Origin of the sequence: Aquibacillus saliphilus, from assembly GCF_020404745.1 — a bacterium.
Lineage (GTDB): Bacteria > Bacillota > Bacilli > Bacillales > Amphibacillaceae > Aquibacillus > Aquibacillus saliphilus.
In genome coordinates this window covers 115,344-230,686 of sequence record NZ_JAIZAP010000002.1, presented here as the reverse complement: position 1 = coordinate 230,686, position 115,343 = coordinate 115,344, and the positions used below count along the sequence as shown (strand labels likewise).

Here is a 115,343-nt window from a genome sequence, read left to right as displayed (position 1 = left end):
TACCTTTGAATATCCATAGGGAAAGGTATAACAAAATGGATATGAAGTACAATAACTTCTTAATGCTGGGGCAATACTAGAGTTGAATCGAAAGGCGGAAGATACGTTGCGAAGTGAGGGGCATTTTTCCTATAACCAACTTTTAGCATTCTTTATTCCTTTAGGGTTTTCAGCAAGTTTAACTGCCATTACACATGTAATCATAAATGGAACGATGAGTAGAGGGGAAAATGCAGCCTTTATTATCGCCTGTTATGCAATTGCTATGTCCATTTTTGGTATCATAGAGAAGCCGTTAATAATCTTTAGACAAACATGCTCTGCATTGGTAAAGGATAAAAAGTCCTTTAAGGTGCTTTTCCTATTTTTACTATATGTTGTGGCTGCTGTTTTGCTTATCTGTTTTATTTTGGGATTTACAGCAATTGGTGATTGGGTATTTGTTCATTGGTTTAATGCTGAACCTAATATGGTTGAGACTATCTCAAATACGTTTAAAATACTAACGGTTGTTATGGTACTCTCTGGAATTAGAGGGATATACGAAGGAATAATTATTAGGGAGCAAAAAACGAAGTGGCTAACGATTATGGTTGTCGTAAGACTTGCGACAATGTTAATTGCTTCTTATTTATTTGTTGTTTCTGGGTACATAACAAGCCTTACTGGAGCAATGATTTTTTTAATTGGCATGGCTGTAGAGTCGATTATTAGTGTTTGGAAAGGACAGTCATTGCTAAATGGAAAAAAAAGAAGCCGGTCAAAGCTGAAAATGAAGGGAGTTACTCGGTTTTACTTCCCGGTATTATTTTATTTTATTTCTCAAACTTTACTAATTCCTGTTATTTATGTTTTTTTATCCAAAACAAGTGATAAGAATTTGGCGATAGCCTCCTTTGCCCTTGCTATTAGCATAACTGGAATGGTGTTAAGTTTTTTTTCCTATACTCATCAATTAGTACTTCAATTTTATGAAGAACATGGTAAAAAAGTAGCTAGGTTTACTATAGTGATAAGTTTTATACCATCCATATTACTTAGCACTCTCTGTTTTACTCCTATAGGATCCTGGTTTATGGGTGTCGTGATGGGAGCAAACGCGTCCTTAGCAGAAGCGACGATAAATGTACTAAAAGTCTTTATTGTTAAAACAATTGTTTTTCCTTGGGTGGATTTTATGAATGGCTTTTTCATGTTACGAAGAAAAACAAATAAAATACTTATAGCGCAAATCCTTAATCTTACTACGGTAATCATTGCATTAATTTTTCTTGTGAATTTGTTTCCTGAGTGGAACGGATTAAATGGGTCTATTGCATCAACGCTCGGGGAAGTTATTGGTTTAATAGTTGTTATCATAGTATTTAAACGAATGGGAAGTGCGCCAAGTGAAAAAGAGAAAACATCACTTTTCACAAGAATCTAGTCTAGTTTTATGAAACAAGAATCCCTATATAAGGTTTCTAGGCAAAAGGATGTCTTTTTATTCCCATCAGGAAATACATTGTAGCTCATTATCTTCAAATAATTAACCTACTTCTTAGCAATAGCTTCAGTTGTACAACAAGATTTATATTGCTAAGTTAATATTCTTCTTTTGAAATAATACGCCATTCATTTGCTACAAGTTTGTCTATATAGTCATTGATACTAATTTCCTCTAATTCCATTGCAAGTGGATGAAGAGATACATAGCATTCGTTAGTTTCATAATTCAGGGTAACTTTTACAACCTCATATCCATTATGAAATCTTGAGTCAAATCCGGGGTCATCAATAATATCTCCTTTAACAGGGCGTATCGATGATTCAAATGTTTTCATTACTGTTTCAATTCTATTATTCTCTTTCTTCTCTTTTGTAGATGTTAGAAAGATGATCATTTTGATTTTCATTACATCGTCTCCTTTTAACCATGAATCTGTTAGTTATAAGTTGTAGTATATCACTTTTACATTCTTAATTTATTATTTAATATTCCTGTCTGCTAATTATGCTATTTCGTAAGTAACTCCGCCGAAACGAAATCATCTAATTTTAATCCCCCTCTGTTAAACTCTTTAAACCTTTCGTCTAAGTACATTTATCCACAAAATCAGTTCACTCTTTTTAAATCAGCTTCCTCTATTGAATCACCTGTAATTTCAAAGAAGTATTCCATATTTGGTGCTAACTCAATTGTGAAAGTCTCCAATGGCACTCTATTAGTTTGTTTTTTACCAACAAGTACAAATTCAAATGATGCTTCTCCTTCTAATTCAACATCCACTTCGTCAATATATTCGAATCTAAGGGAGTTTCCTTTTTCTAGTTTAGAACCATCAGCGTTAACCATACCGCTTGTACTCCCACTTGTAACAACTTCCATAGAGTAAAAATCAAAGTTAGCGTTGTTATTTATAGTTAAAATCATTTTATTCTCATTTGTTTCAATAGGAGTACCAGATTTATCCGTACAAGCCGCTAAGATAGTAATTAACAAAATTAAAATTGAGAACGACAATAATCTCTTCATTAACTCATCCCCTTAATTTATCAAATGTTTTAACTGTCAATTTCACTTTGATATTCTAAAATATCCCCTGGCTGACATTCTAAAGCCTTACAAATTGACTCTAAAGTTGAAAGCCTAATTGCTTTTGCTTTACCGTTTTTCAATATAGAAAGATTAGCCATTGTTATTCCAACCCTCTCAGAAAGTTCCGTTACGCTCATTTTCCTTTTAGCAAGCATCACATCAATATTAATTATAATTGCCATGTTATTCACCTCAGACTATTAAGTCATTTTCTGATTTTATATCAATGGCTTCCTGTAAAAGCCTTTGTAGGACAGCAGCGAAGACAGCGATAACCATTGGAGCGCCAATAAGTACCATACCGACTAATATCAGACCCGGTGCGTCATCCCATTCCGCGATGATAGCAATCAATGGTAGAGCTACTACATATAAGCCACTGATCGTAATCGCACATTTTTTTATATTCTTTAGAGCTCTTACAGATAATTTCGAGAAAGCTTTATTCTTGTCAATATAAGTTAAAAGTTTAAAAGCTTGATAAAAAGCCATGTAAAAAGGTATCGTCGAAACATACATAATCATTAAAATGCCATATACTACATACGCCAAATCAGAACCTCTTGTTGCTTGTTCATTCGCTTCATTTGCTATCTGTGGCAACAAAAATAGACATAAAGCAAGAACTGGAATTCCCATTAGAATAAGAGCTATTTTTAAAAAGATTGTTGAACCTTGTTTCATAAAAAGCACCTCACTTATTTATTATTAATTTGACTTTACCACTTGATTTATCGTTTTGCAATAAAATATTATTGATTTTAATTCAATTATTATTGTTTGGCGTTTTTTTGATTTCACAAAAAATTAGAACAAGCAGTTCAGTTTCAAAGTACGAATAGTAAATTTAAATTTGACAGTTGAGATGGTAGCGACTTTCGTATGACTGTAACAAAACCGAGATATATATTGTACTCGTGTTATATTAAATTGCCCTTACGATAACACTAACGAAATTCTAGTGATTTCATTGCGATATTCATTTAAATAAAAAACAAAAGAACTTGGAAAGATACCAAGTTCTAATTATAACAATTGCTTATTTTTATTATAAGAACGCTTTAATGAAAGATAACTAGTGAAAAACCAAAGTAAGCTAACACTTAATAATAATCCTATAATTGTGATCCATTCATCTTTATTGCTTGGTACACCATCAACCATTAAGTATAACAACATAAAAATAACTACGAAACTACACGTTCTACTAAATATATGCTTTATCTCTTTCTTGTAAGTATGTTCTGTTGCAATATCTGTATACTCAATGCCCGAAATTATATACCTTCCTGAAACATAAAAGAGAAATATTCCAATGGATACTAATAGCGCGGTTTCTATATCTAGATTAAAAAAACCGTTACAGATTATCATTATAATAAGAGAAAGGAAAAGTATTATTCCCCCTTCCGCGAAAAAATACAACATCCTTTTTTCCTTATATTCGTCATTTGGTAATAGAAAGGATATCCAAGATTTCATTACAACTCCACCTCCCAAAATAATTCGTCTAACGTTTTATTAAGCTCTTTTGCTATTGAAACACAAAGTTGAAGACTAGGGTTATATTCTCCTTTCTCAATCAGCCCAATTGTCTGTCTAGTCACTCCTACTCTTTGTGCTAGACGTTGTTGGGTTATTGACAATTTTATTCGTGTTATTTTCACATTATTTTTCATACATTCATCTACACCTCGCAATATATATATTACATATGCAAGTTATATATTACATTGTATTTTTAAAAAAATCAACTAAATTTATTCTTCTAACAAAATTCTCCAATAAATATTTATATATCCCTTTTCAAATACTACCTTTAACTATCGATGAATACATATAATACCTACGCTTTTAGCAATGAAGACACAACAAAACAGTAGTTCTTTTCGGATTGTTTTTCAAAAATCGCACCACCCAAAATTGAACTACTAAACATTAAAGATCAGCAACTTAACCCCGCATTTCTTCTTCTAGTTTTTCTGAAACCTCCCCTCTGATTATCCAGGTCTTATGCACTATTTATGACAAAAGCATGATTTAATATGGTCATCTACCAGTCCACTTGCTTGCATGAAAGCATAACAAATTGTTGGTCCAACAAACTTAAATCCTTTCTTTTTTAAGTCCTTGCTCATTTGATTACTTATCTCCGTTGTTGCAGGCACTTCACTTATACTTTCCCAATTGTTTTTAATTGGTTTCCCATCGACAAAGCTCCATATGTAATTCGAGAAACTACCCTTTTCTGCTTTTATTTTCAAATAGGCATGAGCATTTGTTATCGCAGCATTTACTTTTAACTTATTTCGGATAATTCCTGGATCGCTTAACAATTCTTCTTTTTTATTTTCATCGTATGTTGCAATTTTTTCTGGATTAAAACGATCAAACACAACGCGGTAATGTTCCCTTTTTTTTAGCACCGTGTACCAACTAAGGCCTGCTTGAGCACCTTCTAGTAGGATAAGTTCAAACAACTTTTGGTCATCAAATTCCGGAATTCCCCATTCGTTATCATGATAGTCGATATATAACGGATCATCATTTACCCAGTCACATCGTTCCATTCTAATCACCTCATTTGAATTATATCAAATGACAGAAGGGAAAGGACAGAATAGGTGCTAACATTATTTTTCTAAAATGGCAAAAGAATTAAAAGTTAAGCAGCTTCTGCATTATTTTTCATTTTTAAAGAAAACATAATAAAAGAATGTTACCATTAGACTATGTACGAGTATGAGGAGGATTATAAAATGGATGAAATTGAAGTTGGCGAAGTTTTTACAATTAGTGATGAGAAACAAGAAGAACATACCGTTGAAGTGTTAGCAAAGGTTACATTAGAAGGAACCGACTATGTAGCTGTCAGCTTTATTGAAGATGTACAAGAGGAAAGTGAAGAAGATATAGATATCTTTTTCCTCAAACTTGATGATGATGGTGATTTAACCGCTGTTGAGTCTGACCAAGAATTTAATAAAGTATCTAAGGCATTTGACGCACTTTTAGAAGTTGAGGAAGACTAATAAAAATAATGAAAAACATTTAAGGCGTGAGGACTGGTAACAAACCGGCTCGCGCCTTTTATTTTTGATTAAAAATAGATCCTACATAGTTTTCACGACATTGTTTACACTAACAATAAACTATTGATTATTAGAGGTGTAAAAATGAGCCCTAAAAAAGATGACAAATACACAGATTTTTCAAATGTAGAAACACAGCGAACCTTTCTTACTTCCGAGGAATATCCAGAAGGACCGTTTGGTTCTCCTAGAGGAAAAAATGTTCCAGTAGAAAATAAAGATACACCATGGAAAGATGGACAACACTATTATAGTAATTTCACATACGAAAATCGCAACCTTCACGAAGACTTACCGAGACAAGAAGATGGCGCACATCCCACACATGATGAAGAGGGGAAAGAACACGAAGAACCATATAATGATGCCAAAAACGGAAACGGTTAATAGCTAAAAAATGGTGCCATCGACTATAAATGGACTTTTGTCCAAGGATAGAATGGCACCATTTAAATATATTTTCACCAAAAACTAGTATAGCGTTTGAAGCGCTTCTTTATTGAAAGGAAGTAAATCATCTTCCCTGTTGTCGCGTACTTTCTTTACCCACTCCGGATCCATTAATAGAGAACGGCCGATTGCAACTAGGTCAAACTCATCATTTGCTAGTTTTTCAGTAAGACCATCAAGACTAGTTTTCTTCGCACTAGCAAAGCTTGTGAATTCCCCGTCTAGTCCAACAGAACCGACAGAAATCACAGGCTTACCTGTCAGTTTTTTTGTCCAGCCTGCCAAGTTTAAATCAGAACCTTCAAATTCCGGCTCCCAGAAACGACGAGTAGAACAGTGAAAAATATCCACTCCTGCTTCAACTAAAGGTTGTAGCAAACTTTCTAGTTCGTTCGGCGTTTTAGCTAGTTTTGCTTTATAGTCACTCATTTTCCACTGAGAATAACGGAAGATAATTGGAAAATCAGGACCAACTTCACGGCGACAGGCTTCTATTATCTCAACGGCAAATCGTGTCCTGCCAACGATATCTCCGCCATAACGATCGGTGCGCTGATTTGTATCTTTAAATAGAAACTGATCTATTAAGTAACCATGTGCACCGTGAATCTCAATTCCGTCAAAACCTATCCGTTTTGCATCAGCTGCTGCTTGACCAAAAGCTGCTACAATATCAGCAACCTCATCTTCGGTCATTGGCTCCGTTACTTTCTCACCGGATAATTCTAGTCCTGACGGTCCAACAGGTAATGCTTCTTGATTTGGGAGGTCTCCCTTTTTCCGGGTCATCCCCACGTGCCAAAGTTGAGGAACAATTTTCCCGCCAACCTTATGAACTTCCTTTACCACTTGAGCCCAGCCGTTTAATGATTCTTCGCCATAAAAAACAGGAATACTAGCACCTGAAACAGAAGACGGATGATTGATCCCTGTACCTTCTGTCACAATTAAGCCTACTCCATTTTCAGCTCTGCGTCTGTAATAGGCTGCCACATCTTCCCCTGGCACTCCAGCTGGTGAGAACCCACGCGTCATGGGCGCCATAACGGTACGATTAATTAATGATAATTTATCACTCTCAAATGCTTTAAATAACGGTAAAGTAGTTGTGTTTTTATTTGTCAATGTATGTCCTCCTCTTTCTTGATGCACTAAGAATTGTGTCAAAATTCATCAAAAAAGAAAAGACATCTGCTTAAAAAAACGAACAGAGCCAGGCACTGTTCGTCAACTTATTATTCTATTAATCATCAAACACAACGCGCGTGCTCCCAATCATATCATGAATCCCTTGTTTTTGTGCAGTAAAGGCAACAACAATATACAACACTCCTGTTATAAAAAACACACGCTGAATGAATCTCCCGACTACTTCTCTGAAAAGAAGATCACTCCATTGCAATGGTGCTGCATCCTCACGTATTACTTTTAAGCCAAAGATCATTTTTCCTAATGTCTGGTTAAAGCTTTTCGTCATTAACAAAAAGTATAGATAGAAAAAAGCAGAACCAAGAATCCCGGTGACAGTCCAAAATCCAATATCCATACTGACGCCATCATTAATAAATTTAAATGGGATAAACAGGATGCCGTTTATACTAAATACGATAATCAAGTCAGCCAAATACGCCCAGAATCGCATCCAAAATCCGGCATATCTTCTATCCGTAGTTGGCACTTGAGCATACTCTACTTGTTCTTCACTCATAACGACACCCCCTTATTTAGAATATAAATACATTGCACGTGGCGCATTGTTTTGTCTAAGTAAATCTTTAATACCAACTAAATCTGGTTCTGAGCCAAACATTGTTGTCATCGTTCCACCGAGTAGTTGATCCATATTGAAGCCTTGTTCGTATTCAATTACTTGTGCATTACCCAGTTCTTGCTCTTCCTTCATCATAGTAATTGCATCATCCAACGAACCAAGTTCATCGACAAGATCTTTCTCCTGTGCCTGTGACCCGGTATATACTCGACCATCGCCCAATTCGCGCACACGATCCTCAGACATTTCTCGACCGTCAACAATTACCTGGACAAAGTCAGCATACATGTCATCGATCATCGTCTGTAAAATTTCCCGTTCATCATCTGTCATCTCACGTGACATCGACATGATATCTTTATACTCACCACTCTTAATTGTGTTGAAGTCTATCCCATATTCATCGGCAAATTCAGCAAAATTAAAGCTTTCCATAATAACACCGATTGAACCAGTTAGTGTCCCGTTATGAGCAAAAATCTTATCGGCAGGAGCAGCGATATAATATCCTCCTGATGCTGCAGTATTGCCCATCGACACATAGATCGGCTTATTATATTCTTGTTTGATTTCTACGATTTTATCATGAATCTCCGCGCTTTCCACTACACCTCCACCAGGTGTGTTAACGCGTAATATAATCCCGTTGACGTTTTTATCTTCTCCAGCTTCATCCAGCATGTCCAAAAATCGGTCATGATTATAGGAATTCGTATTAATCAACGTACTTGGAGTTGTGTTTTGAATAACCCCATTCAAGTGAATGACTGCAATTTTGTTCGTACCTGAGCCTTTCTTGATTACCTTTTCATCGAATTTATTATCATTTTCTTGTAAATTAAACATCGATTCAAAGTCATAAGTGACCAAACTTGTTATGAACTGAAAGCCTAGTGAAGCAAATAATAGACCTGCAGCAACAATTAGTGCCACCCAACGTTTTTTGTTCATATGTATATCCTCCATTTTTTCTACTATTTCATCAATTTCATAATACCTATTTACCGCCATTAGGACACAACATATAGTTGGAATATGGCTTGATATTATAATTATGAATTGACTCATTTGTTTAAATAATACATTATATAAGTTTAGTTTTCGAACTTATCGCATTCAGGTTAAAAACAAGGATATATATAAGAAAGCTTTACACAAAAATATAAAATCTATTCAAATGCTTACCATAGCGCTTGAGTGCCACATTTATACACTGTTTTTTTATGTTACCAGCTTAAAAAATCTAATCTGATATCCGTACATTCTTTAATAATAGGCATATGATATCTTTATAACCTATGAAAGGAATGAGTTTAACGAATGTATTACAATTATAACACCTATCCATACCCTTATTACGCTAACGCATCAATTTATCAGTCAGACATTATGGCAAGAAATAGTCAGGAAAACAGCCAACAAATCATAAATGCTATTCTTGCTCGCTTAAATAAAGAAGCTTCAGCAATTGATTTTTATAGTCGTTTAGCAAATATAGCGCCACAAGAGCATAAGAGTACTATTCTTCAAACATTAGAAGACAAACAGGTTCATGTAAAACAATTTACCGATCTTTTTATCAACCTTACTGGCAGACAGCCTGTCTACCACATCGATAAAGTTGCATTCCAAACGTACCAAGAAGGGATACAAAAAGCTTATGACAGGGAAATAAATGCTTATGAGGAAGATCGATTTAGTCCAGTTTTACATGTACAACATCCTCTAGTTAGTGATGTTTTTTCACGTGTTTTAACTGCGGAAAAAGAGCATGCAAATCGGTTTGGCTTTTTAAAAAAGCAAGAAGTAATTGAACTAAGAGATTATGGAGCAGACCCATTTGTCGTTAATATTGAAAAGGCTGCTAAACAAAATAAGAATTACCGTACCGCTTTATGGACAGGAGATCATTTACAAGTGACCTTGATGAGTATTAAGGTTGGAGGAGACATCGGTTTAGAAACACATCCGAATCTTGATCAATTTATACGTATTGATCAAGGTCAGGGCCTTGTACAAATGGGCGACAGTAAAGATAATTTAACTTTCAAAGAAAAAGTATATGATAATTATGCGATTATCATACCGGCTGGAAAATGGCACAATTTAACCAATACGGGAAATGAACCGATCAAACTTTATTCTATTTATGCCCCACCACAGCATCCATTTGGTACTGTTCATGAAACAAAAGAAATAGCAATGGCCGCTGAAGAAGAGCACGACCATTAATATAGACTTTTAGTATCATTCATAAAAAAGGTCAGTTACCGCTGACAAGGACGGTACTGACCCTTTTATTTCTGTAAATGGCCAATTCGGCATCTACATGAAGTTTTCCCGATAATGTTGGTAAAGGATTGCTATTCCTTTTGATTTCGGAGCAGCTCTATTCTATGATGATCATAACACATGAGCTTAAGTAGGAAGGAATTCGACAAAACCCCGGGATTTATGCTAGTAAATTACTAAGCCCGAGGTACCACAATAAGGGAGTTCCGATACGGTAGAGAAAATGCAGTGAAATAACTTAATAAAACACTTTATGTTTAGAACCATAAATTACAGTAAAAAGCACAAAAAACTTAGTTTTAATATCCAACCGTTCTGTTTTTTTATCGTCTTATTCAACTAAATATAAGTTACCCTTTACTTTAATAAGCAATAGATTTTTTGTATTTTTCAAAGAGGTATTGAAATCCATATAAGAAAAAAGCCTTGTAAAAGAAATATAGAAAGAATTGAAATTCATTTAATTGAACTAATTTATAGAGTTTTAATTTTGTAAATAACCTTGTAATTGGATATGCAAAAATTGCTTGTCCAATAGCACTTAACATAATAAACTTTTTAAAATTTCCATATGCCCAGTTTAATGTCCATAAAGACATCGCAAACATTGGACCAATGAGAAAAGGAAATTCATTTTGTATAAAGGACTTTGGCTTATTATAAAAAGACCACCAATTTCGATGTTTTCCAATTTGAAGATCCAAACCACATAATAGTATAGCAAGGATAGAAGCTGGTAAAAATCTCTTTATAGAACGCCATCCTAACACAGGCATTGTAAGCGCCGAGAGTATTATTATTACACTATTAAGTATCCACTGATTTTTCATTGACATATTAATAACCCCTTATTCAAAAGAATTTATTCTAGCTTATTGTATCTCCTTCGTTACTTATTTATTCTGCTACTTTAGCACAACAAGCGAGAACTCTTCTTAAAGAATAGCATCTTAGGTCATCAAGCGTAGCTTTACTTTTTGACTGTGTAATGTATGTAGTTCTACAAACTGATTAATGGTTTCAGTGCCATTTTATGATAGTTTAAGCAACTTTATTTGTTATTTTCATAAATTGTTCTTGGTTCGCTTGGAATAGAGCAATTGAACTACCCGCCACTTACCACCCTTACGGGTTGCTTGAAGTGGGGGATTCCTAAGAACACCAACCTATCGGTTAGTTATGGATTAGGCTATCCCCGCAGTTCCTGCGGTTAATCATAACGCTTCATTACGAACATTGATACTTGCGTTAATATCCCTTTCGTGATGACTCTTACACATTGGGCATGACCATTCACGTAAGGCAAGATTTTTAACGTCTTTGTGTCTATGACCACAATTGGAACAAAGTTGACTACTTGGAAAGTTTTTAGCTACAGGCACGATTTGTTTTCCGTACCAGTTTGCTTTGTATTCCAACATTGTTCGAAATTGCGACCACGATACTTCACTAATGACTTTTGCTAAATTGTGATTCTTCAACATGTTTTTGACAGACAAATCTTCGATTCCGATGATGTCGTGATTTTTGACAATCTCGGTAGAGATTTTATCTAACATATCTTTTCTTGCATTAGCAATCTTTTCGTGAAGTCGGCGACTTTTGTTTTTTGTTTTTTCCAATTAGAAGAACCAAGTTGTCGCCTTGAAAGAATACGTTGGTCTTTTGTTAACTTTTCTTCTAACGTGCGGAAGAATTTTGGATTTCTATATACCATTCCATCTGAAAGAGTAGCAAATTCCTTCAACCCAATATCAATTCCAACGGATGAACCTGTCTTTTCAAAAGATTCAACTTCTGTTTCAGCTAAAATGGAAATGAAGTATTTACCCGAAGGGTTACGTCTGATTGTTGCATTCATGATTCGACCTTCGACTTCTCGACTTTTTGCAAAACGAACAAATCCTAGTTTTGGTAATTTAATATGTTTATCCAAGACAGCAATATTGCCATTTACACATTTCGTTGTGTAAGATTGAACAGGATTCTTTTTTGATTTAAAACGTGGTTCTTTGTTTTGTTTTTTGTAATATTACTTTCCCTCCAATTTTTCACTTACAAAATGCCCTATAAAAATATATCCCGAGGAAACTCCTAATGCGGTCGAGAACGCAGTTATAATATCCAAGTCAGGTTTGAAAATTGCATTAAAAATTAAATTAATAATAAATAAAGCTGAGAAACATATTAAAAAATTTATTGAAATCCGTCTCATATATTTCCTCCGACAACAAAATAATATCTTAATTTAATCAAGTAGTATGTTTTACTTTTTTTGATTTCTTCTAATAAATAACTCACCTTTTCATTTCATTCTATTATCATATCTTTTGCTTTCTAATTCTCGTAAAATCGAATAAAAAAACTATTAAAATTACTGTAGTAAAAATAAGCGTTCAGTTCGATATTAAAAGTTCAAAATACGTACAAGAAGTTCATTCAACTCTGTAGCACTATGACGAAAATCTTGTCTGTACCATTCAATCACTACACCAAGAATCGCATTTGCTTGATACGCACTTTGCAACGTTGTATCGATATTAGTTTTTCCATGAAGGTCTATGTCATTTTTCATTAATGTTTGGATGTGATCAAATAACAAATAATAATAAGATAAAGGAACAGATTCGGAAAATACAACTCTGTAAAACTCTTCATACTTTTCTATATGATGAAATAACCGGATAGTGGCAGGGTTCAATTTACTAGGCTGTAGAGTATGCACATGTTTATATGGTGCGAGATAAGAATCAGTTAAATCTTTCATAATGTCATTAGAATATTCTTCAAACAAATTCTCTACTTGTCCATAATGAGAATAAAAAGTTCCCCGATTAACTTTTGCGATTTTACAAATTTCAGTAATGGAAATCGAATTCAACGTTTTTTCCTTCAGTAGAAGCATCAAAGCTTCCTTTAAAACATCTTTCGTTTTTATCACCCTTAAATCAGTTTCTCTCACCTTTTTCACCTCTTACTAAACAAATTTCTATTATTTGTACTATAAGAAACAATTTCTATTTTTTTGCTGATTGAAAGAGATTGTTCATTAGTAATATACTTGTATTATACAGCTATTCATTAAAAATTAGGAGGTAATTACTTATGAGATTAGAAGGAAAAGTAGCCGTTGTTACAGGTGCTGCATCTGGAATGGGTAAAGCGATTGCAGAATTGTATGCTACAGAAGGTGCGAAAGTTGTAGTTGCTGACCTTAACATCGAAGGTGCTGAATCAGTAGTAAAAGGAATCACTGATAACAGCGGAGTAGCTAAAGCAGTGCAAGTAAATGTTGCAAAACAAGAAGAAATCGAGAATATGATTGATACAGCCGTAAATGAATATGGAACATTAGATATTCTAGTTAATAATGCCGGCATCATGGATGGATTTGAACCTGTTGGTGACATTGGTGATAAAAAATGGGATTTATTATTTGATATCAACACAAAAGGTGTTATGCGCGCTATGCGTAAAGCAATACCTATCTTCTTAGAAAAAGGAAAAGGTGTGATCGTTAATACGGCTTCAACCGGGGGACTAAACGGTGCACATGCCGGTGTTGCCTATGGAGCATCAAAACACGCAGTGGTTGGTATGACTAAAAATACTGGTTTCATGTATGCCAACGAAGGAATTCGTTGCAATGCGATTGCACCAGGTGGTGTTGAAACAAATATTGCCTCTTCAATGACAAAAGTGAATGAATTTGGTGCTAGTCGTCTTAAAGCAGTTCAGGGTGTCATGCCTCGCACGGGTAAATCCGAAGAAATTGCACAAGTTGCCTTATTCTTAGCATCCGATGAGTCAAGCTTTGTTAATGGTACAGTACTAACTGCAGATGCCGGTTGGACTGCAGCATTTTAATAAATATTACTAACCTAAACCCCAGTTCACAGTGAACTGGGGTTTTTACGTCTCTAAAAATATAAAACATTAAGTAACTTTATTGAATTAGAAGAAAACGTTAATGCGTATATGCATGATGTGTTTGCTTCTCTGTTAGGAAGTGTATTTACGCAACTGGATCAAGTGATAAAAGTTCAGAACCAAAAAGAGGGTTGGGCAGCAGTAAGAGATAACGATAAATCGGTTCAATTAACCTTTGAGGGTGTGACTTTCCGTCACACCTCGATGAGAGATAAAAGTGGGAACTGCAGGCATCCTTTTGATGAGTGGCTGGGATTACAAAAGCACCAACGCCACAGCTCTTGATTGAAGTGAAGGTGGCGGAAATGGCTAGTGAAACGGCTATCGTGAAACAGCACGGGTCTTAAAAAATGGACAGCAGTGGGGATCAGGCACAAGCTGTTGAAGATATGGTGGTTGAATTGGGGAAGTAGACTTCTTATATGCCGAGGTAGATGGTATATTTGTACGGGGAACACAAAAGAAAAAAAGCCTAGAGGTTCGTCACGCGATTATACATGAAGGTTGGGATAAGAACGGAAAACGTGTCTCCCTATGGGATCCAAAAGTTATTATGACAACACAGCTAACTTCTGAATTTTGGAAAGAGGTTCAAGCCTTTACAGCCCACCAATACTCGTTAGAAGGTACACAAGTCGTTAGTAATAGTGATGGTGGTTCTGGATATACGGCCGAGAGGTTTCAAGAAGCATTCTCGCAGTCGGAGTACCCAGTACTAAATCAATTGGCCCCTATTACGTTTCACAGGCGTTAAATCGTGCTTTCGGTGGAGGGAAAAGCGAATGTAAAGATGGTATAAAAAAAGCCCTGAAAGAACATAACCAAAGCAATTTCAAGCTTTGGATAGACACCGTTAAGAATTGCTTGATGATCAAAAAAGCATGGAAAAACTAGATGTTTTTCGCGCGTATATCGAAAATAACTGGGAACGTATCTTTGATTGGAGAAAAAGTTGAGAATCCACCTAAAGATGCCCGAAGTTTAGGCGCGATGGAGTCCAACCAACGCCATGTCTCCTTCCGTATGAAAAAAAGAGGGATGCATTGGAGTGAAGCAGGCGGAGAAGATGGTAAAGATTATCCAGGGCATTTTAAATGGGACGTTACGCAATGTGTATCTTAAGCATCAAAAAAGAAGCGAAAGGAAACATCGTATCGTAAAGCAGACAGTGAGGTTGGTGCAAATTCTACGTCAGCCTACACGTCCATCCATTGGGACAAAACAAGGATCGATTAGCTTATACGTTGCCCACTCAACTGCAAGAGGACAACTGTTGAAGAGTTTACGATAATACTGATAACTACTTACTAGCCAACAAGCGTAAGCGCGGTAGAAAGAAGGTGTACAAAAATAGAGTGCCATAAATATTGGCATTATAACTACATCGAGAAAAACTTGACGCATACAAAGTTGCTTGTATCCTTTATTAATTCATATAAATTTGATATAATCTTTTCCATGAGAAGGCCTCTTTCTTAAATGTACTTGCCGGTCAAAGCATACATTTTATGATAGAGTGCCTTTTCTTTTTTTGCTAGAAAATAGATTCATATAACCTCGAGAAATATTTTACACATAGTCAAATTTGAAAAGGTTCAATATTTCAGGGTGCATATTGCTTGATTCGTCGCGGAATTACGTAATGTTCTGTATGCACACTATAGAAGTTGAAATTATAATTTGTCATAAATAACAATATAATTATTTAAGACGATAAATATTTTTCAAAAAGTATATCAATTGCAAAATAGTTATAGTGTATAATTTCCCATTAAAGCATACATTGTTTTGGTTCTTCACCGTACATTTTTATATTCTGTATAACCTTCTTGTTGAATCCGTTAAAGTATGATTGGCCAACTCTTACACTCTTTCCAAAATGATATTCTCTTGCACCAACTACATGATGAATTTCTTGTATGTTATTTTCGGTCAGCCCAGAACCTGGCATAATAATAGGACCATTATTAATTTGTGAAAGCTCTACAAGTTGTCTCAAATAATTTTTGCCTTTTATACAATCAACCTCACCACCAGAGGTTAAAATTCGTTTTACAAATGATTTATATGGTACTAATGTTTTGTAAGCTTCTTCTATTGAACTAACGTAATCAAATGCTCGATGAAAAGTAAAACTAATTTCATTAGATATCGAAATTACCTCTTCTACTAATCGTTCATTAATCGTACCATTTTTATTTAAAGCACCAAAAACAAAATTTGATCCTCCCACTTCTATCATTTGCTTAATTTGTTCTAATATAAGGCGTTCTTCTGCACAAGAATAACAAAAACTATAATCACGAGGTCTAATCATAACTTGCACAGGAATCGATACGCTTTCTAAAACACTTTTCACTGTATCCACGCTAGGTGTTAATCCATCCTTGTCAATTTGAGAAACTAATTCTAACCGGTCTACTCCTAATGCCTCTGCTTCCATTGCCTCTTTTTTATTTTGCACGATTACTTCAATATACATATTGTTCAACTTCCTTCTGTATCAAATCCACTATTAACCTTACACCAAAGCCAGTGGCACCGGCAGTGTAGTATCCACTTAGCTTATAGGCTTTAACTGTATTAGCCATATCAATGTGAATCCATTTTTTATGATTATCAATAAAATTACTTAAAAACTGAGCAGCTATAATTGCACCTCCAAACTTACAACTTCCAACGTTACTAATATCCGCTGTTTCACTTTCCAAATACATTTGGTAATCTTTCTCTAATGGCATGGGCCAGACAGGATCGCCCGATTGCTCTCCTATTTTATGATAGACTCCAAAGTCTTCCATTTTGTTACAAAACAAACCTGCATACTTTAGGCCTAACGCTTGACCGATAGTTCCTGTCAGTGTAGCAATATCTATGATGGTATCCGCGCCTATTGACTGAGCATAAAGAAGGCCATCAGCCAAAATAAGTCGGCCTTCGGCATCTGTGTTTCCTACTTCAACTGTCAAACCATTAGCGTATTGTATTACATCAGATGGCAAATACGCCTTCCCACCTGATACGTTTGTAACTATTGGAATAATAGTAGTAACATTTACATTTACATCTAGATCATTTAACAGCTTCATCGCTCCGACTACTGCTGCAGATCCTCCCATATCCATTTTCATATCCACGATATTAGAAGCTTGTTTTGTGTTTGTACCACCAGAATCAAAAGTAACTCCTTTTCCAACTAAACTAATATGCCTCTGACTTCCATTTTGCAATGAAAGCAAAGCTACAATCGGTTTATTAATACTTCCTTTACCCACCTTTTGTGTGGCGTGAAATCCTCTGTCAGTTAGGTCCTTACCCTTAATGAATGACACATTCACCTTGCTACCTTCAAATAATTCTTCTAACTTATTCGCATACAAATCTGGTGTCAACTGGTTTGCCGGTTCGTTACAAAGGTCCCTAGCAACACAAACAGATTCTGCCCGCCGAAGAGCTGTCTCTGCATGGTGATTAAACTTTTGATCAAAAACCAGTTCTATATTTTGTTGTGGTTTTTTCGACTTGAATTTTGCGAATTGATAACCCGAGAGAAACCACCCCTCGAAAAATAGTAATAATATTCTATCCGTGGACAAATTAGATATAGAATTAAACAGCTGATGAAAGTCAATATATACTCTATTAAAAACATTTTTATTCAACTTCTTTCTAATATTACCAGCTAGATGTCGAATAATATCTTCAGTAAATTGTTCTTGCTTTATACCAACCAGTAAGTATGACTTTTCATTTAGTTGTACTTGTGATATTTCGCCAAAGAGAACTTGATCTTCTACCAAATACCAGCTAGTAGCTTCTTTTGCATCTTTTATAAAAACAATGCTAGATTCCATTATTACACCTTCGTTTCACACTATTTATAGTTATGGCACTAGTTTTCTCCTTCCATAACTACTAGCATATGACCATCTAGTTTATCTATTTGAAACGTCACATACTCTCCCTTTTGGTCAAAATCTATCTTTTTTGTAGTAGGGATAGACTTTAATTGTGTCACTGTCATATCACCTACATGAACTTTCAAATCTAAATGATACAGAGGTATTGTTTCCTCAATTGTATAAATATCCTCTGATTTCTTTTCAGTAATGTAGTGCAATAGATGCACCATTTTCGCATTTCTATTTTCATTTACTTGCAAAGAAGTTATTAAAGTTGCTGGTCCATTATGTTCAACCAATTTTTTATCTAATACCATTTTTATTGCATCATTTAACATTGCTTTACACCAAAAAGGTGCATTTTTTCGATAAATATCAAATATTGGATGGGAGAAATAAATCACTTGATCTAACATAGTTACAGCAGGGTGACCAAGTTGCTTGGAAGACGGTGAATGCTGATGGGAACAGAAAGTTTTCCCTTCACGGTTAAAATAAGGTTGTACTGAATGCATAAGTACGTCTGCTTTTGTTGCTTCCACTTTAGACCCCTTTTTATACATGACGTATTCTTCAGGATGTAAATTCTTACCAATAGTTTCATTTGGCAAAACAAATTCTCGATCAAAATAGGATTCACCGAGCCAATTTATACCAAAAAGCTTATTTTCGCTTTCATTGTCCTTTGCTAAAGATTTATGAGTAGCGATTACCTTACCTCCACTTGATGTGTATTGAAGCAACTTATTTTCTAACTCCTTCGAATATTGAATATGATCCGGTAAAATGATTAATTTATAATCTTCAAAAACCATATTGCTATCAATAATATCAAATTGATAGGATAGTTCTTGTAATAGTCTTACCGCACCAATTAACGAAGGATCAACCCCTAAGTTTCCTCCTTTTTCCATTGTTTGTTCTTCAGGAGTCAGAACTGCAATCTCTGTTAGACATGTAGAATCTCTACAATAATCTTCCATCTTTGAGATACGCTCATATACAGAACCTATCAGTTGATAAGAGCCAGGTGATAACTTTCCACTAGGGTGTAATTGATCCCCTATCGAACTTCCAGCACCTGAAGCAATCATGTTGAAGCACTCAAATTCTAAAGCCGCTTTATTTTTCAAGGAATGAAAATCACCCCAATAAGTGTGAAATTTTCCTGTCATCCCTATTATTTCTTTCCCCAGCTTCCTAGCATAACGTACCGTGGACGGAAAATGATCATATCCCCATCCCCCACTCGGAAGTGATTCTAATTCAAGATGAGTATAATCGTTCAGGCTTGGTTTAATTTTTGGGCCTACATGCGAGCTATTGTAAAAGATTCCAGCATGCGGAACCCTTTCTTTAATAAATTCACTAATCTCCTTTTTAAACTCATTAAGCATGTAAGTAGCATACTTCATACGCTCATTTAGAGAATTGACATTAAAGTCTAGCTCTTGCATTTTGTTTATACACCGATCACAATGACAATCTACTTCGAATAAAATGTCCAAAAAGAATCCATCAATATTATTAATTTCTACTACATCAATAATGTCTTGAAGATGCTCTTTAAAATAAGTTCTATAATCACTATTCAAACAGATAGTATAATAGAAATGTGGCTCTGGTACATTTTGTGTATTAATATACTTACCACTCTCATCGATTGAGAGCCATTCGGGGAATTCTCTAGCTATATAAGCATCCCACTGAACCGTTGTGTAAATAGGAACTTTGATATCTTTTTGATGGCAAGCATTTATTTGTTCTAACAATAACTCTCTATTTTTTATATTTGGATGGATTAAGTCGGGTCTATTTTTGGAAGGATAATAAAGCCATCCATGGTGACATCTTGCAAAGCAAGTCACCGAATCCACATATGCTGCTAACAAGGTTTCAGCAAACTCCTCCCCATCAAACCCATTAGCAACATCTGGAATATATTCGCTTGTATGAAAATCTAAATGTACTTGTCGATAGCTTACATTACTCAAAATCTTCATCCCCTATAAATTAAATTAGCCTTTCACAGAACCAGCAGCCAAGCCACTCTCTACCTTTTCTTGGAACAATAAATAGACGATTAACGGAATTAATATAACGATTGTAATTGCAGCCATCAAAGGACCATATTCAGAGGCTCTTTCTCCACTGAAATTTAATAATCCTAGAGCTACAGGCTTTAGTCGATCATCATTAATAAACATTAATGGAAATAAAATATCATTCCATGATGCAAGAAAATTAAAAATAGACACAGTTGATATCGCAGGTACCGTCATTGGTAACATGATTTTATAGTACACTTGAAAATAAGAAGCTCCGTCCATAATTGCAGCTTCTTCTAGTGATGGACTAACACTTTTCATAAATCTAGTAAGAACAATGATCGTAAAGGGCAGTAAGAATGCAACATATATTAAAACTAATGCAACTAAATTATTTTTTAGCCCTAAGACTCCTATTACGTATGCGACTGGAACTAAAACTGAATGCATCGGTATCATCATTCCTAGTAAAAAGAACAATAGTAAATATTTATTAATCTTAAAATTAAATCTAGCAATAACAAAAGAAGCCATAGAACCTACTAATGCTGCTACGATAACAGTAGATGATGAAATAATAATACTATTTAGTATGTATCTCCCCATATTGGCTTCTTTCCATGCAAATACATAGTTCTCAAATTTGAACACTTCTGGCAAGCTAAATGGTGAACTGAAAATTTCACGATTTTCTTTTAAAGATGAAATAATAGTAAACAACATTGGACCAATAAACACCAAAGCCATTACGATGGTGAAGATAAGTAATACTTTTTTATTCACCCTTTTCTACCTCCTCCTACAGAAACTACTCAGATTTTCGTTTACGATTCATAATGGATTCACTACCAATGGTTAATACAAGGGCAATAAGGAGAATAATAACTCCAATAGCACTACCAAAACCAAAGTTATTATACCTAAAAGCTTCATAATACATGAGTGTAGTCGGAAGATTAGTTAGACCATTAGGACCACCCTCAGTCATAACAAAGATTAGGTCAAATACCTTTACGGTACCAATGATATCCATTAGGATACACAGAGTAATAATCGGTTTCAACATTGGGATAGTGATGTGAAGAAATTGTTTCACAGGCGTTGCACCATCTATTTTTGCTGCCTCGTATAATTCGTCTGGAATTGTGGTTAAACCTGCTAATAAAATAACCATGTAATACCCTATACCAGCCCATATATTTACAAAGATGACCGTTCCCATCGCTGTAGAAGGATTAATTAACCATCCTGTTGCAAATTCTGATAATCCAATTAAATCTAGAAAACTATTTAGTGATCCGTTTGGCATGAATATGAAATACCATAATAACCCTATGGCTGTTAGTGGGAAAATAGTTGGTACAAAGTAAATTACTTTAAAAAAACGATACCCTTTAAACTTAGTATTTAATGATACAGCTAATAATAAAGCAATAGGTGTATGAAAAAGCACACTAAAAAATACTAAACTTAATAAGTTCATTAAAGAAATCCTAAAATCAGGATCAGCAATGACATCAAAATAGTTTTGTAAACCTACGAATTCGAGCGGTGAACCCTTGATTCCATTCCACTCTACTAATGAAAAATAAACAGCACCTACTATTGGAATAACTAAAAAAATGATGTAAATCAACAAGGCGGGTAAGGCAAAAGAAAATACTTTGAATCTTTCCGATTTACGCTTTACATACATTTTATCCCCTCTTAACTTTATAAAAAATCGTCTTTCCCATTAGATTATTTATCCCAAATGGGAAAGACTTTTCTATTTAATTATTCTGATTTATCAATTTCTGCTTGTATTTCTTTAGCTGCTTCCTCCGGAGATGCATTAATAAATAAACTTACAATAGAGTTTCTCGTACGATCTTGCATAGAAGCTACCGGATCAAAGTCAAATGTATCAACTGCTATCCCAGTTGAAGTTGAACCAAGCTCCATACTTGTTAAGAATAATTCTGGCACAGTTGATTCATCAATTTCATAATCAGTCCTTGGAATTAGGAACTGAGCTTCCTCTGCAAATCGTTTAGATGCCTCGGCACTTGTTAACGCCTTCAACAATTCAATCGTTAACTCTTTTTCCTTTCCTTCCAACTGACCGTTCACCATATAAGGACTTAATACTTGCATATCTTCATCTTTAAATTCTGGTTTTTCCTCAAAATACGGAAACTTTGCTACTTTATAACTATCTGAGAATTCTGTTTCCTCAGGATCAGACATTCGACTAATATTCCACGGCCCCGTAATAATCATCGCTGCTTTACCTTCTAAAAATTCAGCTAATGCTATCTCATCATTTAACCCAGCGGCATCAGGATCGAATGCCCCAACATCTATTAACTCTTGAAAGACATCTAAAGTTTCAACAACATCATCATCTGTCCACTTTTTATCTCTAACTCCCAATGCTTTGGCAGCATCTGTACCTAACCATTTATAAAAAATTTGATTATGCAAGTGACCAGCCATATAATTACTACCTGCACCTAAAGAAATTGGTGTAATCTCCTTTGCATTTAGTTTATCGATAGCAACTAGTAAATCACTGTAAGTTTCCGGAAACTCATTTATACCTGCTTCTTTCAACAATGCCTCATTATAATACAATCCAATCAATCCAGATTCCATTGGGATACCATATGTCCCTTCATAACCAGGAACTTGATAATATTTTAATGCACCCTCTGTAAATCCCTCTGCCCACTCTGAGTTTTCTTCTAAGGTTGTATCCATATTCATTAGAATCCCACTATCAATATATTCCCCTAGTCCTGCAACACCCTGGATTCTAAAGATGTTAGCTACAGTTCCCGATGCTAAGTCAGCTTTTAATTTATTATTAAATGCCGATTCATCCCCTTGAGATTCATCAATTACGGTTACATTAGGATGATCTTCCTCAAATTTTGTAATAATGTCATTGAAAATCTCCACCTGTGTAGACGATCCCGCCATTCGTGTCAATAAACGAATTTCAACATCTTCATTATCACTATCTTCATTATTTATATCATTACTGTCTTCACTAACTTCACCATTCGTATCATCAGCACCAGAACAACCTACCAAAAACAATCCTAACAAGAGTGCTAAAAACAAAATTTTTTTCAAATTAACCCCTCCTATAAATATATCTTTGTATTCCCTATAACTTTTCCATTGTCATTTGTGATATTAAGAGACTTAATTTCAAGTAATCTCTCAATAGTATTCTGGTTGCTATAATTCAGCATTACTAATAGTTCTGCAACTAGTAAAGGCCATAAATTTTCAGTCCCACTTAACACTTTTAGAGCGATACTGATTTTTTCTTTCTTCAATGCTAAGCAGTAAACACCTTGAGCACCCCCCTTGGCAATAATGTTATTATCCTTAAGTAGTGCAGAACAGATAAAATGATGGGATGCAATGATATTTGGTTGCTGATTCATAACATGGGCAACCTTTTCTACCGCGTCCTTCAAACTTACATCTTCGATTAAATCAGGGACAGCGAATTTTAGATACGATTTAGCCATCTCCCTTATTGGCACAGCATGGACAGGGACACCGCACCCATCAATCCCAGTAACAACTTGTTCAACAGGAATTTCCGCTAACATAGCAACGTGGTTTAAAATTTCTTGTTGTAGAGGATGGGATGGATCATAATAATCCTCCATACTGTAACCGCTTTCTCTGGCATACGCCAAGAATCCCAGATGCTTACCAGCACAATTATGAAGTAACTTTCTTTTACATTTATGATCAGCAATATATTGTTCTTTCGGTTGCTCATTTAAGGGATAGCTTTGATTACATATAAGGGAATCTTCTTGAATTCCTAATTTTTCAACTAGACTAATTAATGCTTTTTCATGATAAACTTCGCCTCTCTGTGATGCAGCGAATAAAGCGCTCTCTTCTTCGGTCAGTTGATATTTTTTTACAATATCAGTAGAAAATATCGGAATTGCTTGGATAGGTTTCAATGCTGATCGATAGAAGACAGATTGGTCCATAGATCCTTTTGAATAGATAACATCTTTATTCTCATCGATCACACATATAATCCCATGGTGTGTATTCTCTAAGTATCCATTTCTAAATTCTTTTGCAATTATTGGATTAGTCAATTATTATCCTCCTTACTAGACATCTAAATTTTTCACAAAATAACGTTGTACGCTTAAAGCTGCACCAAGAATAGTTCCTTCAGAACCTAGCCTAGTTACCTTCAAGTCAAAGGTGTTTTCAATCGGTGACCAAAGTAGTTCCTGATATTTAGCTATGATTTTCTCACGAATCACTGAATAATTGACAATGAATTTACCAGACAACACAACCGCATTAGGATTATTTACACAAATAACATTGTTTATTGTAATTGCGGCATAAGTAATTGCTTTATTAAGAATATTAACAGCCCACTTTTCTTCACCCAGGTACGCTTCAACTAACTCATCCATCGTAGTAATGTCACTACACTTTGAAGCTTCATCTAACAAAAACCGCTCTGAAATGTACGTTTGCAAGCAACCAATATTCCCACATGTACATGCAATGCCATACGGATCTACTATAGAATGTCCAATTTCACCAGAAAAGTTGTTTTCACCACGATAGATTTCCCCATCAAATACTAAAGCTGATCCAACACCTGTTCCAAAGCCAATCATTGCCATATTCTTATTAACTAACTCTTCATCCAGGTTGTACTCAGCAAATGCTCTTAGTTTTAATGCATTATCAATAGATATCCCAAAGCCGAATTTTTCACTAAAAATCTTAGCCAAAGGTACATCATGCCAATCAAATTGAGCCGATAACCTAACATTGCCAACTTTATGTTCAATTAAGCCTGGTAGCCCTACACACATCCCAACGATTTTTTTATTACCTAATCCATTAGAGTGAATCATATCTTCGACTGTTTGATATAATAGATTTGCCATCGCATGCGGATCGTTATCACTGTATTTCACTGTTTCCTTTACAATCAACTTGCCTTTAAAACCAACAAAACCAATATGTACATCATGCGGTGTTATCTCTGCACCGATTGAAATGACAGACATTTCATCTGGAATAAAGTAAAGTGCTTTTCGTCCCAACCCATCACTACTAAGGCTCACTTCTCTAATCAGTCCTAATTCTTTCAGTGATGCAACAATTCGAGAAGCCGACGTAGGACTCATTTTAGTTCTTTTAGCTATTTCAGCGCGCGAAATCGGCGATTCGCTTAGTATAAGCTCTAACACCAAACTTTGATTCTCTTTCTTTAACGTTTCCTGATTTTTTATATGCATTTATTAACCACCTTATTAACACCATGTCACTAAATATCACAACAAAACTTATTAAAATCTATTTTTAATCGCTTACAAAATAAAATCAGTAAGTATTTTTTAGTTATTTTCTCCACTGGTGTTAATAATTACAATACACTAGGTAATTTGATTTTGTCAACAGAATAATTAGAATATTTAATAATTTACTTAAAATTGATCCTCTGTTTTTGTACTATATTTTCAAATCCTTTATTTCTCACGTCATGCAAAAATAACTTCTATCATAACAACACCTGGAACAATAGTACTTTTCATAAACAGTAGTTATTCGCCACTCTGGCCAATTATTTTTAAAGGCGCGATCTCAATTAGAGATTCGCGCCCCGACGGTTAATTATGTAGTTATATCACAATTGAGCCTGATGTTGAATAATGAAATTAAAGCCCTTCCCAACGTGATTCGTCTGTAAATTCAAACTTAGCTGACTGTGCAAAGTTTAGACCCTTAGCGAGCCACGGAATCCTCTGACACCATAGTAAGATGACGCACCATTGTGGTACACGAAGACTTGCCCGAAGCGGTAGTCGCAAAAAAGGGCACCACCAAGTTCTCTAATATCAGAGGGGGTTTGCACCCAACTCGACGTTTTCATATCGAACTTTTCTAGTTCCTGCAACTCCCGGTATTGTTCTTCTGTTAAAAGTTCAATCCCCATGGCAGTTGCCATGTCAATAGCAGTATTTTCTGGTTTGTATTTTTTCCTCGAATTCAGCCCTTCACGGTCATAACAAACACTTCTGCGACCTTTTGGACTTTCTGCTGAACAATCAAAGAAAATGTATTCACCCTTCTTGTTATCATGACCAACAACATCCGGTTCACCGCCAGTAGATTCCATTTCATTGAGCGACCACAGTGATTCACTATTAGCATCCAGCTTTGCTTGGACTTTAGCCCATTCAACATCTTTATGGCGGTGCATGTTTTTCTCAAAACGAGCTTTCAATACTCTCAGTAATTCTTCACGTTGTTCTAATGACAATTCCTTTTTAATTTTCTTTGTCATGTTAGCTTCCCCCTTAATCATAATTGTTTAAGTATGAATAAATAGTTATTTTATAATAAATGTTTAATAAATTATATGATTAATTTAATTGTGTGTTTTCTATTACCCCAAAAATTCGGATAATCTGCTTTATCTTGAATATTAAATTCACTCATTTTCTCAAGTAATTCGCAATTCACCGATTCTTTCCATTTAATTCGAAACAAGCCCTTGGAGCTCTGTAGCCAGCTTATGTAATGTCGTTGGCAAATTGCGTAATACCTGCTTCTTCGGGTGAAGCGCTCCTATGATACTTCGCTGCAGAAAAGCCAATGATAAATGTCCCGTGATCAGAGAACATTGACGTATTCCACTTGATTTGCAGTTTCAAATGTGGAAATTTATCAGCAATCCACGCCAAAATTCCCTCTGTTCATTCGCGATGATTGGGAATATCGATACCTGCTAAATATTTTTCAAACACTTTCATGTTGTCCCTCTTAAAATAAACAATATGCCATTCCAGAGAAGTTACTTCATTAAAACATCTCACTATGTATTCAATTATGTTTTTGAAAATAATTCCCCTGTTCATTGTAACATTTCTGTTTACTTAAGTGCCTCCACAATCTGGCCTGATTGCAGAACGCAAGATACTCTGCATCTGAAGTTGAACAAGAGCACTATGAGGTACTTAAATACTTTGTATTATACCCATAAGTTGATACACCATTAAACTTTGACGCTTTTTCAGGATTTAAAATGCCTATTAAAGCAATGGTAGAAAGAGATCCACTAGCAGTTTATTTTATAATTTTCAGGTAAACTTACAACAGGTAGCCCATTAAGGAACAACAAAATTGTTCTTAAGATTCGGTTTATAAGAAAACCTTGTATTAGCTTACAAAACAAGCAGACTTATATAGTCTGTCTTATTTGGAATACAATAGTATAATGTTTCCATTTATCCTAGGGGCACGCCTCTTTTTTTATTCTCTATTTCTTTCACCTATACCTTACTATTCCATTTTCATAAAATATAGTAACTTTCTTAAGGTGGTGAAAAAAGTGGAGAAGTTTATTGCTAGGCTTAAAGGGGAAAATGAGGTCCCTCCAGTAATGACGGGTGCGTTTGGCACGGCTAAGTTTATTACCAATAAACAGGGTACTAAATTAAAATTCAAACTTGAAGTAAATGATATTGAAAATTTTGTTCAAGCACATATTCATTTTGGTGCCCGTGGTGAAAATGGGCCCGTTCTAGTGTTCTTATTTGGAGCTGATTTAATTACTCTCGAAGAACAGCATGGAATTAGCACTCGCCGGGGAATTATTACTGGAATTATTACGAATGAAGATATTATCGAAAATTCTGTAGGTGTAAATAGTATTCGAGACCTTCTAAAATTGATGCAGAAAAAACTCACTTACGTTAACGCTCATACTGAACAAAATCCGGATGGAGAAATCAGAGGACAAATTATCCCTGTAAGTTAGTCAGCATTTGCCATTGGGAGAGCTCCACTAAGATGAAAGGGTAAGGCATCTGTCCCATTATTATTTGTTAAACGATACAGCCATGGTATCTCTCCCCGGCTATACATAATTGATATTTTCAGGTGAATTCTGATTTTTGAATGTATCATTAAATGTTTCAATACTTATTTTTTGGAGTAGTTTTAAATCTTCATGGTTGCACTTTGTTATTTTTAAGGTCATTTTAATATGTCGCTCCTTTAAATAATCAATAATTTCTCTTATATTCCTATTTACAGATTCCCAGTCTTTTTTTCTATATTTTTTCTTACTCTTAGAAAATCGCTTCCGCTTCGCTTTCCGAAACCCCCTCTACTGCAAAGCTATTGGAATAATCATTTGCTCTTTTTATAAAAAGATAAACACTTTTTCCTTTCTCCGCTGGAAAAGGTTTCAAGTCTTTTTGCCTAAGTAAACAATTGTATTTTATCCTCAAGAACAGGATGAACTTCGCCTAACTCAACTCTTTTAAAGCTGCCACTAGATCTGGTAATATTTCTCTCCTAGGTTAGTAAAAATCAATTCTTCTTAGTTTTGATTGGTAAACTAAGAGTCTCCCATGCAAATACATTTGTATTTCCATTGCCATGATATCCTCCGCAGCCATTGCATCTGCTTTGGTAACATGATCAGTATCAAATAGATGATTAGGTAAAAAAGTAAAACCATTCTGTAGAAAAGTCACCATGATAGAACTAGAAAGCACCGTGCACAGTAACCTATACATCAAGCATAAAATAAGTTGAGAGTTAAACAGGAGGAGGACAATCATGTATTCAAATCAAGATCTAAATCACCATGGTACAATGTATAATGCTTATTATCGTATGCCCAATGACATTTCACTTGTAAATAATATACAGAAAGCGATTAATGCAGAGTATAGTGCAATTACTTGTTATGAGCACTTAGCTAAGGTGGCACCTACCAATGATGTAAAGGAAAAAGTACTTGAGATACAAAAAGATGAAAAACGGCATTTTAAAGAGTTTAGCAACATTTATAGAAATTTAACAGGACAACAACCCACTTATACAATTATTGAAAACTGTCCTAAAAAGTATAGAGCAGGAATTGAATTCGCTTTTAAGGATGAACAAGAAGCAGTCGATTTCTATTTAGATATAGCCGATCAAACGAAAGATTCTTTTATTAAAGATAGATTTCGACGTGCAGCAGCAGATGAACAAAATCACGCTGTTTGGTTTATGTTTTTTATTTCAAATGTAACAGATAGTATCAAAGTTAGTCGTCAAATTGAGAATTACGGAGCTAAAGGAGCATTAACTGATACAACATTGACAATCCCTCAAATGCTAACTTATGCGCTTCAAGATGAATACTTGGCACAAACAAGGTATGATAATATTCTTGAAATCTATGGTAACATTCCAACTTTCACAAGAATAAAACAAGCCGAAATGAGACATATAAGTGAATTATTACCTTTATTTCAACGGTATCAAGTACCATTTCCAGAAGATTTATCGCAGAATTTTATAACTACACCAGAAAGCATTAAAGCATCCTATGCAGCTGGTGTACAAGGTGAAGTAGATAACATTGCTATGTATGATAAGTTTTTATCATTTGAACTGCCTGTTGATATGAGAACAGTCTTTCAACAATTACGTAACGCCTCTTTAAATCATCTTGCTGCATTTGAAAGAGGACTGGCTAGAGATTAATTTTCAAAACATCACTCTGTTTTAAAAGTATAATAGGTATAGGTGTCCTTGTTTACCCTATTATACTTTTCATCTTCACTTGCAGATAGACATTTTATTCTATATCTATTGGTGAATCAATATGATTTTCATATGTTTCAACATAGAAAATTCCATTAGCAGACAAAGCTACATATAATACGTCATGTTGATTCAAATTACGTTTCTATAATTCCGAATGTAACCATGACTCTGTTAATCTCTTTTTTTTCTAATTTTTCCTTCATTACTTCTCCGCCCATAATAAGTTCAATTGGCAATTTGAATTCAGGAGTTACTGGGACCCTTAAATCTTGTCTAGTAACATATCTGAATTGAATTTTTTAAAAATATTAAGTCGGTATTATTTATTAAATTTGGATTTACTTTTTTCAATCGTTTCATGATACTGAGCAAACTCAAACGATATTTCAGGTTTTCTCCGTGTCGATACTAGGCAAAATCCCACTAGGATTTCGCCGTTAGTCACGACCAATCGTATTATTTAACTTCGCACGATATTTGTCCTTCCAAGTTTCCGAGTCCTTCACTAGTTCGTCACAGAAAGCTGCAACATCCTCCCCTGTAAGGTCAGTGACTTTTTTACCTTCCGCTGCACCTTCCTCGAACATGTCTATAATGCCGTTAAAGATACGACTAATGTCTTTCCAGTCAGTAGGTCCACCAGCGGTCCACATATATTTTTGGATAGCTTTGTAAGCATTGTGGTACTCACTTGGAAGTGTCTTTGCACGCGCCTCCATCGCCTTCCATTCTCGCTTATCATCCAGACTTCCGATAATTTTTCCGAAAATACTCATATTGCATCTCCTTTTTATTTTATTTTATTTTTGAGTTCGTTAATTTTACTTGATACGAATTCCCATTTGTTCCAAAAAACGTCAAGATGCTCCTGACCTGATGCGTTTAGTGTGTAAAATTTTCTCGGAGGTCCCTTAGTAGATGGCTTTTTCGTGATGTCCACCAGATTGTTTTTCTCAAGCCGCATGGTAATCGTATAAACTGTGCCTTCAACCACATCGGTGAAGCCAAGTTCTCGCAGCCGTTGCGTGATTTCATATCCGTAAGTTTCTCCACGGCTGATGATTTCAAGAACACAACCCTCAAGAACCCCTTTCAACATTTCTGTAATATATTCCAAATTTATCCCCCATTTGATTTCACTATATATTTTTTCAGTTTCTACATCAATGGTAATAAGTACTACTAACTACCAGTATATAGTAATACAGAATAGCAATCTTTGTCAAGAATAAAAATCTCGACAGAAACCTTGTTATTGCGGGATTAACAGGTGCTTTCATCAAACTTTGACATCAATAATTTAGTCTGATCCACAAATTCAATCATTTTGAATACATCTTCAAGTATTCGTTTAAAACAAAGTGAAGGGTCAACTTGATAATTGCACATTTGTTGCCTTTTCGTGGACATCTTAGACATTTTACTCTTGATAAACACCAAACGGTACATGACTCCTTTTTTTTCTAGTACCACCCTATCACTCATCATTAAAATAGTGAGCTTCCAAAGTAAGAATAAAGGTGGTTGCTCGCTAACATAGAGTCGTATAGTGTTGATGGATGCCTCGAATTAATAGACCACCTGTATTTCATAAAATACGTTTATGAAATACAGGTGGTCTATTTGTATCTTTTACTATCTTTACGTATTTTGAGAAAGAAAAACTTTCGCAGGTACACCTCCAACAATAGGAGGTACATCCTTATTCAGAACTGCACCAGTAGCAATAATAGCACCATCACCAATGTTCAAACCAGGAGCAACTGTGACATTTGCTCCAATCCAAACACCTTTACCAATCCTAATAGGGATACACTTAAGGAAATTATGGTAATAAAGGTCATTTGAGCCCACATCAATAAGAATGCTATGTCTAACTGTTTCACATGCTTCTTTTAACATTTCTTTAACTTAGTCACATCCGAACATCGCTGTAGCTATGTACTCACCCTTTTTTTTCAATACTGCAAACATATTTACTTCCTTGAGATAGTTGTCTAGAGTAGTAGAACTTAATCCTACAATTCTTTTTACCGAAATGAACAATTGCATTTTATCCTTTGAGTAGAACAAAAACAGTTAATACTAGTAGTGACCAAATCAAGCTAAGACTGAATCATGCATGATTCAGTCTTAGCCACCAGCTTTTCTAAGGTAACAATACCTTATCAATAACATGAATCACGCCATTAGACGCTCCTATATCCGCTTTAATAACTTTTGCTTTATTGACCATTACAGGATCTAGTGATATTTCCACTTTTTTATCTGCGAGCGTTTTGACCTTCATTCCATCTTTTAAATCTCCAGACATCACTTTATCTGGTACCACATGATACAGTAGAATCTTCTTTAAATCATCCCTTGCTAATAGCTCTTCGGCTGTTATATCTAGTTCCTTTAATAGCATTTCAAATGCTTCATCTGTTGGTGCGAATACAGTAAAGGGCCCCTCTCCTTTTAATGTGTCAACCAAACCAGCTTTTTCTAATGCTGCAATCAATGTACTGAAGTTACCTGCTTCTTTCGCAACATCGACAATATCTTTTTCAGTTTCAGATTTCTCTGCAGCAAATACACCACTTTCAAATGACAGCACCAGCATAACAGCAAACAGCATCATCGCTAACTTTTTCTTTAACATAAGTAATTCCTCCTTGATTAATCTTTTATAGAGCTACACAACACGACTACTATGTTCCTTTATCCTAAAATCCCACCCCCAAATACAAACGCTCTAAAAGGTAGTATTCTAATAATCGATGTATTTATCCTAATTTCAACCAAAAAATTCTATAATTTTACTTGTTTTTTAAAAATAATTAAATAGCTGTATCAAGAAAAATCTTTATATTTAATCAGTACTATGCTCCTCTTGTTAGTCGAAATGTTTCGTTATTGCGTAGTATCTGTCTACTTCGTAATACACGAGTTAATCTGACCCGTTTGAAGATGACCGTTCATTAATCTGCTGACCTCAATACTGGGTACACAAAGTACAATATAACGACACTAAGTATTAAAGGGAGTGAACTCCAAGCCATTATGAATTAGCATTACTCTTTTGTATTGTTTGACAAAAAATATTGGAGTGAGATATAAAATAGCACTTTCATTTAAAGGGATAAATCCTTAACAAAGTGACTAGGTAACAAGTTTATATATTTCTTAAAAACTTTTATAAAATATTGGTAATTACTATAGCCGACTTCTAGCACAACCATCGTTATCTTTTTTTCTCCAGTACTTATTATGTCTGATAATTTGAAGGTTCCTCAAATAACTTCTCTTTTATCTGTTTGCCCATAACAATGACACAACTAAATCTTATATCCTAAAGCTGCACTGTTTTATTTATTAACAGAGAAACTTAAAAAACAGGATGATATGTCCTATTTCATATTGTGTATACTATATGTCTATTATAAGAGAACTGCCACTTACATTATTGAAGTTTAAGTACCTCCGCATGAAATTATTTGCTATAATGGAAAATGCTGTTACAAAATAATACATCTTTGGAGGTTTACAGATGAAAAAATGGATTGTTTTTCTATTATTCTGCTTACAACTATTGGTGATTGTGGGATGTTCGGAAGAGAAGGCTACCTCAATCGTAGATGAAAAGGTTAAAATAGGCGTTATGTTGTCGGACGTCGGACTTGGCGATCAATCGTTTAGTGATTCTGCTTATTCAGGACTTGAACAAGCACGGGATGAATTAGGAATTCTGTTTGATTACCGAGAGTTAACACAAGTTGGTGACTATGAAACTGGTTTAACACAACTAGTAGAACAAGGGAATGACCTAATCATTGGGCTTGGTTTTATGGTAGAAGAAGATTTAAAAAAGGTAGCCCAGGAATATCCAGAGCAACAATTCGTTATCGTTGATAGTGTGATAGATCTACCAAACGTGACAAGTGTGACGTTTAAGGAACATGAAGGTAGTTTCCTAATTGGAGCAATAGCTGGAATGAGAACAGAATCGAATGTGGTTGGTTTTATTGGAGGAACGGATACCCCTCTGATCAGAAAGTTTTTAAATGGGTATAACCAAGGGATTAAAGCCACTAATCCTAATGCTAAAGTTATATCAAGGTTTGCCGGTGATTTTGGTGACGATAAACTTGGCGCAAGTTTAACGGCTGAACTCATACAAGAAGGTGCAGATTACGTGTACCCATCAGCTGGTTTTACTGGTGTGGGGGTTATTCATAAAGCACAAGAAGAAGGGATTTATTCCTTTGGTGTTGATTCTGATCAATACTTTTTAGGAGAAAAGACCGTTGTAACATCGATGCTAAAAAATATTGATGTAGCTATGTTAAAAATATCAAAGGAACTACATGAAAATGGAGAACTAGCTGGTAACGATTTAGTACTAGGTTTGAATGAAGATGGTGTAGACCTTGCTCCTGTTCGTGTTCTTTCGCTGACATCTGCAGAAAAAAATCAATTGGATAAGCTGAAGAGTGATATCAAATCAGGTGTCATTACGGTGACAGAATAAAAAGAAAGGGTGAATACAATGAGGCTTAAACAAAAATTAATGTTAAATGCACTATTACCGTTAGTAATTGCTTGTGTCATTATTGGCTTTATCATTTATCAAATGACACAGATTCAATCATCAAATGCGGAAAATGTAGACCAACTGGTAAATGTCGAAAAGTTAACTAGCTCCGTTTTATCTGTTGAACAAGGACTCAGTAGCTTTTCTTTAAATAAAACAGATTCCAGCGCCGAATCGGTGCAAATTAATTTAGAAAAAACACGAAATATACTTAATCAGTTAGCTATTTTAACAGTGGAGCAGCAGGAACAAGCCACTAAAATTGAAGAAAAGTTATCAGAATTAGAGAATGAAGCAACTGTAGCCTTGGAAAATAAGGATGCTGCGGAAGCGAAAAAACAATCGATTCGAACACGTGGAATACAAAATGATATCTATCTATTACAATTGTTGATTGATGAAAACTATCAAACAGCACAAGCAGAATTAATAAAGAAAATTGAATTTATTATTGGCTTTGCTATTGTTGCGGGATTAATTTTATTAGTTGGAACAAGTACTGTCTCCTTCATTATGACGAATAAAATAGTAAAACCAATTTACTTTTTAGCTAATCAAGCTAACGCCATCTCCAACGGTGACCTTACAAACTCGTTAGAAAAGACTACTAGAAAAGACGAGATTGGTCAGTTACATAATAGTTTCGTCAAGATGAACAACGATTTAAAAGACCTAATTTCCAACGTATTAGACACAACACAAAGTGTAGCTGCTTCCGCTGAACAATTAAGTGCGAATACATTTGAAGCATCTACTGCTACAGAACAAATCTCCAGTGCGATTCAAGAAGTTTCTGCAGGTTCTGATAACCAGTTGGCCAATGTAGATGAATCAAACAAGAATGTGGGACAAATTTCCAGTGACATTGACTCAATATCAAACCGAATCGAACGTGTGACGGAATCATCACATGAATCCTCACAACAATCATCACACGGTATGGAAACAATAGGCCGTGTATCCGAGCAAATGGATATCATCAATCGTAATGCCGAAAGTACAGGTAGTGTTATTGAAGGATTAAACAAACATTCAAAAGAAATAGGCAAGATTGTGGAAATGATTACCGATATTGCTGAACAAACAAATCTCCTTGCCCTAAATGCTGCGATTGAAGCGGCACGTGCAGGTGAGCACGGTAAAGGATTTGCGGTTGTAGCTGATGAGGTAAGGAAATTAGCGGAACAATCGGGACAATCAGCTCGCCAAATAAGTGAATTAATTTTAGTTATACAAGAAACGACAAATGATGTTGTCAACTCCATGGAAGTTAGTAATTTAGCTGTTCAAGAAGGAACAACGTTAGTTAATGAAGCTAGTAATTCTTTCGATGGTATTACCAAAGCGATTACAAGTGTTGGCGAACGGATGGAAGAAGTAATGATATCTCTTAACCAAATAAATACAAATAAAAATGCATTAATTACGTCTATGAATAATGTTTCTGAAATTACAGAATTAACCTCTAGTCACTCACAAGAAGTGGCTAGTGCAACAGAGGAGCAAACTGCTTCTATTCAAGAAGTTTCAGCTGCAACAAAAACACTAGCAGAAATGGCTCAAGAACTCCAAGACAAAATGAGTAGATTTAAGATTTAAAGTTCTTTATAAAAAGGGGTCAGGTACCGCATATGGACATTTGTCCATATCTGGTCCTGACCCCTTTATTCCCAGGTGATGCCTGAAACCAATCCCCATCAAAACAGTTACTCCACAATCCTATGTAATTTGTTAGTGACAAGTTGTATAATAAATAATAGGCAGTTCTATAAAAATTGATAGTTATTGAACAAACTATGGATACATGTCTATTTTTTATGAAGGATGATTGTTAAATCGGGGCATTTTATTGAAGAAAAAGTCTTTCCACTTATGCTAGAATTTAAATGAAATAATAAACATAAAATACATTAAAAAGTGAGGATTCACCATGATTGCAAAGACTGAAGAGGATTTTGATGGATTAAAAAAAATCGGAAAAATTTGTGGGTCTATTCGAGATGAATTAGTCCAATGTACTAAACTTGGAGTTACTACAAAAGAACTCGACGTTATTGCTAAGGACCTTTTTGAAAAAGCAGGAGCACAATCTGCACCAAAAGGAGAATACAATTTTCCTGGATACACGTGCATAAGCATCAATGAAGAAGTAGCGCACGGAATTCCGAGTGAACGGATCATTCAAGAAGGGGATATTGTAAATATTGATGTTTCAGGTTCTAAAAATGGGTATTTCGCAGATACTGGTATTTCCTTTGTTGTTGGGCAGGGAGAAATTATTTTACAGAAAATATGTGACGTTGTTAAAGAAGCATTCGACGCAGGATTTGAAAAGGCAAAACCAGGTTCGAGAATAAGCTCTCTCGGAAAAGCTGTACACAATGTAGCGGAACAGCATGGCTTAACTGTCATAAAAAATCTTACTGGACACGGTGTTGGACGCTCGATTCATGAAGCACCAGATCATATTTTCAATTACTTCTCTCGCTGGGATGACGAAATTTTAAAAGATGGTATGGTAATTGCCTTTGAGCCTTTTATATCTACATTTGAAGAGGAAGTTTTCCTATCAGAAGATGATGGATGGACTTATCTAACCGATGAAAGCTTTGTGGCTCAATACGAACATACAATTATTCTTACGAAGGAAGGACCGATTATTACTACGTTGTGAGCCATTAATATCACTGGACAAAAGGTCAGGTCCCTTGTCCCACAAAAAAACAGTGCCGGAAACTTCACGTAGACACTTATTCAAACGTGATACCCGGCACCATAACCTAACGAAATCTCTACTATACGGGGATAATATCACTGACCTCTTCATCTTTTGGTGGAGCACGAACCATTCCCTCGTGTCACAATAACTAAAATCTTCTGTTAACTCTATTCATATCAAATCCAGATACCTTAATACACTACTCCACCTTTTCATATGTGCATGCATCGGTCGAGCGGGAATAGCGGATTTCAATAAGAATCACCAAATTTGCCTGGAAGTAGAAGGAGGTTATGAGAACTTCGTTGAAATTATGTGTGACATCAGGTGCTTCAACTGGTATTGCCGATAAGCTTGAAAGCTTGGATTTAATCGAAAGGCAGCGAAGTAAGGTAGACCGAAGAGTTGTCACGGTGGTTTTATCTAAAAAAGGTGAAAATCTTGTGCAAGATAAGAAAAAGAACATGTTGAGTTATATCAATACATTTTGCAGGATTTTTCTGAGGAAGGGCTATTAAACACAATTGATATGTCAAATAAGATTTCAGACAGAATTGAAAGCTTTAACAACAAGGGGAAACGACGCTAGACAAAAACAAAAAAATATTGATTATAACTGAGAAACACAAGAAGTAGTCAATCCATTTCTTGTTTTAAATGGGGGGAACAATGAATGAAGATTTTAGTTACAGGCTTTACCGGGAAGATTGGCTCACAGGTTACTAACTATCTAAAGGAGAAAGATATTTCAATGTTATGTGCGGTTCGAAATGTCGAAAAAGCCACAGCTACGTTTGGTGATGGATATGAGTTTGTGAGTCTTGATTTTTCTGATCCAAGCACGTTTGATGGGGCGCTTGAAAATGTTGACCGTATCTTTTTAATGTACCCACCTGGTGAACATCTTCAATTTGATATCTTTTTAAAAAAGGCAAAGGATAAAGGGATTAAGCACATTGCCTATTTGTCGTTAAAAGACGTACAATTCATGCCATTTATCCACCATTACAAAATGGAAAAGCTAATCAAAAGCTCCCAGATTCCTTATACATTTATCCGAGCTGGGTATTTTATGCAAAACTTAAATGACTTCCTTTGTAAGGAAATCAAGGAAAGACAACGGATCTTTGTTCCAGCAGGTAAAGGAAAGACAAGCTTTGTTGACACAAGAGACCTTGCTGAAATAGCTGCTGTCTCGTTAATCGAATCAGTGAAACATAAAAACAAAATCTATGTTATCACAGGAAATGAAGCACTTGACTTTTTTGATGTTGCAAAAATCATGACTGATGTTCTTGGTATTAAAATTGAATACACTAACCCTTCTATCAAAGAGTTTAAAGAATTTATGAAAAAGGTAGGTGAAGATGAAGAGTTTGTTAACGTCGTCGTTGGTATTCATATTCCAACAAAGCTAGGACTAGCAAAAGGAATCCAACATGATTATGAAAAAGTAACAGGTAAAATGCCTACAAATATACAAAAATATGTTGAGGATTTCAAAGAAAATTGGATATAGGGTAGATTACTATATCAATCTTGTGATTTTTATGCAATTGTTCATACGTAGCGATTGGTCAGGATGCGCTTTTAAGTGTGATTGGCAATCAAACAAATGACCCAAAAAAACTGTTAACAAAAGTAGCTACCATCGCGACAAAAGCAATGGTAGCACATAAGTTTAAAACATTAATTGAAAGGCCTATTCTTAGTTAAACAAATCAACTAATTGCATAAGTTAATGGAGCAATTGACTTAACTCGTCAGCATGCCTTCGATTATTATTAATAATTTCCTCGACAATTCTTTTACTTTCTAGGTCTAAGTCTCCCTTGGCAACCTCCTCTGAGTATTGAACACCATAATTATCTACCCCTTTTAAAGCATCTTCTAGAATATCCCTCGTATTTTCAGAAAGCATCCTATCATGCATAAAGCTGTGCATTTTTCCAGATACGCCTTCACTATCGGCAGGAACGCCCTCTAAATCTTGGATTCGTTCTGCAAGCTTTTGAGCATTCTGCTTAGACTCCTGTTGCATCGATTGAAACTTTCGCTTTAAGTCGGTATTATCTAGATGTTGGATATGGTGTTCTAGAGCATGAATACCCAAGTATGTACCTCTTAATAAAGTATTTAATTCTTCAATAACAATTTCTTCGTTTTTCATAACTTCACATCCTTTTTTCTTATTATCATGAATTTAGGTGTTAATTATTCAAATAAAAGGTGCTTTAAAGTTAACAGGACTTTATTAAAACCAATCTCGAAAGTAATCTATTATTCCTCTTCTCAGTCTTAACTTATTTGAACAGGGTCAGGAACGAATATTGGTCTTTTTGTGGTATCTGACCCCTTCTATTCCTTAAGGAACCTCCTATGGTTGTAAAGTGGTCATTTTAATTTTATCAAAAGGTATCCTTTTTTACTTGCTAAATTTCAAAAAAGCGAAACCCGCCAACAATGAGTTGGAAGGTAACGCTTTTTTATTACTTCATACTGAGTTTTGTCCCAGCTTCTTTGTTCCTTATTTGCAATCTATTTTTTTTTATTATGTTCCTCTTTTTAGGTGTTTCTCTCACAAAATGACCCGAACCAAGCCAAGCAGCAAGGGCAAAGATTAAATAGATTGCTTGTGTTGCTTGAGCTCCCTGTAAAAGGAGTTGTAATCCCATTCCAAAGCCAAGTGCCGGAGTTGCAACCATAAATGTCCGAAAAATCCGTTCAAACCCTTTTTGAGAAGGAATTGGCCAAACACGTGAAAAAACAATCCCAAGTACAACACCCCATACTGTAACAATAAACAGTTGCACGAGAACTAATGGTGTTGGAAATGGCCAGTCTAACAAGTATGACCCGAGCAGATAGAACAGTTCCAAAAACAAAGTGATGCCAATCACTTTTCTAAAGGTTTGTAGTTCCATCCAAGGATGAAACCAAACAAGTGTGGTAAGTGAAATTGCAATTATATTTATTAAATTCAACGTATTTGCCTCCTTCCAAACGATACTTACCTATTCACTCTCTTTTGTTGCAGCAGCTTCTAGATTGTCATCCATTTCTGGTGCTCGAACATTTTCAATCAACTGCTGAATTTCAATTGGCGGTTCTGGTGTGTTTCGTGAAACGATGAAACTTACGATGAAGTTTAAGATCATACCAACAACACCGACGCCTTGTGCATTAATTCCAAAGAAGCTATCTATGATTGCTTCTTCTGTTCCAAAAATAGTTCTGGAAAGAATTAGACTAATCGTCACAAGTGTAAATATTAAACCAGTTAGAATACCCGCAATGGCTCCTTCTTTATTCATCCGCTTATCAAATATTCCGAGTAAGATAACCGGGAAGAGACTGGCTGCACCTAGTCCAAATGCCAAGGCAACCACTTCCCCTGCAAACCCTGGAGGATTTATACCAACGTATGCAGCAACTAAAAGAGCAACAAGTAATGATAATCGCCCGACCCGTAACCTTTGTTTTTCAGAAGCCTCTTTATTAAATATTCGATAATAAATATCATGTGATACCGCACTTGACATCGTAATCAATAAACCTGAGGCTGTCGACAGTGCTGCCGCCAAACCACCTGTTGCAACAAGTGCAATAATAAACGGTGCTAAATTTGCAACTTCAGGAGTAGAAAGTACCATAATATCCTTATCAATGATTACTTCATTGTCTGCTGAACCTTCTGAAAAGTTAATAATCCCATCTCCATTGAGATCGTTAAATTGTAATAATCCAGTTGTTTCCCATTTACTTACCCATTCAATATCCTGCACCTCCTCTAACGGTTGATCTGCAATCGTACTGATTAGATTATACTTTGCAAATGCACCAACTGCTGGAGCAGTTAAGTAAAGTAGTGCAATGAAAATAATAGCCCATACCGCTGACCAACGAGCAGCTCGAACATTTTTAACTGTATAGAATCGCACGATAACATGGGGTAAACCGGCAGTTCCTGCCATTAATGCCAAAGCAATCATGAATACATTAAGCATAGATAGGTTTGTAAATGGAGCCATGTACTCTGTCATCCCTAAATCGACCTGAATGGTACTCAATCGCTCTACAATATCGCTGCTAGTTAGCGCCAGCTGTGGAACTGGATTTCCGGTTAACTGGAGCGATATTGCAACTGCTGGAATTAGAAATGCAATGATAATAACGAAGTATTGGGTTGCTTGTGTCCATGTGATACCTTTCATTCCGCCTAGAAGGGCAAAGAAACCAACAATAGCCATTCCAATTAATACACCAACAATGATATCAACTTGTAAGTAACGACTAAAGACAATTCCTACACCGCGCATTTGTCCCGATATATAGGTTATAGAAATAAAGATTGTTGCTATGGCAGCAACCGTCCGTGCGGAGTTAGAATAGAAGCGATCCCCTATAAAATCCGGCACAGTGAATTTTCCAAATTTCCGTAAATATGGTGCTAACAATAAGGCTAGTAAAACATAGCCACCTGTCCAACCCATCAAGTAAATCGTCCCATCGTAACCCAAGAAAGCAACAAGCCCCGCCATAGAAATAAAGGATGCCGCAGACATCCAATCCGCTGCAATGGCAGCACCGTTCGCAACAGTAGGAACGTTTTGACCTGCTACATAAAAGCTGGATGTGTCCTTTACCCTTGAGAACCAGCCTATCCCCGTATAGAGGGCGAATGTAAATAGTACCATTATGATTGTAATTACTTCTACACTCAATTCAAAACCTCCTTACTCCACAAATTTTATTTTTCAAGCTTTTTTTCGTAATACTCCCGGTCCAATTTATCCATTCTGATAGCATAACTTAAAATTAATAGGACAAAAACAAGGATGGCTCCTTGGTGTCCAATCCAAAATGATAAAGTCACCCCAAAAAATGGAACTTCGTTTAGAGGGACGGCAAAAAGTACACCTCCACCTAAACCAACAAGGAACCAAATAACTAATAAACCACTTATAAACTTTATATTCTTCTTCCAATACCAATTCTGTCTTTCATCCAGTGTCTGTACTTTTTCTGGTTCTCCCATTATCTAACCCTCCTTCTGAGCGCTTACTTTCTACACTGACCTCATAAACAGTAATACCGTAAAAGTTGGGATGATCTTCTGCTTCATTCACCTCCAATAGAAAACGCTTACAGTTTTCGATTAGCAAATTGTTGTACATGCAATCGAGCTTTCTGTAGCTTGTTGACTATTATATTAAACGATGCATCAATAATTTGGATAATGTTCCGAAATGTATATTTTTTGGTTTAAAATGTATAAAAACTAGAGTGAATGGTAGGATGTTTACGTTCGATGGAGTGCTTCCATAAATCCTTTCCACGCTATTCTACTTACTGGAATTTGTGACTTTTCACAATCATTGATCACTAAGTTATACGCCCCATTAAACCATGGCGTAATTTCACATACTTCGTCCAAATTCACTAAATAACTGCGGTGAGGACGGTAAAAAGAGTAGCCCCGAAGTTTCTCCTCTAATTCTTTCAAGTTCATTTTTGTTTCGATGACTTCATTATCCAATTTATAGATTTTTAGAGTTTTACCCTCTCGTACTGCATATCCAATTTGTTTTGGATCGAGTATTCTTATTTTTTCTTCTACGGAGATGACCAGTTTATCAATCTGTGGGATACTAGCATCTTTCATACTTAACTCTGAACGAACGCGCTCCATCGCAACATGAAACCTCGCTTTGTCGTATGGTTTTAGTAAATAGTCCGTTGCTTGGATATCAAATGCTTGCACACCATAGTTATCATAAGCTGTCGTAAAAACGATAAGAGGTTTTGGTTCAAGTGGACCTTTTCGAAGTAGATGTGCAACGTCAATTCCATTGATTCCAGGCATATGTATGTCTAGAAAGATGACATTTGGATGAAAAGTTTGATAGAGTTTTAATAACTCCTCTCCGTTATTAGCACTTTCACACAAAATTACGTCGTGTTCTTGTTGGAGTAGATAGGTTAATTCCTCTCGTGCTATCCGTTCGTCCTCTGCAATCATTACATGCATTTTCATTTCAAATGACCTCCATTATGAAACTTCACTTTCAGATACTATTTCATCGTCACTCCTTAGATTAATTGGTAGTTCAAAGAACACAATCCCTCCATTGTCATGATTTTCAAAGTGCAATCCTGTGTGTTCTCCTAACAACCCTTTCATTCGCTCATTGATATTGTATAAGGCTAACCCATTTCCATCATTACCTGCTAAAGGTTCCTTGCCGATGGTAAGTAAAAGTTCTTCTGGAAAGCCCTTTCCATTATCCTCCACCTCGACAAAAACTCTGTCATCTATTTTCTTCATTTTAACCGTAATTTTTCCTAGTTCCTTCTGAATGTCAATACCATGCCGAATACTGTTTTCTACTAATGGTTGTAATGTCGCCGGGGGTATAAGTACATTCTCTAAGCCTGATTCAATGTCAATATTTACTTCAATCTGGTCGGAGAATCGTGCTTTAACAATTTCTAAATAGGCATTTAGATGATTTACCTCATCATGTAGTGGGATCAATGATGCATTTGCTATTTTTAAATTGGCCCGCATATACTGACTTAACTGTACAAGGATATGTCTTGCATATTCTGCATCCACTCGCAGTAGGGAATGGATCAGGTTGAATGTATTAAAAAGAAAATGAGGATTAATTTGTGCCTGAAGATTACGCATTTCCGCATCTTTTAATAGCTCTTTCATTCTTTCCGCTTCTAAACCACTAATCTGGTTTGAAATAAGTGTACCAAGTCCCCTCGCTAAAGTTGTCTCCACCGTGCGAATTTGTTGAGAATGACGATAGTATAAGTTTATTAACCCAATAATTTCCCCTGATTGATAAATAGGTACCATGATTGCTGTTGTTAATGGACATTTCTCAAAACGACACTGAATATCTTTTTTATTGTAGGCTACTTGAATTTCCCCACCTTCAATCGCTTTATGAGACAGTAGCATTTTTAGCCGATCGCCAGGACAATGATGATCCCTTCCCAGTCCAATATGTGCCAACACGTCTTTTCTATCCGTTACCGATATAGCATCGACATTTAACTCATCATAAAGTAACTGAGCAATCTCCTCAGCTTTATCTGAAAAGGAATCTTGTCTTAGTAATGGTAACGTTTTTTCCGTTATCGATAATGCGCGATTTGTTTCTAATGCAGCTTCACGCTCCGTTTCATTTAATGCTATCCGAATCATCATCGTAATAATTGCTAATGCAACGGAATTGGTGATAACTAAAGGAATTCCTATGGTGTTAACTAAATCGATTGCTACTTTTTGATTAGGTAAAAAGATTAATAAAAGGCCCATATGCAACACTGGAGGAAAAATTCCAATAAATAAAGCTTTGTTTGGCGCAATTACTCTTTCTTGTGAAAAAAATTGACCTGTCCAGCCAGCAGCTAATCCAGCTAGAGGATTTATGATACTATTTGCTATCCACCCTACATCACCTATTAAAAAAACGTAAAATGCTGCTATAATTCCAGATCCAAATCCTACAAACGGACCTCCTAGTAAACCCGCAATCATAACAATTACGAGACTAAAACCGACTAATATTTCGTCCTGTTTTACCTCCAACACCCACGGTGAAAACCGTATTTCGTCACCTTTTACCACTACCCCAATATGCGTTGCTATGATACTCAGTATTCCAAAAACAAATGCATGATAAATAACGGTTTCAACACTAATATCACGATCTAGTAGGGAGCGGAATATCGGAATTCTAGTTAGTATGAATGTGATGATAAGTAGCAAACCGATTCTCTCAAATAGGGTAATCGTTAGCTCAAACATCACTGTCGACCTCCGATACTGGTGTGGATCTTAACTTTTAATTCTTCGAAGCTAGTACCTTGGTTATCTCTTTTTGCACAGAATGCTCCCACTATCGCACTAAAAAAACCTAATGGAATCGCTATGATACCAGGGTTGTAAAGAGAGATGATACCTAGAACCTGAGGACCTAATACATAAAGAAAAAAAACCGCTATAAAACCTGTTGCAAGCCCTGTTAAAGCCCCTACTTTATTAAAGCGCTTCCAATAAAAAGTGAGTATTAGTAAAGGCATTATCGTGGAGGCTGCTGTAGCAAACATAAATGAAACTAAAAATGCAACGTTACTCTCTTTCATCCCTAGAGAGAGCAAGATGGACAGGCATCCCATCATAATCGCTGTAATTCGTGCAACACGCAGTTGCTCTTGTTCGTCTGCCTTTCTTTTTTTTATGATGTGAAAATAAATGTCATGAGAAAATGTAGAAGTTGCAGCAAATACTAAACCTGTAACTACTGCAATGATGGTGGCAAAAGCAACAGCTGTTACGAATGCAACAAGGAAATCTCCCCCCAGAAACTCTGCTAATACTAACGCTGACAAATTTCCACTCGGGTCTACGGTAACTAATTCTTCCCAACCTACAAAGCCAATCGCACCAATTCCTAATAGTAATGTCATCAGATAAAAAAGCCCTATAATCCAACTCGCTGTTAATACAGATAATCGTGTATCTTTAACGTCTTTCACTGTAAACATTCGAATTAATATATGAGGTAAACCTGCTGTTCCTAATACTAAAGCCAACATGAGCGAAAAACTTTCTATCACACTATCAAACAAATTACCTGGAAAAAAGAATTTCTCTCCTAATGGGCTGTTCTTAACCGTCTGATCCAATAATATTCCAATATCCCAGTTAACTCTTGAAAATAAGATAAGTATTAATAATATTGTTCCAGACATGAGCAGGACGGTTTTAATAATCTGAACCCAGGAAGTTGCGAACATTCCACCCCATACGACATACAGTGTCATTAAAATACCGATAATCCAAACAGCTGCAGCATAATCAACCCCAAGCAACAAGTGAATGAGTAAACCTGAAGCAACCAACTGTGGAATCATATACAAAAGAGATATGATTATTGCACTTATTGCTACAGCAAGTCGCATCCCGTTTCCTGGAAATCGCTCGGCAACTACATCTCCTAAGGTGTATGTACCGAGATTACGTACAGGTTCTGCAATAAGAAATAATAGAATGACGTAGGAAACTAGAAAGCCAGTAGCATAAATAAAACCGTCATAGCCATGAAATGCAATTAAGCCAGCTATCCCAAGGAATGATGCAGAGCTAATATAGTCTCCAGCAATAGCCATCCCATTTTGAAACCCTGTTAGGTTTCCTGAGGCTACATAAAATTGATGTGTCGTGTTACTTCGACCTGCAGCCCAGTGCGTAATGATTAGAGTTCCAACAACAATAGCAAGAAAGAAAACAAAATAGGTTAAATTCATACTATGACTCCTCAGTATTGATTATTTTCCTTTTTACAATGGTTGATATTTTTCTATCATAAATAGTAGCAACCCTCCAGTAATGCCATCCTAGTAACCAAGTAGCTATAAATAAGGTGAAAGCATATCCCCAGAAAAATACTAAAAATAGCTCCCCTAAGAAAGACGATATTTGATTTCGGTAGAAACTGATCAATAATGGCAAAACTAAATAAAAAAGGAGAAAGCCTACGATTGTCACAAGAAGATACCTCATTTTGTCATGAACCAATTCCTGAAATTCCTTATCTTCTTTTAAAGCCTCCATGTCTAAACGATCTTTTTCTAGCAATATATCACCTTCTCTCATCACAATATTATTTTAACATTCAATAAATTGCAAATATTCATGTTAGTCCTATTTTGCTATTTGATCAACTTTTTATCATCTATTTGATACAAACACTTCCCCAGTTCACTTCATAAGATAAGCTCCTATTTAGTTGTTTTATAAATCAAGACAAAGAATGCCTAATAAGTGTGACAATATTAAAAAAGTTTCAAAGAGGAGGGAATTTGTTGGTGGTGGATTGGCAGGGTATGTTGCAGCAAATTATCGATTCTAGTCTTAGAAAAAGGAAAATTAGCAATTCAAGATGGACCGCAATTAGGTTGGGAACAATATATTATTACGAAGAATTTCTTACCTAATAATACTGTAAATCAACAGTTACCACAAATAGGAGATGCGCGAAAACTTCTACTTCTAGATCAAATACCTACTATTTTATTTAGCATGGGATTTGGCTTCTCCCGATTACATTTTAGCTATTGGAGCAGGTCAATATTGGTAAGGTTGTAGCGAAAACGAGATGTTTATCAGAAATTATTTCAATGTGACTATTTAGACCAAATATATTCTGAAGTGTGATTTTCATGAATTCGCTAATATCCCTAACCAAAAGGTGCCTAGTCTTTTCCCAAAAAACGGAAAGTGACTAGGCACCCACATTTACTATTTAGTTAATAAGTGAATTAACCCTTCTTTTACTGTTGTCGCTGGGCGACCAAGTATTGTTTCAAAATCGCTATTTTCTACTTCTAGTGTACCTACACGGATGCTTTTTTGAATATTGACAAGCATCGGGATAAGGAATTCTGGTAGACCTGCACCTTTTATTATTTCAGCGTATTTCTCGTCATCTACTTGTTGCACTTCTACCTCTTTACCCAACACCTCGCCAACCGTTGCGGCAAATTCTTCCTGGCTCAATAGCTTTCCAGAAAGTTCATAAATGGTGTTCTCGTGTCCTTCTCCAGTTAAAACGTTGGCTGCAGCTTCTGCATAATCTTGTTGCATTGCCCAGCCAGCCTTACCATTACCTGCAGAAGTAACCCAAGGAGCACCCGCTTTTACTCCTTCGATGGTTGGAATTTCATTCTCCAGGTACCAGTTGTTACGTAAGAAGGAGTACGGGATCCCTGTTTTTAAAATGGCCGCCTCTGCTACTTGGTGTGGCGGAGCTAGGAAGTTTTTGCTTTCCTTTGCTCTTGCGATGCTTGTATAAGCAATGAATTTAACTCCCGCCCGTTCTGCTGCTTCCACTGCGTTTGTATGCTGTTTAATTCTTATTTCATTTTCCCCATCTGTTGAAATAATTAACAAACGATCAATATTTGCAAATGCAGTATCTAATGTTTCGGGCTGATTGAAGTCACCTTGACGAACATCGACTCCACGGTCTGTTAATCCAGTTGCTTTTTCTGGATCACGAACACTTACAGCCAGTTGATTGGCTGGAACAGTTTTCAGTATCATCTCAACAATTTTACTTCCTAGTTTCCCTGTAGCTCCGGTTACTAATAATTTCATATTCAGTACCCTCCATTAAATATAATAGTTGATCTTTCTTTTAATATTTCTTCAATAAAACACTTGTAACTATATTGATTACATGTAATAATTATAGTTACAGGTAATGTTTTTGTCAAACATTTACGTTCGCAAATATTTGATAGTATCTCACAAAATTAGCGTATAATAAGACTTGTTATCCATGATAAGTACTTATTTTGATTTTGAGGAAGGTGATTGTTTATGTCCATCAGTAGTCGGTTTTCTGTAGGAATTCATATATTGTCTTTGCTAGAGTTTAATAAAGATGGGGTAAGCTCATCAGAGTATTTAGCAGGAAGCGTTAACACAAATCCTGCCTTAATTAGAAAAATCCTCGGTATGTTAAAGAAAGCTGGCCTAATAGAAGTTCGTCCGGGAATTGCCGGTTCTAAGCTTGCAAGGAGTTTATCTGATATTACATTACTAGACGTCTATAAAGCAGTCGATGTCGTACAGGACAATGAATTGTTCAGCGTTCATGATAACCCAAATCCTAAATGTATTGTCGGAAAGAATATTCAAGATACAATTACTCCGATCCTATCTACCGCTCAAATAGCATTGGAGAAAGTATTAGGAAACGTAACCATTGAAGATGTTGTGAAGGATATAGAGGAAAAGGAAGAAAGACATTCATAACAGCAGGATGTCTTTTTTTTACGTAAAATAATCCATATCTTACCAATGGAGGGCGTTCACTTCATACTATTGTAAAACCTGGTGACTTAGGAACTAAAGTTGGGATGGTAACCGATGAGCATGCCCGTGTACTGAAACCAATTGAGGAACAATATGTAACTGGTAACTGTACAGCCTCTGTGATTTTAGTTATTAATTATTCAAACAGGAAGCAGAAAAGAGACCAGGCACTGTTCGAAAACAGGTATCATTCATGTAAAAAGAATAAGGCTGGTTTATAAACCCTTATCCCTTATCATCCACCTACGACAACTGTTGTTCAGCAAATTGACGATACAGTTCATGTGTTTTCGTCAGCTCCAGATGTGTTCCGGTTCCTGTTACTTTTCCTTTATCGATAAAGATGATTTTATCCGCATCTACGATGGTTGATAGCCGGTGGGCGATTACGAAGGTTGTTCGTCCTTCCATTAATCGTGCTAATGCTTGTTGGACAACACTTTCTGATTGACTATCTAAGCTTGCAGTCGCTTCATCCATCATCAGTATCTTGGGATCTCGTAAAAATGCACGAGCAATTGCTATCCGCTGCCTTTGTCCACCTGATAATTTAACACCACGTTCTCCTACCTCTGTGTCTAATCCTTTATCGAATGATTGAATAAACTGATCTGCATAGGCCATTTTAGCGACTTCCCAGAGACGTTGATCTGATATACTTTCCCGATCACTTAATCCATAACTTAAATTATCACGGATAGTTCCAGCCATCATCGCACTTTCTTGGGATACATAACCGATTTGACTGCGCCATGACTTCATCAAGAACTCGTTTATCGGTGTATCACCGATTCGTATTTCCCCTGCTGTTGGTTGGTAATACCTTTCTAACAAGCCAAATAAAGTCGTTTTTCCTCCGCCACTTGGTCCAGCAAAGGCGATCATCTCACCAGACTCTGCACGGAACGAGACATTTTCAATGATAGGCTCTGCCTCATTATAGGCAAAAGAAACATTCGTTACATGGAGAGGTTGATTGGATATATCCTTGTCGATTCCTTCTTGTCCCTCTTCCTCATCAATTTCCAAAATAGCAATGATCCGCTCCGTTGCACCCTTCGCCTTTTGCAATTGGGTGAAAAACATTGCAAACGAAGTAATCGGAAAAATAATTTGAAATAGGTAAAGCAAAAAGGCAACAAGCGAGCCTGTTGACATCGATCCTTCTGCAACACGGATTCCTCCATAAGCAATAATGACTACAATGACAACCATAACAACCAAATACATAAACGGTCCGATCATCGCGAAAATCCGGGCTTCCTTTAAACCGTAATTTAATAACTTTCCAACACCAGATACCCCTTTTTTCTCTTCAACCTTTTCAGCCGTTGAAGATTTCATTAGGCGAATCTCACTCAATGTCTGTTGGATTATCCCGGTGAAAACAGCTGTTTCATCTTGTAATCCTCGTGATATTTTTGCCATCTGTCCGCCAAGAGGGACCATAATTGCTACTGTAATTGGGACGGCTATCAACATGATTAATGTCATTTTCCAATCCATAATCAATAAGATTGTTACCGCACCAATAATAGAAATTAAACCGGTAATAAATTGTGGAAAATGCTGTGAAATTAAATCCTTCACAATTCCGGTGTCACTAACAACCCGACTCACCGATTCTCCGCTCGTTGTTTTATCAGAATAACTTACTGGTAACCGAATCAGTTTCAACCACATCTTCTCACGCAATCGAGCGACAATTTTTTGCCCTACTGCAGAGAGTAAATAAGTAGATACGCCGTCGATAACTGCTTGTAAAATAAAGACAACGCCCATTGTTATGATAAGAAAAATGCTTAATGATTCGACGGTAAAGCCATCAACTAATTCTCTAGTTAGTAATGGTATCGTAAGCCCGACAAGCGTTGTAATAACACTTCCTATTAAACCAATTGTTAGTGCCAATTTAGGTATGTTTGTTGATAACATTAGTGATATAAATGGTTTTAAACCATCTTTTTTTGAGGCCATTTTCTATTGCTCCTATGTAATACGTATTTTGAAGTCAAGAGAACCATTGTTTTCAAAAACATGAAACTCTTATATGTTTAATCAATTAACCTGCTTACTTCTCTTAAAGTCTTTGAATACAAGAACCTTTTCCCCACTATTTATAATTTGATTGTAATTGGTAAATGATAATTTTAAAAATGAGGGAGTTGTTTTTGTGCTTCAATCCAATTATTTTCAGAATAATATTGAATTAAATGAGTCAGTTGTTGAAACACAACAACTAAAAACATCCCTATGGTTAGACAGTGTCTTATTTACACCACAATGGTGGATTGGATTATGTCTATCTATTTTACCTTGGATAATATGGTTTTTAGTCAGTCAAAAAGATAGTAGAAATAGATTGCTCTATTCAGGTTTTATTATCATAATTATTGCTTCTTTTTTAGATTTTTTAGGTGTTCAATTTGGGTTATGGCTCTATAATTATGAAGTGTTTCCGTGGATGCCTGCATATCTACCTTGGGACTCAACGTTAGTTCCAGTAATAGTTATTAGTTTAATCGAGTACAAACCTCATTTCTCACCATTGTTAAAAGCACTAATTTTCGCTTTCTTATCTTCCTTTGTTGGTGGAAACATCTTTGAGTATTTTGACTTTTATAAAAGGATACATTGGGAAACTTATTATTCTTTTCCGATTTACTTTTTCATTTTTTTAATCGGATACTGGACAAGTTTACGAGATAACTATGCGCACTTTAAAATTCACTCAGGTGTTTGAGGCACTCAGCTACAGTGCAACTTACCTCCCTCTAATTCCGAAGGTTTACTGCTTTATATAATGAGCAAAAGAATCTTTATGAAGCTTTAAGACTAATCAAATAATGCATACTTAATAAAGTTAGCAGTGATAACTCAAAAAATTGGTGTCAGGTACTTTCTATGGAACCACCTTTTTTGAGGCTATATTCTTTTGTGCTGTGTAATTGATACTTTGTTTAAGTAAGGGGCAACTAACTTTCCAGCAACTAGGTTAAATTATATCATCTTTAGTAGTAGGAAAATAAATATAAATTATTATGTGGAACGAATAGTAGACTATTCACTTACCCATTTAGTAGGTCAAAGAAGGTTAATACTGCTAAATAACTTACTGGGAAAAGGGGAATCATTTTTGGCAATTTAGTATAAAATAAACACCTACAATAAAAATCAGCTGAATTTTGTCACACAAAAAAAGAGTCCATTATCATGAACTCTTCCCCACCGATTTATCTATGCTTCCTGAGAATGTCTGTTTTCTCTTCATCAATACCTGCCAGTTCATCAGTAGTAAGCTAATGAGAACCAAGATAAATCCGATTAAAAAGGTGAAACCAAATGGTTCTTTCAATACCAGCACACCCAACAAAACCGATACAAATGGAATTAAAAATGTAAGAAATGAACCGAACACTGCACCGCCTGTTGATACGAGCCTGTAGAAAATTACGTACCCGAGTCCAGAGCTGAAGCCACCTAAAATAAGTAATGGAAAGAAAATGGATGGTTCCGCGACCTTCATTACAACTCCTGGTTCAATAATTAACATTCCTACACCGGTTAAACAAACAGGTTAGGGAATATTATGCCAGTATCCTTGGCAACGTCAGTATGATCATCTTTGTTTGGGGAATGTGGATAAGGTGAGGAGAAAGTCTGTTTAAAAACGGCTCCAAAAGTGGATTTCAGTATCATGCACTTTTTCTGAAAATGTAGCATACATGTCTCCTTCTTTCGTTAAACCCTTGTTTGTTGAAAATACAAATACGGTTTGGCTGACAATATCTTTCACAAAAATAATAAAGAATAAAAAAAGTCTAATTACTCTTTTTAAGCGATGAATTAGACCTTTTTATCTTCAAGAATAATTATTTTCTTTATTACTATAAATTTCATAAGCAAAATATCCAAACAAATAGCCGAATCCGGCTCCTAAACTAACTGTATATAGTAGAGAAATCGGGGAAAAAATGCCCAAGATCACACCGATAGCACAACCAAAAAGCATTCCAAATGGTATTAAACTATCTAATAAATCTTGGGCGCTTTTTGATTTTTTCTTACCTAGCTTACCATGGTTATATTTATGTTTAAGCCTTTCAATTACAAATACTACAATCACTCCCACTATTACAACAGGCGCAATTGCCATGACAAAGCCCATGTTAGAACCTCCCTTCACTTTTAATTACTTAAAATTCCATTCTATTAAATGGTCGTTTGTTGAAAGTTTTTATTGAAAATCAATCAAATTAATAGTACAACAAGTATAACATGACTTCTATCATTCAAAATACGCATGTTTTTTAATTTTAATCACCTGTCACTAGTGTTTAAAAGTATTAAAGGAGGCAAAAACATTATGAAAATTATTGTTACCAGTATATTCGTAGAAGACCAAGACAAAGCACTCGAATTTTATTCAGAAACGTTAGGATTTGTAAAAAAGCATGACGTTCCTACAGGAGAATTTAGGTGGATAACACTTGTTTCTCCCGATGAACAAGACGGTACTGAGCTTTTACTCGAACCGAATGACCATCCCGCTGCCAAAGAGTATCAACAGAAGCTATTTGCCGATGGCATACCAGTAACAATGTTTGGCGTTGCAAATATTCGTAAAGAGTACAAACGATTAATAGAAAAAAGTGTAAAGTTCACTATGGAACCGACAGAAATGGGCGAAGTCACAATAGCTGTCTTCGACGATACATGCGGCAACCTTATCCAGATAATACAACAGTAGCTTCATCGATAACTTAGTACGATTTTACTGAAAAATTTTAAGTGTGATGAAGTATTTTTTGAAATTAAGAATTAATCAGCTTTATGTTAACCCTGTTGTAATTTTAGGACAGGGTTATACATTTTTAAAAGTTAAAAGCAAATGACATTCCTGTTATTCTCCAATTAAAAATACAGCATTGTGAGTACATTATCATATAATACGAGCACTTTCCTTGAATAAGGAATTGCATCTTTATTCCACTAAACACCATTTAGTTTGAGATGATGTATAATCAAAGAAATTAGATATTAACAAAGGTGATTAAAATGAATATTAAGAAACTTTATAAAGGTGACAAAGTTCCAATGGAATTATTGTTATTGGCTGATCCTTGCAAAGAGATTGTTGAAAAATATGTTAAAAGGGGCGAATGTTTTGTAGCTAAAAGCGAACAGCAAATTGTTGGGGTTTATGTATTACTTCCAACGAGACCAAAAACAGTGGAACTGGTGAATGTTGCAGTCATAGAAAAGCAACATGGTAGAGGTATAGGGAAGCAGTTGGTAATGGATGCAATTAAGGTAGCTAAGACAAAAGGCTATAAAACAATAGAAATAGGAACTGGAAATTCTGGGATTGGACAATTGGCTCTTTATCAAAAATGTGGCTTCAGAATAATTGGTGTTGATATGGACTTTTTTGTTAAACATTATCCAGAAGAATTTTTTGAAAATGGTATCAAGTGCCGAGATATGGTTCGTTTATCTCAAGATTTATAGTGTAAAAAAAGATTAGGGAGAGTTTAATATAATGTCTGATTTCAAAATTAACCATAGAGGTTCGTGTACCCAGACCAAGGGGATTGTCTAGATCTTCCTTCAGATTTCACCACTACATGGACACCTTATCCTTCAGTTGATGGTTCGCATAACCCCAATATCGGACTTTCACCGTCTAGTTGATGAACATGCCTGGCGCACCAATAAAGAAAACAGCATGAAATCAAGCTATTTTTACATTTAAAGTTGAACACTCCCTATTTCAATACTTTTTATTTTCCGCACTCAAAACCCATCCCGTTGCACGAACCGATACCTAAAAAAACAGATCGAACTTTCACTTTATCACTTTACTCTAGTAGCGTAATAAACAATTTTCCTTTATACTATTTAGATACATAAAGATAGTAAGTATTATTATAGTATGGGGGAGAATCGAAAACATGAAGAAGATTGGAATTATCGGAAGTAGTGGAGGTAACCTATACAACTTAGGCGGTAAAGATCCCAAAAAGCTATTAGCCGAAATACAAAATCAAACGAACAGTACTGAGCTAGAATTAGAAACGATTCAGTTTATCGCCGCTAACGAATCGATGGATGCAGCTAAACCAACAACGATAGCATCGTTATGGACAATAAACTCAGATGGAGAGTTTACCCAACACAGTGAAGCAACATTAGAGGAAATCAATCAACAAGCACGAGTGCTAGATGAAGAGATTGCCGGGAAGATTCTTGCTGGGACGATTGACGGATTAATCGTTATGAGCGGGGATCCCAAATCGGCAAATCAACAAACATTAAAAGCAGCTGCTGAAAAAAGAATTCCAATCGTTGGGACTGGTGGCACGTCAATGGCACTAATCAGTTCAATGGGAGCAAATGTTATTGCAACTTCCGGAACAACTGGGACAACTAATCGTACCAGAGCAGTTTCGTTTGTTACTTCATTAACCAATCATTTTGGGTTCTCTTATCGCCCGCTACTTGGAAAACATGATAATAACAATGATCTATCAGATGGGCTTGGATTAAAAAATATAAATATTCGCGGGATTATGATGTCTGCCTTGCCAGGATTTATTGCGATGGCACTTATCCTTGCCCTAAGTAAAATACCTGGTTTTGGCATGCTAGGTGACGTATTTGATGTTTTAATTGGTGCACTTCCTGTAATCATTGCTGTTATTGCTGCTAAGCAGGTATCCGAATTAGATGAAGTGTCGATTGTTGCTGGTGTTATCGCAGGCGTCCTATCAGTAGATGGTGGTATTATCGGCGGGATGATCGGTGGTATTCTTGCCGGGTTATTTGTCAGAGTCTTGTTCCAAAAATTTGTTAAATGGCGCTTCCCAATGACCACTGTTAATATTGCAGCAGGTGGATTTGCTGGTTTAATCGCTGGTCTATTAATCTATTATTTCATAGGCCCGGTGGCTTTAACTCTAGGAGATTTAATTAAGCAAGTAATAGAAGTAACTATAGCATTCAATCCAATTATAGCGGGCTTAATTGCTGGTGTGCTGATTTGGCCAGCGATTCTTGGAGGAATTTATCATGCTGCTATTCTACCAATTGTTTTACTAGAGATGGAGAGAACGGGTAATAGTTTTCTAGGCGCTGTTGATATGGTTGGTCTAGTTATGGTTGCTGCTGGAATTAACCTAGCAAACATCATTAGTCCCCGTGATAAAGGAGAAGCCGCCGTCGCAACACCTGGTTTCGCAATTAATGTCGGCTTTGGAACATTTGTTGAATCAGCCTATCCATTTATGTTTTCTAGTAAGTGGGTGTTTGCCGGTGCACTCGTATCTGGTGGTGTTGGCGGAGCATTAGTCGGCTTGTTTGATATTCGCGGAACAGCATATGTACCGACATTTACTGCACCTCTACTTGCAAATAATCCCCTTGGATTCATTATTGCTATGCTGGTTCCGTTTGCTTTAGCCCTAACAATCACGATTCTAGCAAACAGATGGCCAGCTAAAAAGGTAGAACAAAATGTACACCAGGATGAAAATGAAAAGATTTCGGTATAGTTTTAAAAGTGGTATATAAAATAAGATAAAACTCGCCCTAACTTGTAAGTAGTTCCCTTATGTTGGAGAAGAATAAGATTATATTAAGCGCACTAAATCCCACAAGATTTAGTGCGCAATTTTTTCATTAGCAAACCTGCGTTCAAATGAATCATTTATCATTTTGTCACTTAGAATAATGCCCTAAAAGTAGTGCTAAAACTGGCAATAATTACTATGATAAAATACCAACTGATATAAGATGGAATTCGTTGTTTGATTTACTAAAAATATGTTTTGTAAGTTTTTGTATATTTAGATGAATAAAGTCTTAAATAATTCCCTCTTCTAAGCCAGAATAGTTATGGTAAAATAAATACAGATATTGTAAACGGTTAAAATAAAACTATTTGGTGCGATTCTATATGTACAGGTAGAGGGGAAATTAAAGATGACGGATATTAAAACATTGATTATGTATTTGGCTGGAGTTATCTTGGGATGGTTTATTCTTGGTATTTTTACTGAAGTTTTTACAGCTGACTTTTTATTTGCTTTCTGCACAGGTGCAACTTTTTATCATGTAACAATTACTTCATCTAAGAAATCTCAGAAAAATTGAATTTTCACCAAAGGGTGCTTTGCAACAATAAGGAAATAGCTTAATACTGTAATATAGGAGGCTTTATATGGGAGGATTTATTAACCTATTGCTAGGTGTTGGGATTGTATTTTTAATACTATTTTTATTTGTGGTTTTTTCTAGTTTTAAAAACAGAAAGTAAGCAATGATGCATATTCTTTAAACTAAAAGGTTGCTATTTTTCGAAAGAGCGCCAGTAGATCATTGGTGCTCAAAGCAAAAGAATTAAAATAAAAAACGTCATAGGTTTTGTGTTTGGTAACAGCAGCAATGCTCTATGAATCTAGACAATTTTTCTAGTTACAAAAATAGCTAGAAGTACTGCACTAAACCCTCCTACTAATTTTCCAACAATCATCGCAAAGACAATTTCTTTGTTAATTCCAGCAACAAAACCTAAATGGCCTCCCAAAACGAAAGCACCACTTACAGCAAAGGCAACATTAATTATTTTTCCTCTAGGATCCATATCATTAATTAAAGCTAACATTGGAATGTTATGAGCTAAACTTGCGACCATTCCAGCTGTTGAGGTATCACTAATGCCTATTATTGCCCCAATTTTCTTCAATGGTTTTTTAAGAATAAGTGATATAAAAGATACCATCGGAAATGCCCCCGCAAGAAAAACAGCAATCATCGCAACAATTTTAATTCCTTCAACAAGTGGTGTCATATGAGGGATAACTACTATACCCGTATAGGTTTCAACAGAAATTGCAGCTAGGCCAATTATACCTATAATTTCGATACCTTTTGCAAAAACGGAGAATCCAGCTATCATCTTATCTGTATATTTAAATAATCCGATTGAGATAAAAATAGACAAAATAATAGTAGGTATCAGGTTTTTTATAATAACTAGTATAGATAAATCTGCGACAACTCCACCAATTAAACATCCAATAGGAACAGTTATTAAACCTAATAGAATTCCTTTAGCAAAGTACTTTTGATCTTCCTTTTTAATGATGCTTAGCCCCACCGGGATTGTAAAAGCTAACGTCGGTCCCATCATCGTCCCTAAAAAAACCCACGCAAACAGTTCAGACTCCTCACCCTGAGACATCTCCGTCGCTAATGAATAACCTCCCATATCTAGAGCTAATAGAGTATTCGCAAATGAAGCAGGATCTGCACCAAATAATCCATAAACAGGTGCAATAATGGGTGTTAAAATTTTTGCTATTACAGGTGCTAATGAGATAATTCCAACCATCGCAAGTGTAAGTGACCCCATTGTCATAAAACCATCTGTAAAACGGGTACCAAGTCCCCATCTGTTACCCAAACATTTATCAATCGCACCTAAACAAAAAAAGCCGATTACAATATATACTATTATGTCATTAACCCCCATTTTTTTATCCCCCGTTGTATAAAGGACATATAAATCCCCAATTATTATATTAGTTGTGATGTTTACCTGCTGTATTAGCTCAGGGCATAAGTCCTTCACAATCTAAGCATTTATTTTAACATGAATATTCACAGTAGTAGTAAGATTATCTATCTCAGACTTAATTTTGATTAGAAGGAATGACGGAGATATGGATCGAAAATAGGATAGAAACGTGGAAATTATTGCAATGATGTATCAAAAGAGCTAAGCAACAACATCTGCTTAGCTCTTTTCATTCTTATTTTCCTAAAATGCATGACATTTTTATGCTTTATTTATCTTTATTATCAAACAAAATTTTAGAGCAAGCTATCCTCTAATGTTTTCATTTGATAAAAATATCCTTGTTTTTCCATTAGTTCCGAGTATGAACCTGACTCGATAATTTGACCATGATCCATGACAATAATTTGATCCATCTTTTCTAGTCCTGTCAAACGATGACTGACCAACAGTAATGTGTCATTTTCTGCTTGTGCAAACAGGTGATGATAAATGCTTTGTTCTGTTCGTGAATCTAATGATGACGTTGGTTCATCTAACACCCATAGATGTCCTTTTTTAAGCAGTGCTCTAGCAATTGCCAAGCGCTGCTTTTCCCCACCAGAAAGATTCTCCCCATTTTCCGATACATGATCATCAAGTGAAAACAGATTAAGTTGAACCTTCGCTAACACACTTTTTAGTAAAACATCATCTAGTTCAGTATCTGCAAGCAATAAGTTTTCACGGATAGTTCCGTAAAAGAAGTGATTTTCTTGCAAGACAACTTTTGCCTGCTCCCACATCGCATTTCCTGACACAGTAGATATATCGTGTTGATTCCAGTAAATTTCCCCTGATTGCACTTGCTGTAACTTTAACACAAGCTGTAGCAAGGTGGATTTACCAGAACCACTAGCGCCAACAATCGCCGTTTTTGATCCAGATGGTATCGATAATGAAAGTTTAGGAATCGTTGTCCGCCAATCTCCCATGTAGCCAAACCGGATATCACGAAATATAAGCGCTGGTGCCGCATCTGGTAATTGATCAACTGTTGTAGTAGCCTCACTTACTTGGATGTCCGGGTCGTCGACTACATCATATAACCTAGTCGATGCATCTCGGCTTTCCTGCATATAAATTGGAAACACTGCCATCGGTGCTGCTGGTTCGAAGACTGTTAACGAAATCATCACAAGCATTGCCAAAAAGATCCCATCTAACGTGCCATCGATAACCAAATAAGCACCAACAGCTAAAACAAACCAACTGATGATAAAGGTAATAAAGCCATTGAACGATTGACTATAGACCTTGTTAATATTTTCTTGTTTTTGTTCATTAATGTAGGTTTGTGATTGGGCTAGAAGCTGGTCTTGTTTCAAGTCTAATTGTTGAAACAGCTTCAAATCACGAAAACCATACATCAATTCGGTGATTTCCGTGGAAAGGTCCCCACGTTCTTGTCTTACTCTGCCATTAATTTTCATTTGTCGTAGAGAAAACAGTCCCGGAATAACAATTGCCGTCAGTAAAAATCCGACCAACAAAATCACAGCGATTGCCATCGAATAAAAACTAGTAAAAAAGATTGTACTAACAAAAACGAGTAATAGGACAAGTGGCGGGTAAAAAACACGTAAAAAGAAATTTTGTAAACTCTCTACATCACCAACGACACGACCTAGCAAATCACCACTTCTATATTTATGAAAAACATTCGGCACGAGCGGCTCTAATTTTTCAAAAAAAGCAACACGTAAATTGCTCAAAATCGTAAATGTAGCACGATGTGAATAAAGACGCTCGCCGTATTTAGCGAAAGCTTTAACAAATCCGAGTAATTTAACTGTCGAAGTTAGGATAATCAATGCATAAAAAGGCGGTGTGAGGGCGGCTTTAGAGATAAGGTATCCACTTGCAGCAAATAGACCTACACTACTAATTCCAGCAATGAAACCAAGAAAAATCGCAAGGATAATATCCTTTTTCTCCATCAGCATCAATTTGATGACTTTTTGAAGATCTCTCATGCCTGTTCTCCCCCTTGTTGGATCGAAACCATTTCCCGGTAAGCAGGTAAGTTATCTAACAACGATTGATGTGTCCCAACCGCCTGTAATTGACCATTTTCCAAAAACAGAATCTGATCGGCTGTTTTGATTGTGTGCAGTCGATGCGCCACCGTAATAACTGTCGCTGTTTCATTTAACTTTTCAATTGATTGCTGCAAGATTTTTTCGGTAGCAAGATCAAGACCTCTTGTTGGCTCATCAAGTAAAACAACGTTTGGTTTTTTCAGGAAGGCACGCGCAATCGATACCCGTTGTTTCTCGCCACTGGACAAACCGCGACCTGCTTCTCCAACTTTGGTGTGGTAGTTTTTTTCTAGCGATTCGATTAACGGTGCAATTCCTGCTGATTGTGCAGCTTGTTGAATAGCTTCTTCACTGACAGAAGCAGTTGTTCCCATCGCGATGTTTTCCCCAATCGTACCTGAAAAAATATAAGGATTCTGCGAAATATAAGAAAGCTGAGCTAACCATGATTTTTCCGTAAAGTGTACAAGATCTTGTTGGTTAATTTTGATTGCGCCATGTTGCGGAGTAATCATACCAGCAAGTAGATGAAGCATCGTTGACTTCCCTGCCCCACTTGCACCAACTATTGCTATTTTTTGTTTCGGTGAAAACGTGGCATCGATTGCTTCTAGATGAAAATTACTATCTGGATAGCTAAACCCGAGCTGATCCAACTGAATCGTTGGTGGGACATCCTGCTTGACTAACTCACGTTTTCCCCACTTTATCGTGTCATCTTCTGTGTCGAACTCTTCTAAAACCTTATTCGCTGCTCCCATACTACTTCTGCCATTATGAAACGTCGTACCGAGCTCTTTTAATGCGGTAAAGAATTCTGGTACGAGAATTAATATCACAAATGCGGTAAAAAACGAAATACTTTCATATATAATCAACTGAATGGCTAGTTCTAATGCAACAATACCAATACTAAGCATTGAAATAATTTCAAGCATAAATGATTGTGTAAAAGCAACCTTCAAGATATCCATCGTTGTATCCCGAAAGCCTAAACTACTTTTTTCAATTTCATCTTGTTGCCTTTTTGTTCGCCCAAATAATTTTAATGTAACAAGTCCTTTTAATGTATCTAAGAAAGTGCCCGAAAAAGAAGCTAATTTTTCTAACTTTTCTTCTGACTTTTTTTGCGTTTTCATGCCAATAACAATCATAAAGATCGGAATAAATGGTGCAGATAAAAGCAAAATAATCCCTGAATTAACATGCTGTGTGAAGACGACAATCATAGCAAGTAACGGTACAAATGTACTTTGCATCACTTGTGGGATAAATTGACTATAAAAACTATCCATTTCATCGACACCATCTAGTAGCATGCTTACTTTTTTACCTGTTTGTCCTTTTTCTGCAAGCTGAACAGGCTGCTGGGCATATTTTGTTATTAACCGTTTGCGAACATCACGTTTAACATCACTGGCAATCGATACGCCGATCCGTTTACTTAGATAATCGGAAACAGCTCGAATCAATAATATAAGAACCAAAGCTACTAACCACGTGGTAATAGCTGAAAAAGACAGATTCTCAAGGAAAACACCCTCAACAATAGTTGTCATAAGAAAGGCCTGTACAACAATAGCAAACCCTAGTAACAACGTTAACCCAACTAAAAAATAGAGCCTTTTATTATGCATCCACACGGTTTTCTTTAAATTTTGCATGAACGATTCAGTCCTCTAATACAAATTTTGCGTGCTTGATTACTTTTTCCCTTTAGCATAATCTGCATTAAATAAAAATAAACGCATCAATAAAATCAGCGAAGGAACTAACAAGAGTAGTCCGCCAATAAAGGCTATAATTAATGCTAACCCCATCGATTCATTCGTTACACTAGATTCAATATGGATATATGGATCAAGCAAATATGGATACTGTGCGATTCCATATCCAAAAAATGCAAAGAAAAATTGTAGCATGACCGCAATAAATGCCGTCCCATAATTTCTACCGATATACAAAAGACCCATGGCAATTAAGAAGAATCCCATCGATAAACCAAAAATCCACCACAAATCTAACATATTATCAAAATGGCGTTGATTACGCTGACTTAAAGCAATCATTGTCGTAAGTGCCATAATAATTGTTGGCGTCGCCCAAAACAACGCCCATCTCCGTACTAGTTTGAGTGCACCTTCATCGTTTGCTCTTGAAGCATAGTAGGTTAAAAAGCTTGCACTAATGAATAATATTGCAGCGATCGCTAAGGCGACAATACTCCAAGCTAATGGACTTGTGAATAGCTCCGCATATTTCAAAGAGACAACACCATTTTCTTCGGTAATGAAGCCACCCTCTGAAATGGTCAATGCAACAGACAATGACGCAGGAATTAACAAACCTGTCGCACCATATAAAAACATATAAACATTGCTTTGTTTTGAACCATAATTTTCAAACGCATAAAAAGATCCGCGTATCGCTAGCAAGATGATTGCGAAACTTGCAGGTACGAGTAAAGCTGATCCATAATAATAAGCTGTTGATGGGAAAAACCCAACGATACCAACAAAAAAGAAAACAAGAAACACATTGGTAACTTCCCAAACAGGTGATAGATATCTTGAAATAATTTTATTTATGATGTGATCTCGTTTCGTAACTTTTGCATAATAAGCGAAAAAACCTGCTCCAAAATCAATCGAGGCAACGATTAGATAACCATACAAAAACAACCATAGAACTGTAACTCCTACTATTTCATAACTCATTTGTCATCCCCCTTTTCTAGTTCAGGGTATTGCTTCTCAAATTCTAGTTCAGCTGGATTGTCTTTAAATAATTTCCTTAACGTAATGACAAATAGTGTTCCAAGAACAATATATAGCGCTAAGAATAAAAAGAACATATGCGTTATATATGGAGAAGACGTTGCTGCTTCATTTACTGTCATATAACCTCTTAAAATCCACGGCTGTCTTCCAAGTTCCGCGAAAATCCAACCAAATTCTACTGCTAACATCGCTAGTGGACCACTTAAGGCTAAGAGCCAGAGCATGAATTTATTATTAACGTTCCATCGTTTAATTTTACTTATTACTAGGTAAAGGAAAGAAATAGCAAGTAAGAAAAAGCCAATCGACACCATTAAATCAAACAAATAATGTATCCATAATGATGGCCGTTCGTCTTCTGGTGTTGCTTCTAAACCTGTTACCTCACTCATAAAGTTGCCATGAGCTAAAAAACTAAGAAAACCAGGTAGTCGAATCTCGCCAACTACTTCATTATCCTCGTTTAGCCAGCCGAATAATATCAAATCGGCATTCTCTTCTGTTTCAAATAGCCATTCAGCTGCAGCTAATTTTTCCGTTTGATTGTTCGCCAAATATTTTGCAGAGAAATCCCCCGCTACTGCAGTCAATACAGAAAAAACAAACATAGCTATAACGGTCATTTTTAGTGCCTTTTTATGATAATCTTTAGCACCCTTATTACGTAATAATGCAACAGCCGCAATCGTTGCTAAGATTGCTGCAACTGTAAGATATGATCCACCTACGACGTGCGCAATTCTAACTGGAGAAGATGGATTTAACATCGCCTCTAGAGGGTTAACAGCAGCAAATTCCCCATTTGCTATTGTAAAGCCATCAGGTGAATTCATAAACGAATTTACAGTCGTTATAAATACAGCTGACATACCCGCCCCGATTACAACCGGTAAGGAAATTAGCCAATGCGTGTATTTACCTTTAAAACGATCCCATGTATATAAATAAATACCTAAGAAAATAGCTTCAAAGAAGAAAGCAAAAACTTCCATAAATAATGGTAAAGCAATTACATTACCAGCAAGCTGCATAAAATTAGGCCAAACTAAAGATAGCTGTAAACCAATAGCTGTACCAGTTACAACCCCGATTGCTACTGTTATGATAAAGCCTCTCGACCAGCGTTTTGCTAATAATTCATAATGTTTGTCTTGCTTTTTAATCCCAATAAACTCAGCTAATGAAATAAATAATGGCACACCAACACCCAATGTAGCAAAGATGATATGAAAAGTTAGGGTCATTGCTGTGATTAATCTACTCATGGTGACTGTATCAAATTCCATTTAAAATCCTCCTCGTACATTATCCAATCAAGTGAACCTATATACAAACATGGTCTCTATTTTAACATTTGTTAAATAATAATAGTTATCGACTTTTTGGTAATTTGTGAATGATACATGACCTTTTTGTGACGGTTTAGTGACTTTCACCAATGCGTGGAATCACAGGGAGGAATTGACAGTCACGCATCTATGACAATTTTCTATAAACGACATGGAATAGTGAACCACAATGATCACATTTTAGGATATACCTGTTATTTACGGAGGTTAAACTTACTGGCTTATGGTATGGTTACTTGAAGGTTTATGAACTAAATATCTGTTTTCTTCATTAAAATAGGGACAAGTATTATTTCCTTGCCCCTCCTAGATAACAACTCCATTATAATTTTCGGTACTTATCCTCTGATCTAATTATTATATTTACACCCGAGGCACTGCCACCATGGGGATAGTTTTCCATCTCAGACACATCAATTTCAGTTTCAATTTTCACCCTTTTATCGCCTCTTGCTCTCATATTCACTTGATATGGAGCGTTGTTGTTCATCAGTGATACCATTCTAATATCATCTTCAAAAACATAGTCTTCATAAAATTCGATAGTGAATGAAACATCTTCAAGGCTGTAATTCTTAAAAGAAAGTTCACATACCCCAAGCAACGTTGTCTCATTCTCTAGTTCAAATGTACAATTACTGTCCTCTTGTTGATAGGATAGTGCATAAACTCCTGTTGCGATTGTCTTCTGATAAGAGTTTACTAGGAATGGTGGCAAGAAGAGAACTAGTACTATTGCTAGTACAGTTAATCTACCATAGTGCACTACTTATTAATGTCATTCTTCCACTTTATCATACGCTGTGTTAATCCATACCAAGATACCAGTACCCAGACAACTTCGTCTTAAACTGTACATGCTAAATAACTTATAACATTTCCATATTAACAAAGGGTGTATGATAGTCAATCTGCCCTTTCACTCGTTTATAGGTTGTTTTTTCTCCTTTTAAGTGACGATTAAAATCAAAGATAACTGGCATCCGATCACCACCAATGGCAAACCAAGCCTTTCTTTCTTTTGGGATGTAAGCGGCCGTATGCAATGTTCCTGAGAAAGCACCGTACTTATTAGAGAATACGTCTTGATCCGTGTCGTTTAACAATCGAAAAGCCTGATATACATCGAAATCATTCTGTTTTTTTCCTTCAATAGTCTGCTGTCTCCTGATTGAATCATCCATCCGATAACGATTTTCCTCGGTTAAAATTTCAAAGTGATTCGTACTTATAGTCGATTTCCTCGCAACTACTGATCTTGGGGAAGCTTCGACAACAAATGTCTCTCCCCTAGAATCTAAAATCGCATAAGTGAACGAAGTACGGTGAGGGATTTCCTTTAAGACAGCAATTGCTTCTTCTACTGTTGCACAGGTTTCTAAAATAATACGACCAATCATATTACATACAAATCCATCTTCTGAACCAAGCCGGTTGATGAAGTTATATCCCATTGCAAGTCCTTTTTCATTCATTCCATCAATTCGTCCTGTTATTTGCATTGATGGGCCAATCGTTGCATAGCCCGTGTCCGTTGGCTGATAAATAAGGTATCGCCCTTCATAACCCCCAGGATGGCTATCGTAATTTCGAATTAGAAATTCAGAATTCGATAAAATGGAGCATCCGCTTCTATCATACTCTTTATAATACCCACCAAATTCTCGTAGAGCGTCCTCCATTTTCCAATTTAGTGCATCAGCTAAACCACGAATTTCGTTCAATATACTAGGTATAAATTTGGTCAAGATATCAATCGCTTCTTGTTCATCTATCATAAAATGATGTTTTCTCTTTGATGCCCATTGCTTATTACGATTGGGCAAAATAGGAGAGTCCCTTAACAATTCCCCTTGCATATATCCAAAATCATAATGATTTCCTTTAAACTGAATGATGTCAGTAAAAACTTTTTTCATAGGTAACCCCTTAAAAATTGATAAAAATCCTACTGTTTTAATAGTAGGTTTATTCATTATATAACGTGGTGCATAGGTGTCAAACGAATGACTCAGTGAAAAAATCAGTTAGTAGCAACCAATGATTTTTCCTGACATCCTAGTAGCAGGATGTGATGTTAATCACTATCACAATTATTCAATCATTTATACTAATTAAAACTGCTACTTTTCTATCATTAGATATCGATTTTTTTGCAGATAGGAGAATTATTATGAGTGAATTAATTAATAACCGTGAGGAACATCTAGACCGAAATAATGAAATAAATGGTCAATTCGACATCACTGCATATCAAACTGGGCATCCTGTTCACACATTTATACTAGAAAATAAGAAAATTAGTACGTTACTTGTTAAAATCCAATCCAATCTAGAACAATTTCTAATAGCTGATTCAGAAATAAGTCGTTCAACATTGCTTGATAATCTCAATCAACTCTGGGAAATAGATAGACATTACAGTAGAAAGGAAAACTTGCTATTTCCTTTTCTTGAGAAATACGGAATTAATGGCCCGACAACACATATGTGGGCAATTGATGATTTTATCCGAAAAGCCATCAAGGAGGCAAGAAACGGAATATCCTCTTATTCTGTTGATCAAAAAAATACGCTTGTTAACCATGTGAATTTCGTTATTGAACAGGGATTGGAGATGATTTACCGGGAAGAGAACATCCTTCTCCCGATGGCACTTCGAAAACTTTCTGAAGATGATTGGCTAAAAATTGCTAAACAAAGTCCGGAAATTGGTTATTGTCTAATTGATTCTGTTACCGAGTGAAAACCTGTCCGCCATTCATTAAAGAACGAGCTTGACTTAGAAAATGGCTATGTCCAGTTTCCAACAGGGGCGTTATCAGTCAAACAAATCGAAACTATCTTTAATCACCTGCCAATTGATTTAACGTTTATTGATGACAAAGATGTTGTCAGGTACTTTTCCCATGGAACAGATCGTGTTTTTGTTAGGACAAAATCTGTGATTGGCCGTACCGTACAAAATTGCCATCCGCCCGATAGTGTTCATGTAGTTAATGCTCTATTAAATGACTTTAGAGTGGGAAACAAGGATGTAGAAGACTTTTGGATTCAAACAAAGGACAAGTACGTATTGATTCGTTATTTTGCAATACGTGATCAAGATAAAAATTATCTTGGAACATTAGAATTCACACAAAACATCAAACCAATTCAAGAAATAACCGGTGAAAAACGAATCATGTCCTAATATACGGTGCAGGTATATAGAGCTAAATTAGGATAGTAAGGAGGCCTAGAGATGGTAGAAGTTAAGTTAGAACAAATGAAAGTCGATGAATTGGTCGATAGATTCTATAGCAAGCTCACGAAGAATTACTATTTTAGCTTCATGTTTGCTGAGCGAAATGTAGACATTGATATCCTTAAAAACCGTCAAAAAATATTTATAAATCGTTTACTCAATCACGATCGTTCAGAAGAAGAACAAGACACCGCCGAACAAGTTCAGAAGAGACATTCTTTTCATACCACTCCTGAGCGAGCAAAAATATGGCTGAATACCATGGAAAGTACAATGGATGAAATGAAGCTCGATCATGAGGTGAGAGTTACTTTATTGACAAAGATGAATTTTCTTATGGACAAGTTGATTAAAAATGACAAGATTAACTAAAAGGAGTCAGTTACTGCAAAAAACAGTCATTTTGTGGTAACTGGCTCAATTAATTTAAAAAGAAAGATGTTACGGATTTCCGAAAATTGGTTAAAGAGAATAGCAATAACACAAAGAACCAGCTAAAATAACATATAGGTTGAACAGGGAGATGATATAAAAATGAAAAGAAAAATCTTTGTGGTTACTATATTGCTCGCTGTTGCATTTGGCGCTTATTTATTTGCAATCGGTGGCGAAAAAAGTGGCCCACAAAAAAATGAAACAAAAGACATTAAACAATTAGTGAATGATTACACTTTAGGTAAGATAGAATCTGCGTCTGCTTCTATCACGTCTCATGAGCTCGTCGTGACCGACAATGACAAAAATGAAATTACTTACGACTTGCCTAAAGACGATTTTTTTGTATCGATCGCTCCTTACACTGAGAAAACACATCCTTGTGCAATCCACAGCTTAACTGGCTGTCAAGGTGAAATGGTTGAAGAAGAGTTTAGTGTTTATATTGAAGACATGGATGGAAACGTGATCGTTGACCAAACCTCAAAATCCCAATCGAACGGATTTATCGATTTATGGCTACCTCGTGACAAGACGTATCGGGTAACAATTGCACATGACGGAAAAACATCAGAGTCTGAGTTGTCCACGTTTAAAAATGATAACACTTGCATTACTACAATGCAGTTAACAAACAACAAAAGCGCCTAAACAGGTGCTTTTGTTGTTCTATATAAAAGGACACTCAAAAGTGGAATAATACGCCTAGATACTCAAATTCTTTTACTACCGGAAAATTTCATCCATTTAAATTAGCCTGGTATAAATTTTCAAATATCCCAATTCCTCGATAAAAGCTGTTATTGTATGTCTTGCCATCTACTGTCCAAGCAGTTGCAAGTACAGTATGACAATAACCCCAAAGAAGAAGTCGCTCTTTATCTAAATCAAGTTCCTTAGTGAAAATGTCTACTCTTTTTTCAATCACTTGATATGCTCCCTTATTCGGAAGTTTGTTCAACATATATTGAATCAAATCATACTCGATTTCCCCTATTAAACCTTTTGGGTCAATTGCCGTCCATAATCCATCTCCAGACGAGAGCACATTATAGTGGTGAAAATCTCCATGAAGGAGCATTTGCTGGTTTGTTGTGTTATTGAGATATTTAAAGATTCTCCTCGCCTTGTTTAATGTTGCATTAGAAATAGGTCCTACTCCATTTGGATGTTCTTCCGCAAGTTTATGCAACTGATCCTCCCTACTTTTTGTAGTAGGAATCCTCGTATCAACCGGTGCTCGGGCTGATAACTCTTTCATCACATTAGCTGCTATTAGACAAGCTTCTTCATCGTCTGTTACCTCCGCCAACGAATGCCCTGGTGATAGTTTTTCTAAAATGATGATTCTTCCTTGCTTATCTGAATCGATAAGTTGAACAATTCCTTTCTCAGCAAATAATTGTAATGCTTCCCATTCATCTAGAAACTCCTCCTCAGAGACACAGATTTTCACCACTACTTCTTCGAGATTTCCCTTTATTGCTGGTGCTACAAAATTGATTGACAACGAATAAGGCTCTTGTACTTTGATAGACCACTTTTGTTCGCAGTATTTGATGGTATTTGGTAGATTTTCCAGCCATTCTTCACCTTTTTCTTTAAAGTAAAGTCGAACTGACTGAACAAAACTTTCCTGTAGCTTCATCAAGTTTTTCTCCTTCCTAAGCTATTATAATATCCTTGTCATTTATTAAATCCCCTTATATAGACTAGTGTAGAGAAACTACTGCCATTTGGCGAGAACAGATACAACAGACCAAAACGCATGCGTTAAACACCGCTTTCAGATATACAAACGGGGCCAGATATTAACCATGAACTATTTATCCATGGTTAGCACCCGGCCCCCAAAAATAGAAGTACCTTGAGTAATTTAATTAGAGAAATCAACTCCATGATCTTCTTCTAATCGTTTATAAATTTCTTTTAAATTTGGTTTCCTCGCTACAATATTTCTCACACGATAAGACAAATTTATTACTTCACTATTTTGTTGATCCTCTGACAAACCATTCTCGGTTTGATAAATCTCGAGTAAGGTATTGTCTAACAATTGTAAGATGGAATGTTGTGTTCTAACTGCTTGTAATAGCAATTCTTCTTTACTATCACTTGATTTCGATAAACTCATCATTTTTTCTCCTTTTTAAATGTATATTAAATTGAATTGAAGCTAACCACCTATTTTAAAAAGGATTTGTTGCCCACTGTAAGGACTGTTTGATGAATATACGTGGATGAAGTTTAAGTTGTGCTACCATATATTCTGCTAGGTCCTCTGGTTGCATGAATTTTTCTTTATCTTGTTCATCAAGCTTGTCTCCAAAGGCTAGTTCTGTAGCTACAAGACTTGGATTAAGCGTGAATACACGTATATTATTGTGCCTCACTTCTTGCATAAGCGCTTCCGTCATTCCTTGAACTGCAAATTTGGATGCACTATATGAAGTTGATCCAGCAGTCCCTTTCAGGCCACTACTAGATGAGATGTTGATAATGTCACCTTTATCTTTTTCTATCATTTGTGGAAGGACAGCACGAGTAACGTGATATGTACCAAACACATTGACTTCAAACGTGTGCTTCCAGTCTTTTGGATCAGTTTCTAAAAATGAACCACGTAATCCAATCCCCGCATTATTGATAAGGATGTCAGCAGCTCCTAAATTCTTTTCTAAAGTTGCAATTGCTTGCTCGACCTCTTCCATATTTGCTATATCAGCGGTGGCTATACTAGCCTTTACACCAAGCGCTTCTGCTTTTTTTGCTACTTCTAGCAATTTAGTTTCTGTTCGAGCAATAAGTCCAACGTTGACACCTTCTTTAGCTAATTCAAGTACAGTAGACCGCCCGATACCACTACTTGCTCCCGTAACATATGCTATCTTCCCTTTAATTTCTTGTCCCATTTATATCATCCTTTCATTTCATTCGATATATACAAGTGTAAGGTTTAAAAGAGTAAGATTCCAGAAAAAGGGTTTATTAAACATGCACTACCTCCACCTTTTAGAATAAATAATAGAATAATCCATATCCTATTGTTATCTAGGAGGTGGAACCATAATGCCAAACAACAAGAAAAACAAAACTGCAGAAAACATTAAAGATACCGCAGGAGCAGCATTCCACACTGCCCATAGCGCATTAGAAACAACCGAGGATGCTGCAATGGGTGCTGTAGATGCAACCGCTGATGCTGTTAAAAATGCCACAAATAATGAAAATAACAAGAAAAATAATCGTAAATAAACCCTATGTATTTTAACGGGTTCCATTTGGAGTCGCAAACTTAAAAAAGTAAATATATAGAGGTGCAATCCATATTGGATTTCGCACCTCTATTTTCATTGAAAACACTGTTTATTTTAATATTTTACTGAAATTTTTTTAAAATTATACCTATCCACCAAAACGGTAGTAAATTGCTGTAATTGTTCAATGAACTTGCCTTAAGAAACAAACCTTTATAAAAAGTGGTACATGCCCAATTAATAAATTTTTAAAAAAGCCCACATTTTTGTGTTTTTTTTTTAATACAATTCTTCTAGAGGTGATAAAAAATGGCAAGAGTAAAATATACCGATAATGACATTGATTTAATGGCAAGAATGATGAGGGCAGAAGCCGAGGGTGAAGGTCGACAAGGGATGCTTATGGTTGGTAATGTAATTGTAAACCGACTAAAAGCAAATTGTTTAGATTTTAAAGACTTAAGGTCTATAGAGAACGTGATTTATCAAGTGCAAGGAGGAAATTATTCTTTTGAAGCTGTACAAAAGGGTAATGTCTTTTATAACAGAGCAAGGGGTGTAGAAAAAAAGTTAGCGAAACAAGCCTTAGACTATTGGAGAGAACATCCTTCCAAATATGCACTTTGGTATTTTAATCCGTATGCTGAATGTCCACCGACATGGTACGGTCAACCACTTACAGGACAATATAAACAACATTGTTATTATGAACCGCAGGCTGATACATGCGAAGGCGCTTATAGATGGTAACAAACTTTCTTGATTGTTTGTTAGAACGGAAACCTTTGTTAATTTGAATCAAAATCCGCCTATAAAACGGGCGGATTTAGTCCTTATTTTACTAACTTTTTTTAAAAAATCCAGGTACCATCAATGGACAGTTGTCCACGAATGGTACCTGGTATTTATACTCAACTTAAAAATCAGAAGCTTGTGTGTCAATCAAATGCAAATAAACTAACCGTTGATAAGTGTTGTTAGCTTCTTGTTTCTTTCTTGCCGTTCAGTTTCAGAAGCAAGATCATATTTTTTCAGCAAATGAAACAAATCATTTAATAACTCCTGTGAAGCTTGCTTCGTTAAAAATTGACTAATTTCACCTTTCAAATTTGCCGGTAAAAATTCCTCCTGTTTTTGAAACTTATTTAGAACATCTTCATGTGAGTGATCAATCATACATTTCCCCATTTACATCACCTTTCTTTTAACATAGTAGAAAAGGTGCCAGTACCTCTGTGGACTTTTATCCATGAGTAATACTTGACACCAGAGCTGTTGTTTCGTATGAAGATAATAAGGTAGGCTCAACAATTATTTAGTAGCCTGTTCAACAATTGCTTCTACTTCATTTCTAGAAATCTTTTCCCTGCCATTTTTTAATGCCTTAAGGGTTTTATTTGCAAGTGCTAAGGGAATTTTACAGAACAAAAGAATATTTCGATTCTTGATATCCTTCATATATTCATCTGCTAAACTTAGATTGGTTGTTGCATAATGAAACATATCATCCCGGTTCCAGTCATCAGGCATAAAACTGACACCACGCACTTGATCCTCTTGTTGATTACGTAAAATATTAACAGATTGCAAACCTCGTCCAAAAGCGATAGCCAACTCTTTATCTGTTTCGGTATTATCATACCATTTCCATATATCAGAAAGCATCACACCAACTAGTCCCGCAACATAATACGTATAATCGTCTAATTCTTCCTTACTTTTTATACACCAATCTTTACGAGCCCAATCAGCCATCCCAGATGCCATGACACTTGTAGACTCTTTTACTTTTTCGACTATACCGTTAGGACAAACAGTAATCCAGTCACCAAGGCGCAGAGTAACCTCTGGTAAAATAGCTTCGTGTTGTTCCAACAATCCGCGGTATTTAGTTGCATCAAAATTATCTTTCAAAAGTGTACTAATGGCATTCAACAAATTTTGTTTTGTTTCAGGTTTAAGTTGTTCATGGTCTTCGATTTCATCAATCGCTCGCATACATAAATACGCAGAAGCTACTGTCTTCTTAAGTGTAGGCTCCAAGAGGCTGATTGGTATGTAAAATGTTCTACTTGTATCCTTAAGTACCTGCATTGCCTCTTTTTGCAACTTCTTTGCTTCACTCAACGCTTTTTCCTCCCTTAAAATCATGAGGTGAAATAGGTATATTTATACTAAATTACTTTTCTCATCAATTTTTATTGTTGTTACCATAGTTTTTTATTTATTACTATTGTATCATAAAGTTTTTATGCCTCAACCAAAAAAGACATGTTTCACAGAATTGTTACACGCGATTGCAACTCAGATTAAGCTAAATCTTCCCTCTAAAAAAAAGTCCTATCGCCAACCCATGGGTAACTATCCACGCTTTGGCATTCGGTACATCCTTAGAGTGACAACGGAGTCAATTTCATAATTACAATTAAGCCATATCTCAAGTAACATATAGTGGGATTAATCCTTTTCCGGTATATGTTACTTGAGATATGGCGGTAAATAGGTATCATGAAATTGATTAAACTCCCGTTCGATTTTCTATCCTTAAAATCTATCCATAGAGAACTGACGTAAGTCAAAATCACTTTTACCTTCAGTATTCAATTGACTTAAAATTTCACCTATTACGCTACTAAATTTAAATCCATGTCCAGAAAAACCACATGCAATCAGCACGTTATTATGGTTAGGATGTTTATCAATAATAAAGTTACCGTCAGGAGTATTTGTGTATGTACACGTCTTTCCAATGCTGTGGTCCTTTACATCTGATAAATATTTGGATGAAAAATCAATAACATCCTGTTTATCTTCTTGGTAGTTGCCAAATTCTTTTAGTTTATTGGGATCACTTATTGGATACCCTCCATCATTTCGTCCTATTTTAACACCTGAGCCGTTAGCACCTGGAAATCCGTAGTATGTTTCTGTTGGTAAATCAAAAGCAAATGCCGGGAAGTTTTCCGCGCTATAGATACTCTCATCTGAATCAAACCACGAAAAGGTTTTCCTTACTACTTGTAGCGGGGATTCTAGCCCTATTAATGAGAGGATCTTAGGTGTCCCACTACCAGCTGTAACAATTAATGAATCACCTGTAAACACTTCAGATTTTGTTTTTACGATCACACGATTATTGTCATGTGTGATTTCTCGTACTGGAGAATGCGTTTTCAAAGTAGCGCCTCCCATAACCGCCAGATCCCGATATGCCCTGATACAATCCTCACTTAGCAATATACCTGAGTTTTTCTCGTAATAACCTATTAAACCTTTTGGCACATTAAAACCTTTCCAACGATCATTTATTTCAAGTGTTGTTAATTCTTCCACTGACAAAGCATATGTATTAGCGCTCTTTTTTATATTTCGAATAAACTCGGATTCAGGTTTTCCGACATTTAAAACCCCAGTTTGAATAAATAATTCTCTATCTATTAGCGTTTGCAAATCTAGCCATAGCGACTGGGCTCTCAATGCCATTGGAACGTAACTATCTCCTTCTCCGTAGGCATGACGAATAATTCTTGTTTCTCCGTGATGAGACCCTTCAGCATGTGGCGGATCATAGGCATCTAACAATAAAACTTGTTTTCCTTTATTGGTTAAATAGTATCCTGCCGCCATCCCCATAGAACCTGCCCCAATAATTATCACATCATAATTCATCCGTACACATCCTTAATTACTAAAATCATTTAATCTTTCACAAAATTCAATAAGAAAATTATAAAACAAAACTTCAGTTGGGAGCAATTTACGATTTGTTGGGAAAATCACCCCGACTGTCCGCGTCACATTGGGATCAACTAATGGAATCGCCACTGTCGATCGTGGTACGTTATCAACTAATGTCATCTCTGGCATTAACGCTACTCCTAACCCAGCGGACACTAATCCTTTCAAAGCATCAATGTCATCCCCTTCAAAAGCAATTCGCGGTGTAAAACCATGTTTATTACTGGCATTCACAACAAGGTCACGGAAAACATACCCTTCAGGTAGTACGCAAAATGGATCGTCTTTAAGTTCTTGTAGCAAAATAGACTTTCTATCTGCAAGTGGATGACGGATTGGTAAGAGAGCGACAATCTTTTCAGCAAATAATATTTTACCATTAATTTTATTTCCCTTTTCTTCATTTGGCAAAGGAGCAATCATAGCAAGATTGAAATCACCTCTTACAACCCCCTCGATTAGTTCACCATAAAGAGCACTCTTCATTTGGAATTTAGCTTCTGGATAACGCATGCGAAAAGCATAGATAATAGTTGGTAATGTATGTGCTGCCATGCTTATTGGAAAGGCAATTCGAACCGTTCCTTTTTCAGGATCCAAATATTCTTTCACTTCTCTTTCTGCTTCATCCATCAGGTTCATCGCTTGTTTCATCCGATCTAAAAATATCTTTCCAATTGGAGTTAATTTCACTCTTCTTCCTTCACGGATAAACAGATCTATCCCTAATTCACCTTCTAAATTAGATATCTGCCTACTAACTGAAGACTGAGCAACATGTAACACATCTGCTGCTTCAGTAACGTGTTCTCTTCTAGCTACCTCCATAAAATATTGTATCTGTCTAATTTCCACTATTTGCATCCCTCCCACAAATCATGCGCAAAACGCATTAACTTCATCGTAATTTAATATTGCTGCTATCATTCATTAAATTATAGAATTAAAATACGATAAAAAAAAGTGTTTTGTTTAAAATAATATAATCGGAGTTGATATATATGAAAGTACTTGAAGAAGTTAAACAGGAGCATACACTTAAAGAAACACAGACACAAAACGTGAAAGATTATGTTAATCATGTATTCAAAACAGTTAAAAAGCGTAACCCAAATGAAGTTGAGTTTCATCAAGCTGTCAAAGAGGTGTTTGATTCTTTAATACCTGTACTTGTTAAAAATCCAAAATACATCAAACAAGCAATTCTAGAAAGAATCGTAGAACCTGAAAGAGTTATTTCTTTTAGAGTACCATGGATTGATGACAATGGAAGTGTAAAAGTTAACCGTGGATTTCGCGCACAATTCAACAGTGCTATTGGACCATATAAGGGTGGATTAAGATTTCATCCTTCTGTAAATGCTAGTATTATTAAATTTTTAGGATTTGAGCAGATATTTAAAAACTCATTAACTGGTCAACCAATCGGCGGCGGAAAAGGCGGCGCAGATTTTGATCCTAAGGGTAAATCGGATTTAGAGATTATGCGTTTTTGCCAAAGCTTCATGACAGAGCTTAGTAACCACATCGGACCAGATACAGATGTTCCAGCTGGTGATATCGGTGTTGGAGCTAGAGAAATCGGTTATATGTTTGGCCAATACAAAAAACTACGTGGTGCATATGAAGCTGGTGTCCTGACAGGAAAAGGATTAGGTTACGGCGGAAGCCTAGGTCGTACCGAAGCAACCGGTTATGGTACAGTATATTTCGTTGAAGAAATGTTAAAGGATAAGGGATTGTCCTTTAAAGGAAGTACAGTTGTTGTCTCTGGTTCAGGAAATGTTTCTATCTATGCAATGGAAAAAGCATTGGAACTAGGTGCAAAAGTTGTAGCATGTAGTGATTCAAATGGCTATATCTATGATGAAAACGGCATTGATCTTGCCACTATAAAGCAACTAAAGGAAGTAGAAAATAAACGAATTTATGAATACGTAAACGAACATCCAGATGCAATCTATGTAGATGGATATACTGGAATTTGGTCTATCCCTTGCGATATCGCTCTACCATGTGCGACTCAAAACGAGATCGACAAAGATTCTGCTCTAACATTAGTTTCTAATGGGGTAAAAGCAGTTGGAGAAGGTGCTAACATGCCATCAACACTTGATGCTATTGAAATCTTCTTAAATAAAGAGGTGTTATTTGCTCCTGCCAAAGCAGCAAATGCAGGCGGCGTTTCCGTATCAGCATTAGAAATGGCACAAAACAGTGCTAGACAATCTTGGACTAAAGAAGAAGTCGATGCAAAACTACACGAAATAATGAAGAATATTTATCAAGATAGTATGAAGGCATCAGAAGAATATGGCTCTCCAGGTAACCTCGTCGTTGGTGCTAATATTGCCGGATTTGTAAAAGTAGCTGATGTAATGATCGAGCAAGGTGTTTTATAAATAACCGGTTGCTAACTTAATACTGGAATTTACAGTTTTAAAAAATAAACATAATAGTTTGTCTTAATTGCACCGCAATATATGCGGTGCTTTTTTGATTGCAATTACCAAAAATATCAGGCAAAGGGTAGGAATGGTTTAAACGTAAAATAATATCCATGAAAATTTAAAAGAGAGGGATTTAAAATACGTTGAATAAGTTTTTAACTTACACACTTTATTTGACAAGCCCATGAAATAAAGCTTTTCTTGTTTTACTTGTGTCTTTTTCCATAATTTTAGTGCACACATTTTAATAGTGCGTTCTCGTTTCAATTATTTAAAACAAACAAAAACATCACGAGCCATGGCCCGTGATGTTTTGTCTAACTATTTCCAGCTTTATTTTTATTATAAACATCGAATCCAACTGCAAGTAATAGTACCATTCCTTTAATAGCCTGTTGCCAATCGATACCGATACCGATCAACGACATACCATTGTTCATGATACCCATTACAAGACCACCGACAATCGCTCCAATGACGGTACCAACACCACCAGCCATCGATGCACCACCGATAAATACAGCAGCAATTGCGTCTAACTCTAGCATATTACCAGCTGCAGGTGTTGCAGAATCTAAACGAGAAGCAAACATTAAACCAGCTAATGCTGCAATTACACCATTGTTTACAAATACCCAGAATACCACACGCTTCGTCTTAATTCCGGATAAATCAGCTGCTTTTTTGTTGCCACCTGTTGCATAAATATGGCGTCCCATAACTGTATTGTTCATAATAAAGGTATAAATGATGATAAGTACAAAAACGATTACCAACACCATCGGAATCCCTTTATTTAACGCCAATTGGTAGGCAAACCAGTTAATCACATAAATTAGTAATGCTAGTTTAGTAACGGTTATCCATAAAGGTATAACTTCAAAATTATACTGCACTTGTGATTTACGGTTTTTAAATTCCATATAAATCAAAACAAGTGATAGAATACCAGATAAAATGATTGTTAGAATATGCAATCCGTCCGAGCCAAATAAATCTGGTAAAAAGCCTCCACTTAATATTCCAAAGGAATCAGGAAATGGCGCGAGTGACTGACCATCTAACAAATATAAGGTCAAACCTCGGAAAATTAACATCCCTGCTAAGGTTACAATAAAGGATGGAATCCCTATATAGGCAATCCAAAATCCCTGCCATACCCCGATTAGAGCACCTACAAGAAGGGATAAAATAATTGCTAACACTACTGGTACATTATTATTGATCATGAGTACCCCAGAAATTGCACCGACAAAAGCAACTACGGAACCTACTGATAAATCAATATTTCCAGTTATAATAACCAAAACCATACCGACAGCTAATACTAAAATAAAGCCATTTTGCAGGATTAGGTTAGTTAAATTCAATGGGTTAAAAATGATCCCCTCTGTTAATATCCAGAACAACCCGGTAATTAACACAAGTGCAATGATCATCCCGTATTGACGTATATTATTGCGGAATAAATTAATTAATGTTTCCATTATTAGCACCTCCAGCTCCAGCCATATAACGCATAACACTTTCTTGGTCCGCTTCTCCACGATCAAGCTCACCAGTTATACGTCCTTCATTCATTACATAAATACGGTCTGAGAGTCCAAGTACCTCAGGAAGTTCTGATGAAATAACTAATACTCCCATTCCCTCAGCCGCTAATTCATTAATCTGAGAATAGATTTCGAACTTGGCTCCCACATCAATTCCACGTGTAGGCTCATCCAAAATTAAAATATCAGGCTCAGTAAAAATCCATTTACTTAATACAATTTTTTGTTGATTCCCACCACTTAAGTTGCCTGCAACTTGTTCAAGTGTTGGTGTTTTAATGTTTAATTTTTCTCTTAAGAATTGTGCCTCTGTAATTTCCTTACGTTCATCAATGATAGAATTACTAGAAATCCGCTTAAGGTTAGCCAAGGTAATATTTCGTTTAATATCATCAATTAAATTTAATCCGTATGTTTTACGATCCTCTGAAACGTAGGCAATACCATTTGTTATTGCTTCACTTACTGTATTAGCAGTAACTTCCTTACCATTCTTGTATAATGACCCAGTTATTTTCTTTCCATAAGCTTTCCCAAAAATACTCATCGCTAGCTCGGTTCTACCTGCACCCATCAAACCGGCTATTCCCACAACTTCACCGCGGCGAATATGCATATTGACATTATCTATCACTTTACGATCACGCTGCGCGGGATGATAGACATTCCAATCTTTCACTTCAAAAATAGTTTCCCCTATTTCAGATACACGTTGTGGGAAACGACTTGTCAGCTCTCGTCCTACCATTCCTTTAATTATACGATCCTCTGATACCTTTTCTTCATTCGTTTTAATCGTTTCAACGGTTTGACCATCACGCAAAATGGTAATTGAATCCGAAATACTAGAAACTTCATTTAATTTATGAGAAATAAGAATAGAAGTAATTCCTTGTTTTTTAAGTTCATTTAGCAGCTTCAATAAATTTTCACTATCTGTTTCATTTAACGCTGCCGTTGGTTCATCAAGAATCAACAATTTAACATTTTTAGATAGGGCTTTTGCAATTTCCACCAGTTGTTGTTTACCAACACCAATATTCATCACGGCTGTTTCGGGTGAATCTTTCAGGCCAACTTGGTCTAACAATTTTTTCGATTCCGAAAACGTTTCCTTCCAATTCATTATCTGCTTAGATTGTCTTTCATTACCTAAGAAAATATTTTCAGCTATCGATAAGAATGGACTTAATGCTAGCTCTTGGTGAATAATAACGATTCCAACATCTTCACTTTGGTTAATATCTTTAAAGTGACATTCATTTTCCTCAAAGTAAATACCACCATCATAAGTCCCACTAGGATAGACACCACTTAAAACCTTCATTAATGTAGATTTACCCGCACCGTTTTCACCAACTAGTGCATGGATCTTTCCTTTTTCAACCTTTAAATTAACATTATCTAAAGCTTTAACACCAGGGAATGTTTTCGTTATGTTACGCATCTCTAAAATATAATCTGACATACCCTCACCACCTTCCAAGTAAATAACGTATTGGAAATGATTCAGTGGCGACCCTTAGATCACCACTGAATCAGAATTGCTTATTCTAGTTCTGATTCATCGTAATATCCGCTATCAATTACTATTTCTTGGTAATTGTTTATATCTACAGAGACAGGTTCAACTAGGTAAGAAGGAATAACTTCTACATCATTGTCATAAGTTTCTGTATCATTTACCTCTGCTTCTTCACCTGTTAGGATTGCTTCAATCATATTTACCACAACAGCAGCTAGGTCACGTGTATCTTTAAAAACTGTTTGTGTTTGTTCTCCAGCAATAATCGATTTTATCGAAGCTAGTTCAGCATCTTGCCCTGAAATAACAGGCATCGGTAAATCACCAGAACCATAACCTACACCTTTTAATGCCTGGATTACACCACGACTGATGCCATCATAAGGTGACAAAACTGCATCAACGGTTTCACCACCTGAATACGCTTTACTTAGAATGTTTTCCATACGTGATTTTGCTAGGTTTCCATCCCAACGCATTGTTGCCGCTTGTTCAAAATCTGTTTGTTCACTTTGGACTACTACTTTTCCACTATCAATGTGTGGTTGTAGAACAGACATTGCACCATCCCAGAAGAAATATGCGTTATTGTCATCTGGCGAGCCACCAAATACTTCAATGTTAAATGGTCCGTCCTCTTCTTTTAGGTTCAACGCTTCTTCAATATATGAAGCTTGTAATACACCTACTTGGAAATTATCAAATGTAGCATAATAACTAACGTCTGGTGTTCCCATAATTAGTCGGTCATAGGCAATTACTTCAATATCTTGCTCAGCAGCTTTCGCTAATACATTTGTTAGTGCTGTACCGTCGATTGATGCAACAACAAGAACATTCGCGCCTTTTACAATCATATTTTCAATTTGCTCAATTTGCTTATCAACGTCATCCTCTGCATACTGTAAATCAGTTTCATAACCAAGCTCTTCTAATTGCTTGACCATGTTATCTCCATCATCAACCCATCTTGCTGATGACTTTGTTGGCATTGCAATACCAATTGAAGCATCCTTTGCCTCTACTTCTCCTCCATCGTCTGATCCCCCGGAAGCGTCGTCATCTCCGCCACAGGCTGCTAAAAACAACATAAGACTAAATAATAGTGCGAATAAACCTAGTTTTTTCATTAATGAAACCCCTTTCATTCCTTTTAATATCTTTCGTTACTAGAATAACACCACTCTCAATGTAAGGCTTTACATTATTTTAAACCGTTTTTATAAATATTTAATCTAATTGTAATCTATTCGTAAAATTTCATTTAGAATCCGAGTCGGATATTCGGTACTTTTACTAGAACACATAGAAAAACACTTTCCATTAGGATTGGAAAGTGTTTCTAGTTACAACTTATTTTTTAAATTGCATCGGCGAGATGCCAACCTTCTTCTTAAAAGTTGTACTGAAGTAATGCTGTGATTCAAAACCAATTTCCTCTGCAATATCCCGCATTGTCATATCAGTTGTTTTCAATAAATCTGCTGCTTTATTTATACGCAGTTGTGTTAAAAGACCCACATAAGAAATTCCTAACTCTTGTTTCATCATACGGCTTAGGTAAACCGTCGAGACATGTAATGCGTCAGCAACCCTGTCTAACGTAAGCGAAGAATCCTGGTAATTTTGTTCCACAAAAGTTTTTGCCTGTTTAGCAATTGGCGAAATTCGAATTTGCTTCTCTATTTCCATTTTGCACCAATCATAAACTTTATATATATCTGTTAAATCTTCATTCACTTCTGCTTTATACCAATAGACAGCTATATTAAGATATTTTTGGACTGACTCTTCTATTTTTTCAATTTGCTCATTTGAGACTTGTTGCCACAAACAAACATTAAGTAAATGGGCGCGATCACGAAATACAGCAGCCTTCTCTGACCCTAGTATTTCTTTCACAATATTCTCAATCGCAAATAATAAAACTTGCCGATCATTTTCTTGCATAAATGATTGACTTCGATGGTATTCTGGCCACCTAATTACGATATATTGCTCAGGTGAAGTTGCTGGATAACTTAAGAATTGCAATTGCTCTATAATTTCTTCCTTTGCTAGTTGTCCTTCTATCCACTCTTGAAAAAATCTTTCCTGTAGTTGTGCATAATTCTTCTTTAATTGATTTGCCGCTTGTTTCAAGTATGCCTTCTGATCCACTTCTATATCTAGTTTTTGCTTTAGCTCTAGTAACAAATCTTGCAGTTTTTCCGGATTTACAGGTTTCAACAAATAATCCTCTACCTGTAATCGAATTGCTTCTTGTGCATAGTGAAATTCATCATAACCCGTTATAACAAGCATTTTGCAATCTGGCAATTGCTCCTTTAACTTTTTCATTGCATTAATGCCATTCATCAATGGCATATTTAGATCAATCAAAAGAATATCAATTTGATGCTCAAGAGCTAGTTCAACTGCTTCTTCTCCATCCTCCGCTTCACCAACTACTTCCATACCATGCTTTTCCCATTCAACGGACGATCGGATACCATCACGAATAATAAATTCATCATCTGCAATTAATACTTTCCATTTACGCATTATATAAATCCCCTTTTACCATCCTATCATCAAATAGAATTGGTAATAAGATTTCGATGGTTGTACCACCGTTATCGTTACTACCAACATGGATACCGTAACCTTCTCCAAATGCTAATAAAATCCTGGCTTGAACATTCAACATCCCATAGCCTTTTTTAGACCTTGTTTCTCCTTGATTCTCTGTTCGTTTAATAGCCTCGCTTAACGCCTTTTGCATTTCTTGAAGTTGAGATTCTGACATGCCAATTCCATCGTCCTCAATAACAACTGATAGTTTTTGCTCTTTTTCCTCTGCCGTCACAACAATATGACCAGCGCCTCGTCGTTCCTTGATACCATGATAGATGGCATTTTCGATAATCGGCTGTAAAATAAATTTTAATACATATAAAGAATGAAGACTTTCGTGCACATCAATCCGGTAGTTTAATTTATTACGATACCTCGTTTTTTGGATCATCAGATAGCTTTCAATATGCTCTATCTCCTCAAGCAGTGTAATTGTATCTCTTCCCTTACTTAAACCAATTCTGAACAATTTCGCCAAAGACTCGACTACTTCAGCTACATCATCAGCCTTCTGCTTTCTTGCCATCCATTGAATCGTATCGAGTGTATTATAGAGAAAATGCGGGTTAATATTTGCTTGTAGACTTCTAAATTCTGCTTCTCGTTTTTGTCTTTCATGCCGCTCTGTTAAGCTTAGTAATTGATTAATTTGCACCAGCATTTTGTTAAAACTACGTCCAAGTAAACCAATCTCATCATCCCGCTTTTCCTTGTAACGAACATCAAGATTTCCCCCTTCTGCTTTCCGCATGAAGGTCATTAATTGTGAGATTGGATTGGATATCGAATTCGATAGAAAATACGATAACGGAATGCCAAATAACATAAGAATAAAAACAAAAACAACTAAATAAAACTGAATCTCTCGCATTTCGAAAGTCGTTTCCTCTGCAGGGAATACACCAATCGTCGTCCAATTAGCAAACGTAGATTCTTGAAAGATAAATTGCAATTCTTGTGAATTAATTTTTTTTGAAAAGTTACCTGAATTTTCTCCTTCTATCCATTCATTTGGAATTGTTTCAATTAAAGGATCATCTGGTTGATAGATATTTTGATTTTGGTCATCGACAACCATAAGATAGCCCGTTTTTCCTAATCGTACATCTCCTACTGTTTCAGCAATTACTCTTAACTTTAAATCGATTAAAATAACACCCTGTACCTCTTGTGTATATGGGTCCACTACTGCTCGAACAACCGAAACCACTTCATCGTTTTTGTAATTCACTATTGAAGATATATTTCGACCTTCAGGTTGTCCAATTATTTTAAAAATCCCTTTATTGTCAACTGCTTCTTGATACCATGATTCTTTTGTTAAATCTTGATTAGCAGATGCATGAAATTCATTACTTACATAGTCTCCCTCGTTATTTACAACTAATAAACCAGCCACCTCAGGTGATAGAGTTGTAAAATTGCGAAGATACCGTTGGATATCATATTCAATATTGTCTGCAGAACTTTGTTGTTCTTCCTCATCTTGACCAAAAAAATCCTGCACATTTTCATTGAAAGCTATATAATAGGTAATACTTTGCATGTTATCAATATAGAATTCAAAGGTTTCGTTGACCTTGCTTATCAGTTGTAAGGTATTTTCATTCGCTTGTTGCTCAAGTACTCGTTCAACTGTCCAATTGATTAACAATCCCAGACAAATTATTGGAATAATACTAATAATTAAAAAGTGAGAGATTAACTTATATCGAATGGGTAAATTATTAATTTGGATCCAACGCTTCAATAAGATCAATCCATTCTAGAGAGGTTTAATGCGGATAATAAGAATCCACATTTTCTTGAGTAACAATCGTAACACCAGTATCCATGTAACGCGGTAATGGTGTGTTTTCATCTTCTTGTTCAACAATATCATGTTGAAGATGGAATAAAAATTGTAGCGACCAATACCCCATTTCCCATGTTCCCTGTGCTAGCGTTGCAGAAATTGTGCCGTCTTCAATCATATCAAGCGTTCCTTTATCAGTATCAAAACTAATAATTTCAATTGACTCCTGGAGATTGTTGTCAACTATCGCTTGACCAACCCCCACGCCGCCATTTGCCTCTGTCGCAAAAATTCCATCTACATCTGGAAAATCCGTCATAATTTCCTCTGTAACTTGTCTTGACAACATTTGATCGCCTCGACCATCTTTGATCGTTACGACCTCCATATCAGAATATTCCATGAAAATAGTATCTTGAAATCCTTGTGTACGTTCCTGATGATTTAATTGATTTGGCTGCGTAATCACACCAACTTCGCCATCTTTATCTAATAACTCCGCCATCTTATGTGCAGCTTCTACCCCGGCGTAATAGTTATCGGTTCCTAAAAAGGAATATGCTTTACTTTCTGGTGCATCTGCATCAAACATAACGATGGGAATCCCAGCGTCTACCGCTTTATCGATTACCGGATTTAAAGCCTCAGGATCCATTGTTGATACTGCAATTCCCGCGGGGTTTTTAGCAATCACCTGTTCTAATACCGTTATTTCTTCATTTAAGTCATATTGGGTCGCACCGCGGTATTCAACCGAAACATTCAACGCTTCTGCGGCATCCTCAAATCCTTTTAATGCTGGTTTCCAATAATCAATACCTACCTGAAAGGTAACCATTACATAGGTTTCATCCATATTTCCCTTTAATTCATTTTCAGACCATTCCCGTGTTGTCGCATTCTCCGTTTCTATTTGATAATTATATACATATAAGACAAATAGTCCGATTAATATTAAATAGATGAAAAGCAGTTTTCTCAAAATTATGAAACCCCTTTCAAACAACCGCAAGTAAATAGACTTGAGTTACACTATAATTAGTCCAAATGAAATTCTACTAATCTCGTATCAAAATTGTATCGGAAATACTATAATTCCACAAGCTTTACCTTTAAAACTAATGTCATTATTGATTTATTGCTAAATTGTGTCGTAGGAATGCCTATCCACAGGGCATTTGCCGATAACCGATACTCCTCTATACTCGTCCATGAACAAAACCGACGTTACCTTATTAAGGATAACGTCGGTTTTGTTTTCTATAAGTTAGCTTAGTTTCGAATTAATCCATTTTTCAACAAACTCATTTGTATCTTGTAATTATTCAATGCCTTCTCATTGGACAATTCCTTTGAAAATTTATCAATAAAATTGTGAAAGGTAACAGCAGAGATGATTTTCATCAGATGTAATAACTCTTCGTCTGATGTCACATTTAAATTGCTCCTTTTAATTTGTTCACGAAACACATCAAATTTATCTTCATTCTCTTCTTTTGTAAACATTTCAGAAAGGGAATTTTCGATTTTGTGATTCATATTTAAGAATGCATTTTTCAAAAAGTTAAAATTGTCATCTTCTTCGATCATAGTTTGGAAAAACTCTGGCATTGCTTCAAATAAATTGCCATCATTCTTTTTTAATATCCATAAAAACTTATTATTAGTTTGGAGGGTGAGTTTGTTAAGTAGATAGAAATACGCATCCTCTTTATCCTCGAAGTATTGATAGAAGCTTCCGCGCGGTATTTTAGCCGTTTTAATAATATTAGCGATGGAAGCTTGAAATAATGGAACTCTCGAAAATTCTTTCTGTACTGCATCTAATAATAATCGTCTTTTCTCTTCCGATAAATTATGAAAAGTAATTTTAGGCAATCCTTATACCACCCTTCTACTGACAATCCCCATTGATTAATGGAATGGATTATTACTTTTATCTATTATCTTGTTATTTATTTTTTTAAAAATAAGATAGTTTCTTAGCTCTATTTTCTTCTTCCAAGAATTCAACAAAGTAACTGATCGCCTTCATCGATTGGTTTTGAACAAGGGTTGTGTACTTTTCTTTGACATGAGATTTAACGTCATCACTTTTATTAATTCTGTCAACCATCAAAGCAATACTGCATTTCATTATCTCTTTCTGGTGATAGTTAGCTTCTTTGGACAATGCCAAGCCGATAGCACCTAATAGGGCATATAATATTGCTGATGATATCGGACCACCTGGCATGACGAATAATAAGAAGAACAAGTTAAAAAAAGAAATAATAATTAATGGAAGCGACCAAAAAGAATATCTAGCAGCTTTTTTAGTCAAAGGTTCTAAGTCCCCTTCTAACTTCTCAATTTCAACTTTGATAAAATGTGGCATATCATTCATTGCAAATTTCATTGTTTTCACCTCGCCTTACTAACCTTTTTTTTCACTTACACCTGTCAAAAAGTCATAAGGAAGAAAAAATCTTTCCTTATCAATCGTTATTTCTTGTATATCTTCTTCCAACTCGACATTTTCCTTTAGTTGGTTCATCTCCAAATGAATATTTTCCATCTTCTTATCTAACTCCATTGCTGATGTGGCCGCATCCTTCAATTCATTTTTCAACCGTTTAGGAACTTCCTTTTTGTATTTGTAGTATATTTTATGCTCTAAACTCGCCCAGAAATCCATCGCAATCGTACGAATTTGGATTTCTACATAAACTCGCTCTTCTCTATCAGACATAAAAATTGGAATTTCAATTATTAAATGTAGACTTCGATAGCCATTAGGTTTCGCGTTTTTAATATAATCTTTACTTTCAATTACAGTGATATCTTTTTGGTTTTGTAGCATTTCACTAATTTTGTAAATATCTGATATAAATGAACAACTTATTCTGATTCCTGCAATGTCTCGAATATTTTCACGAATGGCCACCAAAGAAAAATCATGGCCTTTCTTTTTAGTCTTTTTAAAAATACTCTCAGGAGATTTAATCCGAGATTTCACATGTTCAATCGGATTATAATCGTGGATATACTGGAACTCTTGTTGTAATATATTGATTTTTGTATTTACTTCTTCTAACGCAAATTTATAAGCCATCATAAATCGCATTAATTCTATTTTTACTTCCTTTGCTTGTTTCCTATCCTCCGGCAAATTCACCTTCATTATAATGCTCTCCTTAGCAAAATAAAATTGGATTAACGACAAAAGTGACACGATGTCATCCATAGTTTGATTTTAAATGACAAGGTGTCACATGTCAATATGTTTTATCTATATGAAAAGCGAAAGGCTTTTTATTGTGCTTGACTTAAAACCTCAGTCGGGCTAAGCGCTGGAGCTACGAAGCGCGAAATTTTAACGTTTCTTAAACAACAAAAGAACCCCCAGCACGGACAAGGGATCCATGCTGGGGGTTCGTAAAATCTATTGTTATTCACATGAAGCTTAACTTTCAGTTACTTCGTGATTACCGCTTGATTTCTTTTGATCAGAATCTTCTTCTTTTTTTGAAGGATTTTTAATAAAAAATGCTAACACTAGCCCGATGATTGCAATTACGCCTGCAACAATAAACGATACATTGACACCGTGTATCAGACCATTTACACCTTGGTTGGGTAATTCATTATTTGTCATAACCGTTACAAGTAAAGCTGTACCAACTGCACCAGCTACTTGGCGCATGGTATTGTTCATTGCTGTCCCGTGCGGAATTAAATGAACTGGTAGCTGGTTTAAACCAGCTGTTGTAGCTGGCATCATCACCATCGCAACGGAAAGCATTCTAAATGCATTCACGACCGCCAAGTAAGTAAACGTCGTTTCTTCTGTTAGGTTGGTGAACATGAACGTTGAGATAACTAAAATCGATAAACCAATAATCGAAAGCCACCTAGCACCAAATTTATCAAACAATCTTCCTGTTATAGGGTTCATTAATCCCATTATTATTGCACCTGGCATTAACATTAACCCTGACTCTAATGCAGTATAACCTAGCATATTTTGCATCAACAATGGTAAAACGACAGCCGCACCGATCATCGCTATAAATACAATCATGCCAAGAATCGTTGTGATAGTGAAAACTTTATTTTTAAATACCCCAAAGTTAAGAATTGGCTGTTCAAGCTTCGATTGACGGGTTATAAACAAGAATAGACTAATCGCACCAACAATCATAGATATAATCACTTCTGCACTACCCCAGCCACTACCACCTGCAGAGCTGAATCCGTATAACAAGCCACCGAACCCTAATGTGGATAAAATAATCGATGGAATATCGAGTTTTGGATTTTTTTGTTCGGTAACATTTTTAAGAATAAAATAGGCAACAATAATATCGATAACAATGATTGGTAAGATCACGTAAAATAAACTTCTCCATGGAAAGTGCTCGACTAGATAACCAGATAAAGTTGGACCGATCGCTGGGGCGAATGCAATTACTAAACCAAACATCCCCATCGCCGTTCCACGTCTTTCTACCGGAAAAATAAGAAACAATATTGTTTGCATTAACGGCATGATAATACCAGCACCCGAAGCCTGAAGTATTCTTCCTACCATTAGCATCGCAAAGTTCGGTGAAACAGCACAAACCAGTGTACCTATCCCAAACAATCCCATCGCGGTAAGAAACAACCTTCGTGTAGTAAATCGTTCAATCAAAAAAGCGGTTATCGGTATCATGATACCATTTACAAGCATAAAAATTGACTGTAACCATTGAGCAACGTTTGCATCTAAATTTAAATCTCTCATAATATGAGGTAACGCAGTTGCTAATAGTGTCTGATTTAAAATAGCGGCAAATGCTCCTGATATTAATACAATCATAAGTGGTATTTTATTAAATTTTTGCTCTGACTGTGGATGATTCTGACTTTCAACCATACTCTTCCTTCTTTCTAAAATTTAAATCTGTGATCTCACTAAATTTGATAAAACATCGGCAAACTAACGTAGTTCATTTTTTTCTAGTCTGTCACATTCTACAACAATCATAGCAACTAATTTAAGCATATAATTTTTATTATAGTTGTTTTACACAATTGAGTAATTGTATTATACAACTATATCCACTGTCAATCTTTTAATATGTTAGGAATGTTTAGACACGAAAAATAGTAAAGGTAGGGAAAAATATGAATGAAAAATCTCTAGAAATGATAGAACTTGAAATGGCGGTTCTCGTACGTCGCATCACAACCATTACTGCTGGTAAAAGAAATGCAAAGTTGGACCGGGCTGCATACCTCCTCTTACAACAACTATCAGATAACGGTACTGCTGGTGTAAAGACTTTAGCTTCTGAATTACAACTTGATATTTCTACCGCAAGTAGACAAGCCGCAGCTCTAGAGGGAAAAGGATATGTGAAAAAGACACCTAATACACAAGATAAAAGAGCCTATTTCTACCAAATCACAGAACTTGGAACAAATGAATGGATGATGTACAAACAAGCAAGACTTGACAAGTTTTCAAAATTACTAAATGAATGGTCAGATGATGAACGAGAAAGTTTCGGACATCTATTACATAAATTTAATCAAGCTATAAACAAAAAAATGTAGTCTTTCCTTTTAAGAAAGCGCAAACGCCTTGTTAGCCCCGACAAGCTTAAGCCAAGCCTCGGCGCCTGAGTTCTTTGTGGACAGAGAGAGGCTTGACTTAAGACCTAAGGCGGGATATGCGCCGAAACCGAACGTGACCATAAAAAACCAGGTTACGAGAACCTGGTTTTAATCAAATCTTATAAGTGGTTAGTGACGTCTGCATCTTCACGAAGTCTTTCAACAAGCTTCTGATATACTTGTCCTTCTTTTTGACTCTTTATTTGAGTTTCAAGAGTTGGCTTCATTTCTTCAAAAGATTGGATTTTTACTTCTTCGCCATCTTTTCCACCCATTTGCTCTTGTTGCGCTTTATACTGTTCATAAAGTTCTTGTAACTCATCGTCTGTGATCTCGATGTCGCCAGACTCATTAGCGATAAGCTTATCTATTTTCACTTGCGTTTCAAGCTGAGACATTATTTCTTCCTTAGCCATACCTTGATCTTCGAGTGTAGTCAAGAACTCATCCTGTGATTTTAAACCATATTGTTCTACTAATCCATCTAGTGTTTCATTAACCTCTTCTTCTGAAGCCTTAAAATCACTGCTATTGGCCTCTTGTTTTAGAAGTTCAAGACCAATCATGCTATCTGCAATCTGCTGTTTTAATTTTTCCTGGTCAACTTCTTGTCCAGACATTTGAGATTGCATGGCAGCTTTCTGAAATTGCCCCGTGTAACTAGCTTCAAATTCTTCTTTTGGTATTTCTTCTCCATTTACTTCTGCCACAACATCAGGAATGCCTTCTAAGTCAGGCTCCGGCATTTCCGGTTGTGCACTTTCTCCGTCTTCAGAAGCTGCTTCGCTATCTCCAGCAGGCTCTTCCTCCTGCGTTTTTGTTTCTTCATTAGTTTCTTTTGCCGATTCATCCGAATCACTGCATGCAACCATTACGAATGCTAGTGCAGCAAAGGATAAAAGTAATAACCATTTTTTAATCAATCTAATTCCCCTTTCTAATTCAACGTGATGGTAATTCTAACATAGATTTATTTGTTGTTCATCCAAGCCCAACACAGAGTTAAGCATAAAGATACCTTCAAATAAATCGCTCATCCATTGTCATGACAAGCATACTTTAAAACTAAGTCCTTTAATTTCAATAAATGTGTAAAAACTATGTAAATTACACTCTGGTTGAAGCACATATCAGAAGAACAAAGGCACAGGCGCATTCAAAATAAGAAAGACACTTATTCTTTCGAAAATCATTCTAAATTGCCTTCCAGAATAACCTTCCTGACAAAACAGAAAAAAGCCTATTAAAACAGGCTTAATTTGCATCAATAAAAATTATTACACCCACTATATTCGATCCTCAACCTCTTTTCTGATTAACTCAATCATTTGATCTGATAAATTTGCAGGAAGAGAACTGTTATTCTCAAAAACCCAGCTATTAATTATTTCGAGGTCTGCTTTATTGAATGTAATGCTGAAATTTTTATTATTGTGAGTAAAATCAGCTGTTACAGTTTCTTCGTTACGAAAACCATCATCAATAATCATATTATAAATCTGATAGGACTTCATGATGCAATCTCCTTTTAGTGAATCGTTATATATAGATTTTACCTTAAACAATTGTTTATTCACTATTTCTATATTCACCTTTATGTTTAGCAGGAAATAATTAACTCCAAAACTATTTACTAATGGACTTGCCATTTATTTTTGATATAATCATCTTGAATCATTTATACATATGAGAAGGGGAATTACTTTGCAAATCAAAAAGGATTACAACTATGTACCATGGGTTTTGGGGCTATCAATCGCGATTAATGTCATCATAGTAGCACTGTTATTTGTTCCAGAAATAAATAGTGGCTCAAGCTTTGATATCAAGTTATTGCCACTTCTTAATGCAATATTTAACTCGTTCACATTCGTTTTTTTGCTAGCAGCATTATTTATGATTTTGCGTAAAAATATCACCTGGCATAAGCGATTCATTTTTGCAGCATTCACTACGACGGCTTTGTTTCTTATTTCTTATTTGACCTATCATACCATGTCCTCCTCTACTTCATATGGAGGAGAAGGAATTTGGCAAACGGTCTACTATTTCATTCTTATTACTCATATTGTCCTTGCGGCTGCTATCGTACCATTGGCATTACTTACCTTGTTCCGTGGCCTTGCAATGAAGGTCGATAAACACCGCAAAATTGCTAGATGGACAATGCCTATTTGGCTATATATCAGCTTAACAGGCGTAATTGTCTACTTAATGATTTCTCCCTATTATTAAGAAATCGAGGAATTAAAAATTAAATAGTTACTTTATCGTATAGAAGGCGATACTCCCCACCTTAGGAGTATCGCCTTCTAATTGTCTGTTCGATTGAGAATGTATTGATCTAACAGAGTGTTTTCTGGTTCCGAAAAAGCCACCACAACCTAGAGCAATTATTTACCTCATCTTTACAACTCCCTAAATAATGGCTGTTTGTTAGAATTGACGAGATGTTTTTTAATTTCCAGAAAATCAAACCAATTTTTGTGCAAAATAAAAAACAAACCCCACCAAGTAGATAGGATTTGTTTATTTTAATTGACGCTTTACTTGCCATCAACCACTTCTTTTAGAATCTGATAGGAACGTTTTTGTTTATCAGTATCATAAATATAAGAGATTGCCATGATTTCGTCGACATTATATTTCTCCTGAAACCTAGACAGTTGTTCTCGTATCGAATCTTTACTTCCAAGTAAAGTCATACTGGACATTGATGAAGCCACTTCTTTCTCTTGCTGATTCCAAATCTTATCCATGTTTTCAACTGGAGGACTTAACGGATTCTTGGTACCGCGAACTACATTAAGGAAAAATTGTTGCATTGTTGTTGATTCGACTTTGGCCTCTTCATCACTTTCAGCTGCGATTACATTAACGCAAACCATCATATATGGGGAGTCCAAGTATTCTGAAGGCTGGAACCGTTCGCGATAAATAGAAATGGCCTCCTCCATGTATTTTGGTGCAAAGTGAGAAGCAAACACATACGGCAAGCCAAGTTTTGCAGCTAAAACCGCTGAATCCGTCGATGAACCAAGGATATAAATTGGAATATTCGTCCCAACACCAGGATAAGCTTTCACTCGGCCTTGATTCTCTTCTGGTCCAAAATAAGTAAGCAAGGATTGAACATCCTTAGGAAATGTATAAACAGAATCATTGTTAGACCGTCGTAGTGCATCGGCCGTCAACATATCTGTCCCAGGTGCTCTGCCAAGACCAAGGTCCAGTCGATTAGGATAAATGGTCGCCATTGTTCCAAATTGTTCTGCTACTACCAATGGTGCATGGTTAGGTAGCATAATTCCGCCGGATCCTACATGTATCTCTTCAGTATGGTCTAATGTATGTTTGATTAACATCGACGTCGCCGAACTGACCAATGTTGGTGCATTATGATGCTCGGCAATCCAATATCTTGTATAACCCATTTTCTCAGTTGCTTGTGCGAGGTCAACCATTGAATCGATGGCTTGTTTAGCTCCCTGCCCCTCCCGAATAGGTGCTAGGTTTAAGACGGATACGGGTATATTTATATTTGTCATTTAAAATTTTCCTTTCTTTAATGAGGCTTCTATTTATAGTATCAAGTAAAATAGTCGAATCAAACTCAAATGCTTGATATATGACATTTGTTATATGGGAAAATTGACATTTATCACTTCTTTTGATTGTTTACGTTTAATATGATTGAGATAGTTTAACTCCCCGTACGAGCAGACGGAACATCCTAATCAACTTAAGTGAAAATGGGGTAATAAGTTGATGAATCACACATTACAAATCGGTCATTTAAAACCAGAGGTTCCAATCCTACAAGGTGGCATGGGTGTCGGTATTTCGTTAAGTAAACTTGCTGCTGCAGTGGCAAACGCCGGCGGAATTGGTACAATATCGGGAACAGGAATTACAATAGAAGAACTTAGAACACATATTAGGAAAGCTCGAGAACTAACAAATGGTCAAGGTTATATTGGTGTTAATGTGTTATTCGCCATGAATGATTTTGCAGAGAAAATGAAAACAGCGATGGAAGAGAAGGTAGATTTCATCATTTCAGGTGCAGGAGTATCTAGAGATATGTACGCATGGGGTAGAGAGTACGGAATACCTGTCATTTCGATTGTTTCATCGGCGCGATTGGCAAGGATTTCTGAACGGTTAGGTGCCTCTGCTGTAGTTGTTGAAGGACATGAAGCAGGAGGACATCTTGGAACAGAACGTCCTTTATTTGATATCCTCCCCGAAGTAATCGAAGCCGTTAACATACCAGTTGTAGCAGCTGGAGGAATTCTAACGGGTGAAGATATCGCCAAGGCTCTAAAGCTTGGAGCCTCGGGGGTTCAAATGGGTACACGTTTTGTTGCCAGTAACGAGTGTGATGCCCCAATGGCATTTAAACAAAAGTATATAGAAGCGAAAAAAGATGATGCAATTTTGGTAAAAACAACGGTCGGTTTACAGGGTAGAGCAATCAAAAACCGATTAACAGATCGAATTAGCGGCGGTAAAATAAGAATAGATAAATGCTATAGATGCCTGAAGAACTGCTCTTTTCAGTTTTGTACATTAGATTTATTATTCAAATCGATGAATGGAGATGTGGAAGACGGGCTAGTTTTTTCGGGAGCAAGAGTCCATGAAATTGATCAAATATTACCAGTAAAAGAAATTATTGATAGGATTATGGAAGAATTCCAATTCAGTCATAAACAAGCCTCAAGTCTATACTAAGGCTACTAACGTTTAAATGGTCATAAATGCTGTGATTTTGAGTCGTAAACTAAAAACCAGAGGTGTAATCCGTGTAGGATTTGAACCTCTGGTTTTAGTTTGAAAATGAGGAATATAGCTGATTGGCACTATACTTAACAAGCAATTTAAGAAAGTGCAATTTCAGGTGTGAGGTAGGATGCTTTCTCACTAATCCGAATGGCAAAAAACAGCTTGAATTCTAACTCCACATTAGTTTCGAATTCTATTCGATAATGTTCAAAAATATGTGTGCTTATTAAAGTATCCTATTTATCTTAACAAGATTTCATATTATCATGGTTTAACTCATCTAAAATTAAAGGTACTTCCTCCAAACCATCCATTATGAAATCTGCTTTAACGTTATCCCATTGATAATCTCTTTTCCATACACCTTTCATACCTACATTTTGAGCAGCCTTCACATCATTTTCTGGATGGTCACCTACAAATATACTTTCAGACGGTAAAACATTAAGTTTGTCTAGGACTTTTTGGAATATTTGAGGTTCAGGTTTTTTCGTACCTTCCCATTCGGAAATGAGAATTGGATTAAAATATTTTTCAATCCCTAAAGCTTTAATATTATCCATTTGGAACTGCCCTTTTCCATTAGTAATCATTCCAAGCATAATATTATTATTATTTAATTCTTCTAACGTACTAATGAGGTTAGAGAAAGGAACACAACTATCTTTAAATTTAATGATATAGTCTTGAAGTAATTCATTCCATGTCAAACCTGTAATGTCAAATTCATCAACTAACTGTTGATATACTTTATCCTTCCAAACATAACCTCTATTATCAAGTTCAATAAACCTTGTTATGTATTTATCCTTTGATATATGATTTAGCCATTTATTTAATCGTTGGTATTGCCTTTCAATAAAAATCTTTACTGATGCATCTCGATTTAACAAAGTTCCATCTAGGTCAAATACAACAGCTTTTATAATATTCATCCACTCCCCCATAAATAGGTTGCAAATTTTACTTACTTTAATTATATGACAAAAACCTTCTTAAACGGGTTTAAGAACAATATTTCACAACAATCTATATAAATAACTAAACACCTAAAAAAGGATGCTCTTAGCATCCTTTTTTAGGTGTTTAGTTACTTTTTGCACTCCATTATTGTTTTATATCTGACGTTGCTATTCAATAAAAACGAGAATTTCAACTTACATTGAACCCGGTTGTATCCTAGTTCAATACACTGAAATTTTTATTCTGTTTAAAAAACTCCGTAGTCAATCAATATTAGCAGCTTTATCCTTTTTATCATCAAAAACAATTTCTAATACGGCAAGCAGCAAAGCAATAATAATCTCTGTTTTCAAGGAAAGTGCAATACTTTTCATAAACTCATCCACTGTAAATAGGACTAACCAATTCGACATTCCTTCAAAAAAGAATTGGATAATAAACACCTTTATTTTTCCGGTTATATTTCGGACAGACACTTTAAAAATTGCCTTTGAAAACAATTCGACAATGACGCCTAGAATAAAAAAACTGACAACAAAAACAATCAATGACCAGATAGACTTATACTGAACGCCGAGCAGTTGAAAAACCCCTACCAGACCAAAGAAATAAAATCCCAATACAAAGCCCACCACTAGGATAATGAGAAGTGTTATTCCGACAATTGTTGCCATCTTTTCTTTTATATTCATATCACGAAATGAATCACTTTTATGTTCTGACATATGGTGTTTCCCCTCGGTTAATAAGATAAGTGATGCAATACCTTACTTCAGATAAGCACTTTATCAATAAATAATGTTAGTAGAAATGGTGTATGACTACTTTTAATAATAGTTTCTTGAGATAGTTAGCACTCCTATTCCAAGCCTCTTCTACATCTGGATAATATGTGACATCCTCTCACCAGTAAAATAGGGAGCTTCCAAAGTGAAAGTAAATGTAAGATACACACCGGACAAAATGTTATAACTCGATCCAGTACCTTTTTACAATATTACCGTCTTCCTCGATAAAGTCCTTATCTATAACTCCATTATTATTAATAATAGTTTTTACTGAACCCGTGTTATTTTCATCACACACAATCAGAAGTTTTGTTAACCCTAAGTCCTGAGCTTTTTCTAACGATAATGATAAGAGCTTAGTCGCATACCCTTTTCTTCTTTGTAAAGGACGAATGCCATAACCAATGTGTCCACCCTGGTATAATAAAAACTCTGTTAATTGATGCCGTATATTTACAACTCCGATGATTTGTCTGTTTTCGTTTATTAGCCAGTAAGTTGAATCAGGTACCCAACCTTCAGGGAGATTAGTACCATTGTGATTATCAGTCAAAAATTGAACCATTTCCTCAAAGTTGGTTGGATCTTTTTCGATAACCCAAGGGATCATAGTCTCTCCACTATCTACCCATTCCTGATAAAATGAGAGATATTCCTCTTTTAGATTTACTGTTGGTTTAGTTAAAAAAAAGCGATTTTCCATATATGAATACCCCTCCAATAAACTTGAATGTTTTCAATTTTACCATAATTCTATAAATACTAGTACACTACTATTTAAATAAAAGTACTGCTTACGGTCTCGATTAACAATTACCAAGTAAATTCAAACTAATAGACAGAAAACTAACTATTGACAGGAACAAAGAGATGTTACTAGAATTGATTGTTCTTTTAGCCATCTAGGTTTTTGCTATCCCATTCTTCTCTTAAAATCCCCATTTTAATTGCATCAAAATATTCATTATCTACTATTCTCGCATTTCTTATTCTTGCTTCTTCCTTCATCCCAATTTTCGCTGCTACTTTCATCATTCTGATATTGCCTGACCAAGTTGACATCCCCAAACGATGCAACTCTGTGCTACGGAATAGAAAATCAATCCACAGTTGATATGCTTGTGTTCCATATCCACCATTCCAATAATTTTTATCGTAAATAACAATACCTGTCTCAAGCCAATTAGTGTTTTTATCCACCCAGTATGCACCTACATAACCAATCAACTTTCCGCTCGCAGTTATGCTTAGTGAGCCTGGAACATTCAGGGGAATTTTTTCTTCTTTTTCAAAAGCCTTTCGATATTCTTCCTTAGTTTGTTTAACCTCAGGTATGTATGGACCATTCCATTTTTTAGCCTCTTGTTGCCTTTCTTCAAATTTCCAATAATATAGTTCATCGATATCTTCTTGAGTAAACTCTTTTAGTTCAATCTTGTCTCCTATTATCTTGACCACAAGCTCATTCCCCTTTCAATATGTTGATGTAATGAATAATTAATCGCCTCTTCTACATTTTGCGTTAGTTTGACAATAAAAATAAACCCCTAATACTATGATTATATCAACGATTGATAATTGAATTAACTAATTTTAATTAAGCAAAAGTCTACCAGAGCTTTACAAGAGTTTAGACATAAAATATTCATCGTAAAATTGACCATCAATAAGTAAGGAGTGTCGTTTGATTCCCTCCATTTCAAATCCCATTTTTTTGTATAATCCTAATCCTTCCTCATTTTGATTTACGACCGATAGCTCCAACCTATGTAGGTTTTGCTCAATTGCCCACTTTTCTAACTCTATAAATAGCTTTGTGCCCACCCCTATACCTCTGAATGATTCTAAAATACCGATCACCAAATAAGCTGAATGTCTATTTCTTTTGGCATTACCACCAAAAACGATTAAATAACCGACAAATGCACTATTATTTTCTGCGATAAATATCGTGGAATTATCTTCCTGCGAGATAACTCTAATCATTTTAGATTGCTTCGCTATGGTAATGCTTCTTTCTCCTGGTTCAAAAAGCAGATACTTTGATTCGCTTTCAACTTGTTTAATTAAACTAGCAAACTTTTCAGCATCGCAAGCTTGAATATGCCTAATCTCCAAACTTCTCCCCCCTTATATGATTTTTCGTATAAAGACACAAATACCGAGTATCAATCTTTGCCAAACTCCAGTAAATAGTTTTTTTATTCCATTAAAACATTATATAACAAAAAGGAACATTACCATTGTTAAAGTAATGTTCCTTTTTTGTACAATATTCACTTATAAAGAATTAGCTTTTAATGTCACTACTCAATTCAATCGTTATGCCTTTTGTGCATTACTACGAATATTTTTGTTATTAAGTATGCTAGCAAAAACAACACAACATAGATCAAAAATATTAGAAAAAAATTAATCCACTTATAACTTTCAAATAATCCAAGGCTTGTTAAAAGTGGTTTGAAAGCAAAACCAAAAACAAGAGAAGTTATCAATAAATAGACGAAAAAGTTCTTGTTATGTTTTAATGTCCATTGATAAACTAACATGATCGAAATTGGGACAATTGATGCATCAATTGAAAAGCTCGGAAGAAATGGCACCATCTGATACGGATACCCCCATAGCCCGTAGCGAATACCAATCGCATCTGTATAGAAAAATAACACATGAACTGCAAAACCAAAAAAACCAATTAAAAATATTTTTTCTCGATCAATCACAAAATATAAGATAATTAATGGAACTAGTAGCATAAGGAGTATTACCCAAAATTGCCAAGTTCCAAGGTTTGAGTAGAGTTGCCAGTATTGCTCACTTTCTTTTGTGAATTTTTCTTGAATTGAAATTATTTCTTGAAAATACTCACGCTGCTGGGAATCCAAACGATACCCTCCTACCTTTTCTTTTTCAGTAGTTTATCCACGTAAGATTAATTCATTCGTTGTTCAAACAACTAAGCCTGTTTTTCAAAGCTATAATAATAAATCATTTTTAAATGATTTACTAAGTCAAAAAGCAAATGAAAGCAACAAAAACTAGGTGAAAGTTAAGAACAGTTGTCCAAAGGAGCACTAAATCTTTTTACTATTTACGATTTTAATGATGATCAAATCCAACTAAAGGAACAACTGCATCCTCCGGAACACCGCCTTTACGTTCCATAAGATGATTAACGGTAAGACTTTGTTTTTCTGGATGAAGAACCTCAGCAGATATGACGTTGCCAATTACAATCAGGAAATCTCGATTATCCATGATTTGTGCGACCTCACAATCAAAATAGGCTTGTGAATTTTTCAAAATTGGACATCCAGTTTCTTTATAGATAAATTCTTCTGTGCCCATTGACTCAATATCCTGTTCTCCGGCAAAAAAACGGTCCATTAACGACTCTTGATCCTCTGCTGTCATACTAAGCGCAAATTTTCCGCTGCGCTTAACAATGTCTGCTCCCTCCATCTCTTTAGGGAAACAAACAAGCATTTGCGGTGGTTCATGCGAACATTGTGTTACCCAGCAACCATTATGGAAATGAGTTCGTTTATCGTCCTTTGTGGAGATAAAAAAACCACCTCGCAGCCTTTTATTATAGACTTCTTCTACCTGATCTAATTTGGATTTCGTATCCATTTGGTAAGCACCTCCATAGCAATTTCTCTTCATCTTACCGCAAACGCTATGTTTTTCATAATAAGTTGATTATATTCATGTGTATGGTATGCACCTTGTATTTTTAAACGGTTATAGCTTTTGTTTCCCAACTTTCTCTCAGAGAAACCAGTTAAAATATTCGTATCACCTGAGTTTTTCTTGGGAAGTATAAAAGGTAGGAGGGATTATGATGACACAACAATACTTATCTGTTGAAGAATTCAATCAATTATTGCAGAAGTGGAACGGGAAAAAAATTAAAATTTCTAAACATGAGCTTAAGGATTATGATAATACGTTGATGGAGCTGAATTCAATCTCCTATTCAAAAGACACCAGAAGAATTGATGGATATCAATCGATGCACTCGTTAAAATTGAACGGTCCTGGTGAAACTCAAAACGCCGAAAATGAATTCGAGCCGCTTCCAGCATCTTTTTATGAAATACCACTTGAAGACTCGACATTATACCAATATAACGAATCACAGTTCTCGCTAATCACTGATAGAGGTACCTATACAATAGAGATTGCAACAGATACTTATTAATTTGTTACGTGGTTACATGAATTATATTTCTGCTGAATACATTATTATTATAACTAGTTCTAAAACTAAACATTGCCCTGCCAAAACTATTAATTTTTTACCCAACACATTATCCTATTAAGGATAATTCTTCCCAAATAAAATGGTACCTGCCGTAATATTACAACCGATTACTTAATAAACTTATAATAAGTGACGTGTACATTAATAGGGGGGAACATTATGCCAAGTGGAACTCACAAGGTAGAGTTATATATTCCAATTGATACAATTTGGGAGCTAGTAAGTGATATGAACAAATGGGCTCCATTAGTACCAGGCTATATTGATCATGAAATACTTAACGAAAAACAATCCACATGGATGTTTAAAGGTGAAGTCGGCATCGTGCAAAAGAAGGTTAGCATGCAAATTGATATTACAAATTGGCAAAAACCAACAAAAGTCACCTTTGACTTAAAAGGATTAAATGAAAATTTTGCAGGGTCTGGATACTTCGAAGCAGAAGCACTATCTAATACAAAAACCAAAATGACAAGTAATCTCGACATTAAAGCTGCGGGAATGTTAGGGCCAATGCTTAATCCTATTTTAAAATCGTTCGTTCCTAAAACCACAACAGAATTAACAGATGCCATTGCCAACAAGCTGATAAAATTGGAAACTGTAGCAGAAAAATAACTTATACAGAACACGGGACCTCAATAAAACTTGAGGCCCCGTGTTCTTTTTATCATTGGCTGTTGTTGACATAAAACCTATAAACTCCGAAGTAACTACAGAGTTAATTTCCGCTCCGGGCAGTTGCTTTTCCCGCAGGAGTGGACTGCCCTCCACTCCAAACCATCAGTATAAGAGTTTTATAAATGATGGTTGTTATTTAGTACTATACCAGCGGAGGAAATAAAAGACGTCATCATTTAGCTTACACAACCGCTCACAAATAAACACTTGATCAATGTTCAAATATGTATATGAACTACTGTTCCAAACCTTATGTGACATCGATAACGATATCCTTAGAATTCTTTCTTTCGATAAGAGTACCAATCAACTATTTTGTCTGAATCAGCTAACGCTAATTCATTAACTAGATAATGCTTCCCGCCAAAGTTATTCAAAACAGAAAACTTCATGTTGGCTAGGTCTTGTTTACGATGCAAAATGTGCTGGCTTTTTTCAACTGCTTGAATACGCTTCGTTTTAAGCATGACTGTCTCTTTACTAAGCAAACGTAATCGAAGTGTCAACTGACTTTCTGTCAAATGATAGCTAGCTGTTCGATACTGTGCTATTCCTAATGCAATCGATACTAATACTACGATAATTGGTAAGATGATCCATTCAGGTAAGGCGATTGCTACACCGATAAGCGCAAGGATAGGAATTATCGTTGTCCTTAGTAAATAATAAATCAAACCTCGTTTAGGCACCTGACTATAACTATCTGGCATGTTTTGATATTCAGGCAATATTTCACTTAAAAATGCAGGAACATCACTCTTTTTTAGTAATGGAAATAGTAATGTTTCGGTGACCTTTTTATTTTCTTGTTCACCGCCCGCAATTTCAACAGAGAGTGTAGCAAAACCAAGTGGCTGACGAATCAATGTTTCTTTAATTGATACTGCCTGAATTCGCTTAATAGGGATGGTCATTTGTTTCTTTTCAAGTAATCCACGTGTGATAAATAATTCGTTTTCGTATCTAGTTATTGTGAACTTACCATATTTAATAACAATCCCTAGGATGCCTAAGCCCCATAATAGAATAAACAGAACAAAAGCTACTACAATCAAGAATTCCATCGCTTGTGATGATAACCATCTAGTCGTAGAAGTATAAACTGTTTCTGGAATAAAGCTTTCAAGTTCTGAAAATGCTAAAGCAACTAAACTTAGAATCACACCAAAACTTCCCGACGTCGAACCTGCTATTAGTAATCGTTTATTAGAAATAGCCTTTGTGGCGAGACCTGGTTTTTCGCCACTATCCTCGCCTACAGCACTTGTTTCATTTTTGTGTTTTAATTCATTGTGAAGGTATTGACCTTCCTCAAATGTTACAGCACTAAGTGCCGCATCTACACTCCGATCGCTTCCTGCCGTTTCAATTTGTACCTTTGTTAATCCAAACAAACGATGAATAATACCTTGAGTTAAATCAATTGATTGGATTCGATTTTTAGATATTGTCCGATTCGTTCTAATAATAACCCCTTGTTCAATTCGCAACTGATCTCCTTCTACTATGTATGTGTACCTTAACCATGATAAAATGCTATGACCTATTAATAAGATAGCAATACCAATGATGCCCAGAATTACATAATTAAAAAAACCATCATTAGAGAATAATATAATTATCGGTATGAGTGCATAAACAAGCTGTTTAATTGATGTAATCACCGTGAAAATCATCGCAGCTGGATGTAACCGTTTTGGACTAGACATCATCTTGTTCCACCCTTGCAAGTTCAGAAATCTGATCTCTAAGTGCTGAAGCTTCTTCATTTAATAGAGCCGGAATTTCATGTGTTGTTGCAGCAGTTGAAATGGTTAAGCTTGCGAGTCCATATTTTTTTAATATTGGACCTTGTTTCGTATCAACATGCTGGACGCGAATCATCGGTACTAATGTACGTGATACAATCAATATTCCGTGCTGAATATAAATTTCTTGGTCAAACACCTGGTAACGCCAACGTTTCCAACGTAGGCTAGGAATCATAATTACCGAAATAATGATTTCGATTAAACTAATAGCTATAAAAATAGCACCAAACCAATAAGAAAAATCAAATAAATAAGCAAGAACAAACAAAGCAATCGTTACTAGTATCGGAATAACACTCCATAAACAGGCAGCTAACCTCCATGCCTTAATCGCATCTACAGCAATTCTTTCGCTTGGCGGTTGTCTCATAAAATAAACCCCTTTCTATCTACAAATAACTTAATAATCATAAAATAAAACTTAGATTAGCGCAGGAAAGCAGCAGAGTAACTAGTTCCCCACTGTCTTCTTCTTATGTCAATACAGAAATTTAAAGGTGTGAGTACACCATCGAATGGATAACTCTTTAGTCCTTCTAAATGGGTAGAAGGAGCAAGATGACCGTGTTCAGTGATGCCGCGCCAAACATAACGACAGAACTCATATAATCCGGACTTCCTAAACGGCGTTCCACTAGATGAGATTACTAGCTTCATTATATCATTCTTTTCTTTTATATAAAGAATGGTTAATGGACCCAGTGGTATGACATCGATTCTAGTATTTTCACCGTGTATAGCCCCTTTTCATCAATTACACGTACTGAGGATTCAATGGTAGTTTTTTATCAAACAGGTACATATCCTGTCTCATCAACAATTTGTTGTCCCTGTTCCGACTTCATCCACTCAATAAATGCTACAATATTAGGATTAAAGTATTGCTCCGAATATTCTCATCTTTTCCTCCTGTAATGGCATTAAAAAAATCAGACTTATAGATAACTTTATTTTAGCATGAATCCCCAATTGTTCAGACCTTACTTAATTAATTTAAAAAAGATTATTGAATGCTATGTTACAGTTCCTAAGTATCGTCAGTCATCTCAATTACTGGGATGTACTGCAGCATGGAAAAATAGGAATATACTAAAAGAAAATCCTAAAACAATAGAAAATACCAATAGTATAGTGAATCCCGTTATCGGCAAAGTAAAATTCTTATTAAACAAATTACTGAACCTGATTGAAGAGAGAACTTTTAACTTTCGCGCCTCAACATTAAACATGAGGACAGGTATCTATACTTCCCTGTCCTCATGTTGTTGCCTTTCATTATTTCTTATTGTTTGTTTCCGGATTACTTCAATACTACTAATTACCGTCCACAAACTATATATGGATGACAATAGTTGCATAAGGAATCACGAAATTGATTCAGTTACTTTCGTTTCTTTGTTTTTTTGTTATTTACCTTTTCATTTGTTGTTAATGGTTCATTAGCAAATTCGTGATCAAACTTCTTTGACAATTCAGCTCTAATTGCTTGCTCATCGCTCGGTCCATTATTTAATTGATTCTTCTCCTTTTTCCCCAAAAAAAACACCTCCATATAAATTATTTTGTCTGAATTTATTTTGATTATCCGTTTTATTTGTCGTAAATTCTGTTAAACGAGTGATATTTGTCATAGTACATCTATACAATTGTTGATAATATAAACATGGACTTTTTCTATGAAATGAGGAAAAGAAATGAATTATCAATTAGCATTAACTGAGTCAGAGAAAAGGCTAAGAGACATTGAACTAGCTTTAAACGAATCCTCTATTGTTGTGATTACTGATAATAAAGGAACAATTCAATTTGCAAATGATAAATTCTGTAAAATTTCAAAATATAGTCAAAAAGAAATAATTGGCAGTAAACACAACATCATTAATTCAGGTCATCACGACTTAAACTTCTTTAAGGAAATGTGGCGAACCATTAGTAATGGAATCGTATGGCGAGGGGAAATTAAAAACAAAGCCAAGGATGGAAGTTATTATTGGGTTCACACAACAATCGTCCCCTATCTAGCGGGAAAAGGAGAACCTTACCAGTACATTGCCATAAGACACGACATTACAAAACGGAAACAATATGAGGAACAAATAGAATTAATGGCTTACTATGATTCACTTACTTCCCTTCCTAATCGTAATCTGTTAAATAAATGGGTAATGGAACGACCGTTAAAGAAAGAAGATATTATAAGCGTTCTTTTTCTTGATTTAGACCGGTTTAAGTCAATCAATGATAACTTTGGGCATGATACTGGCGATTTAGTTTTAAAAGAAGTTGCGAGGCGTTTACGAAACTGTTTACGAAAATCAGACTTCATCTCACGTCAAGGCGGTGATGAGTTTATCATCATTCTTGATGACATGTATAGTAAACAAGATAGTATTTCAGTCGCTACTAAAATTTCAAATCAGCTTGCGTTACCTTATCGTATCAATAATAATAATGTGATAACATCTACAAGTATTGGTATTAGTATGGGAACAATCAGAGACGACTCATGCATTTGTTCCGATTTTATCGAAACATTAATTAAGCATGCTGATAATGCGATGTACCATGCAAAAAAACAAGGTGGTAATACCCATTGTTTTAATACACCTTATCAAAATCACCAATTGGAACGCTATTACCAAATCGAACAGGAAATAAAGAAGGCATTAGGTCAGGAACAATTATCGATTGTTTATCAGCCTTTAATTAATTTGAACAGTACAGAAGTTATCGGGGTAGAAGCTTTACTACGTTGGAATAATCCGAGACTAGGTAAAGTGTCACCACTAGAATTCATTCCATTATTAGAAGAATTCGGATTAATTATTCCTGTCAGCAAATGGATTCTAAAAACTGTTTGTAACCAGCTTCGGATTTGGAGAAACAATGGCGTTTTATTAGAAAAAATTGCTATCAACATATCACCGATTCAATTTAGGGATCACATGTTTGCAGAAGACTTAAAACAAATTCTAGAAGAAGCGCAGATTGAACCTAGCTTTTTAGAATTAGAAATTACTGAAGGCACACTTCTCAATATCACCGAATCAACTAGAACTTTAAAAGAGCTAAAAAATTTAGGGGTGAGAATTTCCATCGATGACTTTGGAACTGGATATTCCTCTTTAAGCTATTTAAAGCAATTGCCAATAGATTCATTGAAGATTGACAAATCATTTATCGATGAACTCGATGTCGATGGAAAAATTATTGTAAACACAATTGTTAATATGGGTAGAAACTTAAATTTTACTATTATCGCAGAAGGAATTGAAAAAAAAGAACAACTACAGTATCTAAAAGGATTGGATTGTCATGAGGGCCAAGGATATTATTGGAGTAAACCCTTACCTAGTGAAGATATAGCCGGTATTTATCATAACAGCGTAATATATCGACCTAAGATTTTAAAAATTGAATAAATGGATCAAATTGTTTATTATAACAAAAAAAAGTGGTCGCCATTAGCTCCATTAGCGACTACTGTTTTTGTTTATTCAATTATTTGTTTTGAGAATATGTAGTTAGCACCACAATAAGGATTCTCCAAAACATTTTGTGTAATATCAACACCTAGTGACTCGGATGCTAACCCAAAGTTAATAGACATAATTAAAACCATATGAAAAAAGTACCAACCACCCATTTTTTGGAGAGTTCCTGGCACTTCTTTCTACGAACTAATCCCCACTAAACTTCAATTATAATAGGAAGAATCATTGGCTTTTTCTTTGTTTGTTTAAATATATATTGACCTACTGATTTTCTTACATCTTGTTTAATAGCACTCCACTGACTTTTATTACTATCCGGCACATCGCTAACAGTTCTTGTAATAATGCGATTAATGTCTTTTAGGAGTTCTTCTGAATCTCTAACATAGACGAACCCTCGCGATATTGTATCAGGTTCTGAAACCAGTTTTTTCTCTGATTTACTCATCGTTAATACAATCACTAGCATTCCGTCTTCAGAAAGCTGTTTACGATCTCGTAACACAATTTCTCCAACATCACCGATACCAATCCCATCTACATAGGTATTTCCTGTTGGAATCTTCCGGGTCTGACGAGCAATGTGCTTTTCAATATCGACAACATCACCATTATTGATAATAAACGTGTTTTCTTTTTCTATTCCAACAGATTCTGCTAATATACGATGTCGATATAACATTCGAAACTCACCGTGAATCGGAATGAAGTATTTTGGCTTCATTAATGTAAGCATTAGCTTCAAATCTTCCTGATAACCATGACCAGAAACATGCATTCCTGAACTGCTTCCCGAGCCATAAATCACGTTGGCACCAAGTGTAAATAAGTTGTCAATGATTCGCGAGACATTTTTTTCATTGCCGGGTATTGGTCCCGCCGCTAAGATGACTGTATCTTCAGGTAAAACATCAACACCGCGAAAGTTACCTGTCGAAAGACGTGAAAGAGCAGCCATTACTTCGCCTTGACTTCCAGTGCACAAAATAGCTACTTTTTCTGGGTCCAGGTTGTTGATTTGATTTTGATCAATTAGCATACCATCAGGAACAGTCAAATAACCTCGTTCCATCGCAACGCCAACAACATTAATCATACTTCTTCCAAGTAAGACTAGCTTACGATCTGTTTTTATCGCAGCTTCTACAACTTGCTGAACGCGACTAATATTGGAAGCAAAAGTGGAAAGAAACACTTTGCGCTTAGCATTCATGAATGCCTCTGTCACATGCTCCCCTACCATTTTCTCTGAAGGCGTCGCACCTGGACGTTCTGCGTTAGTACTCTCTGACAATAAAAGCAAAACACCTTCTCTACCTATTTCAGCCATTTTATGAATATCGGAGTGCTCATTAGTCGCAGGTGTCAAGTCAAACTTGAAGTCGCCAGTATGTACGATAGTTCCCTCTGGTGTGTGGAAAACAATTCCCAGACAATCCGGAATACTGTGATTCACTCTGAAAAAGCTAACACTTATTTGATTTAAGGTTACCTCCTTGTCTGCATCAATTTCTATTAGCTCAGTTTCCCGCAGGATTTTATGCTCTTTTAATTTTAGTTCAATTAAGCCTAATGTAAAACGGGTAGCATAAACAGGGACATTTAATTTTTTCAAGAAAAACGGAATCCCACCTATGTGGTCTTCATGTCCATGAGTGACAATTAAAGCTCGAACTTTTTCTTTATTTTCTACTAAGTACTTAATATCAGGAATGATTAAATCAATTCCTAATAAACTCTCATCCGGAAACTTGTTACCACAATCGATGATTATAATATTTTCCGCATATTCGATTGCATACATGTTTTTACCGATTTCACTTAGTCCACCTAAAGCGTAAATAGACAAAGCACCTTCATTATTACTCATTATTTACATCCTCCCAGCTTTGAATAATAATCCTAGTATGCCCTTTTGCTAATTGATTATAAGACTGAAAAATCCACTAATTTTCATTAATTGATTTCACATCACAGATTTGACCATTAAAAAAGCTACACAAAACTCACTTGTTCTTTTAACTGTCAACACTAATTACTAATCTTCACTAACTTGTCATAAATTTATTTCTTAATTGTGAAATTATGAACAAACTTATTTTATATACTTTTTATACATGTTAATATATAAATATAGAAAGACAACAAACAAGAATTCTTGAAGTTTTATATGTGAAATGATGAACAAATAAATTATAAATTGGGAGTGGATGAACATGTTTGAATTTTTAAGAAGAAATACTATTGTAGCTGGAGTATTAGCAATTATTCGTATCTATCTTGGGTATTCTTGGATCACAGGTGGTTGGGGTAAAATAACTGGTGGCGGTTTTGACGCAAGTGGATTCCTACACGGCGCCATCGCACAATCTACTGGAGATCACCCCGCCGTTCAAGGTTGGTGGGCAGCATTTTTAGAAAACGTCGCTTTACCAAATGCAGGACTATTTTCTTTCCTTGTTATGTGGGGTGAAGTACTTGTTGGTATCGCGCTAGTTCTTGGTCTATTTACTAACTTCGCTGCATTAATGGGGATTACAATGAATTTTGCATTCTTGTTCAGTGGAACAGTTAGCACAAACGGACAAATGATTTTACTAACAATCTTCTTACTAGTTGCTGGAGCAAACGCTGGAAAATATGGTTTAGATAGATATGCAATGCCTTATCTTAAAACGTTACTTGCTAAGAAAACGAATAAAGAGGTTAGAAAAACTGCAGAAGTTTAAAATTAAGCGTACAGCCATTATGGTTGTACGCTTTTTTATAGTCTATAAAATTATAAATGGACCCCCGAGTGGTATCTTGTAATCTACAATTCCAAAAATAGTGAAGTTTTGTACATATTAATAATATGTATTATAATCATCTAAACAATATTTTTTATTACTGTTAAAAGGGTGCTTTGGGATGAACGGTTCATTTAGAGAAAGAAGTATTGTCTTTGTTGGTTTTATGGGTGTAGGTAAAACTACCGTAGGCAAGTTAGTAGCGAATAAGCTTTATCGTTCTTTTGTTGACATTGATCGTGAAATTGAAAAGGAGTATGAGTTACCTACCACTGAAATTTTCAAACAAATTGGGGAGAAAGCATTCAGAGAAAAAGAAAAGAACATAATTAATAATTACGTAAACCAGAAGCTTAAAGTTATTTCCGTGGGTGGCGGCGCATTTTTGCAAGAAGAAGTACGTGACGCCTGCATAAATAATTGCATCGTCTTCCATTTAGATATTTCCTGGGATTCTTGGAAAGAACGACTAAGCATATTAGTGGATAGCCGTCCAGTTCTACAAGGAAAAACGATTCAGGAAATTGAATCTTTATTTGAAAGTCGTAAGGCTACCTATTCGAAGCATAACTCCAAGTTAATGACTGATAACCAATCCGAGGAGGAAATTGCTGACTCTATCATCAATTCTTTGAAACTAGCCTGGGAATTATATGATTAATTTTCACATTTCTAACGTCTTGTTCAAACATAATCAATTCTTTGAAAAAGTTCTAATCTCTCTTCGCTTTTGTTTAATGATATTCTTTAGATGTGCTGGCCGTTAGTCTTAAAATACTAAATTGAACAACATGTTTATTTAACTCACTAAATTAAATTAGGAGAGTATTGTATGAGATATAAACGACAAGAATCATTAAGGTTTGAATTCGGAACACCAGTAGAATGTGAATTTAAAATTACTAGAGTAAATGACAAACAATATAATAGTAAGCAGGGAAAAGCATTAATTCATGATATAAGTCCAGGTGGTTTAAAGATCTCCACAGAATTTGACTTACATAGCTCTGAAAATAAGATTGAGGTTGAAATTAGTTTTTTATTAGTTTCTAATAAATCCATAGTTGGGGAAATTGTCTGGAAAAAGAAAAAACTTAACTATTTCTATGGGATTGACTTGCTTATAGATGAAGAGTCGAGTCAAGAATTAATTAAAGAATTAAAGACTTATAGCCTTAGAGAGAAAAATTTATAACATCTTCCTGATCTGAATAATTACCCACAAGACACGAAACAACTAGTACAATTATACTAATTGTTTCGTGTCTTTTACGTTATTGCCATTTCAATTGGGTCTTTGTTAAATTTTAGACGAACTCCTTATTATGGAATGTGCCTAATAAAATTACTGGATTGGAAAATCAACTACAATGATGTCGTCAATGACTCCATCCAATGATTTAACAAAATTTTGGTGAGCTGGATGAGGACCATACTTATCTAAAGCTTTTTTATCTTCAAAAGTCACTCGTAATCCCAATGTATATCCTTGTCCTCTTTGCTTTTCCTTGGTAACATTTCTACCTGCTGTCAACTCAATAATTCCAGGTATTTCTCCCTTTAGAGCTTTAAGTTTTCTTAACAATTCTTCTTCTTTCATTTGGGTTAAGCTGCCGTTAAATTTAAAAAACACCATATGTTCATACATTGTTTATCATCCTCTTCAAATTAATATAACAACGATTCCTTAAATAGTTTCTATAAAAGAGAACTAATCCCTGCTTTTTATTTTTGTATATTTTTACTAAATAAGGAAATATTAAAAACACCTTAAGAGAGTGGGTGTTTAAAATTTTCAAATACTACATAAAACAATTTAAGGATATAAATAAATTTAACTCTTGGCAACTTATCGACAAAGCAAAATTCATGGCGGTAACTAATGTAATTATCATTGCCATAGCAATGTCTATCCCCTCAAGTAAATTGTTTGACACGGTTTTTGCGATTTTCTTTTTAACTTCATTGTCCTTTTTCATTTATATCGTTAGTAAGATAATGATTTCAAAAGTATTTAAAGTCTTTTTTATACAATATTATCAAGAGAAAAAGAAATTTCTTATGAACGAAATTGATCAAATGACAAAGGATGAATTCAAAGAGCTATTGTATCATTTGTTTGCTCAACAAGGGTACCATGTCAACCTCACACCTAAATCTGGTGGAGCAGATTTATTATTACGAAAGGGAAATAACGTAATAGTAGTTTATACCATGCGAAAATCAGAAAATATTGATGCTTCAACAATTAAAGAAGTAGTCGGTGCTACTGGGTTCTACAAGGCTAACAAAAAGTGGATAGTAACCAATAGATATTATCGTAGTGATGCAATTGTCCAAGCAAACACAAATAAAGTTAAACTAATAAATCGAGATGATTTATTACTAATGCTAAAAGACTATCATAGACCCGGGATCAAGAAGAAAAATAAACTAGAAACAGTAGGTAAAATCAAAAAATAAGAATTTAACAAAACAAAAGAGCATTCGCCTTCGAAATAAGAAAAACACTTATTCTTTAGAAGACAAAAACAAAGTATCTCTTATCAGTGAGAGATGCTTTGTTTTAATTGTCAACGACAATTGTTATAATTCACAATTTCGTCATAACTTTTCATCCTAAATGTGAAGTATTGAACAATATACTTTTCATACTTATTAAACGTGTTATTATATAAATATAGAAAGACAACAAACAAGAATTCTTGAATGTGAAATGATGAACAAAACAAAATATAAATTGGGAGTGGATGAACATGTTTGAACTTTTAAGAAAAAATAATATTGTAGCTGGAGTATTAGCAATTATTCGTATCTATCTTGGGTATTCTTGGATCACAGGTGGTTGGGGTAAAATAACTGGTGGCGGTTTTGACGCAAGTGGATTTTTAAATGGTGCAATCGCTAATTCAACTGGAGATCACCCAGCCGTTCAAGGTTGGTGGGCAGCATTTTTAGAAAACGTTGCACTACCGAACGCTAGTCTTTTCTCTTTCTTAGTTATGTGGGGTGAGGTACTTGTTGGTATTGCGTTAATCGTTGGTCTATTCACTAACTTTGCTGTCTTGATGGGCTTAGTAATGAACTTCTCTTTCGTGTTCAGTGGAACAGTTAGCACAAACGGTCAAATGATTTTACTAGGAATCTTGGTTCTCGTAGCTGGAGCTAATGCAGGGAAATATGGTTTAGATAGATATGCAATGCCATACCTAAAGACTTTATTTGCAAAAAGAACAAACAAAGAATTTCAGAAACCTGTTGAAGTTTAACAATTAGCTAAAACGTACAGCTTATCTTAAGCTGTACGTTTTTTATTCTAAATAAAAACAGCACAAAAAAAGGAACAATTACCTTCTTCCGTAATTGTCCTTCTTTGTAATAGATTATTTAATTGCGGTACTAACTTTAAGCTTCTTGCCCTTAATTGGCGTCTTCTCCATTGCTTGTAGGACTAACGATCCTTTACCATTAAGAATGTCAACATATGAAAAATTATCTTGAATCGTGATGATTCCAATATCATCAGCTGTAACCCCAGGAATGTTTGTAATTGTTCCAACGAAATCTAGAGCCCTGATTTTTTTCTTTTTTCCACCACTGAAATGAAGTTTCGTTATATCTTGGTTTATTCGTGCTGTTTTATTATTTTTCACTACTCGGCGACCACTAATTTTCTCATCAAAGGCATATTGTCCACTAGCGACCTCTTGCTTACTTGGAGCTTCCTTTGTAGGTATCTCGAAGCCAATGTATCTTTCAATCGCTCTTCGGTATTTTCCTTCGTTAGGTGTCGCAAATGTAATTGCCTTTCCTTTATTACCAGCACGACCGGTTCTTCCTGTTCGGTGGACATAGCTCTCTTTTTCCATCGGTACATCGTAGTTAATAACTAGTGTTACATTATCAATATCAATCCCTCGCGCTGCAACATCAGTTGCTACAAGGTAACGGAAATTCCCCGTTTTGAATCCATCCATAACTGCAAATCGATCTTCCTGCTCTAATCCACCATGGAGCCTCTCACAAGAATAATTCGCTTCTTCTAATTCGGCAAAAATTGTATCAACGTGTTCTTTCGTTCGGCAAAAGATCATGCAGCTGTCAGGGTTTTCAACAACTGTTACGTCCTTAAGCAAAGTGATTTTTTCTTGTTCTTTCACTTCGATTAGGCGATGTTCAGTTGTATTCGTTGTAATCCCTGTTTCAGCAATTTCGATATTGGTCGGACTCTCCATGTACCTATGACAAAGACTTTCAACATCTTTAGGCAAAGTTGCCGAAAATACCATCGTTATTCTATTTGAAGGAAGTTGTTTGATGATTGCTTCTACCTTTTTGATGAAACCCATGTTAAGCATTTCATCCGCTTCATCAATAACTAGATACTTTATTTTGTCTAAATTTAATGTTTCTCTTTCAATATGGTCCATTACTCGTCCAGGTGTGCCAACAACTACATGTGTTTTTTGCTTCAATTCTTCTTTTTGTTTAGTAAAAGGCTCTTTTCCATAAACCGCCATCGCTTTGATTCGTTTAAATCTTCCTATATTCGTAATATCTTCTCGAACCTGAACAGCTAGCTCTCTTGTTGGGGTCAGAATTAATGTCTGCGGCTTCTTTTCCTCCCATTCCATCATTTCGCAGATAGGGATACCAAAGGATGCAGTCTTACCACTGCCTGTTTGTGATTTTACTACAAGGTCTTGTTTTTTCATTGCTCTTGGAATTACTTCGTGTTGAACTTCTGTTGGCGTTTCGTATTTTAACACAGCAAGTGCTCTTGTAATTTCATCACTCAAATTATAATCGTTAAAACTTATTTCCCTCATGTACTAACC

The 115,343-nt window shown here is 35.6% G+C and carries 115 protein-coding genes and 5 pseudogenes; 37 read left to right on the top strand and 83 right to left on the bottom strand.

The features are described 5' to 3' along the window. The first annotated feature begins 82 nt into the window (after positions 1 to 82). On the top strand, positions 83 to 1,426 hold the full coding sequence (locus LD272_RS03705) for a multi antimicrobial extrusion protein MatE (protein WP_226035241.1): 1,344 nt from the start codon (positions 83 to 85) through the stop codon (positions 1,424 to 1,426). Positions 1,427 to 1,583: 157 nt separating this feature from the next. Here LD272_RS03705 and LD272_RS03700 read toward each other — a convergent pair whose 3' ends face one another. From LD272_RS03700 to LD272_RS03670, 7 genes are all read right to left on the bottom strand, one after another. Beyond that, positions 1,584 to 1,895 carry a hypothetical protein gene (locus tag LD272_RS03700; protein ID WP_226035240.1) on the bottom strand — a complete coding sequence of 104 codons (312 nt, stop codon included), beginning with the start codon at positions 1,893 to 1,895 and terminating at the stop codon, positions 1,584 to 1,586. A 200-nt stretch (positions 1,896 to 2,095) separates the two neighbouring features. After that, positions 2,096 to 2,515 carry a hypothetical protein gene (locus tag LD272_RS03695; RefSeq protein WP_226035239.1) on the bottom strand — a complete coding sequence of 140 codons (420 nt, stop codon included), beginning with the start codon at positions 2,513 to 2,515 and terminating at the stop codon, positions 2,096 to 2,098. 29 nt (positions 2,516 to 2,544) lie between these two features. Then, positions 2,545 to 2,760: a helix-turn-helix domain-containing protein gene (locus LD272_RS03690; RefSeq protein ID WP_226035238.1), complete on the bottom strand. Its 216-nt coding sequence runs from the start codon at positions 2,758 to 2,760 to the stop codon at positions 2,545 to 2,547. 10 nt (positions 2,761 to 2,770) lie between these two features. Beyond that, entirely contained in the window at positions 2,771 to 3,262 is a 492-nt protein-coding gene (locus tag LD272_RS03685; RefSeq protein ID WP_226035237.1) for a DUF2975 domain-containing protein, read from the bottom strand. Between the two features lie 342 nt (positions 3,263 to 3,604). Further along, positions 3,605 to 4,060, bottom strand: a complete 456-nt coding sequence (locus LD272_RS03680; RefSeq protein WP_226035236.1) for a DUF3278 domain-containing protein — start codon at positions 4,058 to 4,060, stop codon at positions 3,605 to 3,607. Next, the gene (locus LD272_RS03675; RefSeq protein ID WP_226035235.1) at positions 4,060 to 4,257 is read right to left on the bottom strand and encodes a helix-turn-helix transcriptional regulator; all 198 of its coding nucleotides are present in this window, start codon (positions 4,255 to 4,257) and stop codon (positions 4,060 to 4,062) included. Before LD272_RS03675 ends, LD272_RS03680 begins: the two co-directional genes overlap by 1 nt. 339 nt (positions 4,258 to 4,596) lie before the next feature. Continuing rightward, complete coding sequence (locus LD272_RS03670; RefSeq protein WP_226035234.1) at positions 4,597 to 5,148, bottom strand: DNA-3-methyladenine glycosylase I; 552 nt, start codon at positions 5,146 to 5,148, stop codon at positions 4,597 to 4,599. 189 nt (positions 5,149 to 5,337) lie between these two features. Between LD272_RS03670 and LD272_RS03665 the strand changes: the two genes are divergently transcribed. Both LD272_RS03665 and LD272_RS03660 read left to right on the top strand, forming a co-directional pair. Then, a complete protein-coding gene (locus LD272_RS03665) occupies positions 5,338 to 5,610 on the top strand; it encodes a DUF1292 domain-containing protein (protein WP_226035233.1) in 273 nt (90 codons plus the stop codon). Between the two features lie 144 nt (positions 5,611 to 5,754). Next, positions 5,755 to 6,057 (top strand): hypothetical protein, encoded by a 303-nt coding sequence (locus LD272_RS03660; protein WP_226035232.1) that lies wholly within the window; start codon positions 5,755 to 5,757, stop codon positions 6,055 to 6,057. 84 nt (positions 6,058 to 6,141) lie between these two features. Here LD272_RS03660 and LD272_RS03655 read toward each other — a convergent pair whose 3' ends face one another. The 3 genes from LD272_RS03655 to sppA form a co-directional block, all read right to left on the bottom strand. Beyond that, entirely contained in the window at positions 6,142 to 7,245 is a 1,104-nt protein-coding gene (locus tag LD272_RS03655; RefSeq protein WP_226035231.1) for an NADH:flavin oxidoreductase, read from the bottom strand. 118 nt (positions 7,246 to 7,363) lie between these two features. Continuing rightward, a complete protein-coding gene (locus LD272_RS03650) occupies positions 7,364 to 7,828 on the bottom strand; it encodes an RDD family protein (protein ID WP_226035230.1) in 465 nt (154 codons plus the stop codon). 12 nt (positions 7,829 to 7,840) lie between these two features. Then, a complete protein-coding gene (gene sppA / locus LD272_RS03645; protein WP_226035229.1) occupies positions 7,841 to 8,842 on the bottom strand; it encodes a signal peptide peptidase SppA in 1,002 nt (333 codons plus the stop codon). A gap of 369 nt (positions 8,843 to 9,211) precedes the next feature. Between sppA and LD272_RS03640 the strand changes: the two genes are divergently transcribed. Next, positions 9,212 to 10,123: a cupin domain-containing protein gene (locus tag LD272_RS03640; RefSeq protein WP_226035228.1), complete on the top strand. Its 912-nt coding sequence runs from the start codon at positions 9,212 to 9,214 to the stop codon at positions 10,121 to 10,123. A 422-nt stretch (positions 10,124 to 10,545) separates the two neighbouring features. Here LD272_RS03640 and LD272_RS03635 read toward each other — a convergent pair whose 3' ends face one another. The 3 genes and pseudogenes from LD272_RS03635 to LD272_RS03625 form a co-directional block, all read right to left on the bottom strand. Next, positions 10,546 to 11,019: a hypothetical protein gene (locus LD272_RS03635; RefSeq protein ID WP_226035227.1), complete on the bottom strand. Its 474-nt coding sequence runs from the start codon at positions 11,017 to 11,019 to the stop codon at positions 10,546 to 10,548. 378 nt (positions 11,020 to 11,397) lie between these two features. After that, positions 11,398 to 12,149, bottom strand: a pseudogene (locus LD272_RS03630) (RNA-guided endonuclease TnpB family protein); the annotation flags it as partial. 441 nt (positions 12,150 to 12,590) lie between these two features. After that, entirely contained in the window at positions 12,591 to 13,145 is a 555-nt protein-coding gene (locus LD272_RS03625; protein WP_226035226.1) for a TetR/AcrR family transcriptional regulator, read from the bottom strand. Between the two features lie 143 nt (positions 13,146 to 13,288). Between LD272_RS03625 and LD272_RS03620 the strand changes: the two genes are divergently transcribed. Then, positions 13,289 to 14,050: an SDR family oxidoreductase gene (locus tag LD272_RS03620; protein ID WP_226035225.1), complete on the top strand. Its 762-nt coding sequence runs from the start codon at positions 13,289 to 13,291 to the stop codon at positions 14,048 to 14,050. Between the two features lie 81 nt (positions 14,051 to 14,131). Further along, positions 14,132 to 15,404, top strand: a pseudogene (locus LD272_RS21720) (ISLre2 family transposase). A gap of 480 nt (positions 15,405 to 15,884) precedes the next feature. Here LD272_RS21720 and LD272_RS03600 read toward each other — a convergent pair. From LD272_RS03600 to LD272_RS03555, 10 genes and pseudogenes are all read right to left on the bottom strand, one after another. After that, on the bottom strand, positions 15,885 to 16,595 hold the full coding sequence (locus LD272_RS03600; protein WP_226035223.1) for a copper homeostasis protein CutC: 711 nt from the start codon (positions 16,593 to 16,595) through the stop codon (positions 15,885 to 15,887). Then, positions 16,585 to 17,967, bottom strand: a complete 1,383-nt coding sequence (locus tag LD272_RS03595; protein ID WP_226035222.1) for a M17 family metallopeptidase — start codon at positions 17,965 to 17,967, stop codon at positions 16,585 to 16,587. The genes LD272_RS03600 and LD272_RS03595 overlap by 11 nt, the downstream gene beginning before the upstream one ends. Before the next feature lie 38 nt (positions 17,968 to 18,005). Next, on the bottom strand, positions 18,006 to 20,009 hold the full coding sequence (locus tag LD272_RS03590; RefSeq protein WP_226035221.1) for an alpha-amylase family protein: 2,004 nt from the start codon (positions 20,007 to 20,009) through the stop codon (positions 18,006 to 18,008). Positions 20,010 to 20,033: 24 nt separating this feature from the next. Then, positions 20,034 to 20,846 (bottom strand): carbohydrate ABC transporter permease, encoded by an 813-nt coding sequence (locus LD272_RS03585; RefSeq protein WP_226035220.1) that lies wholly within the window; start codon positions 20,844 to 20,846, stop codon positions 20,034 to 20,036. Between the two features lie 25 nt (positions 20,847 to 20,871). After that, positions 20,872 to 21,759: a carbohydrate ABC transporter permease gene (locus LD272_RS03580; protein ID WP_226035219.1), complete on the bottom strand. Its 888-nt coding sequence runs from the start codon at positions 21,757 to 21,759 to the stop codon at positions 20,872 to 20,874. Between the two features lie 80 nt (positions 21,760 to 21,839). After that, the gene (locus tag LD272_RS03575) at positions 21,840 to 23,183 is read right to left on the bottom strand and encodes an ABC transporter substrate-binding protein (protein WP_226035218.1); all 1,344 of its coding nucleotides are present in this window, start codon (positions 23,181 to 23,183) and stop codon (positions 21,840 to 21,842) included. Positions 23,184 to 23,194: 11 nt separating this feature from the next. Then, positions 23,195 to 24,187, bottom strand: a complete 993-nt coding sequence (locus tag LD272_RS03570; protein ID WP_226035217.1) for an asparaginase — start codon at positions 24,185 to 24,187, stop codon at positions 23,195 to 23,197. 15 nt (positions 24,188 to 24,202) lie between these two features. After that, positions 24,203 to 25,360 carry an ROK family transcriptional regulator gene (locus LD272_RS03565; RefSeq protein ID WP_226035216.1) on the bottom strand — a complete coding sequence of 386 codons (1,158 nt, stop codon included), beginning with the start codon at positions 25,358 to 25,360 and terminating at the stop codon, positions 24,203 to 24,205. A 479-nt stretch (positions 25,361 to 25,839) separates the two neighbouring features. Then, a complete protein-coding gene (locus LD272_RS03560) occupies positions 25,840 to 26,409 on the bottom strand; it encodes a DUF4256 domain-containing protein (RefSeq protein WP_226035215.1) in 570 nt (189 codons plus the stop codon). Between the two features lie 71 nt (positions 26,410 to 26,480). Continuing rightward, positions 26,481 to 26,878 (bottom strand): annotated as a pseudogene (locus tag LD272_RS03555) (iron chaperone). A gap of 578 nt (positions 26,879 to 27,456) precedes the next feature. On the opposite strand from LD272_RS03555, the gene LD272_RS03550 reads away from it, so the two are divergent. Beyond that, positions 27,457 to 27,885 (top strand): CHRD domain-containing protein, encoded by a 429-nt coding sequence (locus LD272_RS03550; RefSeq protein ID WP_226035214.1) that lies wholly within the window; start codon positions 27,457 to 27,459, stop codon positions 27,883 to 27,885. A gap of 111 nt (positions 27,886 to 27,996) precedes the next feature. On the opposite strand, the pseudogene LD272_RS03545 reads toward LD272_RS03550, so the two are convergent. Both LD272_RS03545 and LD272_RS03540 read right to left on the bottom strand, forming a co-directional pair. Further along, positions 27,997 to 28,107: pseudogene (locus LD272_RS03545) on the bottom strand (GNAT family N-acetyltransferase); the annotation flags it as partial. 325 nt (positions 28,108 to 28,432) lie between these two features. Next, complete coding sequence (locus LD272_RS03540; protein WP_226035213.1) at positions 28,433 to 28,630, bottom strand: hypothetical protein; 198 nt, start codon at positions 28,628 to 28,630, stop codon at positions 28,433 to 28,435. 64 nt (positions 28,631 to 28,694) lie between these two features. On the opposite strand from LD272_RS03540, the gene LD272_RS03535 reads away from it, so the two are divergent. Continuing rightward, the gene (locus LD272_RS03535; RefSeq protein WP_226035212.1) at positions 28,695 to 29,612 is read left to right on the top strand and encodes a ferritin family protein; all 918 of its coding nucleotides are present in this window, start codon (positions 28,695 to 28,697) and stop codon (positions 29,610 to 29,612) included. Positions 29,613 to 30,112: 500 nt separating this feature from the next. Here LD272_RS03535 and LD272_RS03530 read toward each other — a convergent pair whose 3' ends face one another. From LD272_RS03530 to LD272_RS21555, 5 genes are all read right to left on the bottom strand, one after another. Beyond that, positions 30,113 to 30,451: a DUF1048 domain-containing protein gene (locus LD272_RS03530; protein WP_226035211.1), complete on the bottom strand. Its 339-nt coding sequence runs from the start codon at positions 30,449 to 30,451 to the stop codon at positions 30,113 to 30,115. 14 nt (positions 30,452 to 30,465) lie between these two features. After that, entirely contained in the window at positions 30,466 to 30,792 is a 327-nt protein-coding gene (locus LD272_RS03525; RefSeq protein WP_226035210.1) for a PadR family transcriptional regulator, read from the bottom strand. A 524-nt stretch (positions 30,793 to 31,316) separates the two neighbouring features. After that, complete coding sequence (locus LD272_RS21715) at positions 31,317 to 31,577, bottom strand: DapH/DapD/GlmU-related protein (RefSeq protein WP_439647376.1); 261 nt, start codon at positions 31,575 to 31,577, stop codon at positions 31,317 to 31,319. A 247-nt stretch (positions 31,578 to 31,824) separates the two neighbouring features. Beyond that, positions 31,825 to 32,319: a fasciclin domain-containing protein gene (locus LD272_RS03515; protein WP_226035209.1), complete on the bottom strand. Its 495-nt coding sequence runs from the start codon at positions 32,317 to 32,319 to the stop codon at positions 31,825 to 31,827. A 472-nt stretch (positions 32,320 to 32,791) separates the two neighbouring features. Next, the gene (locus tag LD272_RS21555) at positions 32,792 to 32,926 is read right to left on the bottom strand and encodes an AraC family transcriptional regulator (RefSeq protein ID WP_226035312.1); all 135 of its coding nucleotides are present in this window, start codon (positions 32,924 to 32,926) and stop codon (positions 32,792 to 32,794) included. A gap of 281 nt (positions 32,927 to 33,207) precedes the next feature. Here LD272_RS21555 and LD272_RS03505 point away from each other — a divergent pair, with 281 nt between their 5' ends. The 5 genes from LD272_RS03505 to LD272_RS03485 all read left to right on the top strand — a co-directional run bounded on the left by LD272_RS03505 (position 33,208) and on the right by LD272_RS03485 (position 38,489). Then, entirely contained in the window at positions 33,208 to 34,188 is a 981-nt protein-coding gene (locus LD272_RS03505; protein WP_226035208.1) for a BMP family lipoprotein, read from the top strand. 18 nt (positions 34,189 to 34,206) lie between these two features. Then, positions 34,207 to 35,850, top strand: a complete 1,644-nt coding sequence (locus tag LD272_RS03500; RefSeq protein WP_226035207.1) for a methyl-accepting chemotaxis protein — start codon at positions 34,207 to 34,209, stop codon at positions 35,848 to 35,850. Between the two features lie 331 nt (positions 35,851 to 36,181). Beyond that, positions 36,182 to 36,925 carry a type I methionyl aminopeptidase gene (gene map / locus LD272_RS03495; protein WP_226035206.1) on the top strand — a complete coding sequence of 248 codons (744 nt, stop codon included), beginning with the start codon at positions 36,182 to 36,184 and terminating at the stop codon, positions 36,923 to 36,925. A gap of 338 nt (positions 36,926 to 37,263) precedes the next feature. Continuing rightward, a complete protein-coding gene (locus LD272_RS03490; RefSeq protein ID WP_226035205.1) occupies positions 37,264 to 37,488 on the top strand; it encodes a MarR family winged helix-turn-helix transcriptional regulator in 225 nt (74 codons plus the stop codon). Positions 37,489 to 37,643: 155 nt separating this feature from the next. Then, entirely contained in the window at positions 37,644 to 38,489 is an 846-nt protein-coding gene (locus tag LD272_RS03485) for an SDR family oxidoreductase (protein ID WP_226035204.1), read from the top strand. A gap of 219 nt (positions 38,490 to 38,708) precedes the next feature. Here the strand turns inward: LD272_RS03485 and LD272_RS03480 are convergent, their stop codons facing one another. The 9 genes from LD272_RS03480 to LD272_RS03440 all read right to left on the bottom strand — a co-directional run bounded on the left by LD272_RS03480 (position 38,709) and on the right by LD272_RS03440 (position 48,152). Beyond that, positions 38,709 to 39,140 (bottom strand): DUF2383 domain-containing protein, encoded by a 432-nt coding sequence (locus LD272_RS03480; RefSeq protein WP_226035203.1) that lies wholly within the window; start codon positions 39,138 to 39,140, stop codon positions 38,709 to 38,711. 319 nt (positions 39,141 to 39,459) lie between these two features. Then, positions 39,460 to 39,954 carry a hypothetical protein gene (locus tag LD272_RS03475; protein WP_226035202.1) on the bottom strand — a complete coding sequence of 165 codons (495 nt, stop codon included), beginning with the start codon at positions 39,952 to 39,954 and terminating at the stop codon, positions 39,460 to 39,462. A gap of 30 nt (positions 39,955 to 39,984) precedes the next feature. Beyond that, entirely contained in the window at positions 39,985 to 41,694 is a 1,710-nt protein-coding gene (locus tag LD272_RS03470) for a sodium:solute symporter family protein (RefSeq protein WP_226035201.1), read from the bottom strand. 26 nt (positions 41,695 to 41,720) lie between these two features. Beyond that, on the bottom strand, positions 41,721 to 42,008 hold the full coding sequence (locus LD272_RS03465; protein ID WP_226035200.1) for a DUF4212 domain-containing protein: 288 nt from the start codon (positions 42,006 to 42,008) through the stop codon (positions 41,721 to 41,723). A gap of 264 nt (positions 42,009 to 42,272) precedes the next feature. Next, a complete protein-coding gene (locus LD272_RS03460; RefSeq protein WP_226035199.1) occupies positions 42,273 to 43,007 on the bottom strand; it encodes a LytR/AlgR family response regulator transcription factor in 735 nt (244 codons plus the stop codon). Between the two features lie 15 nt (positions 43,008 to 43,022). Next, a complete protein-coding gene (locus LD272_RS03455) occupies positions 43,023 to 44,798 on the bottom strand; it encodes a LytS/YhcK type 5TM receptor domain-containing protein (protein WP_226035311.1) in 1,776 nt (591 codons plus the stop codon). Further along, positions 44,798 to 46,300 carry a solute symporter family protein gene (locus tag LD272_RS03450; protein ID WP_226035198.1) on the bottom strand — a complete coding sequence of 501 codons (1,503 nt, stop codon included), beginning with the start codon at positions 46,298 to 46,300 and terminating at the stop codon, positions 44,798 to 44,800. The genes LD272_RS03455 and LD272_RS03450 overlap by 1 nt, the downstream gene beginning before the upstream one ends. Before the next feature lies 1 nt (position 46,301). Next, positions 46,302 to 46,631: a DUF485 domain-containing protein gene (locus tag LD272_RS03445; protein ID WP_255639627.1), complete on the bottom strand. Its 330-nt coding sequence runs from the start codon at positions 46,629 to 46,631 to the stop codon at positions 46,302 to 46,304. 663 nt (positions 46,632 to 47,294) lie between these two features. Then, a complete protein-coding gene (locus LD272_RS03440) occupies positions 47,295 to 48,152 on the bottom strand; it encodes an SDR family oxidoreductase (protein ID WP_226035196.1) in 858 nt (285 codons plus the stop codon). A gap of 225 nt (positions 48,153 to 48,377) precedes the next feature. Here LD272_RS03440 and LD272_RS03435 point away from each other — a divergent pair, with 225 nt between their 5' ends. Both LD272_RS03435 and LD272_RS03430 read left to right on the top strand, forming a co-directional pair. Beyond that, positions 48,378 to 48,815 (top strand): Rrf2 family transcriptional regulator, encoded by a 438-nt coding sequence (locus LD272_RS03435; RefSeq protein ID WP_226035195.1) that lies wholly within the window; start codon positions 48,378 to 48,380, stop codon positions 48,813 to 48,815. A 104-nt stretch (positions 48,816 to 48,919) separates the two neighbouring features. Continuing rightward, a complete protein-coding gene (locus tag LD272_RS03430; protein ID WP_226035194.1) occupies positions 48,920 to 49,096 on the top strand; it encodes a hypothetical protein in 177 nt (58 codons plus the stop codon). Between the two features lie 22 nt (positions 49,097 to 49,118). On the opposite strand, the gene LD272_RS03425 is transcribed toward LD272_RS03430, so the two are convergent. Then, the gene (locus LD272_RS03425; RefSeq protein WP_226035193.1) at positions 49,119 to 50,852 is read right to left on the bottom strand and encodes an ABC transporter ATP-binding protein; all 1,734 of its coding nucleotides are present in this window, start codon (positions 50,850 to 50,852) and stop codon (positions 49,119 to 49,121) included. Between the two features lie 196 nt (positions 50,853 to 51,048). Between LD272_RS03425 and LD272_RS03420 the strand changes: the two genes are divergently transcribed. Beyond that, complete coding sequence (locus tag LD272_RS03420; RefSeq protein WP_226035192.1) at positions 51,049 to 51,618, top strand: CBO0543 family protein; 570 nt, start codon at positions 51,049 to 51,051, stop codon at positions 51,616 to 51,618. A 468-nt stretch (positions 51,619 to 52,086) separates the two neighbouring features. Here LD272_RS03420 and LD272_RS03415 read toward each other — a convergent pair whose 3' ends face one another. Then, complete coding sequence (locus LD272_RS03415; RefSeq protein WP_226035191.1) at positions 52,087 to 52,401, bottom strand: EamA family transporter; 315 nt, start codon at positions 52,399 to 52,401, stop codon at positions 52,087 to 52,089. 336 nt (positions 52,402 to 52,737) lie between these two features. Beyond that, positions 52,738 to 53,043 carry a hypothetical protein gene (locus tag LD272_RS03410; RefSeq protein WP_226035190.1) on the bottom strand — a complete coding sequence of 102 codons (306 nt, stop codon included), beginning with the start codon at positions 53,041 to 53,043 and terminating at the stop codon, positions 52,738 to 52,740. Positions 53,044 to 53,241: 198 nt separating this feature from the next. Here LD272_RS03410 and LD272_RS03405 point away from each other — a divergent pair, with 198 nt between their 5' ends. From LD272_RS03405 to LD272_RS03390, 4 genes are all read left to right on the top strand, one after another. Then, complete coding sequence (locus LD272_RS03405; protein WP_226035189.1) at positions 53,242 to 53,625, top strand: VOC family protein; 384 nt, start codon at positions 53,242 to 53,244, stop codon at positions 53,623 to 53,625. 308 nt (positions 53,626 to 53,933) lie between these two features. Beyond that, positions 53,934 to 54,386, top strand: coding sequence for a GNAT family N-acetyltransferase (locus LD272_RS03400; protein ID WP_226035188.1), 453 nt, complete (start codon positions 53,934 to 53,936; stop codon positions 54,384 to 54,386). Between the two features lie 443 nt (positions 54,387 to 54,829). Further along, the gene (locus LD272_RS03395; protein ID WP_226035187.1) at positions 54,830 to 56,428 is read left to right on the top strand and encodes a PTS sugar transporter; all 1,599 of its coding nucleotides are present in this window, start codon (positions 54,830 to 54,832) and stop codon (positions 56,426 to 56,428) included. 430 nt (positions 56,429 to 56,858) lie between these two features. Beyond that, the gene (locus LD272_RS03390; RefSeq protein ID WP_226035186.1) at positions 56,859 to 57,029 is read left to right on the top strand and encodes a hypothetical protein; all 171 of its coding nucleotides are present in this window, start codon (positions 56,859 to 56,861) and stop codon (positions 57,027 to 57,029) included. Between the two features lie 304 nt (positions 57,030 to 57,333). Here LD272_RS03390 and eutH read toward each other — a convergent pair whose 3' ends face one another. The 7 genes from eutH to LD272_RS03355 form a co-directional block, all read right to left on the bottom strand. Next, the gene (eutH, locus tag LD272_RS03385; protein ID WP_226035185.1) at positions 57,334 to 58,410 is read right to left on the bottom strand and encodes an ethanolamine utilization protein EutH; all 1,077 of its coding nucleotides are present in this window, start codon (positions 58,408 to 58,410) and stop codon (positions 57,334 to 57,336) included. 341 nt (positions 58,411 to 58,751) lie between these two features. Next, on the bottom strand, positions 58,752 to 60,470 hold the full coding sequence (gene cydC / locus LD272_RS03380; RefSeq protein WP_226035184.1) for a thiol reductant ABC exporter subunit CydC: 1,719 nt from the start codon (positions 60,468 to 60,470) through the stop codon (positions 58,752 to 58,754). Continuing rightward, on the bottom strand, positions 60,467 to 62,200 hold the full coding sequence (gene cydD, locus LD272_RS03375; RefSeq protein ID WP_226035183.1) for a thiol reductant ABC exporter subunit CydD: 1,734 nt from the start codon (positions 62,198 to 62,200) through the stop codon (positions 60,467 to 60,469). Before cydD ends, cydC begins: the two co-directional genes overlap by 4 nt. 39 nt (positions 62,201 to 62,239) lie before the next feature. Further along, positions 62,240 to 63,253 carry a cytochrome d ubiquinol oxidase subunit II gene (locus tag LD272_RS03370; RefSeq protein ID WP_226035182.1) on the bottom strand — a complete coding sequence of 338 codons (1,014 nt, stop codon included), beginning with the start codon at positions 63,251 to 63,253 and terminating at the stop codon, positions 62,240 to 62,242. Then, positions 63,250 to 64,602, bottom strand: coding sequence for a cytochrome ubiquinol oxidase subunit I (locus LD272_RS03365; RefSeq protein ID WP_226035181.1), 1,353 nt, complete (start codon positions 64,600 to 64,602; stop codon positions 63,250 to 63,252). The genes LD272_RS03370 and LD272_RS03365 overlap by 4 nt, the downstream gene beginning before the upstream one ends. A gap of 385 nt (positions 64,603 to 64,987) precedes the next feature. Continuing rightward, positions 64,988 to 65,431: a hypothetical protein gene (locus LD272_RS03360; RefSeq protein ID WP_226035180.1), complete on the bottom strand. Its 444-nt coding sequence runs from the start codon at positions 65,429 to 65,431 to the stop codon at positions 64,988 to 64,990. Positions 65,432 to 65,534: 103 nt separating this feature from the next. Continuing rightward, on the bottom strand, positions 65,535 to 66,584 hold the full coding sequence (locus tag LD272_RS03355) for a C45 family autoproteolytic acyltransferase/hydrolase (RefSeq protein ID WP_226035179.1): 1,050 nt from the start codon (positions 66,582 to 66,584) through the stop codon (positions 65,535 to 65,537). 335 nt (positions 66,585 to 66,919) lie between these two features. Between LD272_RS03355 and LD272_RS21710 the strand changes: the two are divergent. The 3 genes and pseudogenes from LD272_RS21710 to LD272_RS03335 all read left to right on the top strand — a co-directional run. After that, positions 66,920 to 67,858: pseudogene (locus LD272_RS21710) on the top strand (DUF438 domain-containing protein); the annotation flags it as partial. A gap of 51 nt (positions 67,859 to 67,909) precedes the next feature. After that, on the top strand, positions 67,910 to 68,284 hold the full coding sequence (locus LD272_RS03340) for a globin domain-containing protein (protein WP_226035177.1): 375 nt from the start codon (positions 67,910 to 67,912) through the stop codon (positions 68,282 to 68,284). A 162-nt stretch (positions 68,285 to 68,446) separates the two neighbouring features. After that, positions 68,447 to 68,998, top strand: coding sequence for a CueP family metal-binding protein (locus tag LD272_RS03335; RefSeq protein ID WP_226035176.1), 552 nt, complete (start codon positions 68,447 to 68,449; stop codon positions 68,996 to 68,998). 88 nt (positions 68,999 to 69,086) lie between these two features. On the opposite strand, the gene LD272_RS03330 is transcribed toward LD272_RS03335, so the two are convergent. The 3 genes from LD272_RS03330 to LD272_RS03320 all read right to left on the bottom strand — a co-directional run bounded on the left by LD272_RS03330 (position 69,087) and on the right by LD272_RS03320 (position 71,259). Then, positions 69,087 to 69,995, bottom strand: coding sequence for an aminoglycoside phosphotransferase family protein (locus LD272_RS03330; RefSeq protein WP_226035175.1), 909 nt, complete (start codon positions 69,993 to 69,995; stop codon positions 69,087 to 69,089). A 228-nt stretch (positions 69,996 to 70,223) separates the two neighbouring features. Next, positions 70,224 to 70,481, bottom strand: coding sequence for a hypothetical protein (locus LD272_RS03325; RefSeq protein ID WP_226035174.1), 258 nt, complete (start codon positions 70,479 to 70,481; stop codon positions 70,224 to 70,226). 55 nt (positions 70,482 to 70,536) lie between these two features. Continuing rightward, complete coding sequence (locus tag LD272_RS03320) at positions 70,537 to 71,259, bottom strand: 3-ketoacyl-ACP reductase (RefSeq protein ID WP_226035173.1); 723 nt, start codon at positions 71,257 to 71,259, stop codon at positions 70,537 to 70,539. A gap of 157 nt (positions 71,260 to 71,416) precedes the next feature. Between LD272_RS03320 and LD272_RS03315 the strand changes: the two genes are divergently transcribed. Together LD272_RS03315 and LD272_RS03310 are read left to right on the top strand one after the other, a co-directional pair. Continuing rightward, entirely contained in the window at positions 71,417 to 71,602 is a 186-nt protein-coding gene (locus LD272_RS03315) for a hypothetical protein (protein ID WP_226035172.1), read from the top strand. Between the two features lie 311 nt (positions 71,603 to 71,913). Beyond that, the gene (locus tag LD272_RS03310) at positions 71,914 to 72,354 is read left to right on the top strand and encodes a cell wall hydrolase (protein WP_226035171.1); all 441 of its coding nucleotides are present in this window, start codon (positions 71,914 to 71,916) and stop codon (positions 72,352 to 72,354) included. Between the two features lie 207 nt (positions 72,355 to 72,561). Here LD272_RS03310 and LD272_RS03305 read toward each other — a convergent pair whose 3' ends face one another. The 4 genes from LD272_RS03305 to gltC all read right to left on the bottom strand — a co-directional run bounded on the left by LD272_RS03305 (position 72,562) and on the right by gltC (position 76,197). Beyond that, positions 72,562 to 72,792, bottom strand: coding sequence for a group-specific protein (locus LD272_RS03305; RefSeq protein ID WP_226035170.1), 231 nt, complete (start codon positions 72,790 to 72,792; stop codon positions 72,562 to 72,564). Between the two features lie 123 nt (positions 72,793 to 72,915). After that, positions 72,916 to 73,731: a squalene/phytoene synthase family protein gene (locus tag LD272_RS03300; protein ID WP_226035169.1), complete on the bottom strand. Its 816-nt coding sequence runs from the start codon at positions 73,729 to 73,731 to the stop codon at positions 72,916 to 72,918. Between the two features lie 417 nt (positions 73,732 to 74,148). Further along, a complete protein-coding gene (solA, locus tag LD272_RS03295) occupies positions 74,149 to 75,273 on the bottom strand; it encodes an N-methyl-L-tryptophan oxidase (RefSeq protein ID WP_226035168.1) in 1,125 nt (374 codons plus the stop codon). Between the two features lie 12 nt (positions 75,274 to 75,285). After that, on the bottom strand, positions 75,286 to 76,197 hold the full coding sequence (gene gltC, locus LD272_RS03290) for a glutamate biosynthesis transcriptional regulator GltC (RefSeq protein WP_226035167.1): 912 nt from the start codon (positions 76,195 to 76,197) through the stop codon (positions 75,286 to 75,288). Positions 76,198 to 76,343: 146 nt separating this feature from the next. Between gltC and gdhA the strand changes: the two genes are divergently transcribed. Then, complete coding sequence (gene gdhA, locus LD272_RS03285; protein ID WP_226035166.1) at positions 76,344 to 77,744, top strand: NADP-specific glutamate dehydrogenase; 1,401 nt, start codon at positions 76,344 to 76,346, stop codon at positions 77,742 to 77,744. Positions 77,745 to 78,109: 365 nt separating this feature from the next. Here gdhA and mmsB read toward each other — a convergent pair whose 3' ends face one another. From mmsB to LD272_RS03235, 10 genes are all read right to left on the bottom strand, one after another. Beyond that, positions 78,110 to 79,279 (bottom strand): multiple monosaccharide ABC transporter permease, encoded by a 1,170-nt coding sequence (gene mmsB / locus LD272_RS03280; RefSeq protein WP_226035165.1) that lies wholly within the window; start codon positions 79,277 to 79,279, stop codon positions 78,110 to 78,112. Next, positions 79,263 to 80,813: a multiple monosaccharide ABC transporter ATP-binding protein gene (gene mmsA, locus LD272_RS03275; protein ID WP_226035164.1), complete on the bottom strand. Its 1,551-nt coding sequence runs from the start codon at positions 80,811 to 80,813 to the stop codon at positions 79,263 to 79,265. The genes mmsB and mmsA overlap by 17 nt, the downstream gene beginning before the upstream one ends. Before the next feature lie 80 nt (positions 80,814 to 80,893). Further along, entirely contained in the window at positions 80,894 to 82,000 is a 1,107-nt protein-coding gene (gene chvE / locus LD272_RS03270) for a multiple monosaccharide ABC transporter substrate-binding protein (protein ID WP_226035163.1), read from the bottom strand. Between the two features lie 223 nt (positions 82,001 to 82,223). Continuing rightward, positions 82,224 to 83,414 (bottom strand): response regulator transcription factor, encoded by a 1,191-nt coding sequence (locus LD272_RS03265; RefSeq protein WP_226035162.1) that lies wholly within the window; start codon positions 83,412 to 83,414, stop codon positions 82,224 to 82,226. Continuing rightward, positions 83,407 to 85,236, bottom strand: a complete 1,830-nt coding sequence (locus LD272_RS03260; RefSeq protein ID WP_226035161.1) for a cache domain-containing sensor histidine kinase — start codon at positions 85,234 to 85,236, stop codon at positions 83,407 to 83,409. Before LD272_RS03260 ends, LD272_RS03265 begins: the two co-directional genes overlap by 8 nt. Before the next feature lie 25 nt (positions 85,237 to 85,261). Then, complete coding sequence (locus tag LD272_RS03255; protein WP_226035160.1) at positions 85,262 to 86,263, bottom strand: substrate-binding domain-containing protein; 1,002 nt, start codon at positions 86,261 to 86,263, stop codon at positions 85,262 to 85,264. A gap of 290 nt (positions 86,264 to 86,553) precedes the next feature. Continuing rightward, positions 86,554 to 87,159 (bottom strand): TetR/AcrR family transcriptional regulator, encoded by a 606-nt coding sequence (locus LD272_RS03250; RefSeq protein ID WP_226035159.1) that lies wholly within the window; start codon positions 87,157 to 87,159, stop codon positions 86,554 to 86,556. A gap of 85 nt (positions 87,160 to 87,244) precedes the next feature. Further along, a complete protein-coding gene (locus LD272_RS03245) occupies positions 87,245 to 87,679 on the bottom strand; it encodes a DUF5392 family protein (protein WP_226035158.1) in 435 nt (144 codons plus the stop codon). A gap of 18 nt (positions 87,680 to 87,697) precedes the next feature. Then, positions 87,698 to 88,444, bottom strand: coding sequence for a GTP pyrophosphokinase (locus tag LD272_RS03240; protein WP_226035157.1), 747 nt, complete (start codon positions 88,442 to 88,444; stop codon positions 87,698 to 87,700). A gap of 282 nt (positions 88,445 to 88,726) precedes the next feature. Beyond that, complete coding sequence (locus LD272_RS03235; RefSeq protein ID WP_226035156.1) at positions 88,727 to 90,181, bottom strand: MDR family MFS transporter; 1,455 nt, start codon at positions 90,179 to 90,181, stop codon at positions 88,727 to 88,729. Between the two features lie 251 nt (positions 90,182 to 90,432). On the opposite strand from LD272_RS03235, the gene LD272_RS03230 reads away from it, so the two are divergent. Next, positions 90,433 to 90,864, top strand: coding sequence for a MarR family winged helix-turn-helix transcriptional regulator (locus LD272_RS03230; RefSeq protein ID WP_226035155.1), 432 nt, complete (start codon positions 90,433 to 90,435; stop codon positions 90,862 to 90,864). A 179-nt stretch (positions 90,865 to 91,043) separates the two neighbouring features. Here LD272_RS03230 and LD272_RS03225 read toward each other — a convergent pair whose 3' ends face one another. Together LD272_RS03225 and LD272_RS03220 are read right to left on the bottom strand one after the other, a co-directional pair. After that, complete coding sequence (locus tag LD272_RS03225) at positions 91,044 to 91,847, bottom strand: SurA N-terminal domain-containing protein (RefSeq protein WP_226035154.1); 804 nt, start codon at positions 91,845 to 91,847, stop codon at positions 91,044 to 91,046. 363 nt (positions 91,848 to 92,210) lie between these two features. Next, on the bottom strand, positions 92,211 to 92,438 hold the full coding sequence (locus tag LD272_RS03220) for a hypothetical protein (RefSeq protein WP_226035153.1): 228 nt from the start codon (positions 92,436 to 92,438) through the stop codon (positions 92,211 to 92,213). A 172-nt stretch (positions 92,439 to 92,610) separates the two neighbouring features. Here LD272_RS03220 and LD272_RS03215 point away from each other — a divergent pair, with 172 nt between their 5' ends. After that, positions 92,611 to 93,159 carry a DUF420 domain-containing protein gene (locus tag LD272_RS03215; protein ID WP_439647375.1) on the top strand — a complete coding sequence of 183 codons (549 nt, stop codon included), beginning with the start codon at positions 92,611 to 92,613 and terminating at the stop codon, positions 93,157 to 93,159. A 311-nt stretch (positions 93,160 to 93,470) separates the two neighbouring features. Here LD272_RS03215 and LD272_RS03210 read toward each other — a convergent pair whose 3' ends face one another. Continuing rightward, positions 93,471 to 94,472: an LLM class flavin-dependent oxidoreductase gene (locus tag LD272_RS03210; RefSeq protein WP_226035151.1), complete on the bottom strand. Its 1,002-nt coding sequence runs from the start codon at positions 94,470 to 94,472 to the stop codon at positions 93,471 to 93,473. Between the two features lie 220 nt (positions 94,473 to 94,692). On the opposite strand from LD272_RS03210, the gene LD272_RS03205 reads away from it, so the two are divergent. Continuing rightward, positions 94,693 to 95,661, top strand: a complete 969-nt coding sequence (locus LD272_RS03205; protein ID WP_226035150.1) for an NAD(P)H-dependent flavin oxidoreductase — start codon at positions 94,693 to 94,695, stop codon at positions 95,659 to 95,661. A 296-nt stretch (positions 95,662 to 95,957) separates the two neighbouring features. On the opposite strand, the gene LD272_RS03200 is transcribed toward LD272_RS03205, so the two are convergent. The 7 genes from LD272_RS03200 to LD272_RS03170 form a co-directional block, all read right to left on the bottom strand. Beyond that, positions 95,958 to 96,641, bottom strand: coding sequence for an HAD family hydrolase (locus LD272_RS03200; RefSeq protein ID WP_226035309.1), 684 nt, complete (start codon positions 96,639 to 96,641; stop codon positions 95,958 to 95,960). Positions 96,642 to 96,938: 297 nt separating this feature from the next. After that, positions 96,939 to 97,400 (bottom strand): regulatory YrvL family protein, encoded by a 462-nt coding sequence (locus LD272_RS03195; protein ID WP_226035149.1) that lies wholly within the window; start codon positions 97,398 to 97,400, stop codon positions 96,939 to 96,941. A 241-nt stretch (positions 97,401 to 97,641) separates the two neighbouring features. Beyond that, positions 97,642 to 98,166, bottom strand: coding sequence for a GNAT family N-acetyltransferase (locus LD272_RS03190; protein ID WP_226035148.1), 525 nt, complete (start codon positions 98,164 to 98,166; stop codon positions 97,642 to 97,644). A gap of 191 nt (positions 98,167 to 98,357) precedes the next feature. Next, the gene (locus tag LD272_RS03185; RefSeq protein ID WP_226035147.1) at positions 98,358 to 98,921 is read right to left on the bottom strand and encodes a GNAT family N-acetyltransferase; all 564 of its coding nucleotides are present in this window, start codon (positions 98,919 to 98,921) and stop codon (positions 98,358 to 98,360) included. 162 nt (positions 98,922 to 99,083) lie between these two features. Continuing rightward, positions 99,084 to 99,581 (bottom strand): GNAT family N-acetyltransferase, encoded by a 498-nt coding sequence (locus LD272_RS03180; RefSeq protein ID WP_226035146.1) that lies wholly within the window; start codon positions 99,579 to 99,581, stop codon positions 99,084 to 99,086. A gap of 197 nt (positions 99,582 to 99,778) precedes the next feature. Further along, a complete protein-coding gene (locus LD272_RS03175; RefSeq protein ID WP_226035145.1) occupies positions 99,779 to 100,348 on the bottom strand; it encodes a CBO0543 family protein in 570 nt (189 codons plus the stop codon). Positions 100,349 to 100,562: 214 nt separating this feature from the next. Then, entirely contained in the window at positions 100,563 to 101,096 is a 534-nt protein-coding gene (locus LD272_RS03170; protein WP_226035144.1) for a flavin reductase family protein, read from the bottom strand. A gap of 211 nt (positions 101,097 to 101,307) precedes the next feature. On the opposite strand from LD272_RS03170, the gene ymzB reads away from it, so the two are divergent. Then, positions 101,308 to 101,667 carry a protein YmzB gene (gene ymzB, locus LD272_RS03165; RefSeq protein WP_226035143.1) on the top strand — a complete coding sequence of 120 codons (360 nt, stop codon included), beginning with the start codon at positions 101,308 to 101,310 and terminating at the stop codon, positions 101,665 to 101,667. 222 nt (positions 101,668 to 101,889) lie between these two features. Continuing rightward, on the top strand, positions 101,890 to 102,348 hold the full coding sequence (locus LD272_RS03160; RefSeq protein ID WP_226035142.1) for an SRPBCC family protein: 459 nt from the start codon (positions 101,890 to 101,892) through the stop codon (positions 102,346 to 102,348). Between the two features lie 338 nt (positions 102,349 to 102,686). On the opposite strand, the gene LD272_RS03155 is transcribed toward LD272_RS03160, so the two are convergent. The 4 genes from LD272_RS03155 to sspO form a co-directional block, all read right to left on the bottom strand. Further along, positions 102,687 to 104,123, bottom strand: coding sequence for a PH domain-containing protein (locus LD272_RS03155; RefSeq protein WP_226035141.1), 1,437 nt, complete (start codon positions 104,121 to 104,123; stop codon positions 102,687 to 102,689). Further along, positions 104,113 to 104,592, bottom strand: a complete 480-nt coding sequence (locus LD272_RS03150; RefSeq protein WP_226035140.1) for a PH domain-containing protein — start codon at positions 104,590 to 104,592, stop codon at positions 104,113 to 104,115. Before LD272_RS03150 ends, LD272_RS03155 begins: the two co-directional genes overlap by 11 nt. A 56-nt stretch (positions 104,593 to 104,648) precedes the next feature. After that, positions 104,649 to 104,879 (bottom strand): hypothetical protein, encoded by a 231-nt coding sequence (locus tag LD272_RS03145; protein ID WP_226035139.1) that lies wholly within the window; start codon positions 104,877 to 104,879, stop codon positions 104,649 to 104,651. Positions 104,880 to 105,603: 724 nt separating this feature from the next. After that, positions 105,604 to 105,759: a small acid-soluble spore protein SspO gene (gene sspO / locus LD272_RS03140; RefSeq protein WP_226035138.1), complete on the bottom strand. Its 156-nt coding sequence runs from the start codon at positions 105,757 to 105,759 to the stop codon at positions 105,604 to 105,606. Positions 105,760 to 105,916: 157 nt separating this feature from the next. On the opposite strand from sspO, the gene LD272_RS03135 reads away from it, so the two are divergent. Next, the gene (locus LD272_RS03135) at positions 105,917 to 107,644 is read left to right on the top strand and encodes a putative bifunctional diguanylate cyclase/phosphodiesterase (RefSeq protein ID WP_226035137.1); all 1,728 of its coding nucleotides are present in this window, start codon (positions 105,917 to 105,919) and stop codon (positions 107,642 to 107,644) included. Between the two features lie 268 nt (positions 107,645 to 107,912). Here LD272_RS03135 and LD272_RS03130 read toward each other — a convergent pair whose 3' ends face one another. Further along, entirely contained in the window at positions 107,913 to 109,586 is a 1,674-nt protein-coding gene (locus LD272_RS03130; protein ID WP_226035136.1) for a ribonuclease J, read from the bottom strand. 346 nt (positions 109,587 to 109,932) lie between these two features. Here LD272_RS03130 and LD272_RS03125 point away from each other — a divergent pair, with 346 nt between their 5' ends. From LD272_RS03125 to LD272_RS03115, 3 genes are all read left to right on the top strand, one after another. Continuing rightward, positions 109,933 to 110,445 carry a DoxX family protein gene (locus LD272_RS03125; RefSeq protein ID WP_226035109.1) on the top strand — a complete coding sequence of 171 codons (513 nt, stop codon included), beginning with the start codon at positions 109,933 to 109,935 and terminating at the stop codon, positions 110,443 to 110,445. Between the two features lie 181 nt (positions 110,446 to 110,626). Beyond that, entirely contained in the window at positions 110,627 to 111,166 is a 540-nt protein-coding gene (locus LD272_RS03120; protein WP_226035135.1) for a shikimate kinase, read from the top strand. A 171-nt stretch (positions 111,167 to 111,337) separates the two neighbouring features. Then, a complete protein-coding gene (locus LD272_RS03115) occupies positions 111,338 to 111,700 on the top strand; it encodes a PilZ domain-containing protein (RefSeq protein WP_226035134.1) in 363 nt (120 codons plus the stop codon). Between the two features lie 150 nt (positions 111,701 to 111,850). Here LD272_RS03115 and LD272_RS03110 read toward each other — a convergent pair whose 3' ends face one another. Further along, entirely contained in the window at positions 111,851 to 112,153 is a 303-nt protein-coding gene (locus LD272_RS03110) for a Dabb family protein (RefSeq protein ID WP_226035133.1), read from the bottom strand. A 134-nt stretch (positions 112,154 to 112,287) separates the two neighbouring features. Here LD272_RS03110 and LD272_RS21550 point away from each other — a divergent pair, with 134 nt between their 5' ends. After that, on the top strand, positions 112,288 to 112,968 hold the full coding sequence (locus tag LD272_RS21550) for a restriction endonuclease (protein ID WP_226035132.1): 681 nt from the start codon (positions 112,288 to 112,290) through the stop codon (positions 112,966 to 112,968). Between the two features lie 293 nt (positions 112,969 to 113,261). Then, complete coding sequence (locus LD272_RS03100) at positions 113,262 to 113,774, top strand: DoxX family protein (protein WP_226035131.1); 513 nt, start codon at positions 113,262 to 113,264, stop codon at positions 113,772 to 113,774. 114 nt (positions 113,775 to 113,888) lie between these two features. On the opposite strand, the gene LD272_RS03095 is transcribed toward LD272_RS03100, so the two are convergent. Beyond that, positions 113,889 to 115,334: a DEAD/DEAH box helicase gene (locus LD272_RS03095; RefSeq protein WP_226035130.1), complete on the bottom strand. Its 1,446-nt coding sequence runs from the start codon at positions 115,332 to 115,334 to the stop codon at positions 113,889 to 113,891. Between the last annotated feature and the right edge of the window lie 9 nt (positions 115,335 to 115,343).

What these genes read in the sequence shown, in the direction of transcription:
- LD272_RS03700 (WP_226035240.1), bottom strand. Translation starts at nt 1,895, where the DNA reads ATGAAAATCAAAATGATCATCTTTCTAACATCTACAAAAGAGAAGAAA.
- LD272_RS03695 (WP_226035239.1), bottom strand. Translation starts at nt 2,515, where the DNA reads ATGAAGAGATTATTGTCGTTCTCAATTTTAATTTTGTTAATTACTATC.
- LD272_RS03690 (WP_226035238.1), bottom strand. Translation starts at nt 2,760, where the DNA reads ATGGCAATTATAATTAATATTGATGTGATGCTTGCTAAAAGGAAAATG.
- LD272_RS03685 (WP_226035237.1), bottom strand. Translation starts at nt 3,262, where the DNA reads ATGAAACAAGGTTCAACAATCTTTTTAAAAATAGCTCTTATTCTAATG.
- LD272_RS03680 (WP_226035236.1), bottom strand. Translation starts at nt 4,060, where the DNA reads ATGAAATCTTGGATATCCTTTCTATTACCAAATGACGAATATAAGGAA.
- LD272_RS03675 (WP_226035235.1), bottom strand. Translation starts at nt 4,257, where the DNA reads ATGAAAAATAATGTGAAAATAACACGAATAAAATTGTCAATAACCCAA.
- LD272_RS03670 (WP_226035234.1), bottom strand. Translation starts at nt 5,148, where the DNA reads ATGGAACGATGTGACTGGGTAAATGATGATCCGTTATATATCGACTAT.
- LD272_RS03665 (WP_226035233.1), top strand. Translation starts at nt 5,338, where the DNA reads ATGGATGAAATTGAAGTTGGCGAAGTTTTTACAATTAGTGATGAGAAA.
- LD272_RS03660 (WP_226035232.1), top strand. Translation starts at nt 5,755, where the DNA reads ATGAGCCCTAAAAAAGATGACAAATACACAGATTTTTCAAATGTAGAA.
- LD272_RS03650 (WP_226035230.1), bottom strand. Translation starts at nt 7,828, where the DNA reads ATGAGTGAAGAACAAGTAGAGTATGCTCAAGTGCCAACTACGGATAGA.
- sppA (WP_226035229.1), bottom strand. Translation starts at nt 8,842, where the DNA reads ATGAACAAAAAACGTTGGGTGGCACTAATTGTTGCTGCAGGTCTATTA.
- LD272_RS03640 (WP_226035228.1), top strand. Translation starts at nt 9,212, where the DNA reads ATGTATTACAATTATAACACCTATCCATACCCTTATTACGCTAACGCA.
- LD272_RS03635 (WP_226035227.1), bottom strand. Translation starts at nt 11,019, where the DNA reads ATGTCAATGAAAAATCAGTGGATACTTAATAGTGTAATAATAATACTC.
- LD272_RS03620 (WP_226035225.1), top strand. Translation starts at nt 13,289, where the DNA reads ATGAGATTAGAAGGAAAAGTAGCCGTTGTTACAGGTGCTGCATCTGGA.
- LD272_RS03600 (WP_226035223.1), bottom strand. Translation starts at nt 16,595, where the DNA reads ATGTATATTGAAGTAATCGTGCAAAATAAAAAAGAGGCAATGGAAGCA.
- LD272_RS03595 (WP_226035222.1), bottom strand. Translation starts at nt 17,967, where the DNA reads ATGGAATCTAGCATTGTTTTTATAAAAGATGCAAAAGAAGCTACTAGC.
- LD272_RS03580 (WP_226035219.1), bottom strand. Translation starts at nt 21,759, where the DNA reads ATGTATGTAAAGCGTAAATCGGAAAGATTCAAAGTATTTTCTTTTGCC.
- LD272_RS03565 (WP_226035216.1), bottom strand. Translation starts at nt 25,360, where the DNA reads ATGCATATAAAAAATCAGGAAACGTTAAAGAAAGAGAATCAAAGTTTG.
- LD272_RS03560 (WP_226035215.1), bottom strand. Translation starts at nt 26,409, where the DNA reads ATGACAAAGAAAATTAAAAAGGAATTGTCATTAGAACAACGTGAAGAA.
- LD272_RS03535 (WP_226035212.1), top strand. Translation starts at nt 28,695, where the DNA reads ATGTATTCAAATCAAGATCTAAATCACCATGGTACAATGTATAATGCT.
- LD272_RS03530 (WP_226035211.1), bottom strand. Translation starts at nt 30,451, where the DNA reads ATGAGTATTTTCGGAAAAATTATCGGAAGTCTGGATGATAAGCGAGAA.
- LD272_RS21715 (WP_439647376.1), bottom strand. Translation starts at nt 31,577, where the DNA reads ATGTTAAAAGAAGCATGTGAAACAGTTAGACATAGCATTCTTATTGAT.
- LD272_RS03515 (WP_226035209.1), bottom strand. Translation starts at nt 32,319, where the DNA reads ATGTTAAAGAAAAAGTTAGCGATGATGCTGTTTGCTGTTATGCTGGTG.
- LD272_RS03505 (WP_226035208.1), top strand. Translation starts at nt 33,208, where the DNA reads ATGAAAAAATGGATTGTTTTTCTATTATTCTGCTTACAACTATTGGTG.
- LD272_RS03500 (WP_226035207.1), top strand. Translation starts at nt 34,207, where the DNA reads ATGAGGCTTAAACAAAAATTAATGTTAAATGCACTATTACCGTTAGTA.
- map (WP_226035206.1), top strand. Translation starts at nt 36,182, where the DNA reads ATGATTGCAAAGACTGAAGAGGATTTTGATGGATTAAAAAAAATCGGA.
- LD272_RS03490 (WP_226035205.1), top strand. Translation starts at nt 37,264, where the DNA reads ATGAGAACTTCGTTGAAATTATGTGTGACATCAGGTGCTTCAACTGGT.
- LD272_RS03485 (WP_226035204.1), top strand. Translation starts at nt 37,644, where the DNA reads ATGAAGATTTTAGTTACAGGCTTTACCGGGAAGATTGGCTCACAGGTT.
- LD272_RS03480 (WP_226035203.1), bottom strand. Translation starts at nt 39,140, where the DNA reads ATGAAAAACGAAGAAATTGTTATTGAAGAATTAAATACTTTATTAAGA.
- LD272_RS03465 (WP_226035200.1), bottom strand. Translation starts at nt 42,008, where the DNA reads ATGGGAGAACCAGAAAAAGTACAGACACTGGATGAAAGACAGAATTGG.
- LD272_RS03460 (WP_226035199.1), bottom strand. Translation starts at nt 43,007, where the DNA reads ATGAAAATGCATGTAATGATTGCAGAGGACGAACGGATAGCACGAGAG.
- LD272_RS03455 (WP_226035311.1), bottom strand. Translation starts at nt 44,798, where the DNA reads ATGTTTGAGCTAACGATTACCCTATTTGAGAGAATCGGTTTGCTACTT.
- LD272_RS03450 (WP_226035198.1), bottom strand. Translation starts at nt 46,300, where the DNA reads ATGAATTTAACCTATTTTGTTTTCTTTCTTGCTATTGTTGTTGGAACT.
- LD272_RS03440 (WP_226035196.1), bottom strand. Translation starts at nt 48,152, where the DNA reads ATGAAATTATTAGTAACCGGAGCTACAGGGAAACTAGGAAGTAAAATT.
- LD272_RS03435 (WP_226035195.1), top strand. Translation starts at nt 48,378, where the DNA reads ATGTCCATCAGTAGTCGGTTTTCTGTAGGAATTCATATATTGTCTTTG.
- LD272_RS03430 (WP_226035194.1), top strand. Translation starts at nt 48,920, where the DNA reads ATGGTAACCGATGAGCATGCCCGTGTACTGAAACCAATTGAGGAACAA.
- LD272_RS03425 (WP_226035193.1), bottom strand. Translation starts at nt 50,852, where the DNA reads ATGGCCTCAAAAAAAGATGGTTTAAAACCATTTATATCACTAATGTTA.
- LD272_RS03415 (WP_226035191.1), bottom strand. Translation starts at nt 52,401, where the DNA reads ATGAAGGTCGCGGAACCATCCATTTTCTTTCCATTACTTATTTTAGGT.
- LD272_RS03410 (WP_226035190.1), bottom strand. Translation starts at nt 53,043, where the DNA reads ATGGGCTTTGTCATGGCAATTGCGCCTGTTGTAATAGTGGGAGTGATT.
- LD272_RS03405 (WP_226035189.1), top strand. Translation starts at nt 53,242, where the DNA reads ATGAAAATTATTGTTACCAGTATATTCGTAGAAGACCAAGACAAAGCA.
- LD272_RS03400 (WP_226035188.1), top strand. Translation starts at nt 53,934, where the DNA reads ATGAATATTAAGAAACTTTATAAAGGTGACAAAGTTCCAATGGAATTA.
- LD272_RS03395 (WP_226035187.1), top strand. Translation starts at nt 54,830, where the DNA reads ATGAAGAAGATTGGAATTATCGGAAGTAGTGGAGGTAACCTATACAAC.
- LD272_RS03390 (WP_226035186.1), top strand. Translation starts at nt 56,859, where the DNA reads ATGACGGATATTAAAACATTGATTATGTATTTGGCTGGAGTTATCTTG.
- eutH (WP_226035185.1), bottom strand. Translation starts at nt 58,410, where the DNA reads ATGGGGGTTAATGACATAATAGTATATATTGTAATCGGCTTTTTTTGT.
- cydC (WP_226035184.1), bottom strand. Translation starts at nt 60,470, where the DNA reads ATGAGAGATCTTCAAAAAGTCATCAAATTGATGCTGATGGAGAAAAAG.
- cydD (WP_226035183.1), bottom strand. Translation starts at nt 62,200, where the DNA reads ATGCAAAATTTAAAGAAAACCGTGTGGATGCATAATAAAAGGCTCTAT.
- LD272_RS03370 (WP_226035182.1), bottom strand. Translation starts at nt 63,253, where the DNA reads ATGAGTTATGAAATAGTAGGAGTTACAGTTCTATGGTTGTTTTTGTAT.
- LD272_RS03365 (WP_226035181.1), bottom strand. Translation starts at nt 64,602, where the DNA reads ATGGAATTTGATACAGTCACCATGAGTAGATTAATCACAGCAATGACC.
- LD272_RS03355 (WP_226035179.1), bottom strand. Translation starts at nt 66,584, where the DNA reads ATGAAAAAAGTTTTTACTGACATCATTCAGTTTAAAGGAAATCATTAT.
- LD272_RS03340 (WP_226035177.1), top strand. Translation starts at nt 67,910, where the DNA reads ATGGTAGAAGTTAAGTTAGAACAAATGAAAGTCGATGAATTGGTCGAT.
- LD272_RS03335 (WP_226035176.1), top strand. Translation starts at nt 68,447, where the DNA reads ATGAAAAGAAAAATCTTTGTGGTTACTATATTGCTCGCTGTTGCATTT.
- LD272_RS03330 (WP_226035175.1), bottom strand. Translation starts at nt 69,995, where the DNA reads ATGAAGCTACAGGAAAGTTTTGTTCAGTCAGTTCGACTTTACTTTAAA.
- LD272_RS03325 (WP_226035174.1), bottom strand. Translation starts at nt 70,481, where the DNA reads ATGAGTTTATCGAAATCAAGTGATAGTAAAGAAGAATTGCTATTACAA.
- LD272_RS03320 (WP_226035173.1), bottom strand. Translation starts at nt 71,259, where the DNA reads ATGGGACAAGAAATTAAAGGGAAGATAGCATATGTTACGGGAGCAAGT.
- LD272_RS03315 (WP_226035172.1), top strand. Translation starts at nt 71,417, where the DNA reads ATGCCAAACAACAAGAAAAACAAAACTGCAGAAAACATTAAAGATACC.
- LD272_RS03310 (WP_226035171.1), top strand. Translation starts at nt 71,914, where the DNA reads ATGGCAAGAGTAAAATATACCGATAATGACATTGATTTAATGGCAAGA.
- LD272_RS03305 (WP_226035170.1), bottom strand. Translation starts at nt 72,792, where the DNA reads ATGGGGAAATGTATGATTGATCACTCACATGAAGATGTTCTAAATAAG.
- solA (WP_226035168.1), bottom strand. Translation starts at nt 75,273, where the DNA reads ATGAATTATGATGTGATAATTATTGGGGCAGGTTCTATGGGGATGGCG.
- gdhA (WP_226035166.1), top strand. Translation starts at nt 76,344, where the DNA reads ATGAAAGTACTTGAAGAAGTTAAACAGGAGCATACACTTAAAGAAACA.
- mmsB (WP_226035165.1), bottom strand. Translation starts at nt 79,279, where the DNA reads ATGGAAACATTAATTAATTTATTCCGCAATAATATACGTCAATACGGG.
- mmsA (WP_226035164.1), bottom strand. Translation starts at nt 80,813, where the DNA reads ATGTCAGATTATATTTTAGAGATGCGTAACATAACGAAAACATTCCCT.
- chvE (WP_226035163.1), bottom strand. Translation starts at nt 82,000, where the DNA reads ATGAAAAAACTAGGTTTATTCGCACTATTATTTAGTCTTATGTTGTTT.
- LD272_RS03265 (WP_226035162.1), bottom strand. Translation starts at nt 83,414, where the DNA reads ATGCGTAAATGGAAAGTATTAATTGCAGATGATGAATTTATTATTCGT.
- LD272_RS03245 (WP_226035158.1), bottom strand. Translation starts at nt 87,679, where the DNA reads ATGAAATTTGCAATGAATGATATGCCACATTTTATCAAAGTTGAAATT.
- LD272_RS03240 (WP_226035157.1), bottom strand. Translation starts at nt 88,444, where the DNA reads ATGAAGGTGAATTTGCCGGAGGATAGGAAACAAGCAAAGGAAGTAAAA.
- LD272_RS03235 (WP_226035156.1), bottom strand. Translation starts at nt 90,181, where the DNA reads ATGGTTGAAAGTCAGAATCATCCACAGTCAGAGCAAAAATTTAATAAA.
- LD272_RS03230 (WP_226035155.1), top strand. Translation starts at nt 90,433, where the DNA reads ATGAATGAAAAATCTCTAGAAATGATAGAACTTGAAATGGCGGTTCTC.
- LD272_RS03220 (WP_226035153.1), bottom strand. Translation starts at nt 92,438, where the DNA reads ATGAAGTCCTATCAGATTTATAATATGATTATTGATGATGGTTTTCGT.
- LD272_RS03215 (WP_439647375.1), top strand. Translation starts at nt 92,611, where the DNA reads ATGAGAAGGGGAATTACTTTGCAAATCAAAAAGGATTACAACTATGTA.
- LD272_RS03210 (WP_226035151.1), bottom strand. Translation starts at nt 94,472, where the DNA reads ATGACAAATATAAATATACCCGTATCCGTCTTAAACCTAGCACCTATT.
- LD272_RS03205 (WP_226035150.1), top strand. Translation starts at nt 94,693, where the DNA reads ATGAATCACACATTACAAATCGGTCATTTAAAACCAGAGGTTCCAATC.
- LD272_RS03195 (WP_226035149.1), bottom strand. Translation starts at nt 97,400, where the DNA reads ATGTCAGAACATAAAAGTGATTCATTTCGTGATATGAATATAAAAGAA.
- LD272_RS03190 (WP_226035148.1), bottom strand. Translation starts at nt 98,166, where the DNA reads ATGGAAAATCGCTTTTTTTTAACTAAACCAACAGTAAATCTAAAAGAG.
- LD272_RS03170 (WP_226035144.1), bottom strand. Translation starts at nt 101,096, where the DNA reads ATGGATACGAAATCCAAATTAGATCAGGTAGAAGAAGTCTATAATAAA.
- ymzB (WP_226035143.1), top strand. Translation starts at nt 101,308, where the DNA reads ATGACACAACAATACTTATCTGTTGAAGAATTCAATCAATTATTGCAG.
- LD272_RS03160 (WP_226035142.1), top strand. Translation starts at nt 101,890, where the DNA reads ATGCCAAGTGGAACTCACAAGGTAGAGTTATATATTCCAATTGATACA.
- LD272_RS03155 (WP_226035141.1), bottom strand. Translation starts at nt 104,123, where the DNA reads ATGATGTCTAGTCCAAAACGGTTACATCCAGCTGCGATGATTTTCACG.
- LD272_RS03150 (WP_226035140.1), bottom strand. Translation starts at nt 104,592, where the DNA reads ATGAGACAACCGCCAAGCGAAAGAATTGCTGTAGATGCGATTAAGGCA.
- LD272_RS03145 (WP_226035139.1), bottom strand. Translation starts at nt 104,879, where the DNA reads ATGAAGCTAGTAATCTCATCTAGTGGAACGCCGTTTAGGAAGTCCGGA.
- LD272_RS03135 (WP_226035137.1), top strand. Translation starts at nt 105,917, where the DNA reads ATGAATTATCAATTAGCATTAACTGAGTCAGAGAAAAGGCTAAGAGAC.
- LD272_RS03130 (WP_226035136.1), bottom strand. Translation starts at nt 109,586, where the DNA reads ATGAGTAATAATGAAGGTGCTTTGTCTATTTACGCTTTAGGTGGACTA.
- LD272_RS03125 (WP_226035109.1), top strand. Translation starts at nt 109,933, where the DNA reads ATGTTTGAATTTTTAAGAAGAAATACTATTGTAGCTGGAGTATTAGCA.
- LD272_RS03120 (WP_226035135.1), top strand. Translation starts at nt 110,627, where the DNA reads ATGAACGGTTCATTTAGAGAAAGAAGTATTGTCTTTGTTGGTTTTATG.
- LD272_RS03115 (WP_226035134.1), top strand. Translation starts at nt 111,338, where the DNA reads ATGAGATATAAACGACAAGAATCATTAAGGTTTGAATTCGGAACACCA.
- LD272_RS03110 (WP_226035133.1), bottom strand. Translation starts at nt 112,153, where the DNA reads ATGTATGAACATATGGTGTTTTTTAAATTTAACGGCAGCTTAACCCAA.
- LD272_RS03100 (WP_226035131.1), top strand. Translation starts at nt 113,262, where the DNA reads ATGTTTGAACTTTTAAGAAAAAATAATATTGTAGCTGGAGTATTAGCA.
- LD272_RS03095 (WP_226035130.1), bottom strand. Translation starts at nt 115,334, where the DNA reads ATGAGGGAAATAAGTTTTAACGATTATAATTTGAGTGATGAAATTACA.